Below are 115,343 nucleotides of genomic sequence, written 5' to 3'. Positions count from 1 at the left end.
CGTACTCTTCTCATCTACATATTCAGAACGAATTACATTTCGTTGCCATTCCATATGCTGATTAACATCTTTATTTTTATCTTTTAATCCCCTCCGCAGAAGGTGAAATTTTTTTCTCATTAACATGTCTCATCCATCCTATTGATAATAATTATCAATTTCAACTATCTTTAGATTAATTGACAGTGATTATCAATGTCAATAACTATTTTTAAAAAAATGATTAAAATGTACAAGCTTGTCCGTTAGCTATTCATATACTATAAATGAGCATAGTTCTTTCTCAGCCCTCTCTGACGGAAAGAAATAAAAGCAACTGCGATAGAGCGCAGTTGCCTTTTTTTATACTTTTCTATGATTTTAGTAGTCTTATCGCTGTCTCTAAAAATAATTCCACTCCATAAATTAAAGCTGATTCATCTACATCGAATTTAGGATGATGATGCGGATAACAAGTATCTACCTTTTCATTCCCCGTCCCCAATTTAATGAAGCAACCCGGTGCCTTTCTTAAATATGCTGAAAAATCTTCTCCTCCCATAGAAGGTTCAAGCTTCACAACACGCCCATTCCCAAACAAATGTAGTGCACTTTCTTCTACTACTCTCGTAATATATTCATCATTAATAACCGGATCATATCCGTATCGATACGTATATGTATACTTTCCTCCATGTGCCTTTGTAATTCCTTTCACGATTTGCTCAATTTTCTCTTCTGCTTCTATCCTTAACGCTTGATTAAAAGAGCGCACAGTTCCCATTAAAGTTGCTGCACTAGGAATAATATTATCAGCCATTCCCCCATGAAACTGCGTGACTGAAACAACTCTTTGCATGAAAGCACTTGTATTTCTTGATACGATATGTTGTAAATTTGTAATAATCTGCGCTCCGATAGCAATAGGATCTATCGTTTCTTCTGGCCTCGCCGCATGTCCTCCTTTCCCTTGAATTTCAACTGTAAATACGTCTGGTGCAGCCATCATCGGCCCATACGCAATTCCTACCTTCCCGCTCTCCAATCCAGACATAACATGTAAACCTATTACATAATCAACACCATCCATTACGCCTGCCTCAACCATTTCTTGTCCCCCGCCAGGATACACCTCTTCTGCGTGCTGAAAGAATAGACGAATCTCACCTGCAAAATCTTCCTTTATATTTGATAGTACCTCTGCTGTACTTAACAAAATAGCCGCGTGAGCATCATGTCCACATGCATGCATTATTCCTTTATTCACAGACGTATAAGATTTTCTTGTCTCCTCTTGAATTGGCAAAGCATCTATATCAGCTCGAATCGCAATCACTTTCCCTTGTTCCGTTCCTCTTTTAATTGCTAGTACACTATACTTCGTCGGTCTCGTTACTTCAAAAGAAGAAAATGAACATAATGTTTCATATATAAATTGCGAAGTTTCCTTTTCATGAAATGATAATTCCGGATATTTATGAAAATGCCGTCTCCATTTAATAATATTTTCTTCTGAAATAAGATCCTTCCACATCCTCTTCATCAGAAATGCCTCCTTTTATGAAACTATATCAATTCAAACATTAACTATGAAGAACTCAAAAATTCAAACAAATATTGTATTTATATACATTCACACAATCCACTTCCTATTTACATATCAAACCCATTACAAATTGATGCTGAATGTAATATAATTGCTAAGTTAGGGATTTTCTTTTTTAGTATTTAGTGCTAATATCAGAAAAGAGCCTTTTGACTTATTTTTACCTAAAATGTGGAATTTTGTTTTTTTCACAATAATGTAGGACATGATACCTACAAAGAGCTATCATTTCATTAAGAGAGGGAAAGACATGGAAAGATTAAAAGAGATATGGTCTCGACCACTCACACAATGGGTTGCAAAGACGGTTTATTACCTTGCAATTTTATTTGCATTACTTTGGTTGTATGGATTCCATGATACAAACACAAGTACATTTATTTACAACGAATTTTAGGGTGGGAACGTTATGAAGTTATTAGAACAAATTGAAAAGTGGGCTATTGAAACGCCTGATCAAACTGCTTTTGTTTGGCGAGATGCGAAAATTACGTACAAACAATTAAAGGAAGATTCTGATGCGTTAGCACATTGGATTTCTTCTGCGTATCCAGATGATCGTTCACCAATTATGGTGTATGGCCATATGCAACCTGAAATGATTATTAACTTTTTAGGATGTGTAAAAGCTGGACATGCTTATATTCCTGTAGATTTATCTATCCCAGCTGATCGTGTACAACGTATCGCTGAAAATTCTGGTGCGAAACTACTTTTATCAGCAGCAGTAACTGTAACTGATTTACCAGTTCGCATTGTAAGTGAAGACAACTTAAAAGATATTTTCTTTACTCATAAAGGGAACACTCCAAATCCTGAACATGCGGTAAAAGGTGATGAGAACTTCTACATTATTTACACATCAGGAAGCACAGGTAATCCGAAAGGGGTTCAGATTACTTATAACTGCCTTGTAAGCTTTACAAAATGGGCTGTAGAAGATTTCAACTTACAAACAGGGCAAGTATTCTTAAACCAAGCACCTTTCTCATTCGATTTATCTGTCATGGATATTTACCCATCATTAGTAACAGGTGGTACACTTTGGGCAATCGATAAAGATATGATTGCACGTCCAAAAGACTTGTTTGCTTCTTTAGAGCAATCGGATATACAAGTATGGACTTCGACACCATCTTTCGCAGAGATGTGTTTAATGGAAGCATCTTTCTCTGAGAGTATGCTACCGAACATGAAAACATTCTTATTCTGCGGTGAAGTGTTACCAAATGAAGTAGCTAGAAAATTAATTGAGCGTTTCCCGAAAGCGACAATTATGAATACGTACGGTCCAACAGAAGCTACTGTCGCTGTAACAGGTATTCACGTTACAGAAGAAGTGCTTGATCAATACAAATCACTTCCAGTTGGCTACTGTAAATCAGATTGCCGCCTTCTTATTATGAAAGAAGATGGTACGATTGCACCTGATGGTGAAAAAGGTGAAATCGTAATTGTCGGTCCAAGCGTAAGCGTTGGATATTTAGGAAGCCCTGAATTAACAGAAAAAGCATTTACTATGATTGACGGTGAGCGCGCCTATAAAACAGGTGATGCTGGCTATGTTGAAAATGGTCTTCTATTCTATAATGGTCGTCTTGATTTCCAAATTAAGCTGCATGGTTATCGAATGGAATTAGAAGAAATTGAGCATCACCTTCGTGCGTGTTCTTACGTAGAAGGAGCAGTTATCGTTCCAATTAAAAAAGGTGAGAAATACGATTATTTATTAGCGGTTGTTGTTCCTGGAGAACATTCATTTGAAAAAGAATTCAAACTAACATCTGCAATTAAAAAAGAACTCAATGAGCGATTACCAAACTACATGATTCCACGTAAATTCATGTATCAATCTTCTATTCCAATGACACCAAATGGAAAGGTAGATCGCAAAAAATTATTGAGTGAGGTTACAGCATGACCGCATATGGATCATTTTATTTTTTCGCTATAGTGGGCATTTTATTAATACCTACTATCATAGCTGGATTAAAAGGTAAAATGTTGCGTAAATATAATGCCGTTTTAACATTAGTCATGCTTGCTATTATCTTCTCGGATAAACCGAAGCAAGCGATTATGTTAGCCGCATTTATTATTTGGCAATATGCCCTAATTAAAGGCTATTTAATTTTAAGAAAACAAAATAATAGTACATTCATGTTTTGTATAGCTGTTATTTTATCGATTTTGCCACTTATTTTGGCAAAAATCGCACCATTTGTGCCTGAATTACATTTTATTGTTTTCGCAGGTATGTCTTACGTAACATTTAGAGCAGTACAAATGGTCTTTGAAGTTCGTGATAATTTAATTAAAGAACTTTCCTTCTTTAATTTCTGGGAATTCGTTTTATTCTTCCCTGCGATTTCAAGTGGACCTATCGATCGTTACCGTAGATTCCAAAAAGATATCCAAAAGCCACCTAGCGCTGAGGAATATCAAAAGTTACTATATACAGGGCTTAACCGTATTTTCCAAGGTTTTCTGTATAAATTTATAATTGCGCACTTGATAACAACATATCTTGTAAAGGCAGTATTCGCCAATCAAGATACACTTTTATCTAATGCGATTTTTATGTACGCTACTAGCATGCAATTATTCTTTGACTTTGCAGGTTATAGTGCGTTCGTAATTGGTATCAGTTACATGATGGGAATTAAAACTCCTGAAAACTTTAATAAGCCATTCCTTAGTCGTAACATTAAAGACTTCTGGAACCGCTGGCACATGAGTTTATCATTCTGGTTCCGTGATTTTATTTACATGCGTTTCGTCTTTTTTGCAACGAAGAAAAAGTTAATTAAAAACCGCTACACAATTTCGTATATCGGTGCATTTTTAAACTTCTTCATCATGGGAATTTGGCACATCCAAGGAAGCGCTGTTGCGCAGTATGTTATTTATGGTCTATATCATGCCGCACTGTTTATTTTATTCGATATTTTCGAGCGAAAAAACAAGAAGCATAAGTTTTGGCCAAACAATAAATTTACACATGTCCTTGCGATTGTAATTACGTTCCACGTTGTATGTTTCGGTTTCCTAATTTTCTCTGGACACCTTAACAGATACTTTTAATGCACCATTCTTATACTAGTAAGAAGTTGCACATATAATATATTTCGGATATAAAGGAGATTTTAAAAATGGCAGAATTTAAAGAGCAAGTATTAGATATTTTAGAAGAAGTATGTGAAAACGATATTGTGAAAGAAAACTTAGATGTTCAATTATTTGAAGAAGGTATTCTTGATTCTTTCGCTGTAGTATCTTTATTAGTTGAATTCCAAGAGCGTTTAGATATTGAAGTTTCTATTTCTGATTTTGACCGTGACGAGTGGGCTACACCAAACATGGTTATTAAGAAGTTGGAAGAAATCCGATGAACAAAGCAAAATTTGGTCCGATGCTTTTAGCATTGGCCCTTTTTGCTGTATTCTTACTTATTCCAACGCGCTTTCTACTTCCACTTTTAAGTGACGAAAAAGTAGAACAAGCTGCGACTTCTTTAAAAGAAGAAAAGATTCAAAGTATGATATTACAGCAAAAGATGTTAGAAGACCCGAAATACCTTCCGATGTACGGTTCATCGGAATTCGCACGTATGGATGCTTTCCATCCATCAAATTATTTCAAAGTAAAGCCTGAAGGGTTCACACCATTCCTACTTGGACGCGGAGGAACACAAGACCTTGTACATGTGTTAAACTTTGCATCTACTATGGATCAATTGAAGGATAAGAAAATGGTATTCGTTCTTTCTCCTCAATGGTTTGTACCACAAGGTATTGATGAAACACACTTTGCACCTAACTTTTCAAAACAACAAGGCTATCACTTGCTTTTCAATGATGACTTAAAGCCTGAAATGAAAAAGCAAATTGCAAAACGTTTATTAAACTTTGAAATCGTCAAGAAAGAAACTTTACTAAAAATTTCGCTTGAAGGTATCGTTTATGATGATACAAAGCATAAAGTAAAAGCACTTGCTGCTAAACCTTTCGCTTATATTTATCGTAACATTTTAGATCGTAAAGATTTATTTACAGCAATGTTTGATATTAAACCGCATAAAGAAAAACTTGACCCTTCATTAAAACAAATGAATTGGGAAGAAGCTCGTAAGCATGCAGATCAAACGGGTGCAGTAGAATCCGGATCTAACGAATATGGTATCGAAGATGATTACTTCAACAGTAAAATCAAGAAGAAATTAAAGCAGCGTGAAAGCTACTTAAAAAATGATGCTTATGATCAATCGCCAGAATATGAAGATTTACAAATCGTACTTGATTTATTAAAACAATCTGGTGCAAAACCACTCTTCATTTCTGTTCCTGTAAAAGGTCCTTGGTACGATTACGCTGGCTTCCCGAAAGAACGCCGCGAATTGTACTATAAGAAAGTTCGTGAGCAAATTGAGAAAGCTGGCTATCCAATTGCTGATTTCTCAAATCATGAGTATGATAAATACTTCTTAAAAGATCATATGCACTTAGGTTGGAAAGGCTGGGTTTATATCGATGAGGCCATCCAACAATTTTATAAAACAAACTAACGAAAAGACCGCTTGAATTATTCAAGTGGTCTTTTTCTATATATATTTTGCAATTGCTCGATTACGTTATCTGCTTCTTTCATAACTCGCTCCACTACATGCTGAGCTGATTCTATTCGAGCTAATGATGACGCTTGTCCGGCCCAAAGCGACATGTATTCTCCTTTATTTTGTTTTGCTGCTTCTTGGCGTATTTTAGAAGTTAATACATTTTGTACTGGATACATCGGAAGCCCTTCTTCTTTCCCTTCATGTTTCTCTATAAATTCATTACGAATACCACGTGCATATTTCCCGGAAAACGCACGAGTTACAGTTGTACTCGTATCTGTACTATGTAAAACCGCTTCTTTATACACATCATGCGTAATACTTTCTTTACTCGTTAAAAAAGCTGATCCCATTTGAACAGCTTCTGCTCCCAGCGTAAATGCCGCCACAAGCCCTTCTCCGTTCATTACACCACCTGCTGCAACAATTGGGATATGCGGGACTGCTGCTACTAACTGCGGAATTAATGCAAACGTCCCAATCATAGCGTCCTGTTCTTTCCCAATAAACGTTCCTCTATGCCCTCCTGCCTCACTACCTTGACCAACAATAATGTCTACTCCTAATTCAGCAAGCACCCTCGCCTCTTTCACATGAGTAGCTGTTCCGATGATTTTTATTCCTCTTCTTTTTAAGTTATCTATTTCTTCTTTTTCTAACGTTTGAAATGCAAAACTAACGACTGGTACGTTTTCTTCTAATAACACTTGTAATTGTTCTTTATAGCTTTTTGGAAGCTTTAACGTCTCTTCTTCCTCTATACCAAATTCTCTATTCACTCCGCTAAGTAATACCTTTGCCACGTTTACTTTCTCTTCTTCTATCTGTATCTCTTTCGTTAACAGTAAATTAACACCGAAAGGCTTATCCGTTCGTTCCCTTATTTCATAAATCGCTTCACGAATTTGCTCAGGGCTCATATAGCCTGCTCCAAGCGTTCCTAGTCCTCCGCTATTACTTACAGTTGCAACAAGCTCAGGCGTCGTAATTGCACCTGCCATACCTGCTTGAATGATGGGATACTTAATTTGTAATAGATCTATTACGCGACTTGTAAACATCATTTCTCCTCCTATTCCCCTTATATCTTCTTTATTTGACAAACTTTCCCCTTCTTTTACAAGGGTTGAACTTCATAGGAAGCGAATATATTGAAAGGGAAGGAGGCTGAAAACAATGATATATCCAAATGCGTTACAACAAGGTGATACAGTAATGGTTATTGCACCGTCCGGGCCACCAACAATTGAAAATGTATTAAAAGGTGTAACCGTATTACAAGAAATGGGTTTATCTGTAGTACTCGGGAAGAGTGTTTATGAGAAGTATGGATATTTAGCTGGAAGTGATCAAGTTCGTATTGATGATATACATGAAGCATTTACAAATCATGAAGTAAAGGCCATTTTCTGTGCACGAGGTGGTTACGGAAGTGCTCGTCTCCTCCCTCACATTCAATATGAAATCATTCAGCAGAATCCAAAAATCTTTTGGGGATATAGCGATATTACAGCTTTACATACGGCCTTTTCACGTTATGCAAAGCTCGTTACTTTCCACGGCCCAATGGTTGAAGAATTAGGAAAAGTTGTAGATTCTCTTTCTTTATCTTCTTTCAATCAACTATTTCATCCGTATTCCACCATCTTACCTGCTTCAGAATGTATCGTACCTACCTCTCCATGTACAGTTACAGGCACATTGACGGGAGGAAATTTAACTGTATTAACGAGTATAATTGGCTCACCCTATGAGATAAATACGGCGAATAAACTTTTGTTGCTTGAAGACATTGGGGAAGAACCGTATCGCATTGACCGTATGTTAAATCAGCTACTTTTATCTGGAAAGTTTAATGAATGTAGCGGTGTTATTTTTACAAGTTGTCACGACTGCACTCCTTCTAAACCATCTCAATCATTGCAAACAATACTATATGAATATTTTGCACCATATCATATACCTGTCCTATTCGGTTTACCGATTGGACATATAAGCCCAAACATTGGGATTCCTCTTGGAGCTACAGCGACAATAAATACAAATAATAAAACACTCTCTATTTCTTCTGGCGTAGCCAATCCGTATTCAAATTAAAAAGGAAAAGCGATTCCGCTTTTCCTTTTATTTATAATAATTAAAAATTCGTCCAGATGCGATATCTGCAACTTCTTCTGGAATAAATGTTTTACTTATATCAGTGCCAACATTTAATACTGCTGTAGCATCTTTCTCAATGCTACCAAATAATTCTTTTCCACGTATCGTAATAAGGGGCGTTCCTTCTGGCAACACGTCTTTTACAAATTCCATTTGTGTAAAGAACGGAACGATCCATCTACCCTCTCCTTGGAAATGACGCAAACGAAGTATTCCTTCTGTTGCCCCTTCCTCTGCTTCTAGTGAACCAGCAACATAAAACTCAGTAGATAGGAGCAATTCATAAAATTCCTTCTGCTTTTGTTTATCATCCCCTGCTACAACTAGTACTTCTTCTATTCTCTTTACCGGAATTTGCTCCATATGATGCCACCCCTATTTTCAAAATGATTGTACTTAGATTATACGAAATATTCTTATTTTTTTCTACATAATTCGCAATTATTTTCTTAAAATAATTTTAAAACTTCTTTTGTCGTCACAATCGTAGCAAACTCTTCATGTTGAAACGCCTTTTGTACATCAATTATGATAAGTGCTGTTTGATGATTCTTCATTTTCCCTTTCATTCGGCTGTAATTGAAACAGAAAACCAAATTGTTGTGACGCAGTAATAAAACAAATATAAGCACAAAGCTCTACAATTTCTTTTTCCGTCCAATATTGTTTCAATACATGAAACATATTATCATCTATCGCCTTTTTATCGTGAACAAATATATGTGCAAAAGTAACTGCGACACTCATTTCTTCTACCCTTTGCATATCATCAGGTCTTCCCTTTGCCATACAGTACGGACATTCATTCCCGTACGCTAATGTTCGTCTTACTTGCTCCTTCAGCTCTGCCGACAGAGTTCCTTTACTATATAGTGTATTCTCTACCATACTCCATGAATGTAATAGATCCGGATTATGGCCTAATAATTTTTGAAACTTTGTATCTCCTACATTTGATAATGAAATTCTCTCCATTTTTTCCCCTCCTATTTCCTTCTGTTTTATTGTAAAATAAATAAGGTTCACTTTACATTTCATATGAATCTTAATTTATATTTTTCCTTTACAAAAATCATTATTTTATTGGAGGTATATTTACAAATGCAACTAGACCGTGTTGATCGAAAGATTTTAAATGAATTATATAATGATAGTCGCCTTTCCATGCGTGAATTGGCGAAACGAGTAAACTTATCTGCTCCGTCTACTGCAGAACGTGTTCGCAAACTTGAAAGTGAAGGCGTTATTCAAAAATACACAATCGATATCGATTATAAAAAAGCAGGACTTGTTTTAGATTGTATTTTAGAAATCACTTTAAAAAATGGTGACACAACACGTATGCAGCAGTTTATTCAGTCTTATCCATCTGCAAGTTTTTGTTACCGAGTAACAGGAAGCTTATGTTACATTGTAAAAATTTCTGTTCCTTCACTCGTTGAACTTGAAGATTTTATCAATGATGTTTCTTCATATGCAACGACAGTTTCTCATATCGTATTATCAGAAGTATCTCTTACTCCGGACATTGAACATATATTCCCAGAAAATTAATTTATTTTTATTCAAAAAACATTTAAAAACCCCTTACATTAAGAATAAAAATAATATATCATGTATTAAAATACATAAAGTTCGGGAAAGGGGCTTTACATTGAAAATCTGGTTTTATGAAAAAACGGCACAATTAGATGACTTACTTGGCATTTGGGATAATGTTCCCACTATCCCTCGAATTGGTGAAAAAGTGGAGATTTTAAAAACAGTCCGCACTGTTACAGATATTAAATATGTAAAGAACGGTAATAATTTTCGTGTAGAAATTATTACAAATTAAAAAGTAGCTCTTAAGGAGCTACTTTTTAATTACCTATCATGCACTTTCTTTATAACGATTTTATCTTCTTCTACAGATACTGTTACATAATCATTTTCTTCTAACCGAAGCTTATTTACTGCTTCATCTGGTAGCTCTACAGCCATCAGTCTATCTGTTACGATCACTTGACTATACACTTCATTTTCTTGTAATGCACTCACCACTTTTTCCTCATTAAAAAAACGTACTGGTGGCACACCTACTTCTTTTACTGTACGCCATTGCTTCCAAACGTAAGGAATTAACCAAAGTAATCCAACAACTGTCAGACCGATACCGATCCATAAATTACTTTGCGCTTGTAATTCAAGAATTGAAATTGCACTACTCTCTTCTCCACCGACAAATTGCATACTTGTTGCAATCAAATTATTTAGAGCGTGTACAGCGATATTCGTCCATATATTTTTTGTCTTTATGTATAAAAGACACATTACAACACCAAACATGAACGCACCAATAACATCAAAATGTCCTAGACCAAAAATAAGTGAAGATATGATTACAGCTTTTTTAATTCCCCATTTATGAGCCATTCGCTGTAAAAAGAATCCCCTAAAAATAACCTCTTCCATAATAGGTGCTAATACACATGCTGAAATGAAAGTAAATATCGTCATATATATGTTACTCGTATTAATAACATTTCCGTCTTCTAGCATAGTAACTAAGAAATTCGGTAACGTATGTGCTAATATGTAAAATTGAATATGAGATATACCGACTGAAAAAATCATTCCCATTATCGTTGCTAATACAATTAATCCCCACGGTAAACGTCCTGGCTTATCAAAAAAACTATTAAATACAACATTATTTTTATTTGTTTTTACGTATAACCAAAATAATGGAAATACAAAAAACACAGTTATTTGTGAAATAACCTCCATCGTATTCTCAGAAACATTTGATAGACCTAATGGGATCATCGTAAGGAACAATCCTATAATCATCCATCCAAAAAAGCTACGTAGCCTTATACGTGAAAATGCATAGTGCATATAGAACACCCCCAAAGATAATAAAAATAAATGATTGGATAGCTAAATTATAATATGAATATAGTTGAAAATCTTCCTATTTCTCTCATATACTTTCAAATAGCATATCTCTTAAAATATATAGTAATCATTTTATTTAATATACCGTATCGCTTTTCTTTAAGCTGAAAGATAGGAGAAAGTTATGTAATAAAAATCCCCGTTTATACAAGCGGGGATTTCTTTTATTATAATACGTCACGTTTTTGGAATAATGCACTTGATGCTACAAGTAATACAATAAAGTATGCAGCTACAAGTAATAATGAAGTTGTAAATGTAAACTCTGTAAATGTTGGTTCCGTTCCGCCACTTACTAGTTTATTGCTATCGTACACACTTAAATTTAAATGGAAAAACACTACAAATTTAGCTACACCTTTTGCAAACATCATCAGTACCATATTAATTGGTCCTTGTAAAAAGAAGAGGAACATCGTAATAATTAATGGTAATACAGATTTTCTAAATACGTTTGCTAAGAAAAATGCAAGCGTCGCAAAGAAGAACGGCGAAAGTACTTGATATAAAGTAGATTTCATTACGATTCCTACCGTTAATTCTGTTTTACTACCATCCATTACAATGCCGCCAATGATCATTGCAATTAACGTGCTAGCAAATATGATAAATACTATAGTAAGTAACACTGTAATATATTTAGAGAATAAAACTGTCATTCGTTTTCTTGGACGGATTAATAACTGCTTAATTGTACCTTTTTGGAACTCATCAGTAATCATACGAGAAGCAATCGTAATCCCAAAAATTGTTGCAAACAAAGTAATTAAACCAATCTCTGAACTTGCAAAATCTAAATATGATCCTTTAAATTCACTTCCGTCTCCCCATTTCAGCATCGCTAAAACTCCCAAAATCTCCAATACTGCAATGACACCAATTAAAATATACATACCTTTTTTCGCATGTAACTTTAAAAATTCATTTTGAATTAATTTAAACATTACGCTTTCACTCCCCCTGTAATCGCTAAGAACTCATCTTCTAACGTTTTAGTTTGAACAGTAACTCCGTATACAAGCACATCGTCATTTACAAGTTTTTTTACAAGTTGTGGGATTTCTTCTTTCATTACAGATACTGCAATTACATTTCCTTGCGTCTTACCTTTAATGATTTCATTTGCTTTCTGTACTTGATCTACTTCAAACGCTACAACTACTGTCTCATCGTGTTTCGCTTGTTCATGTAAGTTGTACTCTTGCACAAACTCACCTTGCTTAATAATAACGACGCGATCACACATTAGTTCAATTTCACTTAATAAGTGACTTGATACGATTACAGCAATATTCTCTTCTTTCGCTAAACGTTGTAAATAATCACGAATTTGGCGAATACCAGCTGGATCTAATCCATTTGTCGGCTCATCTAAAATTAAGATTTTCGGCTGATGAAGTAATGCCTGTGCAATTCCTAGACGTTGTTTCATACCAAGTGAATATGTTTTCACCTTTTTATGAATTGCATGTTCTAATTCAACAAGCTTTACAATCTCAGCAATGCGCTCTTTACTAATTGGTGTAATTGCCATATTCGCAAAATGCTTTAAGTTTTGCATTCCAGTCATATAATCATATAGTTCAGGATTTTCTACAATCGCTCCAATTTGCTCTAGCGCCTTTTCACGCTCCGTGCGAATACTATGACCACAAATTGTAATATCGCCCTCTGTCATTGATATAAGACCTGTCATCATACGAATTGTCGTCGTTTTACCACTACCATTCGGTCCAAGAAACCCGTACACTTCCCCTTCACGAACTTCAAATGATAAACCACGGATAATTTCCGTCCCACCAATCTTTTTTCGAACATTCTCTAACTTTACTACTACATTTCCCAATTCTGATTCCTCCTTTAGACTTCTAGTTTTTTATCGATTATGCGACCTGTTATATAAACAAGTAGAACAAATATACCGATTGAAAAAGTAAGACTATATAAATTCATAAGTCTTTCTGGATATAGTATGAGATTCATATCCGCCGATTCATCTATATAAACTAATTTTTTAATAAAAGTAGGTATAGGCGCAAGTCGGCCCAGCATTTCATATATCATATTGATTACTTTCGTTACTAGTAAAAATAAGAAGAAAATAATTACATACTCCATTTTTTTCTTTTTCAAAGAAAATACTTTAACGCCAGCTACTGTAAAAAGTAAAACTAACAATACACTTGATAAATTAAATACATATAACACGCTACTAAATAACTGCTTTACCATATCTAGTGTAAGTGTACTTTCGGTAAATAACAATTCATAAAGTTCTGTACCTTTTATTACTTTCATCGAAATACTATAGAAAAATATAACACCTATTAATTCAAAACACATTAAGCTAATTGCTGCATATGACAATATTGCTAAAACAATTTTTTTACCAGATATCGGTGTTAACCGAAATAATTTACTTTCAGTCATTTTCCCAAACGCAGACATCGCCTGCAGAAATACTAATACCGCAAAAATTAAATAAACTAAGAATACTAAAGCAATTGTAATCATTTGCCTTACTTCTCCTGATTCTTGTTTAATATAATTCCCCATACTTACAAAAGCGACAGCTGCAATAAATATGAATGACAATAACGAAATAAAAATTTGTTTTTTATTCGCATTGTACATATATATTAAACTGGCCTTCATCTACTAAACACCTCCTTAAACAAATCCGTAACAGCTTTTCCTCGTTGGAAACGTAATTCCTCTACATTTTCATGCAGTACACTTTCACCATCTTTTAAAAAGATTACTTCGTCAAAAATATTTTCCACTTCTCCAATTAAATGTGTTGCAATTAAAATGGTACAATCTTCGCGATAAAACTGTAAAATAAGTTCTAATACGTGTTCTCTAGAAACAAGATCAATTCCACCCAGCGGTTCATCTAGTACGTATAACTTCGCTTTCCTCGAAAATGTTAAAATAATTTGTAGCTTTTCAACCATACCTTTTGATAAAGCTGTAATTTTTTCTTCTAACGGTATTTTAAATTCCGCAATCGTATCTACCGCTTTTTGAATATCAAAGTCTTTATAGAAATCTCGATAGAAAAATAAAGAATCTTTTACCGTCATCCAATCATCAAATACTGGTTTATCCGACATAAAAGAAACAATTTCTTTCGTTTCTAATCCTACCTTTTTACCAGCGATTGTAATACTACCTTCGGAAGGGTGCTGCAGACCGGCAATCATTTTCAATAACGTCGTTTTCCCGCTCCCGTTATCTCCAACGAGTCCTATAATTTTCCCTTCCGTAATCTCTATGTTTAATTCACGGATCACTGCTTTTAACCCGTATCTCTTCCATAAGTTTTCTATTTTTAATAACTCTGTCATTCGCTCTCCTCCCTCTTCTCATGTAATGAAGAGCGAAGGATTGTAAGAATTTCTTCTTCTGAAAAACCTAAATTGTCCATTCCATCTATAAAAGAATGAAGTAATTCTTTCGCCATCTCTTTTCGCAGCTCCATAATTTTCTCCCCTTCATTCGTTACATATCGTCCCATTCCTCTACGCGTTACAACAACCCCATCCCGTTCTAACTCTTGAAATGTACGCTGAATCGTATTTGGATTTACTTGTAATTCACTCGCTAATTCACGTACAGAGGGAATTTTATCACCAGGCAATAAACTTCCTGTTACAATTTCTTTCTTTATGTATTCCATTACCTGAATGTAAATTGGTGTATTTGGAGAAAACTCTATTTTCATTTCTTCCCTCCTTTTGTATTGGTGTACTAGTTAAATAATACACTGATACAAAAGGATTGTAAATACCCATTTAATTACAAAAAAGTTCTATCCATTAGCCAGATAGAACTTTCCAAACAGAAATCGTTATACAAAAATAATAGTGTTATGTAAACAAACTCATAAAGAAAAGCTGTCTTATCAATGAATAAGACAGCTTTTCTTTATGAGTATATATTAAAAATCAAACACGAAGTCATCATCAGCTAACTTTTCAACGTTCGTTGCTTTTACGTAACCATTTCCTTTTACAGAGAAGAAATCATGGTTTTTCGTATCTGTACGTAAACCATTTAAAACGATTGGGTTAATTTCTTCCTCTTCAAACTTCGGCTCAAGTCCTAAATTCATAAGTCCTTTATTCGCATTGTAACGAACGAAACGATTTACATCCTCTACAAGACCGATAGAAGTGTAAATTTCTTCTGTGTATGCCATTTCAATTTCATATAGTTCCATTAATAACTCTTGTGTTTCTTTTTGCACTTCTTGTTGATCTTCTGCAGAAAGTTCTGCGAAGAGTTGTTGTGCTAAAATACCGACGAATACGCCGTGAATGGACTCATCACGAATTATTAGGTTAATAATCTCACCACTTGCCGTCAATTTACCTTGACCTGCTAAGTAAAGCGGATAGAAGAATCCACTATAGAATAAATAACTTTCTAAGAATACACTTGCTACCATTGCCATGTATAACTCTTTTTTCGTTACTTCAGGCTTTAATAAACGACGATAATAACTAGTAACAATACCAGCCTTTTTCTCAAGTAATGGATGGTTGTCTACCCAGTCAAAAATATCATCGATTTCTTCTTCAGTAGCTAACGTTGTGAAAATATGACTGTAACTCTTCGCATGTACTTCTTCCATAGCTCCCATGAAAGCTAATACACTTTTCGCTTGTAAATTTTCAAGATGAACAAGTACAAGTGGCATCCCTTCGCCACCTTGTTTCGTATCTAAAAGTGTTAAACCACCTAATACACGCTTATAAGCAACCTGCTCTTCTTTTGATAATTGTGCCCAAGTATTTTTGTCAGAAGATACCGCGATTTCTTCTTCTGTCCAAAACTGAGCGATGTTTTGCTTCCAAAACATTAAACTAAAATCATCTTCTTTTTTGTTCCAGTTTACCGCACGCATTCAATCGCCCCTTCTCTAAATAAACATGAAAAATTGATAACTAAGCATGAGCAGGGTTCAGAAAACCCTGCTCATGATGTCTCACTTTTTATATTAAACGGTACAAGCTACGCACTCTTCCACGCTTAACTTACGTGTTCTCGTATAATAAAGACTCTTTAAGCCTTTTTTATGTGCATAGATGTAGTAACGTGCTAATTCACGTGTTGAAATATCACTATTAACGTAAAGAATTGTACTAATTCCTTGGTCAATATGTTCTTGGATTTCTGCGATTAAATCAATTAATTTAAACTGATTCATATCGTAAGAAGATTTATAGTACCAGAACGTATCTTTTGATAAATACGGCATTGGATAATATGTTGTCGCATTCGCATATGTTCTTGATTCGATTTGACTTACGATCGGCATTACGCTTGAAGTTGCATTTTGAACGTAACTGATAGATTGTGTTGGAGCGATAGCAAGACGGTATGAATTATATAATCCATTCTTCTTCACTTGCTCTTTTAAACTTGTCCAATCATCTTTTGTTGGAATATGAATTCCTTCAAATAGTTGCTGAACTTTTTCAGTTACTGGGCTGTAATCTGTCGTTTCGTACTTTTCAAAGTATGTGCCATTCGCATAATCAGACTTATCGAAGTCTTTAAATGTTTCGCCTTTTTCTTTAGCGATTTCCATACTTTTCTCAATAGAGTAGTAATTTAACATCATAAAGAATGTACGAGCGAACTCTTTCGCTTCTGCACTTTCATATGCGATTTTGTTTTTTGATAAATATCCGTGTAAGTTCATTGCGCCAAGTCCAACTGAATGAAGCTCATCATTTGCTTTTTTCACAGTTGGTGCATTCGGAATGATCGTCATATCAGACACAGCTGTTAAAGCTTCCATTCCCGCATGAACAGCTTCACGAATTTCTTTATTTTCCATTACATTTACGATATTTAACGACCCTAAGTTACAGTTAATATCACGACGGATAATGTCATCTGTACCGTAATCGTTAATTTCAGAAGTTTCTTGAAGCTGGAAGATTTCTGTCTCGAATGTTCAACTGAGTCCGCTACTCCTCAGTCCGTTGCTCATGCAACTGCTGTATGTCACCATACAGGACAGACTATATCATCACCTACAGCATTACCTGATTAGGTGCTCCGCTTTTCGAACGCCAATCGCTTGCGCTCTACTCCCCTAAGGGATAGTCGTTAGGCTTTTACTTATCTTAATCTTTCAGAAAGTCTCTTATTACTTTATGTTGTCCCATAACTCTGCTATACAAAATAATAAGATACATTCTGAACTTTTATATTTTCATTCTAAGATAAGATTTAGCACGGTAGGTTACCTCAAATTTGAGGCTTTCCCCGTTTAGCGGAGTTTTCGACTAGCATTTCTACTAGAAGGTGCTACATATTTAACACAAGTTCGACATCTTCACAGTTCCAATATCCTTCAGTGGATGTTGGTTATTTGCATTTGATTTAAACATTAAGTATGGGTAACCAGACTCAAGCTGAATCATAGCAATTTTAATAAGCATATCACGTGCACTAATATCAAGCGGCTTCTTCTTCACTTTCGGATTGCTCATTAATTCATCGTACATTTCATCGATATCAATATCATCTAAATGCTTTCCGTATTCTTTATACACCGTATAAGGCGCGAAAACATGGAAAGGTTCGTTTTTCTCAGCAAGCTCGAAGAACTTACTTGGAACGATAATTCCGATTGATAGAGACTGAATACGGCTCTTCTCATCGGCGTTTATTTTTTTTGTATCAAGGAATTCAATAATATCCCAATGGAAAATGTTTAAGTATACTGCGCCGGCACCTTTTCGTTGGCCAAGCTGATTCGCATATGAAAACGAATCTTCAAGTAATTTCATAACAGGTACTACACCACTTGCAGCATTATCGATACCTTTAATTTGCTCACCGCGTGCGCGTAGCTTAGATAAGTTTAAGGCTACTCCACCGCCGATTTTTGATAATTGCATTGCAGTATTAATGTTAAAACCGATTGAATTTAAGCTATCATCCATCTCTAACAAGAAACAAGACACCATTTCTCCTCTTCTGCTTCGTCCCGCATTTAAAAAGGTTGGTGTCGCTGGTTGGTAGTTTTGTTTTACAATCATGCTTGCGAATTGTTTTGCCTTCGCAACATCACCGCGTCCTAAGTATAATGACACAATTGCTACACGGTCTTCATAGCTTTCTAAGTATTGTTTTTGATCATTTGTTTTTAACGCATAATCTTTGTAGAACTTAGATGCTGCCATATAAGATTGGAACTCGAAGTTTTCACCATAAGCGATGTTATATACTTCTTCTACTTCCTCCAAGCTATACTCGTCCAGAACATTGTAATAGTAATCATGTTCTTTCATATATTCCATTCGCTCTGCCACGCTATTAAAAGGAACGGTATTCTCTCTAGCTTCTTCCATAAAGACTTCTAATGCCTCTTTATCTTTATGAAGCTGATAAAAACCGTCCTGCATTTGCGTGATTTCATTATTCAGTTCAATGTGTCGCAATCTCCCGCACCCTTTCCTTAAAATATTCTACATCGTTATTTGTTCCTGATAACTCAAATTTTGATACAATAGGCACTTCATATTTAGCAGAAATTTTGTCAGCACTTGCACCGAACATGTCTCCCCAGTTACGATTGCCGCTTGCAGATACGCCTTTTAATTTTTCATTATTGCGCTCTAAAAATTCTAAAACACGTTCTGGTACATTGCCAAAACCTGTTGTATACGTAATTAAAACAAAGTCTTCATCTATTACTAGATCTTCACCAATTTGAACGGCCGGCATATTTAATTTGTGAATGAAACGCTTCACGTTTCCTGTCATAGAATCATATGCAACTATCATTTCCGACCCTCCCTCTCCAATCTATACTCTCTGTATGTTGTTTCTTGATTTCTCTATATATTGTATTACGTTTCAAAATAAGACACAAGATATATGTATAAATTCTTTCTTTTTTTAAATTTTACTTTTCGACAAGACAGTCGATTTTTTTCAATACAATGACTATGAAACAACATTCTAAAACTCATGTCAATAAAGTGCTTTTCAAAAAAGTTGTCAACGAATTTAACCTTATTTTTAAAAAAGTTGCCAATATATTTTGTCATAAAACGGCAAATGCTGGAGGAATATATTTCTCCAGCATCACGCAAAAAAGAACAGACATGAAACGATAATCTGTTCTAAAAAACGATTACATTTATCAATTTTACTTTATTAAATATTATACATATACTTTCGGTTCGCGTTACATACTAAAAGATAACTATTATAGAAAAAGATTATTATTATGGAAATTCAATTTATTTATGAAAAGATTATTCAGAGTGCTGAATACGCAAAATATCTTTTACAAATATATGATGTGGATTTTCATCTTTATCAATCATTGTACATACAGGAGCTTCTTCATCAAAGTACACAATCATTCCTTCTACGTACTGATATGTATGTTGAACTTGTACAGTTACTTTAATTTCTATAGCCTCTTCATATGCTCTTTTTATTTTCTGAAGCATTTTTGCCGAACATTTTCGTTTCTCTGGGTACATTACCATCCCCATAAACCTATTTCCAGCTCTATCTTTCCACATATAATCCCAATGTGGTAATATGCCTTGTTTAAAATCGCCCATAATTCCCCTCCCTATATTCTTCTAGTTACGAACGTGGCGTTTCTGAATATGTATAAATTACTTGTCCGCCGCGCTGTGCGTTCCCAATAATATGTTTAAAATCTTCTCGACTTACTACAACTTCTCTGAACGTATAAAATACATCTTTCGTAACAACATACTCCTTTATTTCACCATTTTTCAGCTGATCCAAAATTGCATTTGCTAATTCTTTATCCATGTATTTCACCTCTATGCAATATTTTATTTTATCGTATATTCTATAGGTCAACAACTGTAAAATTATCCAGGTGCTATACCTTCATTTCATTTTCATTATTCACAAACGATATCACTTTACTATATGTCCACTAAATATCATATACTAACATAGCTACTTCTCTATATCAAACATTTCGACATTCAATTATGCAAAGTTCCATACCACTATGTTACAATATATAAATAGAACTAGGAGGGATACTATGATTCGGAAAGCAAAAAAGACAGATGCGAAGGCAATTGCACCTTTATTATATAACGCTCTGCACGAAATTGCTGAAAAAATCACAGGCAGCACAGTTGAAACAGAAGTATTACTAGGACTTGAAACATGGTTCTCAAAAGAGAGAAATCGACTGAGCTATGAAAACTGTTTTGTATATGTACAAGACGGGGTTGCAGTTGGGGTTATTGTCGCTTATCACGGTAGTGAAGCAACAAGTCTTGATGCACCAATTGTACATTACTTAAGAGAATTACATAAAGATGAATCAATTACGTTAGAAAAAGAAGCTGAACTTGATGAATATTACATTGATACATTATCAGTTTCAAGTGCATATGGCGGAAAAGGAATCGGTTCTCAATTAATTGAAGCTGCTGAAATCCATGCAACTGAAAAGAAGCATGAAAAAATCGCATTACTTGTTAATTTGGAAAACAAACGTGCCTATTCACTATATGAAAAACTAGGTTATAAAAAAGATCAAATCGTTATGCTTGTTGGCGAACCTTATGCACATCTCGTAAAAACATTAAACATCAAAATTTCTATATCTTAAAAAGAAAGCACACGATTTATATATAAATCGTGTGCTTTTATGTTAATTTTGTATTTAATACATTTCCATCCATCGCTTCGTGGAATGTATAGGTTGTACATCCCCATGGCTTCCTATGTAAAATAGGAGCACCAGACCATCCCATCGCTCTCAGTTCCGCACCAACCATTGCATTAATGTAATTATGACCTACAAGAGCAATACTTCCATGTACGAGAGCATAACGGTGTAATAAGTAAGCCGCTTGCCTTGCCCTCTCTCTTACTTCCTTATAAGACTCAACACCTTTATGGTAACCAAGTATCCATAATGTTCGCCCGATAAACATCCATACGTTAGGTTTACATTTCAACCATGTTGGAGCATAAAAATTCGTCGAAATTTCAGCTTCCCTAAAAAGAGAATTTTGCATAAAAGATAGAGAATTCATTAATTCAGCTGCTGACTGTATAGCACACCTTTGATCACTCGTTACAATCAACTTTGCTGCTTCAATCGCTTCCATTGTTTCCATTGGTATAGGTACTTTTTCTGTTATAGCATGTAAGTCATATCCTTTCATCCATTCATGAAAGGATGTAACCGTCATTCGTTCTATAGTACGATCTAAGCGGCCATGAGGAATAAAAGAAATCTTCATTCTTTCCACTCTCCATTCATCACTTACGAACTCTATTATGTACTATTTTTAAATATCATACCACGCAAAAAAAGAAAGTTATACACCTTTACATATCCCCGCCACTCTCATGTGTGACCCCAGCATGTATACCATCCATCCCATCAAAATATGTAGTCGTTTCATGATGACGAATCTTTTTTAAATTTATATAAGAAAATACAAATAAAGTTAATGCTATAACACTCCCCACAAATTCAAACATCATTTTACCGCCTCTAATTTCCCCCACTTTAGTAGGTTATTGTATATCTTTTCATTATACCCCTATATAAAGATGCACGCATTTAAACCGTTCTTTTTTTCTAATAACTTGGAGTTCTTGCATATTTTCTTACAAAATGTGAATATTTTTCGAATTTTTACTTTGGAAACATTTACAAACTAGACAATATGGTTCAAAATAAGAGGAAATAAAAAAAACCAAAATTATTCTTTTTTTGGAAAACTGTAACAAGGAGAGTTGCTTATGCAGATCGCAGAAACTGGAGATATCATTGAATTTAAAGGTGGAATGCAAGGCCGTGTTCAAAAAGTAAATCAAAACTCCGTTATTGTAGATATAACAATTATGGAAAATTTTAGAGAACTAGATATGGAACCTCTTACAGTTGTAAGTCATAAAAACTATACTGTCATTAATCAAAATGCATAATATAATAGAAAGAAAGGATCTGTATATCATACAGATCCTTTCTTTCTATTATATATTAACGATTATCAATTGTTTCTGGATATAGATCATGGTTCATCATGCGGTAGTCTGCCATTTGTTCATACTTCGTGCCTGGGCGACCGTAGTTGCAGTAAGGATCAATTGAAATCCCTCCACGTGGTGTGAATTTCCCCCATACCTCAATGTAACGCGGATCCATTAATTTAATTAAATCATTCATAATAACGTTCATGCAATCTTCGTGGAAGTCACCATGATTGCGGAAACTAAATAAATATAGCTTTAAAGATTTACTCTCTACCATTCTTTGTTCTGGAATGTAGCTAATATAAATTGTTGCAAAATCTGGTTGTCCTGTTTTCGGACATAAGCTTGTAAATTCAGGACAATTGAATTTCACAAAATAATCACGGTTTGGATGATTATTATCAAATACCTCTAAAATTTCTGGGCTATATTCAAATAAATATTTTGTATTTTGATTTCCTAATAATGTTACATCTTTTAAATCTTCATCTAATCTTCCTGCCATTTTAAACATCCCTTCTCATTATACTCCGCGTTTATTTCCCCATACTAACGCATGAAGCTGCGGCAATACTTTTGCATTATTCATCTCTTTACAATTTACAGCTTTATCGATCAGCCACTCATACTTATCTAATAATTTTTTAATCAACATCGTATCATCCACCGTTTTTGTATCATCATTTCCTACTTGTAAGAAAAATGGCACATCTGGATAACGTTCGTGCATATTAACTGCATACTCAAAGTCATAATCGTCAAATACTACTACCTTTAAACTAATATCTTTTCCTGCTAGTTTCTGAATAACAGCATCTAACTTCTGAAAATCAGTATTCATTGCCGAACTTGGTGGTTTTGGAGAAATCGTTATCTCATCAATTTGAAGTAACCAATCTTGCCATTTACTCCCTTGCGTTTCGATTGCTGTTCGCATTCCATTCTCTTTTAATATAGAAAGAAGAAACTCAATATTTTTCAGCAATGCTGGATTTCCACCTGAAATCGTAACATGAGAAAAATTTTCGCCACCAATTTCTACAAGCTCGTTCCAAACGTCCTCTGCTGTCATCTGTCTAATTTGATCTTTAGCCGATCCATCCCACGTAAAAGCAGAATCACACCAAGCACAGCTATAATCACAACCAGCCGTACGAATAAACATCGTCTTTTGTCCTACAACCATTCCTTCACCTTGAATAGTCGGACCAAATATTTCTAAGACAGGGATTTTACTCATCAAGCATCCACTCCCGTCTTACTTCCGCATAACTAGTCGGCGTCTCAAATAGACGAACAAATTCAACGCGAGCTCCTTTATATTCGTTCGCACGATTATCTTTTAGTAATGCTTCTGCCATCTTTTCATAAATCCAAACGACCATGTTTTCAGCAGTCGTATTCATTGCTGGTAACGTTTCGTTTAAATAACGATGGTCTAAATAAATTTCTATTTCATTCTTCCAAATTTCTTTTATATCTCCAAAGTCAATCGCAAGACCTATTTCATTTACATATCCACTAATCCCAAATACAACTTTATATGTGTGACCATGTAAGTTTTTACATTTCCCCTCATAACAGTGTAAATGGTGTGCTGCATCAAATGTAAATTCCTTGCTGACCATTACTCTTTTATTATGATATTTGAGCTGTTTACGCTGAATATCCTTGTCCATTTTTTGCAAATTTTCTACGATGCGAAATCCAAAGAAATTATCCATTAGTTATTTGCTCCTTCGCGTTCTTGTAGGTACGTATCTAATCCTGCTTTACGAAGCTGACATGCTGGACATTCACCGCAACCATCACCAATGATTCCGTTATAACATGTTAATGTTTTTTCTCGAACAAACTCGAATGCTCCAAGTTCATCTGATAATTTCCATGTTTCCGCTTTATCAATCCACATAAGTGGTGTATGAATTACGAACGGATAATCCATGGATAAATTTAAAGTAACGTTTAACGATTTCACAAACACGTCACGGCAATCTGGATAACCACTAAAATCAGTTTCACATACACCCGTTACAATATGACGTGCTCCAACTTGTTTTGCTAATACAGCAGCAAATGATAGGAATAGTAAATTTCGTCCATCTACAAACGTCGATGGCAATTCACCTTCTTCATGTGTAATCTCCATATCCGTTCTCGTTAACGCATTTGGAGCAAGTTGATTTAATAGACTCATATCTAGCACCGTATGTTTAATTCCTAGCTCTTTCGCAATTTCCGCTGCACAATCAATTTCTAGTTTATGACGTTGATTGTAATTAAACGTTACAGCTTCTACTTCTGCAAACTGCTCTATTGCCCAAAATAAACATGTCGTACTATCTTGTCCTCCACTAAAAACAACGACTGCCTTTTCTTTTTTCATTTCACTCATTCTCCTTCTCTACTACGAATAAGAAGAAAGAACGTTCTTGAACTGTCACAATAAAAAAACAAAACAATACCTAAAGATATTGTTGTTTCCATAGTTTTTTATAGAGGGAGTTCGCGAACCTCTCCCGTGCAATGCACGGAATTCCTTCTTTCATTGACAAAGCTTATTGTAACATATTGTATACTACCAGAAAAAATTTCTGATTTTTCCGCTATTTTTCCATTTCATTTCTTTCATTTTATAGTATGATGAATTTAATGCGAGAAGAGAAGAGAGGAGGCACACCACTGAAACCCTTTATTATTTATCTCTTTTTAAATATATTATTCATCCTTGTTACAATGCTCGTATACCATTTATTTTGGAATCAAAAAGGGAAACGTTCTCCTAAATTAAATTCAGCTATATTTATTGTATTATGTTGCCTCGTTACTATACTATGTATTACTTTCGCAGCAAAAACAAATTATGGATTTCAATTTGATATGCGTCATATCGTATTAATTGTCGGTACATTAACCGGAGGTCCTATTGCTGGTGGATCTATATTAGTTGTATTAAATATATACCGCTTCTTATTAGGAGGAATAGGTGTTTTCCCATCGCTTATCGGTTCTATCCTTCTATTTATTGTCCTATTATTTACATACAAATTTTTCAACCGAACTTCTAATCGCATAAAAATAGCACTTGCTATTATCTACAGTCTCACATACGGATTTAGTTGGATACCTTTCTTCCTTTCAAAGGTTACAAACAAGGCTGATTATATACCACATATTATTGTGTATGAGTTATGTACGATACTTGGTACGATCCTTATTTTATATTTACTACACATATTACAAACTCAAGTTCGTCTCCAAAATGAACTTATGAATGCTGAAAAATTTCATTTAATTGGTGAAATGGCAGCGTCTATCTCTCATGAAATTCGCAATCCATTAACTTCAACGAAAGGATTTTTGCAACTTTTACAATCAGATACATGTACTGAGCAGGAGCGAAAATTATATATCGACATAGCCATCAACGGAATCGAACAAGCAAACCACGTTCTTACAGATTATTTAACCTTTGCAAAACCAAGTATTGAAAAAGAACAAAGATTACAGTTAGAAGAAGAACTACTACATGCATTATCGTTAATTACACCGCTTGCTAATTTAGCAAATGTACGTACACATTATATAAAGCAAAGCACTTCTTTTTTTATCGCGGGAGAAAAACAAAAACTAAATCAATGCTTGTTAAATATTTTAAAAAACTGCATTGAGGCCATGCCAAAAGGCGGTGATCTTTATTTCACATTAGTTCCTGATCATAAGCATATTCAGTTGTATATAAAAGATACAGGAATCGGTATGGATACCGAACAAGTGAAACGTCCTGGCTCTCCTTTCTACTCAACGAAAGAAAAAGGAACTGGTCTTGGAATGATGGTCGTGTTCAGTGTTGTTCAAGCTATGAACGGAAAAATCGATATTATAAGCGAAAAAGGTACAGGTACAACCTTCTTATTAACTTTTCCACTCATACAAAAAACGTGATGAAATAATCATCACGTTTTTTCTGTTCCTTCAACTAATTCAGCAAAGGCTTTCACTTTGCCATGTGGTTTTTGATTTTCTTTACGTGCTTTCCAAGCGCGCTCTTCTTCTTTCTTTTTGTTGGACATACTTTTCAACTCCTTCTTTTCTTTCTCCATGTAGTATTCCAAAATAAGAAAGAAAACTATGCACGTATCAAAAAAGAAGTGGTCTCCCACTTCTTCCTACTTATCGCTGTAAAATTGCATGTTTCGCCTCTTTTAACTGCGTAAGATGTCTTTGTTCATGCAATTCAAGAAATTGAACCCACTGATACAAATTCAACTCATTAAAAATAGGATGCTTTAATCCATTTTCAAATAGATCTTTTTCATCTATAACACTATGAAGCGCGTGTAATAGTTCTTGTCGTGAATGTTCTAGCAATTGAATTCCTTGCTGTTTTTTCATTAACGTTTCTGTTGGTTCCATTTGCTGAGGAGCTTCTCGTTTATGTGTGCGATCAAGCGTAAGTTGGAGGTCTTTAAATGGAGTCGTGTTTCTTTCATTTTTTTGTAAAGCATATACAAGGGCAGATGTAACTGATTGTTCAACTAAATGCAAGTGATGCAAAATTTGAATAATACTCCATTTATCACGGCGTGGCTTTACATTCACTTCTGTATCATTTAACATTTCAATTTCTGATAATAGCGTGCTTCGAGTAGACTGTAATGAGTTCACCAAACTTTCTAAACTCACATCCATATTAGATTGAAGCATACTTCTTTCCCCCCTTTTTGTTGGTGAAAAGAGGTGCTCCTTATTAGAAACACCTCTTTAGTATTCTGAATTTTCTTTTATTATCTCATCATTTTCTCGTTATGTCGATGTTAAACATGTGAAAAAAAGCGCATGTTTTTTACAATTTTGTGTCGTCAATCGCATGTAGCCACGCTTCAATTTCTGTAATGACACTTTTCACACAGCCTTCAGCAAATGGTGATGTTAAATTTGCAACTTCTACTAATTCCAAGAATGATTTACTTCCACCTTGTTGACACAGATTCACATAATCTTCCCATGCCTCTTGTCTATTATCTCTTGCACGTTTCCAAAATTGCAGTGCGCAAATTTGTGCTAATGTGTAGTCGATATAGTAGAATGGCGAGCTATAAATATGTCCTTGACGTTGCCAGAATCCACCGCGCTCTAAATAATCATTATCTTCATAATCACGATGCGGCAAATACTTTTTCTCTATATTACGCCATGCTGTCTTACGCTCTTCTGGTGATGCCTCTGGATTTTCATATACATAATGTTGATATTCATCAACAGATACACCATACGGTAAAAACAGAAGTGCTGAACTTAAGTGAGAGAAATAATATTTGTCTGCATCTTGTTCAAAGAATGACTTCATCCATGGCCATGTAAAGAATTCCATACTCATAGAATGAATTTCACATGCTTCATACGTTGGCCAATTGTATTCTGGAATTTCAAACTTACGACTTTCATATACTTGGAAAGCATGACCAGCTTCATGTGTTAATACATCAATGTCGCCAGATGTTCCGTTGAAGTTTGAGAAAATAAATGGTGCTTTATAATTCTCAATATATGTACAATATCCGCCACCAGCTTTTCCTTTTTTCGCAACTAAATCTAATAAATCATTATCTAGCATGAAATTGAAAAATTCATCCGTTTCAGCCGATAACTCTTTATACATCGTTTTCCCATGATTAACAATCCAATCCGCATCTCCTTTTGGAGTTGGATTACCAGTAGCAAACTCAAAGTTTTCGTCGTAATATGCTAACTTCTCTACACCGATACGTGTTTGTTGTCGCTTTCTTAATTCCGTTGTAACGGGAACGATATAATCAAGTACTTGCTGACGATAATTCGCCACCATTTCCGCATTATAATCTGTACGGTACATTCTTGCATATCCAAGTTCAACAAAGTTTTTGAAACCTAAAGATTTGGCGATTTTCGTTCTCACTTTAACAAGCTCATCATAAATACGATCTAACTCTTCCTCATTCTCAGCTAAAAATCCGTAATATGCTTCACTTGCTACTTTACGTTCATTTCTTTCTTTCCCTTGCATAAATGGAATCAGTTGCGATAACGTTCTTTCTTCTCCTGCAAAGTCAATTTTTGCAGATGCTAATAACTGCGTATATTGTGAAGACAATTTATTCTCTAATTGTAAATCTTTCACAACTTCATCAGAGTATGTTTTCAAATCACACTCCGCTAAAGCAAATAATTGCTTTCCATAATACGCTTCTAATTCTTCACGGAATGGAGAATGAATTAACGCATTATAATACTTTGTACCATATCCTTGTACAACTGGAGAGAATTCATCAAAGAAATCTTGCTCTTCCTTATAAAAAGCATCTGTCGTATCAACAGAATGACGAATGTAACAAAGATTCCCCATTGTACCGAAGTCGTTGCGAATTTCGTTAATTGAATTGATGACTTGTTTTTGTTCTTCTACAGTTTTTGCATTATCAAACTTCTCTAAAGCAACAGTAAACTTTTCTTTTAATTCTTCAATATTTGGCCGTTTATATTCATAGTCTTTAAATGACATGAACGAGCCTCCTCTCCATTATGTGCATCCCTACTATAATTCAATGCTTACTTACAAATCTCCTCTTATTCTTCAACAAAATACGGCAGATGCTGTCATAATTACATGTAAACAAAAGAGCCTTGGATTTCTTTATCCAAAGCTCTTTTGGAACATACTATTATTTTTCATATTTTCCAATCTTTTTTAATAGAGCAAGTAATTCATCCTTTTCCTCTTTCGTTAACATTTCAAAAGACTGATGTATAACTTGCTCATGCCCTGGAAAAATAGAAGCAATAAAGCTCTCTCCAGATTCAGTTAGTTGTGCATAAATAACACGTCTGTCATTCGGGCACGGAATTCTCTTTACTAGTCCCTTTTTCTCTAGCTTATCTACAACATATGTAATGCTGCCACTAGCTATTAAAATACGCTCACCAATTTGCTGAAGTGGTTGACCGCCTTTATGATATAACAGTTCTAATACAGCAAATTCAGTTGGATTTAACCCGTTACTTTGTATAGATTTATTTGTAGTATCCATAACAGATCGATGTACACGAGATAATGCAATAAATACTTTTAAAGATTGAGAAATATCTTCTCGTTCATTATTTGATGTCATACAACTTTCAACCCTTCACTTAAATTCTCAGTAATAAAAAGAAAAAACAACTTAGTACTTCATGTAAATTCCGAATGAGTATTCACTCATTCATTTCCTCTCCCCAAATATATTATGAATGATTCTTGAATAAAAACATGACAATTTTAACATAGTTTATATATAATGATAATAAAAAAGAAGGAGTACCAAATTTGAAAGTCAAATTCCACAGCATAGTTTTATATATGGTGCTTGTTATCCTACCAACGATAGGAATTGGTGCTACATTTTATTCATATCATTCGTATAAAATGAAGCAGGAAAACAAACTATCTGCTCACACGGTTCTCTTTTTATATAGAGACTATTTAGATCATCACCTTGGTGAAGCAATTTCCGCATTAGAAATGCTCTCAAAGGTCGTAGGAACCGAGACTGGAAATATAAATGGAGTTAAACAAATTGTACATGATACAGATGGAAACGATACACGTTTTTCTGGTTTATATTACGCTACACCAGAAGGCATCATTACAATCGCATCCGAAGGCGACCGACCACCTGTTGATGTCTCAGATCGTAAATATATTCAAGACGTATTGCAAACGAAGAAAACAACTGTATCATCAGCCATTACAGATCGTGTTCTTGGACATCAAGCTATTATGATTGCTTCTCCCATTTTCAATAAACAGAAGGAAATCTCAGGCTTATTGTTAGCAAGTTTACGCTTTGACTACATTTCATCATCTTTAAATGCCATTAAGCCACAATACCATTTTGAAGTAACTGATAAACATGATGTAGTTTTTCTCAACGATGATAATAACGAAACAAGTGATGCGCATTCTAATATGCTTACTACCCCACTCCAAAGATTAAATTGGAAGGTCTCTGTTTCTCCATTGCCTATCCATCAAAAAACTTTATATCAGTGGGTTGCAATAGAGTGTATAGCTACTTTATTTTTAATGTCTATTTTATTTTTACTTGCTCAATATATGTTGTTAAAACGTCAAACAAAACTGGAAAGACAACAAAATGAAATACAAAAAATTGAATTGGTTGGAACTTTTGCAGCTAGTACAGCCCACGAAATCCGTAATCCTCTTACCGGAATTAAAGGGCTCGTCGCTCTATTAAAAGAGAAATATAAAGATGAACAAGATCAGTTTTATTTTTCCGTCATCGAACAAGAAATAGAACGGATTAATGAAATTGTAAGCGAATTTCTTATTCTTGGAAAGCCAACTGCTATCATTGAACAAACATATGATGTGAGAACCATTCTAAATGAGGTAGCATTAATTATTCAATCTGAGGCGAATCTACATAACATTGTATTCCATTTACATTTGCCAGACCATCCTGTTCATATCCGTTGCTCAAAAGACCATATGAAACAAGTGGTTTTAAACATTACAAAAAATGCAATTGAAGCCATGAATTCTGGTGACACACTAATCATTTCCGTAACAAACAATGAAACACACGCACAATTGCAAATTATAGATACTGGAAAAGGTATTCCAAAACATATTCAAAAACACCTCTTTCATCCGTTCTTTACTAATAAAGATACTGGAACCGGTCTTGGACTTGTCATATGTAAACGAATTGTAGAGATGTACAATGGGCATATTTTTATTGACAGTATAGAAAACGAAGGAACGACAGTTCATATCGAAATTCCGTTACACCTAGTATAATTATCCTTATCCCAAAAGGGTAATTATACTTATTTCATAAAACCAGCCACAAGCATTCGCCAAAAATTACTTGATTTCCCTTCATATCCAATTTGAAAAATAGGTACCTTTATAATTGATAACCATTTTGGTGTTTGTTTTTCTTTATAACGCTGGTACTGTAAAATAAGCTTGTCCAATTCTTGACTCACTTGAATTGTCTCCATACTATTTAACCCACTTGTTAAACCTAATTGAATCATTTCTTCACGTTTCATATGAATATCACGTGAAAGCTTTTCTAATGTGTACTTCCTTTTTACAGTAAACATTCATATCCCCCTTATTATACTTCCATGCTCTCAACTTTACTTCTCCATTGGCCTTTTAACTACTTAATCATATTTGAATTTGAAGAATCAGAAAATTTAACATTTTCTCCCTGTAATTTACAAATCTTTACCCTCACTTTGAGAATTATTACAAATTATTCTATCTTTGTAAATACATTCGCAATAATAGACATTTTTTTCATCTTCTTTTTTTACAAATACCAATTAAATAGCGGATTCTCTATTTTCCATATACTTTTCTTCGACATTTTTTGTTTAATTTTTATAAAAACGCAAAACATAATGATGATTGATAAAGTGAAATTTAATCATTGGGGATTTTGTCCCTTCCTCACTGCTCGCAAATAGCGGGATAAAATAGAAAGGAAATATTTATATGCGCAAATATACGATTGCATTGCTTATATTTACTATGTTCTTACCATCCTTCTTGTTTCCTGTTCAAGCAAAGGCCCATACAAACAAAGTCGCTATTGTCATTGATGACTTCGGCAATAATATGAAGGGGACTGATAAAATGTTATCACTTCCTATTCCACTGACTGTTGCCGTTATGCCTTTTCTCCCTTCCACAAAGGAAGATGCGATAGCGGCTCATAAGAAAGGGCACGAAGTTATTATACATATGCCAATGGAACCTATTAAAGGTAAAAAAGAATGGCTTGGACCAAAAGCAATTACAACTGATTTAAGCGACGAAGAAATAAATAACCGACTCGAACAAGCGATTCAAGAAGTACCGCATGCAATTGGCATGAACAATCATATGGGATCAAAAGTGACCGCGGACGAAAGAATTGTACGACTTATACTTGCAGCTTGTAAAAAACACGGTTTATTTTATTTAGATAGCAAAACAAATCCTAAGAGTGTTGTCCCAAAAATCGGGAAAGAATTAGGAGTGCCTATTATTGAAAATCAATTATTTTTTGATGATGTGTATACAGCGGCACATATTTCAAAACAAGCCCAATTACTTATTAAAAAACTTCAAGAAAAACCGATTATGGTAGCTATTGGACACGTTGGACCTCCAGGTGAAATTACATCACGTGTTATAGAAACTTCTATTCCTAAAATTCGCGAACATGCAGATTTTATTTTTTTATCTGATTTAGCATTATCTCCACCTCCTGTTTCAAAATAAGATTCATTACTCGCACTAAAAAAGGTACCAATCTGCATATAGCAGATTGGTACCTTTCCTTTTCACCTTAAATATAATCTACATGACTCACCCTGAATCCTTTTTTCTCTATTTTTTCAATTAATTGCTTTAATCTTTTTTCATTTAACTCATCTGCTATATTTACGATAACGCGGCGAATATATTGATCACCATTATCTAGCGTAAATAATCCACCGATATTAAATGCTTTCAACAATGTCCCAAGTTCTTTAATCGTTCCCTTACAATCTTGTGTTGCAATTGTTAATATATAACCACCCGTCCGCATACCGAATGAATCTTCGATAACATCAAATATATTGGAATGCGTTAAGATACCGACAAATTCATTATAGTCATTTAGCACAGCTAAAAATGGAAGTTGACGAATAACATAAAATGCTCTAAAAAAAGAATCCTTTTCAAAAATAAATGCAGAGGAATCTCCCAGCATATGTTCCGTACTTAATTTCTCTAATCCGCTATTACACTTTTTTTCTAAAAGATCTACTTTATAAATAATCCCTATGAATTTCTTTTCATCTTCTGCTAATACAGGGATTGCTCGAAATCCCGTTTCATTCATAATGTGCAAAGCCTCTTCACCTGAATCGTTCATTTTGCAAAATGTTACTTGCTGTTTTGGCAGAAAATGATATTTAACTCGCAAAATATGTTCCTCCTTACATGTCAACATGTAATCTATATATAATAAGGAGACCTATATTTTATGAGTGAAATTATTTTTAAAACGCTTTCATTTTTTATTGACTTGTAACGACATCACAAACATTTTATATAACAGAGCTCTTTGCACCTTTTATCATTAACAACTTTACATGGTAATTCATTAAATATTCTATACCCTCTAGCCATTTTTTCGCTTCTTCTGGAGTTTTCCCCCACACAATCATGCCATAATTATGAACAAGAACTACTCCTCCACCTTCAATAAAATTCGGTATATTACTTTCTAATAAATCAGCAAATTTCTTCTCATCTTCTACAATGGGAATTGTCATTTCTGTTATACCTTCTTTTCCAAAAACACGTTCCACGCTACGTTTATCGAATGTTACTTCTCCTTCTTCTCCATATAACTCTGATATTAAATGGCTATCTACAGTCTGCACTTGTAAAATACATTCTGCACTACTTTTTTTATAAATATCCGCATGCATAAACGATTCTGCAGCTGGTTTTTCTTCATTTTCAAATACTGGCTCACACATACAATTAACAACAATAAAGTCTTCTTCTGAAAATAACCCTTTATCTCTTCCCTCAACGTTTATTAAAAAAGTTAACGGCTCTTTTGACGTACAGAGTGATAAACTAATTTTTGTACCATAAAACCAATCACGAAGTGCCAATTCAGATTTCACATCTTTTAATTCATTCCATTTCTTTAGAAAAAATAACATTTCGTCACCCCCGGCATAATATTTATATAATGTTCGAATCCTTTCTATGTAAAAGGAGTATTTTTTGATTATTCTAAAAATTTAATTGAATTATCACATGAGAACGCCTTTTTGTCAATATAGTTTCACAGCTCTTCTTTAAAATGGGCCATTCATATATCTATACTTCTGTCTATTACCTATTTCATTTTGTACATAAAAAATACGTTATTCTTTTTAAATCAAAGAATAACGTATTTTCTCATCTTTTATTTCTTTATTGCATTATATAAAAACCGTGCATATTGTTCACGTGTTACGAAATCATCACCTAAAAAGTTTCCTTTTCCATCACCTTTTGATATATTATTATCCGCTAAAGCTTTCACATAACCTTCTGCCCAATGGCCCTTTGGTACATCTTTAAACTCTATTACTTCTTCAGCTACTTTTTCATTTACAACCTTTTGAATCACAGAACCAGTGAAGAAAATACCTGTATCATTAAATGGATCTTTCACTCCAAATTCATATACTTTCTCACCTGGTGTACTCCATTTCACTACACCATTACTATACGTACCACCATCACTCTTCAGACGGATTTTTGTAGATACCTCGCCGTCTTTTTCTTATATATAGGTACTTTTACTTCTTTATTTACCTCTGTATCCTCTAGAAAGACTTTTTGGTTTTGAACATTAATATAAGCTTTCTTACTTAGTTCTATTACTGGTCTAACATCGCGGATTTCATTTGCAACAAAACTTAAATATACTAACTTATTCAACTTACTAACTGGCGATAAGTCTGAAATATAATTTGCTTCTAAATCAAGTTTTTGTAAGTTTACTAGATTTGATAATGGAGTAATATCCCTTAACTCATTATTAGGTAAATCTAATTCTGTAAGCTGAGTCATTTTAGCAAGTGGTGTCACATCTTCAATTGCTACTTTAGGATTTTTTGTATACTGAGAAACCATAGATGGCTCATCTTTTTGATCCTTATATATTTTAATCTCAGTATCGTATGTACGTTCACTAGCTGCTGCCACCGACTGGTTTGCTTCAGCTTTTAGTGCTGCTAATGCTGGAGTAGAGTATGTAGCAAATGGAATTGCTAATGTTGTGGCTACTACTAGCGCCTTAATATAACTTTTTTTCAAAATAATATCCCCTATCATACATAATTTTTATAATTGATAAACGTTATCAATTATCTACAAATAAATGATAATATTACATTAAGTTTATATTTCCAAAGATAAAAAATAAAAAAACCCTTTAATCAAAGGGCCTTTTTACCTAGCGTATGAAGAATTTCACTTTTTTCTTTTTCATTAATAAAACCAATTTTTTGCAAAATATTTGCATACAATACAAGTTTATTATATATCCGTTCTGACATGATTCTCCCTTCTTTCCTTCGACCAACTTTTTTTGTATTGGTAAATTATATGAACGAGATGAGAAAATGTGTCCACTTTTTGCATACATACAAATCTTTTATCCCGCTATTTGCGGACAGTAAAACTCCCACCTCAAAAACAGGTGGGAGTTCAATTTATTTAACAAATTGTCCATTGAATATTATGCTTTTTGACTTCCTCTTCAAAACTATAGGGCATTTTCTTATCACAAATTACATGTTGAATACGTGAAAATGCTGCTATTCGGTAATTTCCTTTTACCCCTACTTTTGTATGATCACATAAAATATATGTTTTCTCCGCTAATTTCAGCATCGCTTCTGACAGTTTCGCCTTTTCTAATTCAAAACTAGAAACCCCAAAACCAGGTAACAATCCATCAATCGAAACGAATGCTTTATGAAAATGAAATTGCTGGATTACTTGCTGTGAAATAGAACCTGACACACGTGAATGCTTTGGAGATACTTTGCCACCAATAAATAAAACTTCACCGTGAAACATCTTTTTATTAATAGAAGAAATTAATTGTGTAGCTACTGGAAATGAACTTGTTACAATCGTTAAATTTTTACGATGAACAAGATATGGCACCATTTGAAGTGGTGTACTTCCATCATCAATCGCAATCACATCTCCATCTTCCACAAACGTTGCTGCTTTATACCCAATTCTCTTCTTCTCTTCTATATGCAGCATCTCTCGTTCTAACATTGGTGCCTCTATTCCAGCTCCCGGAAGTTGGACGGCTCCGCCATACACTTTCTTCAACTTCTTTTCACGATCCAATTCTTCTAAATAACGACGAATCGTCTCTGTTGATACAGCAAACTCTCTCGCTAACTCTGAAACTTTTACTTTCCCTTTAAACTCTACCTTCTCAAGAATGGTTCGCTTTCTTTCTTCACCTACTACAGACATAGATTCACCCCATTGATTTCTACCTCATACACTGCCTTACTTATACAAAGTTATGACTTTCTTTTTCAGTGAAAACTTCTTCATGAATATAAATACCACGCTTTTTTAGTTCATCAAAAATAATTTGTGGATTTACAAAAGCTTCCTCAGGTGTCACAACACCAACTTTGTTTACACTCCCTTTTGCGATTAACTCTGTAGCAATCCCAAATGGAATACCGACGTTTCTCGTATAAGCTCTTAATTTTTCCCATCCTACAACAGAACCATCAGATAACGGGTGTGTATGATATAATACGTGCCTTTGTTTCTCATTATTTTTCATACCTATTACTTCTACATGAAGCGCATAACCGTAAATTTCTGTTTCTTGCCCTTCTTTCGATTGCAATAAATACTTCGAAATACAATCCATAATGCCAATTTCTTTCCCATTTATGTCAACCCGATCATTACGCAATATACCATAATCATATAAAGCACGTACGAGCTGCATATTTTGCTTTGGCCAAGTTCCTCTCGTCTCTATCAGTTTGACCCCTTTATTTTCTAGTGCTTTTGCTAACGTAATCGTTTCAGAATGCGGTATTATATACTGCGTTTCCTTACCATAAGGCGCCGGTAATTCAATTTCTCTCGGACGCGCAAACGGCGGTACTTGCTTAAACTCACCCTCTTCATATACTGTACGCGATGGTAAATGTGGATCATATTCATATGTCGTTGTTTCTGTAATTGATGCAGAAAAAGCAATTGGACGGTACGAGCCATGACTTACACGTACTGACTCTACAGTATCTAGCTGATTTGCTACATGCATTGCCATCATTTGCGTTACACCTGGCGTCATACCAAAACCAGGTAAACACGTTTTTTCATTTTGAGCAAATATAGAATGAGATTCATTTTCTTCACCAAATCCATTCAAATTCACACCGTGACAACCTGCTTCTGCAATACATCGAGTAGACAATCCATTTAACTTAATTGTCGTACCGTCCATTACAATGTCATAACCTTTCATTTTTGCAACCGTATCCTCGTGATTCGTTACATCTACTTTCACAAAATCAACACGAGGATCGTTGAGCCATTCTACTACTTTCAGGCCCTCTTCTTCATTAAAATCAGCTACTGTAATCGCCTCAAAAGATGAAAATTGCACTAAATCTAAAATTGCTTCACGACAAATTTTACCTGCTCCACCTAAGCAAAATACTTTCAACCTATAACAACTCCTTTAGCGATACTATCAACTAAGCGATTGATATCTGCCTCATGTACATCACCGATATTTCCAATGCGGAATGTATCTACTTTTGAAATTTTACCTGGATAAATAACAAACCCATCACACTTTAATTCATTATATAACTGCCCAAAATCGAACCCCTCTTCTGGATAAATGAAAGATGTAATAATAGGCGATTGATATTTTTCATCTACTAGTGGCTTAAATCCGATTTCTCTCATTCTATTCACTAATATTTTTTGATTGTTATAATATCGATTGTAACGTGCTTCTACTCCGCCCTCTTTTTCTAATTCAAGTAGTGCTTGATAAAAAGCGTGTACAACATGTGTAGGTGACGTAAAACGCCATTTCCCATTTTGATGTTCCATCGTTTCCCACTGATCAAATAAGTCTAATGATAATGAACGTGCCTGCCCTTTACATTTCACCAATTCATCGCGCTTCGCAATAACAAAGCCGAATCCAGGAACGCCTTGAATACATTTATTCGCACTACTAATTAGAAAGTCAATTTGCAACTCAGCGATATCTATTTCAATACCACCAAAACTACTCATTGCATCAACCAGTGTTACTTTTCCGTATTGCTTCCCTAATTTACATACATCTACAATTGGATTGATAATACCTGTTGTTGTTTCACAATGAACAACTGCAATATGTGTAATCTCTTTATCTCGTTGCAATATCTTTTCTACTGCTGCAATATTAGTAGGCTCCCACTCTTCTGTTTGACTGACCACCACATCTATATGTAACATCTCTGCCATTTGTACAATTCGCTTACCATACGCACCATTTGTACATACGAGCAGCTTTCCATTTTTAGGAACGACAGATCCAATCACTGCTTCAACTGAAAACGTACCGCTTCCTTGCATGAGAACAGTTGTATATGTCTCTTTTTCCTTCGTTGCTAACGATACAAGCTTAGCTCTTACCTCTTGTACCATTTTGTTATATTCAGCATCCCACGTACACCAATCGTATAACATAACTTCTTTTACTGTTTTGGTTGTTGTTAATGGTCCAGGCGTTAATAATAAATAGTGATTTTCAGTCATGATCCTATTCCCCTTTTATGAAATAATAAGTTCTTGTTTCTCGATATGTTCCATTACGTTTTCGAGTTCCTGCATCGTTTCTATCGTAAAGTGCGCCCCATTTTCAACGAAACGATTGCGAACTACTTCTATTTTTTCACGAAGTTCTACCTGATCCATATTCTCCACTTCCTCTTCAGTTAAGCCTAGTTCGCTACTGCCGAGAATTACACCCACTGTCCACATACCAGCATTTCTTCCCTCTTTCATATCTGATACTGTGTCTCCAACTTTTATCATATGATTCATTGGATATACACCAAGCTCCATCGCATTTTTATAGCACATCCACGGATACGGACGACCTGCTGGAACATCATCTGGTGTTACAAGAAAATCAGGTTTATACCCTTGTAGTGCTGCTTCTTTTGCTACAATATCCATCATTTCTCTCGTATAACCAGTCGTTGAACCTATTTTAATTCCTCTTTCACGTAAAGAAGCAATCACTTCTTTTACTCCATTAATCGGCGACGCATAGCGCGGTAAAATAGCGAAGAGAATCTTTTCAAATTCTTCATACATTTCCTGAATGTCTGCTTCTGTTGGTAATTGTCCGAAAATACGATTCCACTCACTCGCAATACGAGGCATCTCTGTTAATGCCCTAACATGATCAATTTTCAATAATCCCATTGGCTTACGGGCTTCTTCTGCAGTAATTGCAACACCACGTTTATGGAAAATCTCCATAAATACTTCCAGTGGTGCAAAACATCCGTAATCAACTGTTGTACCTGCCCAATCAAAAATAACTGCTTCTACTTTCATCCAATCCATCACCCTTCTTATTTATCTTTTTTGCCATTGTGACGTTCGGTTACGAAGTGCTTTCGTTCCCCATTCATATACAACTCTCACTACAATATTTGTAACAACAATAAGTACACTCATTGCAGCTGCTGGTGCTACATTTCCTGCATCATCCATATTTACAATTGATACGGCAGCTAGTTTAAAATCAGCTGCATACAGGAATACAACTGCTGAGACAGTTACCATTGAATTTACGAAGTAGTACATTACCATTTCTAAAATGGCTGGTAAACACATCGGTACCGTAACTCGAAAGAATGTTTTATAAAACGGTATCCCCATCGACTGTGAAACAAGTTCAAACTCTCGATCTAATTTCTTTAAAGCTGTCGTTGCCGTAACAAATGTTACAGAATAAAAATGAATGATATTGACTAGTACTAGCACAGCAATTGTTCCGTATAGAGAATGGAACGGGTTCGTTACGGAAAGTCCAAAGATTTGTATGGTTGGTTGACTAAAGAAGAAGACGTAGCCTAACCCAAGTACTAAACCTGGTATCGCTAAAGGGACGATAGAGAAAAAGTAACCTACTTTTCGGAAAAATTGTAGCTGATCTATTTTCTCAATCGCATAAGCGAACATAAATGTTAAAACCGCTCCAATAACCGCAGTAATTGCTGAAACAATTACGCTATTTTTAAATGCTTCCAATCCATCTCCTGTTAAACTGGAAAAATTAAAATGCTCAAATGTAAAGCTCATATTATATGGCCATACTTTCACACTTGCAGCAATACCAACTGCCACAAATAATAGAATGATCATAAGCGTTACTACGCTACAATATACGAATGAAATAACATCTCGTTTCTTATTATTTATTATTCTGTAAGGTACTGATTTGGAAGATAAGAGATTCGCCTGCTTTCTTTGCGTAATGCGATCAACTGCAAAGGCAAATATAGCTGGGATTAATAAAATCATTCCGACAGTTGCACCCATCGGCATATTTTGCTGCCCAATTACTTGCTTATATACGTCAGTAGCAAGTACATTATATTGCCCACCAACAATTTTTGGTGCCCCAAAATCAGTGAAACTAAGTGTAAACACAACGAACATCGCACTAATTAATCCGTACTTTACACTAGGTAAAGTAACAGTGAAAAATTGCTTTGTTTTACTCGCTCCTAACATATTAGAAGCTTCATATAAACGATAATCAGAGCCTTGAAAAGCAATTAATAATATAAGAAATGCTTGCGGAAATGTATACATGACTTCAGCCATTACAATTCCTACTGGTCCATATAAAGGGATTTGTATCCCTTCAAACAAACCAAACATTCCTTTCGTTACTAACCCTTGATTACCAAATAAATATGTAAGTGCGATACCATGCATCATCGTTGGTGCGAATAATGGTAACAACGCAATATATTGGAATACACGCTTTCCAAACACATTCGTACGAGCGATCGCATAGGCGTAAGCGAAAGCAAGTGTCACTGCAATAATTGTTGTCGCACCCGAAATCCATATCGTATTTTGTAATGATTGAACTAGCGTTGGTGTTGTGAAATATTTACTGAAATTCGCAACACCAATGAAAGCTCCATCTTTATCATAAAAAGCTTGTGTAAACAATTGTAATAGAGGTAATACAAGCATGATCAAAAACGCGAGAAGCATACCAATAATTAATAGTCTTTGTATCCACTCTTCTTTACCGATACGTCTCTTAATCTTTTTTTTCGTACTTTCTACCTTAAAATCTTCTAACATCTCCATCTATACAATGACCTTCTTTCCATATGACAACATATGATTTTCTGAGAAAGAGATTTGAATCGGCTTTCCTTTTCTAATTGCGGTTGCTTCTACTTCTGATGCCAATATATCCACTACAATTTTCTCGTTATAAAGATGTGTTTTTTCTTCTACGACCCGCACTTCCGTCCGATATACAGATCCGCGAAATTCCATACTTTCCACAACCGTTTTAATACCATCCTTTTGTACAACTGTTACATGCTCAGGACGAATTGCATGTTCTTCATTGTTTTTCGAAAAGAAATTAATAGAACCAATAAAATCTGCCACAAATGGATTGGCTGGTCTTTGATAAATCTCCTCTGGTGTGCCAATCTGCATAATTTCCGCATGATTCATTACAACAATTTTATCGGCCATCGTTAATGCCTCTTCTTGATCATGCGTAACCATAATAGTTGTTACTCCTACTTTTTCTTGCAAATCACGCATTTCTCTACGTAACTTTTCACGCACTTTTGCATCTAAAGCAGATAATGGCTCATCGAGTAACAAAATATCCGGAGACAGAGCGAGCGCACGTGCAAGTGCTACTCGCTGCTGTTGTCCACCAGACATTTGAGCAGGATATTTATCTTTTACATTCAGCAAATCTACAAGTTCTAGCACCTCTAGCGCTTTCTCTTTTACTTCTGCTTTTCCATATTTTTTTGTCTTTAAGCCATATTCAATGTTTTCAAGTGCTGTTAAATTCGGAAATAATGCATATGATTGAAACACCATTCCGAAATTCCTCTTTCCAGGGGGTAATGCTGTAATATCTTTTCCATCCACAGCTATACTACCTGTTGTTGCCTCTTCTAGCCCTGCTAAAATTCGAAGCAATGTTGTTTTCCCACAACCACTTGGGCCTAATAAACATACAAACTCATTTTTTTTCACAGTAAAAGAAATATCTTTTAACGCTGTAAATACATCAAACTGTTTTTGAATGTGTTGAATTGATAAATATTCGCTCATTTTTTCTCTCTCCCACTCACTTACTTTTTCGGTTCTGCTTTTTGGCCAAACTCTTTTTCCCATTTTTCTAAAATTTTGTCACGATTTTCTGCTGCCCATTTAAAGTCATTCTTTTTGTATAACTTTTCTGTCACATCTTTAGGGAATCCATCTGGAAGTTTATAATCATTTTTAATTGTCGCAAATCCATTTTTCTCGAAGTATAACTTCATTACATCATCAGTAATTGCCCAATCTAAAAATGCTTGCGCTAATTTTTCATTTTTTGCATTATCTTTTTTAATAAGTGCGTTCGCTTCTACTTCCCAACCTAATCCTTCTTTCGGCAATACAACTTCAACTGGTGCACCTTTTTGTTTCTCTTTCAAAGCACTATAAACCATTGATACGCCAACTGGATATTCACCTGCGCCTGCTAATTTCGCTGGTTTTGAACCTGAATGAGTATAAGTTGCTATATTATCATGAAGTTTCTTCATGTAATCCCAGCCTTTATCTTCACCCATAATTTGTAACCATGCAGAAACTGTTAAAAATCCTGTTCCAGAAGAAGCTGGATGTGGCATAACAAGCGTTCCTTTATATTCTGGTTTCGTTAAGTCTTCGTATGATTCTGGCATCGGTAAATTTTTCTTCTTTAATTCTTCTTTATTTATAGCAATCCCCGTCATAAATGCCGTATTACCTACCCATTTTTCTGGTTGCTTATCATCTTTAAATTGCGGAAGAACACGATCCGCTCCTTTTGGAGAGTATCCTTTTAACATATCTTTTTTATCTAAAGCTAATAGACTCGACGCTGCTGTTCCCCATACAACATCTGCTTGTGTATTTTTTCCTTCAGCTAGCAATTTCGCTGTAATAACCCCAGTTGAATCACGAACAATGTTCAGTTTCACATCTGGATACTTCTGTTTAAAAGAATCAAGGTAAATTGGTACAAGTTCTTCTTCAATCGCTGTGTAAACAGTTAATGATCCAGATAATTTATCATCCTTTACTTTTGCCCCAGCACTCTCTTCTTTCTTTGCACCACACCCCATTAATAACGAAAATACCATTCCAGTTGCTACAGCTTTAAAGATTGTTTTTTTCACTGTCTCTCTCTCCTTTTATAAATCTTATGTACAACTCTAATATAAACAACTAGTGTAAAAGCAGTATTAAACCAACATTAATCTTTTGTTTGTTGTTTGTTTTTGTGTAATACGTTGCTACTTCTATGTTTTTTCGCATTTTTCTGCTAATAATGAACACTAAATTTACAAATAATTAAAAAAACCTTTATAATCCCACAAAAAAATGAGGCGTTTGTAAAAAAACGCCTCATTTTTGTTTACCTTTTTTTGAATTACGATTTGCATACTTCGCGCTATTTTCTCCTTCATACTCTAATGCAAATTCTGCATCTGGTAAGCTTTCTTTCGGAGTTTTATTATTGTTGATTGCCGCATTTTGTTTCACTTTTCTTTTTACCAATACATTCACCTGCTCTCAAGAATTCACTTTCTACTCTAGTTTAAAACAACAGTAAATAATTATTACTGGCAAGTGTTAACAAGTACATAAGGCCGCTAGATGGAAATACTACCTATGAAGAAAGCATTAAAAAAGGGGCGATTATTTTGAAGAAGAAAGATAAAATCCAGTCACCAATTTTAGATGAAACGCTCCCGCATCAAATGAATTTCCCATCTTTTAAAGGAACAGGAAAGAAGATGCAACAACCTTTCATAAATCAATATGACGTCGTAATCGGAGACAGTAAATATGATTCCGAGAATAGTCCACTTCACAATTGGACTGATGAAGTAGACCCTGCCATTATGGCTGGAGAAGAATGGATTCATCCTACAAATGATATTGGGTGGATTTCAGAAGAAAATCAAGAGTTGCTAAAAAAAGAAGTGGATAATAAGAATGAGGCTTTTATGCATCCGCAATTTGGCATTAACGACTAAAAAACCATTCTACCTCACATAGGTAGAATGGTTTCATACTATCCAATAATAATTCGCTCTTTCGGGTATTTATAGCGAGGTGGCTGTTCTCTTCCCCCACTAGCCAGTATAAATGTTAAAATACCGACACGCCCAATAAACATAAGTACAATGAGTACAAGTTTACCAACAGTTGTTAAATCTGGCGTAATACCTGTCGATAGCCCTGTCGTTCCGAAAGCAGAACACACTTCAACAATTAAACTCATAAGCGGTACATTTTCCGTAATAGATAAAATAAAGAGTGCTGTGGCACATAATAAACCCCCCATCGTCATAACGACAGATGCTTTTAGCACGTCTTCTTCATGTAACTGACGTTTGAAGACTCTAACCGTTCTTCCGCCTCTTGCAAAAGTGTATAACGATAATATACTAACAGCGAATGTTGTTGTACGTATTCCGCCCCCAACCGAACTTGGAGATGCCCCTATAAACATTAATATACTCATAAATAAAAGCGTCGGTTGTGACAATTCACGTATATCCATTGTAGCAAGTCCACCACTTCGCGTCGTCACAGATTGGAATAATGTATAGAAAACTGTTTCATGCCATGACTTTCCTGCTAAAAATTGATTTCGTTCTAGTAAAAAAATCATAATTGTTCCAACGATAACGAGTGCAAAAAATGTTGTTGTCGTCAATTTTGTAAATAACGAAAAGCGGAATAGTTGCTGTCGCCTTTTACTAAAGAATTGCTTTATTTCCATTAACACCGGGAAGCCAATCGCTCCTAAAATAATAAGTAACATATGAATCATTTGCACAATATAATCTTTTTTGTACGGAATTAGTGATTGTCCAGTTAAATCAAATCCGCCGTTCGTGGTTGCACTAACAGCTGCAAAGAAACCGTGAAAATAAGCTTCTTGCCAAGTTGGAAAATAAAGTAGAAATCTTGTACCTAATAGTATCGCTCCAATAAGTTCTATCGAAATAATTACAATTAAAATAGAACGCATCAATTCTACAAGGCCTGATAAATTCCCTTGATTATGGTCTGCCATAATGAGTCTTCTTCTCTGCAAACCGATCTTTTTCCCCGTTATAATCCAAACAAACGTACCGAGTGCCATAATTCCTAAGCCGCCTAATTGTAAAATAAGGGCTAACATAATAATTCCTGCCGTAGTAAATGTATCTGAAATCGTAACAACAGACAGTCCCGTAACACTTACCGCACTAACAGATGTAAAGAGGGCATCGATAAATGTCCATTTCACACCAGACTTCGTAACAAACGGGAAACTAAGCAATATCACCGATACAACTACTGCTAATAAATAAAACAAAACAATGAGTTGTACAGGACGTAATTTTTGTAAAAACTTTTTTATATCTCTCATTCCATCACTTCGCTACCTTTTTTTCTATCGATTAAATAAAGAAAAATCTTCACTTTCTTTATTTGTAAATAACTGCTCAAATAATTTGGCAAATACCATTCCATACACAGTTCCATTACCTCCATACGGCAATGCGTAAAATAAATTATGTATCTCTTTGTCTTCTTTTAAAATAGGGAGACCATCATGACTACCGCCAAATGCTGCCGCCCAATAGTACTCTGCCTGTATATTCTTATACTGCGGGAACATCTCTTTTACAATGTTAATAAGGATATCACGCTTATGCAATAATTTCGTATCACCAATTGTTTGGATTTGCATCGCTTCATCTAATCCGCCTACAATAATACGGTTTTGATACGTTCGAAAATATAAGTAAGGCCGTGCTGTTTCCCAAATTAATGATTGTTCATGCCAGCCTTCAAATGAATCTACCTTATTTGTCACCACTGCATATGATGTTTCCACCATTGTATTTTTTTCTTTCTTTCCGAAAAGTGCTTCATAACCTGTCGCCATAATAATATTCTTTGCTACAATTTGATTTCCTGTTTTCGTGTAACAAATTAAATCATTTTGGCGTTTTTTTATATGTATGGCCTCTGTATGCTCAAGTATAGTAGCTCCCATTTGATTTGCTTTATGCAAAAGGCTATGCGCTAATAAATACGGATTCACTTCGGCATCACCATGCGTATATAACGCTGCTTGTTTTATAAATGAATACTTCTTCTTCATATGTGAATCGGTAAAATATTCAACCGGGAATCCATAATGGCGTAACGTATTATATTCTTCTTGTAAAAACGATACATCCTCATTTCTACTTGCATAATACAAACTACTTCGCGGAATAAACTGGGGATCAATATCGAGAGTCGGTACGACTTGCTCCATTGTTCGTAGCGCTTCGTAACAAAGCTTATATGCTCGTACCCCCTTTTTTTCACCAAATGTATGGATAAGTGAGGTTAGCGATTTATCATGAAGAAATTGTAGTAAACCTGTATTAGCAGCTGTGCTACCACATGCGATTGCTCTTTTTTCAATGAGCGTAACACGCATTCCAATTTTCGCTAACGAATACGCTATATGAGCACCTGCTTCTCCGCTTCCGACTACAAGCACATCACATATCATATCATTTTCTAATGATGGATAACAAGGTATAGAAACTCCTGTATTCCAAAACAACTTACCAGTCATAAGTTTCATAATTATACTCCTAAAATATAAATTTCTCCTTTCTATCTTTTGTTATTTCCCATAAAAAAATCCAACTAACATACGCTAGTTGGACTTTTTATTTTTAATTAGAACGCTCCTCCAGCCAATTTCCAACCGTCGGATATGTTTGTTTTACCGCTGTTCCACCGTAAACGATCGACATATGTCCCGTTGGTAAACATACATATTGTTTATCTGTGCTAGAAATATGGTCTAGCAAAGCTTCTACTTGGCATGGCAGGGCGATATGATCACGTTTCGCAGAAATATTTAAGACATTCGCCTTAATATTTGCAAGGTCTACCTTTTGTCCACGAATAACGAGTTCACCTTTCACTAATTTATTATTTTGATAAAAATCACGAATCCATTGTCTATACGATTCACCTGGGAATGGAATACCGTCACCAACCCACTTTTGAACTAATTTCCAGCTTTCGACGAAGCGCTCATTTTCTGAACGATCAAGTAAAGCGACATATGGACCTACAAAGTTTGTAATTGGTTTTAACATCTTATTTCCGAAATCAATCATTTCTGGCGGAATATTTCCGAATGTATCAACCGCTTTATCTAAATTGAAGTATTTCTCATCTAATAAAGGACCGTATAATCCTGTTTCAGAGAAATCAAAAGGACTTGTCATAAAGATTAAGTTGCGAATTGGCATGTGTGGATGAAGTGCTGCATAAATAGAAGTTAGCGTTCCACCCATGCAATAACCAAGTAAAGAAATCTCGTCCGAATTCGCAGTTCTCATTACTTTCTTCACTGCTTTTGCAATATAATCAAACACGAAATCATCAAATTTCAAATGACTATCTTCTAAACCAAATGTGCCCCAATCAAGCATATACACATCAAAACCACGATCTACTAAATATTCCACTAAACTATTTCCTGGAGTTAAATCCATAATATACGGTTTATTAATAAGCGCGTATATTAATAGGATTGGAACTCTCTGTGTTTTTTCTTGTTTTGGAATGTAACGATACAGCTTCGTTTTATTCTTCGTCCAAATAACTTCTTTCGTTGTTAAACCAACTTGTGGTTCTGGTTCGCGTAATAAAACTTCGCTCGCTCTTTTCACACGGCGATATGCTTTACGATATTCTTCTGGGTACAACTCCAATTGCTTTTCCCATTCCGTTACGAATGTAGTCATTTTTCTATCTCCTTTTCGGTCGATTTATTTCTAAAAAAAGAAGTGCATTCCTGCTATGGATATGCACTTTTTTCTTACTTCATTACATGTATAATCCGCCGTTAATGTTTAATTGCTGACCTGTGATATATGCACCGTCACGGCATAGGTATACTACACCTTTTGCAATTTCATCAGCTTGACCAAAACGTTTTTTCGGGATTTTCGCAACAATTTTTTGACGTACTTCTTCTGGTACTTCTGCTACCATTTCAGTATCAATAAATCCTGGGCAAATTGCGTTTACAGTTACATTTGTTTTTGCAAGCTCTAATGCTAATGATTTTGTAAATCCTAACATACCTGCTTTTGCTGCAGAGTAGTTTGTTTGTCCAAATCCACCAGCTTGGCCAATAATAGAAGAAATACTAATGATTCTTCCTTCTTCTGCTTCCGATATGTATGGAAGTACCGCGCTTGTTGTATTAAATACACTGCTCAAGTTCACGTCAATTACGCGCTCCCAATCTTCACGATTTAATTTTTTGAATGTACGATCTCTTGTAATACCAGCATTATTAACAAGAATATCAACTTTACCAAAATGATTCACAGCTTCTTCTACAAGTCTGTTTGCATCTTCTACTTTCGAAACATCCGCTTGAACTGCATAAACGTCATGTCCTTCTTTTCCTAATTCATTTACTAAGTTTTCAGCTGCTTCTTTACTGCTGTTATAGTTAATAACTACTTTTGCTCCCTCTTGTGCTAATGCTACTGTAATTGCTTTTCCAATTCCTTTTGCCCCACCTGTTACGATTGCTACTTTGCCATTTAATTGAACCATTTCTTTTCCCCCTTAAATGAATTTGTGAACGATTGTTATGAATCATTTTGGTACTCATATTACTAGAGTCCATATATTAATTATGTTTCGTTGTTTATACATGAAAAAGAGATTCTCCCTTTCCCTTTTACACGTTATAAACAAACGCTATTATCATTTTTTATTTTCCGGCTTATTCGCAGGTTTTATTTCTTCTTTTGCAGGTACTTGTAGTTTCGCTAGTACTGCATTTTGCTTTTCTAGTAACTCTAAAATTTGATCAACTTTCGTTTCTAGCGTGCGAATATCTTGTTTTACTTTCGTAACATCACGCTTTAATGTAGGAGCTTGTCCTAATGAATCCACTTTCTCTTCTAGAATTTCCTCAATGTTATCAACTTTATTTTCTAAATTGATAACAAGCGTAGCTACTCTAGCGATATCCTCTCTCGTCGGCACATTCACCTGTTCTAAATAATTTTTTGTCGTATCATTTAATGCTTTTTGATAAAACAAATTTAAATCTAGAACGCTGCCCATCCAAGCAGAATATTCTTCTGTTTTAATTGTTTCATTGAGCGCTTTTCCCCAAAATGTTTCGGTTTGTTCATAAGCATTTTTCCATGCTTGCAATGGATCGAATTTTTGATCAATCACTTCGCCTACACTCCCTTTTTCGTTTTTGAAACAATTCAACCTATTCACTATTTTCTAATATTCTGAATAAAACTTCAAGTCTATATTTTATTTTTCTTTATTTTCCAATAAATGTGTTGACATTAAAAACAGATAGGTGTAAATTGCACTTATAAGCAAAAAAATTCCATCTAACTGATTCATGAGGTGATGCACAATCATGCTACATAATGAACCAGAACACCCAGAAAGTTTTGAAAAAAACCAAGCGAAACAACCAAACTCCATGCCAAAAAACTTCTTAGTTCCTTTCTTACTTCTCTGTCTAAAAGACTGGAGTCTTCATGGTTACAAACTCATTCAAATGCTAATGGACATCGGCTTTTCTTCTGTTGACCAAGGTAATGTGTATAGAACACTACGCAAATTAGAAAAAGAAAACCTTATTTCTTCTACTTGGGATACAAGCGAAGGCGGGCCAGCGAAACGAATTTATTCTTTAACAGAATATGGAGAGCAATATTTAACAACATGTGCAACTTCTTTTGAACATTATCAAAATATGTTGCGGACGTTTTTTACGTTATACACCAATGCATTCTTTCCGTTTTCTACTTCTCCAGAAAAGGATGAAAAGGATTCTTCATCTTCACCTGGTGGTACAGCAGAGTAATCTGCGTTCACAATATGCAAAAAAACATTTGGAGGTCAAACAATGGAAACTAAGCCATACGAATTAGTCGATGCATTTTGGAAAAACTGGTCTCAATCTCTTTCCCTCTTCTCTTCAGCGGGGAAACAATTAGAGCAACTTACTTTAGAAACGTTAAAACAACAACAAGACGCTTTGCATAAATTAACATCAGGAGTAGATGAACTAGAAAAAGAACTACAACAATTCACTGCTCAGTTCAATAACCAATATACAGATTACGTGAAGCAATTAACTGGAAACTCCTTAAATGATCAAATTAACGAGTGGCAAGGGAAATGGAATGAACTTTCTAATCAAATGCACCAACTGACTGTTTCTCCTACGAAAACATCTTTGTCTATTCTTACTCAAACTAGCGGTCAATTTGAAGAAACAACAAAACAATTTATTGAACAACAACAATTACAACGTGAAGAGGTTCAAAAACAGTTAGAAGTTTTTTTGGGAGAGTTCAAGTCCAAACAACTAGAACTCGCAAAGCAGTTCGAGGAAAACTCAAAAAATTTATTTACTTCCATCAAGTAAGAAAAATGTGGGAGCTAACTGCAGCACAAACAAAACTCTTTCTTCCTCCTACTACATCAAGATGGCTAGCATTTTTCGATATGGAAAAGAAGGAGGCCAAAATGAATCCATTTCAAGAAGCACAAACTGTTCCGGAGCTTCATTATGATGAGATTCAAGTCGGTGATCAAGCATCCCTTACAAAAACTATTACGGATGAGGACGTTATTAATTTTGCAAAATTAACTGGAGATGTGAATCCTATTCATATTTTAGATTCTTTTGCAAAAACGACAATGTTTAAAGAACGTATTGCTCATGGCATGCTCGTTTCCAGTTTCATTTCGACGATTCTTGGAACGAAACTCCCTGGCAAAAACACGATTTATTTATCTCAAAACGTTTCATTCCGTGCTCCTGTCAAAATCGGTGATACACTTCGCGTTGTGGCAGAAGTCATTAAAAAACGAGACGATAAAAAAATCATTACGTTGCAAACAAACATATATAATCAATCCGGGGATATTGTCGTGGAAGGTACAGCGACAATACTGAAAAAAGAGTAGCAAATTTGCTACTCTTTTTTCTATCCAATAACTTCTAATCACACCGATTACTTCCGTGTATGAGTACGTCGTTTCCACATAAAATAACGTTACCAGTTTAGATAAGTATTTAGCTGAACTGGACTACTTATAAGGATGTGTATCAACATGGTAAAAACAAACAAATTACTAGTTCCAGGTGCAGAACAAGCACTTGAACAATTTAAATATGAAATCGCACAAGAATTCGGTGTTAGCTTAGGTTCTAATACAGCATCTCGTTCAAACGGTTCAGTTGGCGGTGAAGTAACGAAACGACTAGTCGCTTTAGCTCAACAACAATTACGTGGATAATACAATAACCTATGGCTTAGAGGCAGATATTCTCTGCCTCTTTCTATTTTTAACATACATAATCGTGCTTTTTCACATACTAGTAAGAGCAAACTGAAAGGAACGATATGTGACATGAAACGGATTAATATTAGCATGAGTCCTCCCCGTGTTCTTACTTTGTCTTTTATTACGTTATCAATTATCGGTACATGCTTATTAAAACTACCAATTGCTACAACAACTTCTATTTCATGGATCGACGCTTTATTTACAACAGTTTCTGCTTGTACTGTTACTGGGCTTGGTGTTGTAGACACCGGAAAAGTATTTACTTTGTTTGGACAGTGTGTCATTTTAACGCTTATACAAGTAGGGGGACTTGGCATTATGAGCTTTGCCGTTTTAATTGCAATTATGCTCGGCAGAAAAATTGGTCTTCAAAACCGAATTTTACTGCAACAAGCGTTAAACCAAACGAACATTGGTGGCGTCATTCGTCTTGCCAAAGCATTATTTTTATTCTCTTTTACAGTCGAATGTATCGCTACTTTGATTCTTTCTTCTGAATGGGTACCAAAATACGGGATTGCTAAAGGGATCTATTATAGCTTTTTTCATTCGATCTCTGCTTTTAACAATGCTGGTTTTTCTGTGTGGAGCGATAATTTAATGTCCCATTCTCATAGCATTCTTGTCAATCTCGTTATCTCCTCCCTCATTATTTTAGGTGGGATTGGTTTTACAGTAATCGTGGATATAAAAAGAAAGAAAAATTTTAAAAACCTTACATTACACTCAAAACTTATGCTCTCTTCTACTCTAATCGTCAATATTATTGCGACTGTTTTTATTTTTATATTCGAGTTCCACAATTCCCTTTCTATGAGAGGATTTACCCCATTTGAAGAAGGAATGGCCGCTTATTTCCAGGCGATTTCAACTCGTACTGCCGGGTTTAATACAGTTGATATTTCTGCATTATCAAAGCCTTCCCTACTATTAATGATGCTCCTTATGTTTATTGGCGCTGGAAGTGCTTCAACCGGTGGTGGAATTAAGTTAACAACATTTTTAATCATGTTTTTTGGGGTATTTAAATTTTTACAAGAACAAGATGATATTGTCGTGTTTAAAAAATCTATTAAAGATACTCTCATTGTCAAAGCATTAACCATCACTATTATTTCCTTTTCATTTATCTTTTTTGCTATTTTAATTTTAAGTATTACTGAGCGAGTTCCTCTATTGATGAGTGCTTTCGAAGTATTTTCAGCATTTGGGACTGTCGGTCTCAGTATGAATTTCACACCACACTTAACTATGATCGGAAAAGCTATTATCATCTTTATGATGTTTTTTGGGAAAATGGGACCTTTAACATTGGCTTTTTCATTTGCACGTAAAAAGAACCGAAAAATAAAATATCCGAATGAAGATATTTTAACAGGTTGACAACCGTATACATTATCCATATAATGAGAGTACAATAGCATATCTCCAAAGGGGAGTAGCGTCCAAGAATATTTCTTGGAAACAAAGTCGTCATTACGTAGAACTTAGTTCTTCCGGCTTTGTTGGCATTTTCATTACATATGTCTAGCAAGACCTTTGCCTATTAACGGCAGAGGTCTTTTTTGTATTAATTTCCAAATTCTTCCAAAGTTAATAGGCAGGAGTATGGGGAAACTAAATAGTGGGGAAATTCTTCACTTATTTAGTACTTATAGAAATGAGAGGAGAATGTACATGGATGTATCATTATTATTGGAGTATGGTTGGGTATTACTCATCCTAATTGCACTAGAGGGGATTTTAGCGGCTGATAACGCTCTCGTTCTTGCAATTATGGTAAAACATTTACCAGAAGAAAAACGAAAGAAGGCACTATTTTACGGATTAGCGGGGGCATTTGTTTTCCGTTTCGGATCGTTATTTATGATTTCGTTCCTAGTCGACGTATGGCAAGTGCAAGCAATCGGTGCCATTTACCTTATGTTTATCGCTGGTAATCACTTATTTAAAACGTATGTTAAAAAGAATACGGATGAAGAAACAGAAGAAAAAGAAGCAAAGAAAAAACAAGAGAACTTTTGGTGGACTGTATTTAAAGTTGAGGTTGCTGATATCGCCTTCGCAGTTGATTCAATTTTAGCTGCAGTTGCATTAGCAATGACTTTACCAAAAACAGGGTTAGGTACAATTGGTAGTCTTGATACTGGGCAATTCGTTGTTATCTTTGTAGGTGGACTTATCGGGTTAATCATTATGAGATTTGCAGCAACTGCTTTCGTACAAATCTTAAAACGTAAACCAGGACTTGAAACTGCAGCATTCTTAATTGTAGGTTGGGTTGGTGTGAAACTAGCAGTTTATACATTAGCACACCCTGCATTAAATGTAATTCCGCATTCATTCCCAGAATCTACACTATGGAAGCTTACATTCTGGATTGTATTAGTCGGAATCGCAGTTAGCGGTTGGTTCTTCTCGAAAGAAGTAGAAGTAAAAGTAGAAAAGAATTTAGACGAAAAAGCGCTGTAATTACAGCGCTTTTTCTTTTTCCCTTCCCCCCTCAATGTCCAGAAAAAATTCTATTATACTACCATTTGTAAGCGTTTTCTAAATGTATGTATGTCCTTTTTGTGAAGCATTGCACAAACTTATTGAAACTGAGAACAATTCCATGTACTTTATTCATATAAGGAGTATTTATAGATGATGTACTAAAGGAGCATATTACTCATGCTAGAGCAAGGAATAGATTATGTTGTCAAACTGGCTAAGAGCAAAAAACAAATGCTAGATACAAACCCGATGCAATATTTCATTCGTGCCGCACTTGCGGGTATTTATATCGGTTTTATTATTGTACTATGTTTTAAATTAGGTAACTTTTTTCACATTGCAGATTCACCGGCAACTTATTTAGCTGCTTCTATGTTTTTCGGAATTGCCCTCGTACTTATTATATATGGCGGTGCTGAATTGTTTACTGGAAACACAATGTACTTCACTGTAGCAACTTTAAGAAAAGAAACAACGATTTCTGATACACTTCGTAACTGGGTCGCTTGTTATGCAGGGAATTTAGCTGGAGCTTTATTCTTTGCCTTACTATTTTATGCAACTGGAATTTTCGAAGCAATTGATCACGGCCATTTCATGAATAAAGTAGTAGAAGGAAAAATGAATACACCTACAATACAATTATTCTTTAAAGCAATTTTATGTAACTGGCTTGTATGTCTTGCGTGTTTCTTACCTTCTCAAGTGAAAGGTGATACAGCAAAAATTATGATGATGATGCTACTCGTTTTCACATTCTTCTTATCCGGTTACGAGCATAGCATTGCAAACTTATCACTGTTTGCTCTATCTTTAGTTTCACCGCATCCGGAGACAATTTCTTTTGCAGGTGCTATTCATAACTTAATTCCAGTTACAATCGGTAACATTATTGGCGGGTCCGTCTTTGTCGGCATGGTATACCATTACTTAACAAAGAAAGTACCTGACGTGAAACAAGAAGAAACTGAATTAGTAGCGGCTCAACAAGAAGAAATCATTCCGTTACAAGCACATATGAAACATTAAAAACTCCAAAGTTTTACTTTGGAGTTTTTAGCTCCCCACATATTTAACAACAAGGTGCGGATTAATTTCGCCTTCTTCCTTTCCCTTATTAATTCTCTGTTTCATCTTGTGCATACCGATGACATCATTCGTATGAAGGTGAATTTCATTTACATATAAACCCTCTTTACAAAAAGCCTCTACAAAATCTAATCCATTTCTTTTCCCACATCCCATATTAAAATCAAGGGAAAGAATATTCACATCATAATCCCGAACCATTTGCAAGGCACATTCTACTGTAGTGGCGGGCACATACCCGTACGGACAACTTCTTTGATCATCCATATATACATTCATGTTCTATCCTCTCTCTATTTTGTATACGTGGACAACATGTAACATATTGCCCCAAGGCTGATAAAAGGACCGAACGGAATTTGGCTCCTCATTTTCATACGTTTTAATACTATACCAACTCCAAAGAAACAAAGACTAAAGCAAGATGCTAAAAATAAAATCATAAAAATCCCTTTCAGTCCTACTATAAATCCAAGTAACGAAAGTAATTTTATATCTCCTCCACCAAGCCCTTCTGGATATATCTTTTGCATGCAATATAACAAAATGAATATAACGCCACTACCAACTATACTATCTGTCCAAGTCACTAACGGCACAAAAACACATTCTAAAATGAGTAAACAGGCAAACCAAACTAAAATACGATTGGGGATTAACATATATATGTAATCTGTAACTGAAATAATAAGAAGTAGCGAAAAAAGCGATAAAATGATGATAAGCTCTCGTTCCACCCCAATCATATATACAGTAAGAAGAAATATCATTCCTGTTACAAGTTCAAATACTACGTACAAAATTGAAATTTTCCTCTTACAATTCGTACAACGTCCTCCTTGTATACAAAAAGAAATGATTGGAATCAATTCTTTTGGCTTTAGCACATACTTACAATAATGACAATGTGAACGCGGGGTAATGATAGACTCACCTAGCGGCACTCTCATCGCAATTAACATAAAAAAAGAACCAAACACCATCCCCACTAACAATGCATATAAATAAGTGAACATCCCTTCCTCTCCTTTCCAGAAGAACATAGCAAAAAAAGGAGAGAACTTCTACTTCATATTATTTCTATTCTATTAAAAAAGCAGGCCATTTTCTGGCCTGCTTTCCCCTCTTTTATACGATGAAATATACTGCTTTTAATGGTCCGTGTACTCCGACAACAAGATTCATTTCAATATCTGCCGAGTTACTAGGTCCTGTAATAAAGTTAATACAAGATGCTACTGCCTCGCCATTTTCTACACGTGTGTTCATATCCTGAACTGCTTGTGTAATACGAGGCACAAGTGTTTCACGTGGAATAATAGCAAAGTATACAGTCGGTAAAAAGTGTAAAGAACGACCTTGGCCTTTATGACTTTGTACAACAATCGTACCAGATTCAGCTAAAGTATAATCACTAAATGCGATTCCAATATTCGCTCTTTCTGCGATACGCATATTCTCTTCTTTTTTCTCAGGATCCCATACATTCACTTCAACATTTTGCTTTGGAAGCTCTTCTTTAAATAAAGAAGTCAATCCATAAGAATCAAAACGTTCGTCTGCCGATAACATAATAGGTCCCCCGCCGTTTTCCACGATTACTTTTTGAATATCTTCACGTAAACGGTCGTTTGTCGTTTCCACTACAGTTGTATGAATGTTTGTACATTGATTTTTAAATACTTCTAACAATTCTTCTTTTGAATAATCTTTTAGCGTTTCTACATTCACATTACTTTTCCATGCTGGACGCTTTACGCCTTCCGTTTTCCGCTCACGTCCAAGTTCTTTTGCAATATTATCTAGAAAGGACTCACGGTTTTGAATTAATCCTGTCATTATTTGTCCCCGCCTTTCTTATGATCTTTATACCAATCACGGAATCGTTCTTTACTTGGAGCCGGGAATTCACGAATATCTGTCCAGTTTTTAAGTGGCCCAACACCTTTTGATACACGGTTGCCCGATGTAAATGGACTCATTGCTGCTGGCGCCATTTTTGATCCCATTTTATATAAAGCTGCTGAAGATGCACCCATACTAAACATTTTCATTGCTAATTTTTCTGCAAGTGGTGCACGTCCTTCTTGCTCAACAATTACTTGACGATGTTTTAATAATAAATCATGCAATGGTATTTTTACTGGACAAGCTTCTGTACACGCTCCGCATAAACTAGAGGCATATGGAAGCTCTTTGTAATCATCGTATCCACCTAAAAGTGGTGTTAATACCGCACCGATTGGTCCTGAGTATATAGAACCATACGAATGTCCACCAACGTGACGATATACAGGACATACGTTAACACAAGCAGCACAACGAATACATTGCAATACTGAGCGGAATTCAGACCCAAGAATTTGAGAGCGGCCATTATCAACAACAACTAAGTGGAATTCTTCTGGTCCATCTACTTCCTCTTCTTGGATTGGTCCCGCTACAGTTACATAACTTGTTAATTTTTGCCCTACTGCACTACGACATAGTAAACCAACTAAAACATCTAATTCTTCCATTGTCGGAACCATACGTTCCATACCCATTACTGCAATTTGAGTTTTCGGAATCGACATAACAAGATCGGCATTACCTTCGTTCGTTACTAAACAAAGAGAGCCAGTATTTGCAACTGCAAAGTTACAACCTGTCACACCAATTTCTGCATCCATAAATTTCTCACGAAGTTGTTTACGAACAAACTTTGTCATTTCATATGGATCATCAGAATTTTCATAGCCAAGCTTTTCTTTAAATACATCACGAATTTGCGTTCTGTTTTTATGAAGTGCGGGCGCAATAATATGTGAAGGTGGATCGTTATCTACTTGCAAGATATACTCTCCTAAGTCACTTTCTAACACTTCACAACCAATCTCTTCAAGGGCATGATTCATACTAATTTCTTCAGTTACCATTGATTTTGATTTTACAACTTTCTTCGCTTGTTTCTTTTTTGCAACGTCTTGAATATACTTTGCTGCTTCCTCTTTCGTTTTTGCAAAGTACACATGTCCGCCTCTTTTTGATACATTTTCACTTAACTGCATTAAGTAATAATCAAGATTTTCTAACGTATGTTGGCGAATTTGTTCACCTAGTTCACGCCACTCTTCCCAGTTTCCTAATTCTTCCGCTGCTTTTAAGCGATTCGTATATAAGCGCGTTTGCGCAGAAGATACTGCTCCGCGCATAAAAGAATCTTGAATTCCATCGCCAACGCGATCATTAAATTTTTTCTCACTGATTTTCATAGACATAGCTTATGTTCCCCCTTCATGAGCGACTATTTAGTACCTCAGCAATATGCATTACTTTTATTTCTTTTCCTAAACGCTCAATACGTCCGCCAATGTTTAACAAACACCCACAATCTGCACCGATTAAATAATCAGCACCTGTTTCCATTGCACTATCTACCTTCTCATCTACCATTTGCTCAGAAATTGGAGTCATCTTCACTGAAAACGTTCCCCCAAACCCACAACAATTTTGTTCGTTTGGCAGTTCTCTCACAATTAATCCTTTTACGTTTGATAATAAAATTCCTGGTGCCTCTTTTACTCCAAGCAGGCGTGTCATATGACAAGATTTATGAATAGTAGCTATCCCTGGTAAGCTTGCACCAACATCTGTCACTTTTAAAACATCTACAATAAATTGTGTAAATTCATATGTTTTATCAGCAACCTTTTGTGCACGTTTAGCCCACTTCGGATCATCTTTAAAAACATGCGGATACTCATGAAACATTGTCGCACAAGAACCAGATGGTGTAACGATATATTCTGCATCTTCGAAAGTTTCAATCATATGTTTCATCGCTTCTTTTGCTGCTTCTACATGGCCGCTATTATAAGCAGGCTGACCACAACAAACTTGTGCTTCTGGAAATTCAATTTCACAACCTAAACGCTCCAACACTTCAACTGTTGCTTTGCCGACGTTTGTTTCAAACATATCGACTAAACAAGTAACAAATAAAGTAACTTTCATAATTATTACTCCCCCTTTTTACAACTCCACCAACAAACGTATGGTCATCAGATGACTAAGAAAAGAAGAAGTAGGCTCAACCATGGCCTATCCTCTCCCTCTTCTAAAGAAAACGCTTACTTAATCTTTCTCTATTTTATCAAAAAATTTGATTTTTAAAAGATTAAATTACGAATTTATATCGTTTTACCTGTGACAATATGTTCTACATTTGTTAAATGATCTAGCATTGCTTGCTGCGCTAATTCTACATCTTGCTTTAACACTGCATCATATATAACTTGATGCTCTTCTATAAGTCGTTCTGATGTTGTTTGTTCACCATATAAAATAATGCGTCTTGATTCACCAATCGTTTCAGCAATCATCTCTGAAACGTGATTCATGAGTTCAATCAAAATGTTGTTATGCGAAGACTCCGCAATTCCCATATGGAACTGAAAATCTGCTTTTTCGCCAGCCTTTTCATCTCCAATGCTCTTTGCCATTTCATCTAACCAATGCTTCATATTTTGCAAATTATCTTCCGTACGTTTTGCCGCAGCTGCTCGAACTGCCCCCACTTCAAGCACCTTTCGTACTTCTAATAAGTTTAAAATATCTTCTTTCTTCATTAATAATTTATTGTTTAATGATTTTGTTAATGAAGAAGAATCGAAATTCTTCACATATGTACCTTCTCCTTGTTTCATCTCAATTAAGCCCATTGCTCTTAGCGCACTTAGCGCTTCACGAACAGCAGATCTACCAACTTGAAACTGCTCAGCTAATTGATGTACAGGAAGTAGTTTGTCACCAGGTTTTAACGTACCATTTTTAATCATTGTTAAAATAGCTTCAGATACTTCTTCGTAAATCTTTTTCGGTTTAATAGATTTGTACTCCAGTTAAATCACCTCAGTATCTTCCAAACAACAATTGAAACGATTTATAAGAACTTTGCATCATAACTATTTTAGAACGAATTGGTAAGAAGTACAAATGTTTTGTTCATAAAATCGTCAAATTTTTAATATTTATTTGATATTAATTTATATTTATTCCTCTATTCATTGCACTCATGAAGAAAAACATGTCCTTCACGTTAGAACATGCTTTCTTCAACTTGTATTTTCAATTTAAAACTAACCGTCGTTCCATGCCCTTTTTCACTTTCAATTCGCCACTGTCCATCATGTATATGAACAATTTGTCTGACAATGGCAAGGCCTAAACCTGTTCCCCCATGTTGACGACTTCTCGCTTTATCAACGCGGTAAAAACGTTCACCAAGATTTTCTAAATGTTCTGTTTCAATACCGATTCCTGTATCTTTTATGTTTAATTCACAGTAATCATCTATCTGCCTGAGTGTTATCACAATATCCCCATTTTGATTTGTATACCGTATCGCATTATCTAACACGTTATGAAGCACTTGTTGCATGCGATCCTCATCAATCATTACAATGATTTCTGGATTTAAATTTGTTGAAATACGAATTTTCTTTTCTATAAACTTAATCTCATACGTATCTAACACATCTTCAATCAGTTGTGAAAAAACGATAGGTTGTTTCTTTAACGGAAAATGTTCACCTTCTAATTGTGCTAAATCTAATAAATCATGAACGAGACGCTGCATACGACCCGCTTCTTTATGAATGAGCTGTGTTACTTTTTCCTGCTGTGGTCCCTTCGCTACACCATCTAAAATAGCTTCACTATATCCTTTTATATAACTAAGCGGTGTTCTTAGTTCATGCGAAACGTTAGCTAAAAATTCCTTACGCTTTACGTCTTCTGTCTCTAAAGAATTTGCCATTTTATTAAATGCTTTTCCTAATCGTCCAATTTCATCTTCGGAAGAAATTGTAATCCGTTCTGAGAAATCTCCCGTAGCCAAATGATTGGCAACTCGTTCCATTTGCGAAAGCGGTCTCGTAATAGCAATAATAATCTTTCTACCAATCCATATTGTCAATAAAGTCATAGCAAGTGCTAACGGTGCTAAAATAAGGCCCATATCATATATTAAGTCTTTTATACTTTTTAAAGGAATATAAGAATATACAATACCAACTAATTTTTTATTTTCTAAAACAGGAATGACAACCCCCATAATATTACGGTCAAAATGTTCCTCATACCCTATCTTTGTCACAGTTCTCCCATCTAATAATGCTTGCCTGTCCCCTTCACTTATAAGGGAATGATGATGCACATCAAAAGGTAAACATGCGCTTAAATCACGCGGGTTAGATACGAAAAGAACGTCTGAACTAGATATTTGATCAAATGCTCTTACTTTCTCTTCAAAAGCCGCTATTCCTTCACGCTTATCATATTGCGCAGCAAGACGCTTCCCTTCCATTACTAATGAATCTTTTAAATTATCAACGTATAGTTTTTCATACGAGTATAAAGATACAAAATAAAGAAAGGAAACTGTTACACATACTGCACATACTACTGTAAGCCAAAGCTTCTGTACCATCGTAAACATACGTTACACCTCAAATTTATAGCCTACACCCCATACCGTTTGAATGTAGTTTCCACTTTCTCCAAGCTTCAAACGCATCGTTTTTACGTGCGTATCTACTGTTCTTGTACTTCCGGCATAATCATATCCCCATACCTTTTCCAGCAACTGTTCCCGGCTAAATACTTGTCCCGTATGTTGGCAAAGAAAATAGAGTAAATCAAACTCTTTTACTGTAAGAGAAATCGGCTCACCATCAGCCTCAATCTTCCTACTTTTTTCATTAATAAGTATCGGTCCAAACTGAATCTCTTCTTGTTGCTCTTGCTTTGTATAACGTCTTAGCACAGCTTCCATACGAGCAATTAGTTCTCCAGGACTAAAAGGCTTTACAATATAATCATCTGCTCCCATACGCAAGCCGTTCACCCTATTCCACTCTTCACCTTTTGCTGTTAAAAATATAATTGGTACATCCGACGTTTTTCTAATTTCTTTACAAACTGAAAGTCCATCCATCTCTGGCATCATAATATCTAATACAACGAAATCATAATGATCAGTCTCTAATTTTTTTAGAGCCTCTTTTCCATTTTCAGCTTCTCCCCACTCGTATCCGAAATTATCTAAGTACATTCCAACAAGCTGCCTCATATCACTTTCATCATCTACAACTAGCACCCTATATTTACTCATTGTCCTTCCCTTCCCTCTCTATGAGTTGAAACGGCCCTTTTCCGACTTTAATTGTTTGTTTTATTTTCAAGCTCTTCATATCCATGACACACACTTCATCACTATCATAGCTTGCTACGTATCCTTCTGCTCCGCTCTTCAAAAATGCAAATGGATTCGATCCTACTTCTACAGAAGCCACCTCTTTATACGTACTAACATCAAACTTTCTAAGCGTATTCGAACCGTGACTTAATGCATATACATTCTTATTATCCTTCGTTATATTCACAGGCATAAACGGAGCATGTAAAGAACGTACCATTTCTCCGCTCTGCAATGAATACACTAATACTTTTTCATTGACTTGATTTCCATCACCATGTCCGCCAATCCATATTTCTTTCCCATCCGGGCTAATTGTCGCTCCCGTTGATGCTGGGGGAATCATAAAGGATTGTATCACTTCTTTTTTCTTTGTATCAATGGTCGTTAGCTTCGTATCATAAAAGTTTAATACAGATAACTGGTTATCGTGCTCTACCATCGTAATTGGTCCTTTTCCTGTTGATACACTCCCTGTCTCTTTCCCTTTTATCGTAAAGAACCTTACCTTTTGGGCAGTTTGATCGGCAGCAAATAATTGTTTTTTATCCTCGGATACAATCACATTTACAATGCCTTTTCCCGTTTTATATTTGTCCACTTGCCTTCCTTCTGCTAGTGAATATACATACATGTACTCTAACTGCTTGCCATATACAAGTATGTCCTCACCGTTTGGAAGTAGTGCAACTCCTGCCATTGGTTCATTAAGTTCCCATGTCGTAATTAACTTTTTAGTTTTTTCATCAACAAAACTAATACTACCTTCTTTTATATTCGTTGTTATAATAACACTTTTATCTTTAGCAATCGGTGTATATGAACTTCCTTGACACCCTACTAATAGAAATAAAAAACAGAGAAGAAAAACATACTTTCTCAAAAGATTCCCTCCATCTTCGGATGATTTCGTTATAATTGTAAAATAACAAATAAATGTGTGGAAAGTGTGAAATTTTCCTTTCTTACTGCATTTACATATATAATGTACAACAAATAGAATTTGAGGTGTGCAAATTATGCTTTTTCCTGATTTAGCGAATAAAATTGTACGAGAAGTACGCAGATTAATTAAAGAAAATATCATTATCATTAATATACAAGGCGTTATTATCGCAAGTACAGATGTAGAAAGAATCGGCCAATTTCATGAAGGTGCACTCCGATGCGCGAAACAAAAGAAAACTGTCATTATTACAAAAGCAGATGAACGACGTTTGCAAGGCGTAAAGGCGGGTATGAACCTCCCCTTACTATTTCATGACGAAGTAATTGGTGTCATTGGAATTACAGGCGAACCTGAAAACATTTCGCAATACGGAGAAATATTACGTAAAATGACCGAACTACTCATTCACGAAAACTACTTTTTAGAACAACTAGAACTTGAACACCGTTCTTATGAAGCATTTGTCTTTGATTGGCTTCAAAATACAGACTGGTCTCCAAGCTTTCTCGATCGCGCAAAAACACTTGGTATTGATTTATATAAGAAGAAACAACTTATTTTGTTCTCTATCGATCAAAATGACACGATGCTTCAGCGTAAGATTTGGCAACACGTACGCAATCTATTAACAAAGGAGCATCTATTTGTTCGTTGGGGAAATGATCGATTCATTTTATTTACAGCCACAAACTCCAAAGAGCAAACGTATCAATTCTTAAAAAGATTAAAGCAAGACTGTGAAACTTTGTTTTCTATTCCTTTATATATTGGGATTGGACAATCCGTTACACCAAGCAATATGAACTTATCGTACGAACAAGCATTACAAGCTCTTTCCGTATCACTTGAAACGAAAAAAATTGTATTTAATGAAGATTTACGTTTAGAAATGTGCTTACAAGATATTTCTGCTGAAACGCGGGAACAGTTTCTAAGGCGTACTATCGAAAACTTACTATCATCTCCTGAGCTTATGCACACTTTACGCTTATTTATTGATTATAACCAATCCTATAAACAAACAGCTGAACAATTACATATACACATTAACACATTGCATTACAGACTTAAAAAGATTGAGGAGCATACAGGACTTGACCCGAAACAATTCAAAGACTTAAACATTTTATACTTCTCGCTCCTCTTATTAGATAATCACACAAAAAAGAATGATAAAAAAGATTAATCTTTAGATGATTATATATAGAAAGAATCCCCCAACTTTTTTATCATTATAATGAAAGCACTGTTACAACGTTTTTTATTATGATCAACTACGTTAACAGTTTGAGGGGGATTTCCAATGTTAGAAAAGCAAATTATTCATTCATTCGTATCCATTGTTGGCGAAGATAATGTAGATACATCCAATATGGGGCGTTTAACGTATAGTTATGATGCCACTCCAAACTTCCAAGCAATGCCTGATGCAGTCATTGCTCCTCGTAATACAAATGAAGTAGCTGAAGTGTTAAAAATATGTAACACTCACAAAATCCCTGTATATGTTCGTGGTTCTGGAACAAACCTTTGCGCGGGGACATGTCCACTTGAAGGCGGTATCGTCCTTATCTTCCGCCATATGAATAACATTTTAGAAATTGATGAAGAGAATTTAACAATTACTGTACAAGCTGGTGTAATTACACTTGATATTATTAAAGCGGTAGAAGAAAAAGGTTTATTTTATCCACCAGATCCAAGCTCGATGAAAATTTCTACAATCGGCGGTAACATTAATGAAAACTCAGGTGGATTACGCGGATTAAAATATGGCGTAACACGTGATTATGTGATGGGTCTTGAACTTGTCTTACCAAATGGCGATATTATTCGTACTGGCGGTAAATTAGCAAAAGATGTAGCTGGTTACGATTTAACTCGTTTATTTATCGGTTCTGAAGGAACACTTGGCGTCGTAACAGAAGCAATATTAAAACTTGTTCCTATGCCTGAAACGAAGAAAACGATGCTTGCACTATATGAAGATATTAATGAAGCTGCACGTGCTGTTTCTTCTATTATTGCAAATAAAATCATTCCAGCGACACTTGAGTTTTTAGACCAGCCGACAATTGAAGTAGTAGAAGAGTTTGCACAAATCGGTTTACCAACTGATGTAAAAGCAATTTTATTAATCGAACAAGACGGTCCACCTGAAGTTGTCAATCGAGATATTGAAAAAATGGCTAACGTTTGCCGCTCCATGAATGCAGTCGATGTTCGCATTGCAAAAGATGAAGCGGAAGCAGATGCACTTCGGACAGCTCGCCGTAGTGCACTATCAGCACTTGCAAGATTAAAACCTACTACAATATTAGAAGATGCAACGGTACCACGCTCACAAATAGCTCCGATGGTTGAAGCTATTAATGCGATTGCAAAAAAATATAATATTCCTATTTGTACGTTTGGGCATGCTGGCGATGGCAACCTACACCCAACTTGTATGACAGATGCTCGTAATGAAGAAGAAATGCACCGAGCTGAACAAGCTTTTGCTGAAATATTTGCGAAAGCAATTGAACTTGGTGGCACAATTACTGGTGAACATGGTGTTGGTGCGATGAAAGCTCCTTATTTAGAAATGAAATTAGGTAAAGAAGGTATTGCTGCCATGCAAGGAATTAAACAAGCCTTCGATCCAAATAACATTATGAACCCTGGCAAGATGTTCGCGAAAGACACTCGCAAAAGAGTGGTGGTTGAGCGATGACAACATTAAATAAAGAAAACATTCAAAAAGAATTTAAAGAAAGATTAAGTGAAGATGAACTACTAAACTGTATGCGATGCGGTTTCTGTTTACCTACTTGTCCTACTTACATTCAATCTGGATATAAAGAATCACATTCACCACGAGGACGTATTGCATTAATGAAAGCGGTCGTTGACGGTTTAATTGAACCAGATGAAGATGTTGAAAATACATTGAATGTTTGCCTCGGCTGCCGTGCTTGTGAACCTGTTTGTCCATCAGGTGTAAATTACGGACATTTATTAGAAGAAGCTCGTGATATTATAAATCAAAACAAAAAGTTCTCGGTGCCAGTGAGAGCCGTTCGTAAAGTCGTTTTTGAAGGGCTCTTCCCCCATCAAAATCGAATGAGAACATTAACAGGGTTAATCGGATTTTACCAACGTTCTGGTTTACAAACGCTAACACATAAAATGGGTATTATGAAGTTATTCCCTGAAACACTTGCAACAATGGATCTCGTTTTACCAAAAGTCCCTAAAATGAAAGCAATGAAAGATCGTCCTGCATTTTTACCTGCTGAAAGTACAAAAAAGAAACAAGTTGCATTCTTCACAGGCTGTTTAATGGATACGATGTTTTTAGAAACAAATAACGCAACGATGAAACTTCTTCAGTTAGCTGGTTGTGATATCGTTATTCCGAAAACACAAAGTTGCTGCGGTGCATTACATGGGCATGCTGGTGAAAAGAGCGGAGCGAAAGAATTAGCGAAACGAAATATAAAAGCATTCGAAGATTTAAATATCGACTATATTATTACGAATGCAGGTGGTTGCGGAGCTTACCTCGTAGACTACGATTATCTTTTAAAAGATGATCCACAGTGGGCTGAACGCGCAAAGCAGTTTGTTTCTAAAATTAAAGATATTACTGCTATTCTAGTAGAACTAGATTTCCATAAACGAAATGACTTACGACTTCCATCGCAAATTATTACGTATCAAGACTCTTGTCATTTACGCAATGTTATGCGAACATCTTCAGAACCTCGTATGTTACTAGAAGCAATTCAAGGCGCAACATATCGTGAAATGAAAGATGCGGATCGCTGCTGTGGTTCTGCTGGTATTTACAATATTGTTCATTCAGAACTATCCATGGAATTTCTAGATTATAAAATGGACCGTGTACATGAAACAGAAGCAGCAACTATTGTTACTGCAAATCCAGGTTGTCTACTACAAATGAAATTAGGCATTGAACGAGAAGGAATTTCTCATAAAATGAGAGGAATTCACATTGTAGATTTATTATTAGAAGCAATTGAAACCAACTCGTAATAACTCGTAACATACGTAATAATAGGAAAACGGCTATCTCCTTCGTCTATGTAAAGAGATAGCCGCTTTTTTGTCCGCTACAATATTAAAAATATGTTACTTTATTATAAAAAAGAACAACAGATACATTACAGTTTTGTAAAAATCAATCCAGTATATTCCTAAAAAAAACTCTCAAACCATTGATACAATAGGATTCTTCATTTTCTGTTTAGGTAAATTCATCCAAAATACCCCTCTTAAAACGAAGTATAAAAATGCTGAAAATTCCTTTTATACTCTATGTTTCTCTTATTTTTCCTCTTTTCCCCTCTTAGGATAAATTAGGTAAATTTTAAGTCTATGAATTTTTTTCCATCTTTTTTCTCACAAAATCTATGCTACGATGAATTTGTCAGTCAGACAGGCTGTCAAAAACAAATCGTGTGAAAACAAATTAAAACTTTATATAGGGGGACACACATCATGAAAAAGCGTGTTTTATTATCTGTAGCTGCTGCAACGGCTCTTACTTTAGGAGTATCTTCTCTAGATGCACAAGCTGCAACAGTACAACCATCTAACGTAAAGGTTCAAAATATTCAGCATTCAAAAGTGATGATGAAGCAAATGAGCCAACAAGAATTACAAGCATTCTTACAATCTATGGGCGTGGAATCATTAGCACAATGGCAACAAGGAAACTTCCAACCAAATTGCATTATTCCTGGTCAACAACCAACTGAAAATGTTGTAACTGAGCAACCAACAGCTAAGCCAGAAACTCAAAAGCCTGCTGAGCAAAAACCAGTTGAACAAAAGCCTGCTGAAGAAGTTCAAAAACCAGAAGCTCAAAAACCTGCTGAAAACAACAATACTCAAAAACCTGCTGAACAAAAACCTGCTGAAGAAGCAAAATCTTTAAGCGAATTCGAACAACGTGTTGTTGAATTAACAAACGCTGAACGTGCAAAACAAGGCTTACCAGCACTAAAAATCGATACTGAATTAAGCAAAGTAGCACGTATTAAATCTGAAGATATGCAGAAGAATAACTACTTTGATCATAACAGCCCTACATACGGGTCTCCGTTTGACATGATGAAGAAATTTGGTATTTCTTATACATCTGCAGGTGAAAACATCGCTCAAGGCCAACGTACACCTGAAGAGGTAGTACAAGCTTGGATGAACAGTGCTGGACACCGTGCAAACATCTTAAATAACGGCTTCACTCACATCGGTGTTGGCTATGTAGAAAGCGGCAACTACTGGACACAACAATTTATTACGAAGTAAATAGATTAAAAGAGTCTTCTCATAATGAGAAGACTCTTTTTTATGTTTCATAACTTTCTATTATGTATGAGTATAAAATGTAAAACATGAACAAAATAGAACCACTACTTATTACACTAAGTAATACATAAAACCCCCACTTCAAGTTCAAAAATAATGAAAATAATATACTACATGCCATTATTTGAAAAATCCGCCTACTCACTAAACGGATCTTTTGTAATTTGATTGGGTCTTTTTCCGTACTCTGAACTTGTTTAAACAACTTACTAAGCATAAAAAGAAACATACTAATCCCAATTGTTAGTCCTGTTTGAAAGGATATCATACTTCCAAAATTAATAAAGAGAATGAGCATATGGATAAACAACATAAATAAAGTAATCGTCTTTAGAAATCCACTTATAATGACATGCTCGCCTTCATTAAACTTATATATATTATGTGAAATAATATACATCAATCCATGTAAAAAAATAAGAAAAAAAGGAATAAATGCTATAACAACTTGTTTGCTCATAAAATCGTTCGGCCCACCATTTTCATCCCAATGTACAGCCATCTCATTTGGTAAATATGGATAGAGGCATAGAGTAACTAAAAGACAAACGAAAAATATTCCTAGTATATATTTATATTTGACCAAGCAATTCTCACCTCTCTTTTCTCTTAACGGCTTCGCTTCTTTTAGAGAAATTCCTGCAAGAATCTACTTTTCTCAAATTTAAACTTACACTTTACGCATTCATTCTTTGAAATTCTTTCATTGTATCATTTAATTTTGCAGGGAATGGTACATCCACTTCGATCTCTTCTTTCGTAATGGGATGTAAGAAGTTTATCTTCATCGCATGTAATGCTTGCCCAGACATATATTGCGTTTGTCCACCATATAATACATCCCCAACTAATGGATTACCATGATAGCTCATATGAACACGAATTTGATGGGTTCTACCCGTTTCTAATTGTAACGTTACGAACGTAACATTTTGGTTTTTAAAATACTTCTCTACTTTATAAAATGTGATGGCTTGATCTCCCTTTGGAGAAACACGTCGTCTCGTCGCATGATGGCGATCTCTTCCAATAGCTGCGTCAATTGTTCCTTGCTTACCTTTTACTTTCCCTTCCACAAGCGCCGCATATGTTCTTTTAATTTTTCGTTCCATTAATAAACGATCCATAATTGCACCAGCAATTCTATGCTTAGCAAACACGACACCACCTGTCGTATCTTTATCTAACCGATGAATATGACGAACCTTCGTCTCTAAACCTTGCATTTGAAAATGAAAGGCAACAAGGTTTGCAAGTGTTCCCGTTCCACCTTTTTCCGCAGGATGCGTATCCATCTTCTCAGGCTTATTTACGATGAGTACGTGATCGTCTTCATATACTACATCTAATTCACCATATTCAGGCTCTACATCGTATTCTTCTTCCATAAACATATGTACTTGTAACTTATCGCCTTCTTTTAAAAGCTCATTCCATCTTCTCTGTTCTCCGTTAACGGTAATACCTTTTTCCATACGAAGCTGATGTAACAACTTTTTCGGTATTTCCCATTCTATTTTTAATAACGAATCAATACTTATGCCATTCCATTTCGCTGGAACAGTAATTTCACACCATTCGCCCTTCTTCTTCGTTTCCATACTGTATCACCTTATTTCTATTGATTCTCTCATTGTAACGGAAAACACAATTTGATGCACCGTCAAAAATAGAGGACAGTCTTATAGTAGACTGTCCTCCTCACGCTCTACGCCGTTTCATTTCCTGCAATACTTCTTCCGCTTTTTGTTCATACGATAAATCTTTAAAGAAATCCGCCAATCTTTTATAATCATTATACGTATCTAATAAGTCATCAATTTTTTCTACTTTCATCACTTGTTGTTTTTGCTTCATTTTTACTGGATAACGATAGCCCGATACTTCTTGTATTTTGTAATACTCATCCTCTACTTGAATGACCTTTACAAGTTCCTCCTCTTCCGCATCCATCGTATACCCATCAAAATCTCTAAGTAATTCGTAAATGATATGAGTCCATTCATCTTTTGGATAAAATCCTTTTTCTAATCGATAACCGACAATGCGATACATATGCCCATCGTTTTCTGCAAACTGTACTGTATCATTTAGCTTAAACTTAAAATAACGAAACATTGCCTTCACCTACTTATATGTAATGTTCTTATCACATACTATTTGCAAAATGTAGGCCTTGCTATTCATAAAAAAATACTCATCTATAAGATGAGTATTTTTTACGATGATTTTTCTCTTTTCTTTCGAAATGGTAACCACCAGTTCCAATCTCCAAACAGTTTCATTAGACTTGGTACAAGCATAAGACGAATAATTGTTGCATCAAGGAATATTGCTAATGCAACACCAAGCCCCATTTGCCGTACTGGTAAAATATCAGTAAAGGCGAACGCACCTGTTACAACAATCATAATTAACGCAGCTGATGTAATGATCCTACTTGTTGACACAAGTCCTTCTAACGTCGCTTGATCATTATCTCCTGTTTCTTCATATAACTCATGAATACGTGAAATAAGAAAAACTTCATAATCCATACTAAGCCCAAATACGAGACCGAAAATGAAGATTGGTAAGACAAATAGAACAGGACTCGCTTCTAAACCAAAATGCCCACCTTCAAATAACCAAACAACAATTCCAATTGTTGCGCTTAAACTAAGTATATTCATAATAATCGCCTTAATTGGAATGAGTATAGATCGGAATGCAAATAATAATATAACAAAGGTCGATCCAAATATAACAGACATACCAATTGCAACTTTATCTTTAATTTCATCTTCTAACTCTTGTTGGAACGTCGTCATCCCGCCTAAATAATACGTAACATCTGTTTCTTTATAATTTTGTTTAAAATCACGAACCCACTGTTTAGCAGTTTCAGTACGTCGTTTTGTTTTCAAAAAGATTTCTATCGTCGTCTTATTTCCTTTCGTATACGCTTCAAATATAGGAGCTAGTTTCGCCGCTTCTGGCGACTCTAACATTCCAGCAACTTGATCTGCTTTCATACGAGTTAACCCGTCGTATAAGCTTCTAACTTCATATACTTTCTTATCATCTTTTAACTTTTGAACGACTTCTTCTATCTTTTGTAAACTTTCTTTTTCTTTCATATCTTTTTTCGTCTCTACCACTAACGTAACATCAGCATGTTTTTTTGCAGTTTTATTAAATGCCTCTTCGTACTTCTCATATGCAATTCTTGTATCACTTTGTTTAGGTAGAGCTTCTACGTCAGGGAACTGCAAATTAGCTGTACGTAACGGTAATAAGCAAATAACAATAAACGTTGTAACAATAATAATCATTGCGATTGGATGTTTCATTACAAATTGCGCAAATTTACGCCACGCCTTTGCCGGCGTATGTGCTACTTGATTCTTTTTTAATATTCGTTTCCCAATTAATGATAATAGCGCTGGAAGAAGTGTGAGTGAGAATAAAATACTCATAATCACAACAATCATTCCGCTAATTGCGACAGACTGAATATAATCGATCTTAAAGAAAAACAAGCCGGATAATCCAACAAATACACATAATCCTGAAAATACGATAGCGCGCCCTGCTGTTTGATATGTAATTGCTATCGCTTCTTTTACCGTTCGCTTTGCAACTTCCTCTCGAAAGCGATTTACAAATAATAGCGCAAAATCAATAGATAGCGCAAGTCCAATCATCGGTGCAACATTTAACACAAAGATAGAAAGTTCCTTATCGCTACCTATAAAGTATAATATGCCCATCGTACTAATAACACTAAGTGCCCCATTTACAATTGGTAAAATAGATGCCAAAAGGCTACCAAATGAAAATAGTAATACGAGAAATGCAATTGGTAATCCAATCATCTCTGCTACTTTTAAATCATTTTGCGTTCTTTCATTAATCTCTTGATTAATTTTTGGAAACCCTGTTGGTATTACTTTTAGTGCTGCATTGCTTTCTTTTTCGATTTTATCAGCAAATTGCAATGTCTTTTCCATTCGTTCTTTATTTGTTTTCCCGGAAAATAAAATTGTCGCATAGCCGATATCATCTTGTAACATTTCTTTATTTTGCACTGGGTGATGGAAAGATTCATATGTCTCTTTCTCTTGTACATTCTTTACAATTCCCTCTACTTGCTTTTGAAATTCCTCATGTGAAGCACCCTTATTTTTTTCAAAAACGAGTAGAAGTGTGTCTTGAGACCTCTTAAAATCTTTATCTAAAATTTCTTTCGTTTTTTGATAGTCCCCTTCCGTTTGGAAACCATCACCGCCTAATACTCCCGGCAGCTTTGGAGCGAAAATACCGAGTGCGATCGCAACCAATATTAACGCTACAATTACTGTATAACGAAACTGATACAAAAAAGCTCCTAATTTCCCCCACTTATCTACTTTATGTACATTTGTTTTCACACATTTTCACCTACTTTAAATAATTCAATTGTCATTTATACTGTATCACATCTTCGCACAAACAAAAAACGTCTGGAAACACTATAATGATAGTTTTTCCAGACGTTTTTTATCTCTCTTTATTAAGTCCCAATCTCTTGGTAAGTAAACGATGGCAGTAAATCGCCATAATTAACAAAATACCACCTACGCAATAACCAGCTAAAATATCAGTTGGATAATGTACATTTAAAATAACTCTACTTAATCCAATCGATACAATTACAATTCCCATCAAAATCGTTATAACATATTTTCCAGTTACACTCTTCAAATTTGCCGCAATAATATAAGTAAGAAACCCGAATGTCATAATAGATAACATTGCATGTCCACTAGGGAAGCTATACCCAAGCGCATCCAACGTTTCATTTAACGATGGGCGCTCCCTTTTCACAATTTCTTTTATCCCTTTATTAACAAGATGTGTTATTAAAATGCCCATTGGATACACGATCATCGCAGCATAATAACGTTTTCTCCAAAAAACAAGTAAACTTATAGCCAGCGTAGTTACGATCCCGATAGCAGAACCTAATTTTGTATAGTGTGAGAAAAATGTAAGCGAACCTTCTGTTTGTAATCCTTTTACTAATGCTCGGACATATGTATCCATCACTGTAACGCCACCCGCATGTACGCGCCAAGCAACAATGCCAAATACAGCAAGTAATAAAACGATACATACTCCCTCATATAGATGCAACTTCTTTTTCAAGCGATTTCCTCCTACTATGAAAAAATGCGATTTCTATTTTAGAAACCGCATTTCCTTACTTATTTACCTTTTGTTTTTAACTCTGTCCAGTAACGATCATAGTCTTTTAGCTTATCGTCTACATCAACAAGCCATTCTGTACGATCTAATTCTTCTTTCGTTAAGAAGATCATATGATTATCACGATATTCTTTACTATGAAGAGGATGAGCTTTTTCATTAGGATTACTGTATCCAATTGACTCGTAGTTTTTCACACTTACTTTTTCATCTAATAAGTAGTTCATAAACTTCTCTGCAAGCTCTTTGTTTTTCGCACCTTTTGGAATTGCTAACGTATCAGCCCAAATTGTGCCGCCTTCCTTTGGTACAACGTACTCTACATCTTTATTATCTTTTGCGATAAATGCTGCATCTCCAGACCAAACTGTTCCGATCCAAGCATCTTCTGTAATGAATTTTTGTTTAATATTATCTGTATCAAATGCTAATAAGTTTGGAAGCAGCTTCTTTAAATCATCTGCTGCTGTCTTTAACTGTGTATCGTCTTTCGTGCTGTTTGAGAATCCATGCTTCTTAAGACCCATACCTAATACTTCACGAGAATCATTTAATAAAGTTACATGCCCTTTATATTTCTCATTCCATAGGTCAGTCCAGCTTGTAGGGGCTTCTTTCACATACTTTTTATTGTATGCAATACCTGTTACGCCCCAAGTATATACTAAAGAATATTTATTCTCTGGATCAAACGCCGGTGTTTTGAAGTTAGAAACCATATTTTCGATATTCGGGATATTCTTTTTGTCTAACGGCGCTAATAAATCCATTTTCGCCATTGTTTTAACCATGTAATCAGACGGCTGAATTAAATCATACTTCGCGCCACCTGCTTGTAATTTCGCAAGCATTTCTTCATTACTTGCATACTTATCATAGTTAATTTTCACGTTATATTTCTTTTCAAAATCTCTTAGCACTTGCTCATCAAAATTGTCAGCCCAGCTATAAATGTTTAACTCTTCTTTCTTTTCACCACAACCAGCAAGTACACCAGCAACAAGGCTAAAGCTAATTGCTGCGCCGGCTAATCTTTTTATTAATTTCATCGATTTATTACCTCCTCGTACTTTCTATATCGTTCGTATTATAAAGGAAGGTGTCCTCCAGAGTTTTCTTCACCATCTGCACCTTTGTTACGGAAGATTTCAGATAGAACCATTAATCCTACGATAGCTACAATTAAAATTGTAGAAAGTGCATTAATTTCTGGTGATACTCCGCGCTTAACCATACTGTAAATGTATAATGGCAATGTTGTTGATCCTGGTCCTGATACGAAGAAACTAATTACAAAATCATCAATTGATAATGTGAATGTTAATAATGCGGCTGAAATAACTCCTGGTGCAATTGCTGGGAACGTTACATAACGAAACGTTTGCCACGGCGTTGCTCCTAAATCATTCGCAGCCTCTTCTAAATCACGTCCCATACCAGAAAGACGTGCTGCTAAAATAACGACAACAAATGAAATACTAAATGTAATGTGCGCAATAATAATTGTTATTTTGCCAAGTTCCATACCTAATTGACTAAATAAGATAAGTAAAGATAATCCCATTAAAATATCAGGAATTAAAATTGGTAAATACACAAGACCGTTAATAGCCCCTTCATAACGATATTTATAACGATGTAACGCAATCGCGAAAATCACACCAAGAACTGTCGTTACAACCGTCGTTACGATCGCAATCGTCATACTATTTACAAACGCATCAATAACATCTTGCTTTTGAAATAAATCTGTATACCAATGGAATGTAAAACCTTCCCATTCCGCATTAATGCGAGAATCATTGAAGGAATATACCATTAAAACCATCATTGGAAAATACAAGAACAATAAAATTAACCAAGAATAAGAAACTAAAAACTTCTTCATCTTTGCCTATTCCCCTCCGTTCCCATCATATTTATATACTTTCGTTGCACGATAATATAAGTAAATTAACAGAACAGAGAATAGAACAACAATCATAGATAACGCAGATCCAAACGGCCAGTCACGCGCTCCTAAGAATTGATTTTGAATTACGTTTCCGATTAACGCTACTTTCGATCCACCCATAACGTCTGATACAACAAACATTCCGATAGAAGAAACAAACACTAAAATAGAACCAGTAGCAATCCCTGACATCGTCATTGGTACTGTTACATTCCAAAATGCCTTTGCTGGTGTTGCTCCTAAATCATAAGCTGCTTCTAGCTTACGCTTATCAAGCTGCTCAATCGCTGCATACACCGGTAAAATCATAAATGGTAATAAAGAATAGACCATTCCGAGTATTACAGAAGGTGTGTTATATAGTAAATTTAAAGGTTCACTTATAATACCTAGTTTCAATAGCAATGTGTTTACAAGACCTTGTGAACGTAAAATAACAATCCATGCGTATGAACGAACAAGGAAGTTAATCCAAAACGGGATCGTTGCCAATAATAAAAGAATTGAACGGTATTTGCGATCAACAATTGTAATTGTATAAGCAAATGGATAACCAATTACTAAACAGATTACTGTTGTAATAACTGCAATCTTAACAGTTTCCCATAACGTTCCCATGTATAGTGGATCAAACACACGAGCTATATTCTCTAACGTAAATTGCATTTCCACTGTTCCGTATGCTCCGCGCTGCATAAAGGCAAATGCCAATACAAACAGAAGGGGAATTAGGAAGAAGATTAACAGCCACGCGACTGTCGGTAGTGCGAGTAATTTCCCTTTTTTCAATTTAAGGTCACCTCGTCCTCTTGCTCCCAGCCTACGTATACATTATCTCCAATGCTCCACTGCGCTGCTTCTTCAGCAGTTTGATATGCCATTAGTAATTCTGATGTTTTCTCGTCACGTACATACAGCTTTTCCATATTTCCAACAAACTCAACGTCTTCAATATGTCCAAGATGGTATTCTTTTAAAATCGGCTCTTCAACCGAACGTACTTTTACGTTTTCAGGGCGAATTGCTACATAGCCTTCCCCGTTTTTCACAATATTATTTTCACCGATAAATGTCGCAACGAACATTGTTTTCGGCTTATTGTAAATTTCTTTCGGCGTTCCAATTTGCTCAATATGTCCTTTATTCATAACGACAATACGATCACTCATGCTCATCGCTTCTTCTTGATCGTGCGTTACGTATATGAATGTAATTCCTAAATTACGTTGTAAGTTTTTCAATTCACGTTGCAAATCTTTTCTTAACTTAAAGTCTAACGCCCCAAGTGGCTCATCTAGTAATAATACACGCGGGTTATTTACAATCGCTCTCGCAATTGCTACACGCTGCTGCTGTCCACCAGAAAGCTTTGCAGGTTTACGATTACGGAACTCAAGTAACTGCGTTAAACGCATTGCCTCTTCAGCACGCTCTTTCTGCTCTGCTGCCGGTACTTTCTGCATTTTCATACCGAAACAAATATTTTTCTCCACATTCATATGTGGGAATAGCGCATAATGTTGGAACACTAAGTTCATATGACGCTTATATGGTGGCAAATCGTTAATCTTTTCATCATCTAATAAAAGATTCCCTTTAGTTGGCGTTTCAAAGCCTGCGATCATGCGAAGTAACGTTGTTTTCCCGCAACCACTCGGCCCTAAAATCGTTAAAAATTCCCCTTCTTTAATGTCTAAAGAAAGAGGTGGGATAATCACTTGATTTCCAAAATGTTTTTCTACTGCTTCAACTTTAATAATCTTTTTCATTTTCCCGTCCTATCTACCTTAAATTTTAATTTTTATATTCATGAATAAATATTTATGTTCTATAGACTATTTTTTGTTTCGATCCAAACAAAAATGGTTGTTTAGCGTTCTCTTCTATTCTTTATGTAGTATGTTTGATTCATTTTTGCATGATACATATGTCGAACAGAAAAACCCCTTCCATTACGAAGGGGCTATTATCATACGGCTACGCCTACTGATAAACACCATCATCATTTTAACAACTTTCGTATGAATTTTAAAGCACTTTTTGTAGAAGAGTAACGAATTTTCATATCGAATGCCGTAGATTGGGCTAAAATGCTTTTATAATGTGAAAAAGTCCGAAAACTTTCTTCCCCATGATAACTACCTAATCCACTACTTCCAACACCACCAAAAGGTAAATATGGCGTTGCAAGATGATAGACAACATCATTAATACAGCCTCCGCCATATGAAATATTACTTGTCACTTTCTTTTGTACTTCTTTATCTTCAGAAAATACATATAACGCTAACGGCTTCGGATGTTGCTGAATTGTGCCAATTACCTCTTCTATGTTGTCGTATTCTACAATTGGTAAAATCGGACCAAAAATTTCTTCTTCCATAACAGTACTTTGCCATGTAACATTCGTTAACACTGTTGGTTCTATATGTAAAGTTTCTTTTTTATAGTTCCCGCCGATTACCGTTTTACCATCTTTCAAAAATGAACATAAACGTTCAAAATGACGTTCAGTCACAATTCGTACATAATTGTCATTGTTTAGTGGATCTTTTCCATACTGCTCCGCAATTTCGTGTCGTAATGCCTCGATTAACTGTTCTTTCACCGAAGCATGCACATACATATAATCAGGCGCTACACACGTTTGCCCTGCATTTAAAAACTTCCCCCAAACAATTCGTCTTGCTGTTACATCTATTTTTGCATCTTTATGTACAATACATGGGCTTTTTCCCCCAAGTTCTAACGTGAGTGGCGTCAACCGTTTCGCTGCTGCTTCCATCACAACTTTTCCAACACCTACACTACCTGTGAAGAAAATATAATCAAACGGTTCCTTTAACAATTCCGTACTCTTTTCTACACCGCCTTCTACTACCGCTACAAGCTCTTCTTGGAATAATTCCTCTAACATCCTCGTAAGCACTTTGGAAACGTTTGGCGTTAGCTCTGACGGCTTTAAAACAATTGTATTTCCAGCCGCCAACGCTCCTACAAGAGGTGCAATTGCTAATTGAAACGGATAGTTCCACGGTGCAATAATAAGTGTCACACCGTACGGTTCAGGCACTACTTTCCCCTTTGATCCAAAGTGAGTGAGTGCTGTTCGAACCCGCTTCGGTTTACTCCACGATGAAATATGCTTCAATTGAAAGGAAATTTCTTTTAATACATATCCAACTTCCGTTGTAAACGACTCATGAACTGACTTATTTAAATCTAATTTCAATGCCTGAAATATTTCTTCTTCAAAGCGCTGAATGCCTTTATAAAGCTTCTTCAAATTATTCTTTCTCACTTCTACACTTCTCGTATGACCATTATAAAAATATGCCTTTTGTTTATTTACAATAGAAGAAACACTCATTCATTCACCTTCTCCCACTATTTTTATCCAATTCTTTCATTATTTATATAGACTTCATATATAATAAATTTCTATTCGTAAAGTTACATTATATATAATTTCTTCTTGCATATAAAATTCATTGCTCACAAAAAAACTACCGAAAGAAAATCTTTCGGTAGTTTTACTGTATTAACGATATAAACGAACAGCACCTGCAGAATTATCATCAGCTTGTCCTACTACTTCAAACTTCAGGCCAAGATTCGGTAAAATACGTCCTGCATCTGGAATCTGTTTATTAATATACGTTTTCGAATCATCAAACTTCGGTACGCCTGCTAAGCCATTATACGTATACGTTCCGCGCGTTGGAGATACAACTTCCCAAGCTGGCGTTTTATCAAATGAGAAAGCCGCATCAGCGATTTGGAATCGTGTACTACTTGCTACTGTTGGTTTACCATTTAAAGTTCCAACAATTGCTTCTGGATGAGAATCAACTACGCCAAGGAAACCATGTCCTGGATGTAAACCAACCCAGTTATCTGTATAAGCTGAGTCTGCATACCATACAACCATACCTGTGTTGTATTCTGGACCGCGAGCATATTTCAATGCGTTATCCGAACCAGCATAGTTTCTCCACTCTACATAATAGTTATGTTTTTTCTTCTCTGTTCCATTAGATACGGCGAATCCATCTAATTTGAACTGCGGTGTACCTTCTGCATCATCAGAGAATACTACTTTACCATCTACATTTAGTGATGCATTATCAAGTAGGAAACCGTTTAATGCTAAACCACCGTCTGTAATGTACTCAAATGTTAATTTTACTTTCTTACCTTTGAATTGGCTTAAATCGTATGATTTATCAATCCATTTTCCATTTGTTGAATGTGCATTTCCACTATTTGCTTTCTCACCAAGTTTTTCGATTAATGTTTGTTGACCATCTTCTGTTACAGCATGTACTTCAAGAAAATCATACTCTGCTTCAATTTCATACAATGACTTGAAATCAAATTTCGCAGTCGTTGCATTTGTTAAATCGAACAGTGGCGTCTCCATTTTTGTGTGAAGATTGTCACCTTTTGTGCTGTAGTAATACTGCTTACCAAATGCTGGAGCAATTGTTTTTATATCTTTATCTGGCAAGTTAACACGAATCATACCTGGGCGGTTAGATTTCGTAACACTTTGGTCTAAATATGTTGCTAGACCTATACCTTTATTTAATTTCTCGTAATCTACTTCTACGATATTTGCCCAGTTACCACCGATTGTTTTTTGGAAAAACTCTTTATTTTGTGGTGAGAAACTCGTTGGCGTTGTTCCTGCAATGTTACCAGCCCAGCTTCCGCCACTCATAACAGACCAAGCTTGAATTGGTTCACCGTCACCAGTATAGTCTGTATCATACTCATCTGGAAGACCTAAATCATGACCATATTCATGTGCGAATACACCAACTGCGCCATCTTCTGGTTCAATTGTGTAGTCGAATGCTGCGATCTTTCCGCCCCAATATGGAACTTTCGCTTGTGTGCCTTCAATTGGGAATGGTTTTGGTCCAACAGTCCAGCGATGTGACCAAATTGCATCGTCACCTAATTTACCGCCACCTGCTTCTTGTCCAACACCCGCATGGATAATCATTAAGTGATCGATTAAACCGTCCGGTTGTTTTTGATTTCCATCGCCATTTACATCATATTGATCGAATTGGTCAAACTCTGATAAATCAATACCGCTATCTACAGCCGCTTTTAATGCATCTTTTACTAAATCACGTGGTCCTTTTGGCCCTTTATTATCATGACCTGTCGCACCATCTGCACCGTAATCAGCAGCTTTACCAGGAACTGTTAACCATTTTGTAACTGTTCCGTCTACTGTATAACTACCGCCAGATTGCTCTTCGTAATATTGTTTAAACGTTTCGATTTTGCTGCCATCCTCTAATGCGAATGGCTCATTACCGAATAACATTTTTTCATAATGTTCTTTGTTAAAATCGTCAGTATACATATAACCAGGTTCTTTATCAATATTGTTATGTTTAAAGTCAGCGTACTCTACAAGTAAAACGAGTACTTTATCTTTACGAACTTCACCGTTATATTCTTTTCCCTTTGCTGGAGAAGTTGGTACTTTACCATTTAGACCACCCTTAACTGGGCCTGTCGCTGCAGGTGTTCCTGTTGCTGGTTTGTCTAACTTTTCTTTCGTATCAGCTTTCGCATCTTTCACTTTCTTTAAAAAGTCAGATGCTTCTTTCGTAAGTGGGTCCCCATTTGATACTTCTTTCCCAGGATTTTCACCCTTTTTGTTCTCTACGTATTTTTCGACGGCTTTCTTTGTTTCTGTCTCTGAAGCCTTCGAATCAATTACCCCACGGTTTTTTAGCGCATTTGCTAAACGTTCTTCTGGAATTAAATGATCATCGACTGGACTCGTAGCTGTCTTATTCACAGGTGTTTCAGCATATGCAGACTGGCCACCCGCTCCGAATGAAAGACCTAACACAGCTGTCAAAGCGATTGATGACAAAACTTTGAACGGTTTCTTGTTCATCCCTTATTTCCTCCCCTAATAAAAAATATGTATTACAAATTGAATTTTATTAAAAATTCAATATTTTTTCAATATTTAGTTATATTATGTAATTTTTTTAACATATTTGTAAAAATTCCATAGTTAGCATACGAATATATCACAATTCAACAATGTTTTCTGAAAATATTGAAAATATTTGTCAGAAACTTTATAATCGCCATAGAGGGAATTTAATGGGGATTTTATCTTTGTTTTATCTACAAAATATTTGATAATTCACTATATAAAACACAAAATACGATTGCTTATCATCTATTCTGTAGCAGCAATTATGACCGATAATTAGGGAGGAATTACATTTGTACAAAGATAAGACTGACGCACTGGACCAAGAATGGATTGATTTAATACTTGAAGCTCTAGACGCTGGTATCGCCCTGCAAGATATCGAACATTTTTTCCAACGTATGAAGCCATCCAGTCAGGCTCAATAGGCTTGTTCTTTTTAACGAAGTTTATGTTATAATAATGACATCATAAGACGACTACATATTGATAGAAAGGTGCGCAAATATGATTGGAGAACGTATAAAACGCCTTCGCTTACAAAAAGGTATTTCATTAACTGAACTTGCCGAAAAAGCTGGTGTTGCTAAATCTTACATTAGTTCTATAGAACGAAATTTACAAAAAAACCCTTCCATTCAGTTTCTTGAAAAGATCGCAGCAGTTCTACAAATTCCAGTTGACACTCTACTTCATGATGAAACAACAAAGGAGAATCATTTAGACTCCGAATGGACACAACTCGTTAAAGATGCGATGAGCTCCGGCGTCTCCAAAGAACAATTTCGTGAATTTCTTGAATTTACAAAATGGAAGCAAGATCAAAAATAATAAATAGAAAGAAGTGCTTTCAATTCGCACTTCTTTTTTCTTTATAAAAAAAAGCGGGGGATACCCGCTTTTTTATTATTTTTCTTCTCCAGCTTCTTGGTTAGCATTGAATGTCCATTCTAAGTTCAATGAATCACCTTGGAAGATATTTTGTTCTTTCCCATTATCTACAAATTCAAATTGTACCCACAGATAATCCTCTGTGCCTGCTTCTAATCCACCCTTTTCTCCCCACTCAGGAGCAAAGATATCCTTCGCTAAAAGATCTGGATCAGCATTTTGTAAATCAGCTAAAGTTGTTTCATATACAGGCTCACTTTGTTTATCCCAGTTCCAAAGGAATTTTACTTTAACGTGCTTACCAAAGTCTTCACCAGCATTATCACCTTTTGCATCTTTTACAGTATACTTTGTCGCTAGTTTAACGTCTTTAATTGTTAATGAACCGCTATTCTTTAATAAGAACTCTTTCTTAATAGAATCCCCTGGTTTTAAATCTTTAATATCTACAAGCGTTTTAGGGTCTAATGTAAGATCTAACGTCCCAGCTGCAAATGTATTGTTCGATACTTCTTTATCGCTAAAGTAAGCGAATGTTCCTCCACCAATTAAAGATAACCCCAATGCTGCTGATGCAACTCCCATACCTAATTTCTTTTTCAGACTCACAATCAATTCCCCCTAGCTGTTTTTTATATTTTTGTCTCTTATTTTTCAATAAGAGATATAAAGAAAACTATATTAGCTTAGCTAATGTTCGTTCTCTTTTAAAAACCTTAAGTTCATTATAACGAACATTACTCTATAAATACAACAAATATTTATTAGTATTTTCAATTATTTTTATTTCTCAATATTATTTCGTTTTTTCTGAATTCTTATGTTTATATTTTAAGAAATACAATAAGTGCGAGGGCAAATACTCCCTCACACTCATATACATCATTTTTTATACCGATCGTCAGTTTATTCTGATGATTTCTCATTATGATCCGTGGTAGTAGCCTTTTCATGAGTTCCTTGTTCAAGTTTTTTAGCTGTCTCTACTTGTTTCTGCTCTTCTACCTTCTTCTGCTCTTCTACTTTCTTCTGCTCTTCTACCTTCTTCTGCTCTTCTACTTTCTTCTGCTCTTCTACTTTCTTCTGCTCTTCTACTTTCTTCTGCTCTTCTACTTTCTTCTGTTCTTCTATTTCATTCTGTTTCTTTACTGTTTCATCTTTTAATAGTTTTTGTAAAGTCTGAATTTGTTCATCAATAGCTTGCAAACTAACTTCTTTCACGATATAATCTCGCTTCTCTTTTATACTGAGAAAACCTTCATTCACATATACGGCCACTTGTTGAATCGATTCACTTTTATTCACTTTTAATTCTTCTTGTATTTGATTATAAGGAGTTTCTATTGCAGTATATACATTTTGCAGCGCTTCCTCCTCAGAAGCAATTTTCTCACGTCCTTGTTGCCACACTACAATTGCCTGTTCAATTTCTTCTATAGAAGTTACTGCCAACTTCCCCTTCATTTCTCCATACTGATGCTCAATAAACTGTTTATGTTTCTCAGCTTCCTCTTTTAACGTATCAACTGTCTTTGGAAATATAATCGCTGTAGAAAGAGCGGCTTCCACTTTCGTTTCATGAATAAATGCAGCTTCTGTATACGTCATTATTTGAGAGCCTAAATAAAACGTAATGGAGCACATACAAGGCAATATAAGCATCTTTTTTAATTTGTGAGGTGTTTTCAGCATCTTAATCTCTCCCATCGAACAAGATGTTCTCTATACAGAACGTTACTTTTATTATAATAAAGAACGATACAAAATGATAGCTATATACTAGAAAAATAGAAAAAGGGCTATCCATTTGATAGCCCTTTTACATATTATTTTGTTTCACCTTCTGTTTGTTGTGCATCAAACGTCCAAGTTAATTGTAACTTATCACCCTGGAATTCATTTTGATCTTTTTTATTATCAACGAACTCAAATTTCACCTTGAATTTATCAGATTTACCTGCAGAAATACCTTTTTCATCCCAAAACCAAGCAGCTAAATCATTATCTACTGCTGTAAGTGTATCACCCTTCAATTTATCTAATGTAGTTTGTTTCACAATCGTCTCATGCTTATCTACATTTTTTAAGAATGTTACTTTAATATGTTTACCAAAATCATCTTTATTATCTTTCTTCGTATCTTCTACACTATAGTCTGTTTTTAATAGAACTTTTTTAATATCTAATGTACCTTTATTTTCTAATTTAAATTCTTTTTCAACTGTATCACCAGGTTTTAAATTCGATACATTAACAACTGTTGATGGATTTAATGCTAAATCCAGTGTACCAGCCGCAAATGTATTGTTTGACACTTCTTTATCACTGAAAAATGCAAATGTTCCTCCGCCAACTAATGCTGCCCCTAACACTGCTGATGCGATACCCATACCTAATTTTTTCTTTAAAGTCATGTCCATATCCCCTTAATCTATATATTTGTTAACTTCCTAAACGGAAAGTATAACTAAACGAACTAGACGGATTGTTCTACTTTTTTCTCTTTCTTTTCTCCGTCAATGCTGCGAATCGCACCAAAAATAGAAATTGCAGAATAGCCTAATAAAAAGACTCCTGGAATAATAAGAAGCAATGCAGCTCCAGCCTTTGAACTAGCATAATTTAATGCATATCCTGCATAAGGAACTGTAATATCTGCATATTTCCCAATTACATTCTCCGCACGTACTGGTTCTAAATCAGGACCGTTGTTGTTATCACCTTTTGTTTCATACATTACTTTTCCATTTGTATCTTTCACACCGATAATACGGTGAGTGATAATTTTTTCATCTTTCTCTTTAAAGGTAATAACATCACCTTTTTGATATTTCGAACCATCTTTCGTCGGTTCTATCGCAATGATTGATCCTGTTAAAAATGTCGGTTCCATCGATCCTGATAGCACTGATTTAAATTGATATCCCAGCACTGTTGGATCTCCGCCACTCGCTTTTGAGGAAATAACTACAAAAGCTAGAAAAACCATTAATGTAAATAAAACAAACGAGATAACGTTGCTAATCACTTTCCAAATTAATTTCATCGTCTCTCTCCCTCTCCGTTGTTTTATATTATTTGGAGTATATAATACTCAATTAATTCTCTAACAAGAACACAACTAAATAATATAACGAACAACTCGTAAATGCAATAAGAAAATTTACAATTATTAGTTATTTTATATATACAAAAAAGACTGTGACAAAGTCTCTTCACAGTCTTTTTACTAGTAATTTATTTTTCTTCTGATTTCATTCCTGTTGTATTTCGGCGTAGCACTACAAATAAAATGGCTCCAAATAGTACAGCGGCACCTATCCCAATGCTTATTATTTTCACATTTGATTCATTTACTTCAGGCGTAGCCGTATCTTTTTTAGGCATCGCAAAAGTAACATCTTCTTTTGAAAGAACATTTATCGTCGCAATTGTTTGATTATTTTTCGTGATGTCAACTGCACCGACTACCTCACCACGATGAATTCCTTTATGATACAAAGAATCTTTATCTAATGAAGCCGCACGGAAAATCGTCCTCACATTTTTACCTTCATCTTTCTTAAGCATAAGCTCTGCACTTTTTTCAAGCTCGCTATCAATATCTTTATTTAAATACGTTGCCTTTTGATGCCAGCTATGTTTATCTAATACAGTTTGCTTCACAAATTGACCAAAAGAATAATCCGCCATCTGCTTCAAATCTTCATAAATTTCAGGTCTTTGGGAAGCCATTACTACATTTATAATGCGATTACCATCCTTCTCATTTAATAGAACGAGTGTATTACGCGCTTCATTTGTAAAACCCGTCTTCCCGCCAATGCTATATGGATTTTCAAAATAAGTAGACTTATTAAAAATAGAAACCGTCTGGCTAGATGTCGTAACCGTCGTCCTTTTCGTATTCATCGCTTGTAAAATCTCAGGATACTTTTGTACACCTCTCGTAATCATAGCCATATCATACGGCGTCGTATAATGGTTTGGATCATGCAATCCATTTGGCGTTACAAAGTGACTATCTGTAGCCCCTAATTGCTTTGCTTTCTCATTCATCATATGAGCGAACTTCTCAACATTTCCGCCAATACGCTCCGCAATCGCATACGACACATCATTTGCACTCAGCACCATTAAAATCATAAGCGCAGTATTTCTATTAATCGTCTCACCAGGTTGAAATTCAATTTGATAATTACTCTTCTCTTGATCTAATGCTAATTGCGAAAACGTAAATTGATCCTCTGGCTTCGTATGCTCCATAAGTAAAATCGCTGTTAACACTTTCGTCATACTAGCCGGAAATGCACGATGATGTGCGTTTTTGTTATACAAAACATCTCCAGTTTTTGCATCAATCGTAGTTGCAAACTGACTAAAAACATTTGGTCCTTCCGCAGGTGGTGGTGCCACTTGTTCTGGATTCACTCCAACATTCGTCTCCGCACGTAACGTCATAGGTGTCAAAAAAAATAAACAAATAACGGTAATAAAAGCCAAAATTTTCTTAAATTTTACCATATGACTCTCCCTTTTCACTATACTCTCACAGTTTAAAAACTGAATCTACCAATCCATATGTAATTTGTATTAAATTGGAAGAATATTCACTGTTTTTTACTATATCATATTTTTACGATGAAGAACATAAATATACAATAAAAAATAAGAAGGAGTTATTCTTTCTTATCCTTCTCATCAATCAACGAATCTATTAACTTTTGGCTAGCTTCTTCAGGCGTAATCTCATCTGTCATCCCCATAAACGACCAACCTTTAGAATCGACCCACTCAACAAACTCTTGTAAAAACTCATCATGTGTAACATCCACATCAAGAATTGAGCCATTAATCGAAATCGTTCTATTTCTAGATACACGCATCTTGAACGTTTTTCTTACCATTACAATAATTCTCCCTCTACTTCTGAATATTTATAAAATAATCTTGTATCTCTCTGTTATACATGATTTTAAGTAAATTGTAAAAAGGATATATTGGCCAATTTGCATATTAAACCCGAAAATCTATCATCCTGCCAAAATATCAAATGATATGGAATTGATCAGAAATGACTGAATAGATCCACATAAAAATAAAACAACTTCCATTTTATCACACCAAATACAAATGACTTTCGTACAATGAAATGGAATATACTACAAGAAACCTTAAAATGAGGAGGAACTCTATGGCGCGTTGTACGTATTGTAAAACGAAGTGGATAATAAAAGATGTATGGTTGATACTCGTGACATTCGAAAAAGATTGTCCGTATTGTTTTGGGAGGCAATATCTATCAAATGACACCTTTCATCATGCTAATGCCGCTCTACCTTTATTATTCTTATGTCCTTTACTTGTTGATTTAAGCGATGAAAACCCTTTGGATAAATACATTAAATAATATGACCGCTACATTCTACTAAGTCTTCTTCTCATCATTATCCCTTCAGACACTACTCGCATAATTGCATATGATTTCCCTTTTAAAACTTACTATAAAAATATTGTAAATTTTCAGTTAATTATATATAATTGCTTTAGCATAAAGATTAAAAATGCTGTTACATACGCATTTTTGAAGATCCCGTAGCTCAGCAGGGAGAGCGCCACCTTGACAGGGTGGAGGTCGTGAGTTCGAGCCTCTCCGGGATCATACTAAGAAGTCTTATTATATAAGGCTTCTTTTATTATATAACAAATCATAAAAAATAATGAAACACCCTAAATGGGGCAGGATTGGGGCAGAAAAAAAGCTGGCGTGTGTAGAAATGGATAAGTGTAAAAAAACAATAAAAAACTCTGTAGTTTTATAGTACATTTATCTTATTTGTAGTTAATAATTATTAGCCCTTCTTTTCTTCAAAACTTTTCATTGTTCCTTTATCCACCTAAGGGGAATTTTTAAAAATAAATAATCTTGAGCAAATGCTAATTTCTCCACGCAATCCTTGCATTTTCAGATATAATGATATTTATTCTGATAAAAATAAAAGGAGTTAATTGCTTTGAAAGAAAAATTAACCAAGATTCCTCTTCATTTACAGGACTTTCAAAATTTAAAATTGTTATTAGAAGAAATAATACAAGACGAAATAGAAATGATTGAAGGTTTTTCTAAATATACTTTACATATTTCTTCTAAAGAATCTAAAGTTACTATTAACCTTAGAAGTGAGTTTTTCCCCAATCCATACTTGGCAATTGCCGCTATAAGCATTATCCCAAGTAATCAAGGAAAAGGAAGTATTGTTCTTGAATGGTTTAAGACATTTGCGAAAGAAAAAGGCTTCAAACGCTTAGTATTACAGGAAGTTATAACTGAAGAAGGTTACCGCTTTGCATTAAAAAACGGTTTTACAAAAGCGGGTAATCTATACGAAGAAACATTTGGAGATCCAAACAGTATTGACGGGGATTATGAACTATATTTATAAAGAATAAAAAAGTGAACGAATATTTTTCATACTCGTTCACTTTTTCTATGTTAAACAATAATATTGTTTAATCATATACTCTCTTTTGTTGTTTTGATAAGCTGCATTAAAATAACAGTACCCGCGAAGTTCATTACAATACTTGTTCCGAGTGAAACTGCCCATAATGCAGTTGGTAATGACACTGTTAATGATAACATTAAAAATATTATACCTACTGAGGTAAAAGTTAGACCCAAATACATTTTGTTCAATCTAAAAACCTCCCTTCCAATTTTATTTTAACAGTATTCACCTTGTAAGTATAAGGATATTTAAATATAAAGCTTTTAAAATCCAAGGACTTCCTTAGGAACAAATACGATATGTGCCTTTCTCCTAATTAAGTGCATAAGCGTAAATTGTTAAATCTTGTTTATAACCTTCAAAATCATCAATGCGAGTTATACCATATTCTTTACCTCTAAACATAATGCTCATACTTGGATGTAAATCATTTCTCCATCCAATTCTAAAAATAGCCTCTACCTTGTAATTTGTTACGGCTGCACCTAAAAATTCATTAGCTGATGCTAGTCTGTAATAAGCCCAAATATTTTCGCCAACTTTTTACGGACTTTTCATTTCAATTTGTTGTCCTATTTCATCTCTTCCATATTCAACCTTTAAAATCGTTATTTTTTTATCCTTTTTTTGAGTTGTGACCACTATAATTCCCCTTCTTATAAAGCTCTTAAAAATTCATCATGATGCTCAAATAATCCAACATACGCATCTAACATACTTGCCGTTCCATCTATCCGCATCTTAGCAGCTTGATTTTTTACCGGTACAATATTGCCGTTCCGATCAGTTTCAACACCTGTATTAGTTAAACACCACTTGAGAATAGGTGAATTATTTTAATTAATCTTTTTCGCTTGCAAATCAGCTCCCATCTGTTGTAACATATCGTTTTGCTGTTGAATCATTTCTTTCAACTCGTTATATACCCTTTTCCTTAACCCATGTCATGATTGCGTTACAAGCCTGTTTTTATGTCATATCAGGGTGGGACTTAATTTCAATTAACTTTCGAAGTGTTATAACATCGTTATCCATAAATCCACGATGGCCATGCTCATTCTTATGAAAATGGTATCCTTGTTCTTCGAGCATGATACAGTACTTACGCAAAGTGGACTCTTGAATTTTTAGCATAATCGCTACATCTTTGCTGACATATATGGATTGAGAGCTGTCTGTTTTATCTGTCATAACACCATCACCTCATGAAAAATATTCGCTATAGCAATGATATATCCTTTTGAAGAATAATTCACGTATCAATCGTTTTCATTTTTAACTTCTATTATCTTCACATGAGTAATGTATTTCGTTCGTATTACAGTCCCGATTTTAGGAATACATATCGTTTTACTATTTTTTATTAAATCCTGTAATGTGTTTAGGCATGTTCCTATATCCTCGTCGCGTGTAACTCTACCACTTATTTCTTTACCGTCAGATAAATAAAAAGTAACCTGATATGTATATTGTTGTTTTGTCATGATGCTCACTCACTTTCTAAATATAAAAATCTATTATTACATAAAAAAGACGTGGATAACCATGCCTTTTTTATTCTTTAGCCATTCTTTTACCATATTTTATTGATTTATCACTTGTTCATAGCCACTATGTGCTGCGGTTATAAGTTTATGTAATAAAACCTCAAATTCTTCTAACATGTTGTTCACTTCACTCATAGCGTTGCACCTTCTTTATTATTCGCTTCAGCTATCGCTTTATCTATTAATCCTTGCCATATATGTTCTTCAAATTGTTTTTGCTTAATAAGAGTAATCAATTCGTTTAGTAATCCGAAACTTTCATTTACTTCCATCCCTTTATCTAAGCAAACTCCAACAAATTCCATTACAATGTTTTCTTTTATAGCTTTTTCTGAGTATTTATCTTCTTTTTGTGCTACCATACTAAATACATCTTTTCCATAGGGATTATTTTATTTGAAAGAGTAGGAGGCGCAATCTCCTGCTCTTTCTTTGTTTTTTGTGCTAAATTCGCCGACGTCGGCTATTTTTACAATGTTACTTTGTAATTATTTGTTGCTGTTCCATCCCTTTGAACCTCGATAAATCCCTTTTCTTCTAACTTTTTCACAAGTCTTGTAACCGTAGCTCTACTCAAATTCGTGTAAGTCTCTAATTCTGTAATTGAGAATGGAATAAACTTATTGTCCGAGTAGATCGCTATTGTTAGCAAAAACATTTTTTCTAAACGTGCTACTATCTTTCCACTGGCTGATTGCAGCAACTTGTCATATTGGTGTGGCTTCATATCCAATGCCATATAGTGTTTTCTATTAGACTTGTAATGATTCTTATGTAGATATCGCTCATAAATCAGTATTCTTTCCTGTTTTTTCAGAGAGTTAACAGCATCCACTATAAATTGGTAGAATGAATGTAATGATTCGTTGTCTCTAAGCTCATAGAATTCCACCAAACAATCTCTGAAGTTCTCGTGATAGGAAAGTATATGATTCTCGTAAATTAGCTTATTTCGGCTTATACGTTGTTCTGCGCCATCCTGAAAACGTACGATGTAAAAACAATACATGTGGAATATGTTTTTTAATGTATTTTTTTCCATGTTATTCACTCCCTTCAAATACAAAAAGCAACGTGCCATTTTATACGACAAGTTGCTTTTCATAATTAATTATTTAAGGGGTACAGCCGAGATACATGTAATTTTGAGTATTAGTCATACATTTATTTCTAAATACACTTGTAATCACGAATTTCCCTATTTTTTTCAACTTATTATCATACATCCTAATCATACAGTTGGAACAAAGTGTTTTCATTTTCAGTAGCTAGTAGATGGATGATTAGGGTGTACCCATAATAGACAAAACGGTATTTATAAGCCCTATAAATGCAATATGGAAATAAAAGTAAGCCTATGACCTATTTTTACACGTATCTCGGCTGAACCACTTTAAGTTCCAAACGATACACAGTTGGTTCTACCTCTGAATAGATTAGCTTCCCATCAAGAAGGTTGTATAGCTTAAATCCAATTTCGTTTCTAAGAGCATACCTTTCTGGCATCACCTCAACTTCTAATCCCGCAGCATTTTCTTGAATAACGAAAGATGAAAAGTCACCAAAGTAAAATACTGTAGCTGTATCTACTGATCCTTTTACAACATCTGTGCAATCAAGTGGGATTCCTAGCAACATGTAACTTACTCCACCGTCCTTTTTAATGATAGTGACTTTTAGGATTCGATCCGTTTATATTAGAATTTAAGCGTTTAGACATCTGCATACATTCCTCTAATATTCTTTTTTGCTGGTTTTATACTATTTTTACAAAAGTATGTGTGATTTTACTAATTATTTATTTAAATATCAATCGATTATTATTTATATCAATTTAAATAGAATGATATTTTTCACAGTAAATATCATTCACATGAATAAAGATGCGAATGCTCCCTGCTGAATAACTGAATTAAAAATTGCATCTTCCACTGTTCCCATCTCCTCAAAATAAAAAGAGAAGCGAAAACGCCTCCCTTTTTTTGAAAAACTTGTATCAAATTATTACACCCAAATTTAAGCTACTCGTTTCATTTGTTTTTGTCTTGTCCCTTTACGACTTGATTTTATTTTTTCTTGAAGCACTGTTAAGATTAGCGCGATTACAAATAAGAAAATAAATCTTGTTACAAAATTACCTGATACTAATGGCAAACTATCCCCAAATATTTTAATTAAATATATAGGAATTATGTGCCAAAAATATAGCCATAAAGAAGTCTTAGATATAAAGTATACAAACCTATTATCAAATATTTTATTTACAAATTTAAAATCAAGAATGAGATAGAGAAAAATACTAGCAAATAAACCATATGAAAAATAGTACATAGTAGGTGGATATTTAAACGCTTGAGTTGAATCGAAATGATGCCATGCCATTAGACTAGCAAATACAACCAAGAAAAATAAACAAGCGCACACTAATTCTTTTTTTGTTAGTTTTTTTAATCTAATTCCAATCGCTGCAATTAATCCGTATCCTATACCTTGTATAAAATACTCTTCAAAAATCTTTTGACCAAATCCTGAAAAATTATGATTAATAAGTAAAAACAAAGTGTAAATTCCATATCCTATTGCTAATGACAATAAATACATTTTGTTATCTTTAACTTTTTCACTAAAACTCAAAAGAAATGGACTAATCATTGCAACAATGAAAAATACTTTCATGATCCATACGTAGCCAATCCCCGAGAACATTGTGTATGATCCTATGATATCATCTAAACTAAAGTAATAATCAACGTTCATGATTAAAGATATTATCAAAAATAGAACAAAAAATATCGTTAGAAACTCCCAGGTCGGTATAACTAATCTGTTAAATCTCTTTTTTAAATAACTTGTATATTTAATTTCTTTACCTGTATTACTTAAATAAAAAGAGGTACCCATTAGTAAAACCATTAAAGTTACGTCAAAGTTCCTTAATTGGAATATTGCGCCTGGTGGTGCACTATGGGCCAAAATAATACACGTTATAGCTATAAACCTTAAAATATCAATTTTTTTATCCCTTCTTGAATCTACTATTCCCATAAGTCCTCCCTAGAAACTATTAATTTATAAAAATTACATATTAATTATAAACATATATTGTCATACAGTAAATGCGTACATGGAAATATGATAATTTCTAGGGAGACAACCATATTAAAAATAATTAGTAATCTGAGTAGACAACTAATTATTAATGATGTTTCTATAATTCTATTTTACCGAACTCTTTAAAGATAAGAGGCGCTGTGGAAGTACAAATCCATCCTTCATATCCACCAGGCACTGGATTAGTATTATATATTTTATCGGCTACCTTCCAAACACCAGAAGTCGGTTTTGAATTCGAATAACCTATGCGTCTCCAATCACCGCCTAATTGAAAACGATGACAAGCTATTGAGTTGGTTGTATCTACATATAAACTGCCTTCACGACCGAAAGGAGATGTAGATAACTGTGAAGGGTGAAATGCTCTTCCGTTCATGAATACATCTCGATAAAATGTCATGTCATCATTAGCGTTTATATCAAATACTAGTCTTTCTCCTGATTCATTACTCCCATGAATCAGCCGGAATTTAGATTTTATACCATCTGCGATAACTCGGCCTATATCCCAATACTCTCCGTTTATATCAGACTTTTTAAAACGTAAATAAGGATTCATTGTTCTAATACTTGAACTTCTTATTTTTTGACTATAATTACATAATTCTCTAGTGCCATTGTAATCCTTTATACTACCGCGGACCGATATGCTTGGTTCGTCAGAAAGTTGATCAACCATTACTACTGATGGACTTAACCCTTTATTCCCGTTTAAATAAACATGTACATAAATATCAATATTTGATGATGATTGTACATTTACAAATCTATCTATCTTTGCTGCATTAGTATCGATTACTCCTGTATGTTCTAATAGCAAAACACCAGTGATACCTGAGCAATTAGAAAAAGATACTTGGCTTGGAAGAACGCTGCCGACACTACCTCTTGAACAAATATTAACAACATCAAAAGATATTACATTTGTATTCTCAAATACAAGATGAGACACATTAGATTGTAAGCTTTCAAATTTACAATTTGTAAAAAAGATCTCGTTTGTATTATCACCAGTAGTCTTAAGCATTGTCCCTCTATAGCTTTCCATACGGCACCCTACGAAGTGGATTTGATTAGTGAATTCGTATTCCCCTCCAGATATTAACTCGATTGCCGGCAAGGTACCACTGGCGTTTCCTCCCCATTCAAATAAACAATTCACAAACCGACTGTCCATAAACTCAGTTGCTTTAATCTGTCTTCCACCCATAGCATAAAATAAACATTCATCAAAGACGAAACCAGTACAAGCTGTTATCCTCATGAAATCTTCAACAAAGTCGCCTCCATGAAACTTTATGTTATTGAACTTAACTCCACCTTTATTAACACCTGAAATTACCGAAGTGCCTTGAATATTAAAAGCTACTACATTAGCTGTTCTTTCTATAATAGTTCCTAATTTATTGCTACCTCGTGGAACATAGCCTAATCCACTAAAACAGAAACCATCTGGAATATCCAACTGGGAAGAAATTTTGTACCTTTTAGGATTAAGATTAATAGTTCCAATTCCACCATTAAACGATTCGATAGTTCTTCTGAAACGCCCACTATCATCCGATTCCGGGACTTGAACAGGAAATAACTCAACCGTAACTCCGTTGGATGTGGAGAATATATCCACTCTATTCGAATCATAGTCGATTCGGTCTTTTAAAACGGGGAATACATTTCCATTCAATCTTTCCCTAGCTTGTGCTGCTTCAACTGATGAATCACCATTAATTACAATTGTGTCTAATTGTTTTTGTATACTAATAGATAATTCATTTGCTTGTTCTGCAAATTCTTTTGCATCATGCGCTTCTCTATATGCTTCACTATTTAATACATCTAATTGCATTTGTTCTAACTGTTTAATTAGCTCATCTAATTGAGAAATATAAGTTTTAGATGGAATTCTGTTAGTTAATGCATCTGGCAATGAAACAATAATAAAGTCTTGAGTTGTAGCTTTTACAGTTGAATTCTTCTCTACGGTAAAGTACGCTTGTTTAGATTTCCCCAGAGATGAGAATGTTTGCGTTGGGAATGTGTATTCGAAATGACCTTTAGCTGCATCTATCATAGTGATTCCGTTCTTATCTCTTACGGAAGTATTGTCAGGTTTAGCACATTCGAAATATACGTCACTTCCGGTTAAATTATATGGAATAAAACCGTCAACAATATATACATCGACGGTATTACTAGCTTTATCACCTACCCTTCCAGTGACAATGGAATTAAGTTGAGCATGTTGGGTTTTATTAACGTCTAAAATAAGTTTTGTTTTCATCTTCTGTTACCTCTCTTATTATTTCTACTGCAATTGCTTCCTTAGTAACTTTCTTCCTAACGCGCTTATCTTTCCTTATTTCATGTTATTCGTCGTTTAGGTATAAATACATTAGACAGTTACGCAAAATAGCATATATAACAAACTGGAAAGCCGTTTTTCATTTTTTCGTTATTTCTGGCTTTAAACGGAAAAGACCCCCGGATAACAGGGTTCATGTGTTAACCTTCAATAACTAACGTTTCGTTTACTTCTTTTCCCTCAACTTCAATCGCTGGATTTTTAAGCACTTTTTGTTTGCCACCCTTTTTCGGCGTGTCCAGGACATCAACTCTCTTTTCAATTTTCACTGAATAGTCAACTCCAAGTATAGGAGATTTTAAATTACCCCATTTTGTACTTGTTTCCCATTTTCTATAAATCTTGTTTTCTACATAACGTAACACTTCGTTTACTCGCTGATCTTCTGATTCGTTCGGATCATCATAGTAAAAAGTATATTTGTCATTAGGTTTGAAGTTGCCTTTGTTACGTGATAAAGCATTCTTTAACCAGTTTTTTACCTGTCCGTCCATTTCTCCCTTTAATAAGTCCATACGACCGAATAATACTTTCCCTGCATCTGTTAGCGGCGTTAGTTCAATATCATAAGTATGATAAGCATGTTTTCTTTCTCGTGCCGATAGAATTTTTTCATATATTGTAATCATTATCGTAATACCTCCGATTTCGTAGATGTAACCATTTCATATAGTTCACAGTAATACCCACCGTAAATCTCGTTACAATGCATTAACTTTCTGTGAGCTTCATGCATTTCATTTAGTTCTACATTAATAGCGGCAACTTCATCAGCAATAGACATTTCTAAGTCATCTTTTCGTTTGCGTAACTCGATATAACGTTTGTCCATTTCTTTGATATCTTTCTTAATCACTTTCGCCGCCTGGGCTTTGTCTTCCTCGCTAAAAATAACCGTTGGCGTGTAACCGAATTTCCTTTCGGCTGCATAGTCTTTTTTTAGTTCTTCAACAATCTTTGTAATGTGGTCATATTCATTACGTGACGTAACGTTTCTTTGACACTCTTCCGCTAATTTTAGCTTTTCCAGGACCGGAAGGCTTCTTTCCTCTGTTTTGATTTGTTGATAAAATAATTCTTTCAATTTTAAACTTTTCTCTAAATGTGCCATATTTTCATGACCTCCTGTTATATTATTATTTATATATAAAGTTCTTCATCGTCTTCAGCTTCTTCAATGTCGATACCTAAAACTCTAACAACTTTGACATAGACGTGATAACTTTTGTTAATTCTGAAATAGAATCATTCTTATTGACTGATCCCGTTACACCCATTACAGATACACCGCGTTCTTCAATATCAGCAATCAAATTGTTTTTGATATCCCACATTGCCATGTAATCTTCTACTAAATCAAGAAAATGTCCGTGAATGACACCGTTTGACCTCATTTGACCTAGCAAATCGTCACGGATCTTATCTCGTAAGTTAGTATGTTCTTTTAATGATTCTTTCCAATGTCGCTTACGCCAGGTAACACGGACAGTAGTTTCAGCAACGCCATATTTTGTAGCAATATCAGCGTATGACATGCCATTTTTATAGTCTTCAAAAGCCAATTCATAGTTCTTTTTCTTGATTGTCACGGTATCACCACACTTTCATTTATTAATTTAGAAGCCAAGATAACATGCGTTTTTTTCTGTTCCGCGCGCGAAAAGCAAAAAATAAAAAGACAAATCTCCCCCCCGCGTTGCTCGGTCCCCCAGCAAAATTGTTTCTAAAAATTAGGCGGGGGGTGTTATTTAAAAATTCATTTTTAATTTTTGTTTACAAATGAACAATTCAATTCTTGTTTAATTAATTAAATAGCTTTTAAAATATTTTGTTTTCCTTCCACAGTTCTCTATTCTCTTACCTTTAATCTCTCAGCAAACTTAATTCTTCTCATAATCTCAGCATGTTTCACTTTAATATAATGCGTACTGTAATTTAATTTGGTTCCTATGCCTTCTAACGTCATTCCTTCAATATATTTCAGCTTAAGTATCTGTTGTTCTAAGTTTTTGAAATTACTCAATATATCATCGAGCCGTTGCAATTGTTCTTTCTTAAATGTGAGTTTCTTCCTAAGTTGATTTAGTATCTTTTCTGTTTCTTCATTGCCTGTATTAATTGATAATATATCTTGACCCCATTTACTCTGACGTTTTAATTCAGCGTGTATTCTATTTAACTTGTATTCCAAATAAGTGATCTCTTCTCCTAACATTTGATAATCTTTAAGGCAAACCAATTACGTATCACCTACTTAGGCTCACTCTTTGTAACAACCTCTTTACCCGATAGTTTCATCTTCTTAAGGACATAGCCTGTACGAATATATGGACTATCTTCCTCAAAACAATGTGCATCCCTGTGTCCTTCACCTGTTCCGTGATGATGAAACTTTCTACAGTATTGACACCATGTACTAAGATGTCCTTTTTCATCACGTTCAATTGCTAATACGATTGGAGTTTTTTTAGTTGCCATTGATTTACCTTCTTTCGTTTGTTTAGTTGGTAACCGAAAAGGTAACTGAAACTGCATATCTCGGTTACCGCCTTCCCCCTTACTCCCACAACGGTTTTTATACACATGGTAACTGGTAACCGAAAATCTATCCTTACTCTATATTTTTTATACATACTTTTTTTATTAAAAACATAAAAACAATATTTTTTTCGGTTACTCGGTTACCGAATTGCTACAACCCTTGTGGTTCTAAGCTTTAATACGGTAACCGAAAAATAAGTCTCGGTTACTTTTCAGTTACTCAGTTACCGCTATACAACTTTAAACATGCTGTTCTTATATGCTTTATATGGTTTGGATTTATCTGGAAAACCAATTCCCATCTGATCTAAATCTCCAAGTATTTTTATAAGGCTTTCATATTGGAATTTTTTCTGTGAATCTTCCCATTCCTCACCTAAATACGTTTTAAAGTGTTTATGGAATTGTCTATCTGCCAAATGTTTATAACCATTTTCATAGCAAAACTTCTTATAGAATCCGTAAACTACATATTTCGGTACTTCCTGTATTCCCCATTCATCAAAAACAGATAGTTTGAAATCAAGAATAGGATCATTATCCTGCTTGAATACCTCCAATTCTTGCAAGGAAACTTTCGGAATATCAAATTTTTCAAAGTCCATGTTAATAGCTTTATATAAGACAAATTGCAGCACTGTTTCATTTTTGATATATTCATCTTTGATTTTGAAATTTTCAGCTCCGCCATTGAAATCAGCCTTAAATGGTACTATTACAATCCTTCTTATAGTTCCATTTGTTTTATTCTTAAATTTTGGCATACCATTTGTTGATTGAATGACACTACATCTGAACACTGTGTTATATATAGGCCTGTTTTTAAATTCGACTGAAACCATGTCACCAGTTACAACGCTGTTAAAGTTAGATGAATCATCTATATACACATTGGCTGGTACATCATCACCTATAACCGCTGTTTTCCCTTCAAGTACACTTAACCTGAATCGCTCGTCAAATTCATTTACTTTTAATGTTGCTATGTTTTTAATACCAATTAAATTCATAATCAATTCTTGGAATGTTCCCTTACCGTTATTCCCTTCACCTATAAGAAAAATTGATTTCCTACGTGAATAGTTACCATTAAGAGCATCGTTCATTACTTGCCACAAAAGATTTTCGATTTCTAAATCCCCACACGCTATTGATTTCACCCAACTAACTACATCCCAACCATCTATAACAGGGTTAACAGGGTTTTCATAATAAGGTGTGGCAATCTTGGTGGTGAACACATAATCAGCGGTAAATGGTTCTAGTTCCTTAGTTTTCAAATTAAATACACCGTTTTTAACTGGTATTAAATATCTTGAATTTGTTTTTTCCTTTACTTCCGCTGTATTTGTTAAATGGTAAATGACTTCCTCGGCTTTCGTGTTGTTTAATTTTGGTTCTAACCATGATATAACCCTTTTAATAACAGTTGTGTTTTGGGTGTAAATCCCTTCTTCTGGCAAATACATGGCTAGACGGGTATTTTCTTCTAGATCAAAAAGGATGAAACTAATGTATTCAGGTAGAATTACTGAACACCTTGCAGGGCTAATGGTAATGGGTTTTCTCCCTTTTTTTCCGTTATCTTCCCATTCTTGTTCTAATCGCGATAATTCCTCAAAATACCTATCTCGCAATTCTTTTTTTAGGTCTATCACTTGCAAGTCTTTAACTTCGACTTCAAATTTTATATGTTCCTCGTAATACGCCCTCACTTTTTCGTCTTTTTTACAATGCTCGATCATGGCTTTATAACTAGGCTTGTCCTTCATATCCTCAGTGCCGTTATCTAGGTGGGAAAATTTATGTAGCCTATATAAGTCAAAACTGTTTACATTCTTACCGCTTATCGGGTCTGTTGAATGGTTGCTATGTGCATGTAAATCACCATCATAAATAACTAATCCACCTTTAGTACTACCATCAATATAGGTATATCTATTGTTTCTAAACGGCTCATATTTATCCGATAAGAAGTTGTCCAAAATATCTATTACCGAATAAATATTTGTCCATGCCCCAATCCAATTTTGTTTTGTGCGTGGGTCGGCTTTTTCACTCTTTTTAAATGTCTTAATTTCTTCATGCTGTTTTGTAAGAAAACTTGCATCAAAAAAGGGTAAGTCTTGATAATAAAATTCGTAATCATTAGGGGTGCTGCAAGTCGGATAGTGCATGTGTCGTTCAAATTGGTAAGAAGTTTCATCTATCCACATTTGGAGAATGCCAACTAAATATTGTGTAACCTCCTCATAGTGTTCCGGCTCAATGTCGTAAAGCAAAGGTATTATGATTCTGTACCGCGGATCATCTTTTGTATGCTTGTGTGTTGAATACATAGCAACCGCGAAATTTGTAAAGCCCTCAATGTTCTCCCAAACGTTTAAACCTTGTGGTACTTCATCTATATCAATCGATATTATGCTTCTGCTTTTAACATTTTCTTTATTTCTTTTATTTTGAACATACCCTCCTACAAACCCGCCTGCATTTCCTTTTTTGGCAGTTATCATAGGATCACTTATCCTGTTTAAGAACTCTCCATATGATATTTTTTCGTTAAATGCATTGGTATTAGTAAGGGATTTAAAATTAGTTATATCTATTAACCTGTCATATTTAATCTCTATTTTTTCTTTATGTGATGTTATAGTAGATAACACTTTCTCACCTCCTTGATGCTAAATAATGTTTTTAAAAGGAACTATCATACTTGCTTTAATATTCGATTAATTTCTTTTACAACTTTGATTGCTTTTGAATCACCGTTTTCCGCTTTTTCTAAAATCATATGTAACTTGTCTTCACGTATTTCAGCAGTTGTCATTAACCTATTCACCTCAATTGTTTCCAAATCGACGTTGTTATAAAATATCCAAGCAATTTGAATTAATAACTATTATCTACCTAATCTTTTGTGGACTTTATTTCATATTCGTCTAATGCGACTTCTTTTGTCATTCCAAATCGAAGTATGTATTCTTAGATTGGTCTACCACCTTTAGGGTTTTCTGATTTCTCGGAAAAAGGATTCTTTAAATTATTGTTTTCTCTTTTTTGGAGCAACCATTAAATGTTCTTATAAGCTATAAGTCACATCTAACATTTGTTTTCAGTCCGCCATCTAAACAACGCAATTCCTGTGAAGTCATCCAACGATCAAGTGCTTCCTTGCGAAAAATTTTTCTTTTCCCTATCCTTACACATGGTAGAGAACCATAAATACTTTCCTTATAAACTAAATCAATGCTCACACCCAGATAAATAGCTGCCTCTCTTGCCGTAAGTGTAGATCGTTCCATTTTTAGACCTCCTTATTTTGTTAACTCATCTATCGCTTTTAAAACTCGTGCTTTGCGTTCATCGTTTAATGGTGTGCGTAGCCATACAGATAAACGACTATCTGAAATACTAACTTGTTCTGCAACTTGCCAATTTTTTAGACGATTAGTGTAAATTAAATCTCTAATGTCTTGATTTGCTTTCATGATTTCACCGCTCCTTTTATCATTTACAACGGTGTTGTATAAAAACAATTTATCACAACAGTGTTGTATCGTCAACAACAACGTTGTATTATTTTGTTTTTCTTGTTAAAATGATTTTGAAATAGGAGGGGATTTATTTGAAACGCATAAAAATAGCCCGTCAAAGAAAAGGTATTAGTCAAAAAGAATTAGCTGAAAAATTGAATATCACACAACAAGCAGTCAGCTATTATGAAAAAGGAAGCCGCATCCCAGACGAAAATATGTTATTAGAAATTTCTCAAATTCTAACTGTCCCTGTTGAATATTTAACAGAAGAAACAAATGATCCTGACGGTTGGGATATATGGGAAAAAAACACTGGTTACAGTATTGAAGAAATTCAAAGTGAAATCAAACGAATAAAATATGCTAATCATGTGGTTGGCGATGAAAGTGATTTACAAAATTTGATAAAACAGGCTGTAGCCAATCTAGCAGGAATAGGAAACACTGACCGAGGAATAATAAATAAAATTGCTGGGGATATTATCAGTTTACAAAACGAATTAAATGAAAAATATGAAGATCCCCGAAAAACAGCTAAACTTCCAAGTTTGGGGGAGCAAGGGAGAATGAAAATCTATCCGGCTGCTATAAAATCAGCAGAACTAATCTTTGATGATTTAAGTGCAGAAGCATATGAAAAAGCTATAGATGTACTTATAAAAGCCAGACGTGATTTACAAAAAATTTCTAACGATTTGCGCTTAAATTAATTTCCCGCTCTCAGATATCTATCTGTCTATTAATAATAAGAGATATTCAAACCAACATCCTTCCTTGCCCCCAGCTAGTAGTGGTTGTTTAACATAATGAGAGGTGAATTTCTATGAAAGGTACACTCGAAAAACACGGTGACGGCTATCGTATGCGTGTAGTAACTGGATACAATGAAAAAGGCAATCCATTAAGAGTGTCGAGGAAAGCAAAAGCGAAGAACAAACGTGAGGCACAAAAAGAGCTTGCTGCTTTTATTACTGAAATAGAAGCTGGAGAATATATTAAGCCTGAGAAGATGTTATTTAAGGATTTTATTGAAGAATGGAAAAAGAAATATGCAATTGATGCCCTATCACCTCAAGCATATGAAACTTATTGTTATCATTTGAAACTGCGTATTCTTCCTACCCTCGGAAACATGAATTTGGAAGATATTAAACCTATGCATTTAATAACTTTTGCTGATAACCTTAAAAACAGTTCCCGTAAGGATGGAAAAGAAGGTAATCTATCAGCTGGTACCATCAATTATGCTATCCGAGTTTTAAAGAATATTTTCAAACGTGCTGAGGAATGGCAATTAATAAAAAAGAATCCAGCTGAAAAACTGAAGAAGTTTAAAGAAATTGCAGAAGTAAAAGAACCATATAATTTAGAGGAAACCCGCCATATAATGAACCTATTAGATCAAGAGGAAGAAATGTATCAAATCCTTTTTCAATTGGCAATTATGACAGGGTTTAGGCGCGGGGAACTATTAGGATTAGAATGGAAAGATATCGATTTTGATAATAGTACTGCTACGGTTAGACAGTCTGTATCTTATGCTAATAGCCATTACCATATAAAAGAACCTAAAACAAGAACATCAAAAAGAACCATTTCAATACCATTATCCCTATTAAATAAACTTCTTCGATATAAACATACCTGGAATGAAAATAGATTATCATGTGCGGAACTATGGGAAGGTGGAGAATATTCCTTTATCTTTACAGCATGGCATGGAAAGCCACTATATCCGAGTCATATTACAAAGAAGTGGAGTAAATTCACCGCTAAATATGGACTAAGACATGTGAATTTTCATGGACTAAGGCATACATCTGCCACCCTACTTTTAGAAGCCGGTGAAAATATGAAAGTTATCTCCAGTCGCTTAGGTCATTCAAGAATTAATACAACTATTGATATTTATACTCACTCCCTACAATCTGCTGATCAAGGAGCATCAAATAAATTAGATGCATTAATTACACCAAATAATATGTTAAGTAAGACAAAATAGGATGTTTATTCAGAAGCATCCTATTTTTTTTGCGTTGTAATTATCCTTTCCTTGTTCATAAGTCATTGGTATCAAAGGATTTCTTCTATTTTTGGGGCAGAAATGGGGCAGAACCTTGCAATTATGGGGCATTTAGCATCATTCTATTTCCCTTATCATTAATTAAAAACCTCTTTATATCAACGTTTCTCACCCTCAATCTGTTATAATCGGCAAAACTTTATAACCTTGACAGGGTGGAGGTCGTGAGTTCGAGCCTCTCCGGGGTCATAAAAAAAGAGAAACCATATCAACCTTCCACGTGATATGGTTTCTCTTTTTTATGTAAGTCAATCACTTCCCGCCAAACATCTTCTCCAAAGACTTCGCATTAGCAAACAATACTTCTTTCAAGTTATCATCTGCAACGATTTTATAGTCGCCATCTTTGTTTTTCTTTAAGTTCAATGTAACTTCGCGAGTTGCCATTGCTGCATCTTTATCCGCTAAATTTTTGACGATAGTTGATGTCATTGTTTTTTCGATTGCTTTTTCGGATTGTTCTTTATCTTCACTAAAGGCACTAGCGAAGGCCATTGGCATAACTTCTCCCACTGCTTTTGTTACAGCAACGGATAGATCTGCAGATGTAATTTTCACTTTCACTTCTGCTTTGTCATCTTTTTTCGATACTTCTTCTAGCTTTTCAAATTTAAAGTTTTTCGTAATTGCACTCAGCATTGCTTTTGCCTCAGCATCATCTGTTTTTTCATTTAGTTTATTAAATTCCTTGTCACTCTCAACAAATGTACGAGCCTTTTCTACATCACCTTTTTGTATTGCTGTTAAAAATTCTTCTGTCGTATCTTTCGGATTTGCACATCCTGCTAAAACACCAACTGTTAATCCTACTACCATCATTAACAGCAATAATTTCTTTATCTTTTGCATGCTCATTCTCCTCTTATCTTTTCTAGTAAGTCAGCATTATACAATAGTATGAAACTGACATTACAAACATTTTTTAGTATAGCATTTATATAATTCATTTTCTATTAATTCCCAAAAGATAAAGAGCCTTGTAGCATTCCTACAAGGCCCCTCTTCTATCAATCCGTATCCGTAGCACAAATGAACCATATTTTATGCTCCTTACTATCTAACACCATTCAAGTAATATCCCACGCAACATCATAAAACCAATCTGTCCAAGGACGATAACTTTCGAACACTTTAATATCTTCGTATCGATCTTGGAACATGGATATGAAGTTACTGTCTGCATCTGAGTCTCCTTTTCACTTTATAGTACATGTAACATCGGTCTTACTACTCTATATTCGTCACTATAAGGCTCCTTTATGATTAAAGATGAGTGAGGATTTTTTTCTTCCTCTATCATTGTGAATACTTCTGTTTTTTCTTGTACTATGTTGGATTCACTGTTTTTAGTAGGTTTTTTACTTGTTTTGATTTTCTTCGTTACTTCTCCGAGCCTTTGTCCAACTTTTTCAGCTTCGGCAGGTTCATTCGTAACATAGTATTCTTGGTCCTCCCATACTAACATAGGTGGCACTTGTTCTCGTTTGTTACATATTATATAAGTAATACTAGCTATAAGTAGTAGGCATGTTAATAAAAAGAAGATAGTTTTTTTGTTCATATAGTATGCTCCCTATCTATCATTTTATTAAATTATATAATATCTATTATATGTAGTAAATGGATATAGAGGGAATTTTCAGATTTTATACCAAAAAGAAAAACCTTACTACAGTAAGGTTCCATTTTTATATTCTATAGTGATTGATTTATTAAAACAATCATTACGATAATCGCTATAAACATAACAACTAAACAGCCGATCATTTTATAAAAGCCTCTTTTCGTTAACGTCCCACCTTGAACGTCTTTCCGAATAAATAAGAATACGGCTAAAAATAATACAAGCCCAATACCAAAAGCATACATCATTTGCATATGTTAATCTTCCTTTCTCTCTTCCATCTTAATATCTTTTCGATAAAACAACAAATGAGATAAATACTGTACTCATCGTAAGTGCCATAAGTATGTTTAATAGTTCAACTGCAGATAGTGTAATTACGTGTAGATTTAAACCGAAAGAGAAAAGAAGGTAATATGCCGTTAGCGCAAAAAAGCTGAAGAACATTCCTTTATAACGAATAAGTTTCATTCGCTCATCTTTTTCTTTAAATTGCGGGTGTAAGTAACTTAAGCAGAAACACATAATCATCATCGCAAGTACTGTATACGTTGGAGCCGGTGGTGCGGAATGCGTCATTATGCCCGCTAATACCATGGTTCCACTCATAATAAAGAAAATAATTCCCATAATTAAAAAGTACTTTTGTGAATAATTCATCCCTATTCCCCCTCTTCTTTTCCTTCATAAATAAATACATGTTCTATCGTTGTCTGAAATGTTTTCGCTATTTCAAATGCTAACGGAAGTGATGGATCGTATTTTCCCTTTTCAATTGAAATGATGGTTTGTCTGGAAACTCCAAGTTTCTCAGCCAATTTTTCTTGAGATAGTCCAAATTTTTTTCGGTATTCGACCATTTTATTTTCCAAGGAAATTTCTCCCTCCTTCCTTATATCGAGTATATATGTAAAGGAAACTTTACGTCAAGTTCCCTTTACATTCATTTTGTTTATTTTTCGTTCTATTTATATAGAAGAAACTTTTTCATTTTCAGCACGTCTATTTTGAAATGAAACATGGAACACTGTAATGAACCGTTACTATATCTCCTCCTCTCTTTTTTTAAAATTTAATATCTCCCTATTTGTTTTATCCTTTTAAAATATTTCATTTATCTCTTTATTCCACGAAATGCGTTATTGGTTTTACGGTGTTTTTCGGCATATTTATAGAAACTAACTGTTTATGAAGCATTTCTTATGTTTAGCAACTTTTTTTGTAGAAATCCTTCACTTTCCTTTCAATATTTAACACTATCTAAATAAAGTTTACGATAAATTCATAATTTTTTATTTTTTATACTATATTCCGTTATATTGTTGTATAATATCAATGAAAGCGCTTATTATTTCAATATACATAATTCGAACTCTTTTTATCGAAACATTCTAACTATTATACTTATATTTACATGCAACATTTTTAGTTATTTGTATAGGTATACCAAATATATCCACACCATTTTTTTGTAAAATTACTTTATAACATGAAAGATTAACTTGGGTGATAAGTTATTGTGAATGTTTTTTTACAAAACAGATAAGTAATAGTGTTTGGTATTATGTAAATTATTGTAATAACATAAGAGTAAAGAAAACATTTACATTGATTATTGGTTCATCAATTATTGAAAAGAGCAAAATGCACCTTTTGTATGGAAAAAGGATTATATGCATTGGGAGGTTTAAACAAATGACGAGGAAGAATACAACGACAAACCCTTGGGCCAAGTTCCATGGTCCGAACCTTGGTTATGTTATTGAGCAGTATGATCTTTACGTAACTGGAGCAGGTTCTGTTGATCCGGAATTACAAGAGCTTTTTGAAATTTTTGGAGCTCCTTCGTTTCAAGATGATGTCGTAACAGGGGACAACACAGCAACACATTTTTCTCCTCAAAACACAGGGAACATTGAAAAAATTCTTAAAGTCGTTCAGCTTGTTGAACAGATTCGTTCTTTCGGGCATACGTTGGCTCACATCAATCCGATGGAAGATGCTGCTAATGGACAATCTCTTCTTGAAAAAGCAATGAACGAACTGAGCGATGCTGACTTGAAAGCGATTCCAGCAAAAACAGTATGGCAAGATGCGCCAGAAGGTATTCACACTGCACTTGATGTAATTCATAGATTAAAAGACGTTTATACAAAATCTTTAGCTTATGAATTTTCTCATATACAAGATAGTGAAGAACGCGCGTGGTTGCATCAAATGGTGGAATCAAATTCATTGCGTCAACCACTATCAAATAAAAAACGAACTGCTCTTTTAAAACGTTTAACAGCTGTTGAAGGTTTCGAGCAATTCTTGCATAAAACATTCGTTGGGCAAAAGCGTTTCTCTATCGAGGGCGTTGATATGCTTGTACCTGTTCTAGATGAAATTGTTCTCGAAGGTGCAAAGGGCGGCGTAGAAGATGTCATGATTGGTATGGCTCACCGCGGTCGTCTAAGCGTACTTGCACACGTATTAGAAAAACCATATAGTCACATGTTTGCTGAGTTCAAACATGCAAAAATAGAAGGCGCAGTAGCAAATTCTGGATGGACTGGCGACGTGAAATACCATTTAGGTAGAGAACAAGTCGTTAGTAACGAAGAAGTTAGCACTCGCGTTACATTAGCAAATAACCCAAGTCACCTTGAGTTCGTTAACCCTGTTGTAGAAGGTTTTGCACGTGCGGCTCAAGAGAATCGTAAAAAATCTGGTCTTCCAGAACAAGATACTTCAAAATCATTCGTAATTTTAGTTCATGGTGATGCTGCATTCCCTGGTCAAGGTATTGTATCTGAAACGTTGAACTTAAGCAGATTGAACGCGTACCAAACAGGCGGAACAATTCATGTTATCGCAAACAATGCAGTTGGCTTTACGACTGATAGCTATGATTCTCGTTCTACGAAATATTCAAGTGACCTTGCAAAAGGTTTCGATATTCCGATTGTTCACGTGAACGCTGATGATCCAGAAGCTTGTCTTGCTGCTGCTAACCTTGCGATTCAATATCGTACATTGTTCAAAAAAGACTTCTTAATCGATTTAATTGGTTACCGCCGCTACGGTCATAACGAAATGGATGACCCAGCAGTTACGCAACCACAAGTGTACAAAAAGATTAAAAATCATCCAACTGTAAGAGCGATTTATGCAGATCAATTACAAGCTGCTGGTGTTCTAAATGCAGATGAGGTTGAAACAATGACTCAGTTTATACAAGAGCAATTAAAATCTGACTATGCACAAGTACCGCCAGCTGATACGAGCGCTGCAACAATTCATGTTAAAGTGCCAGATGTTGTTGCAAAAGGCATTCAGCCAATTGATACTGGTGTTGAGATTGACTCACTTCGTGCAATTAATGAAGGTCTACTATCTTGGCCAGAAGGCTTTAACGTATATCCGAAAGTAAAGAAAATTCTTGAACGCCGTAAAGATGCTCTTGAAGAGAACGGTAAAATTGAATGGGCACTTGCTGAGTCATTAGCATTCGCTTCTATTTTACAAGAAGGTACGCCAATTCGTTTAACTGGTCAAGATTCACAGCGTGGTACATTCGCGCATCGTCATATCGTATTACACGATACTGATACAAATGAAACATATTCACCATTACATCGTTTACCAAACATTAATGCATCATTCTCTGTTCATAACAGTCCGTTATCAGAAGCTGCTGTTGTTGGTTACGAGTATGGTTATAACGTATTCGCTCCAGAAACTCTTGTTATGTGGGAAGCGCAATATGGTGACTTCTCAAATACTGCGCAGGCATTATTTGATCAATATGTTTCATCTGGAAGAGCAAAATGGGGTCAAAAATCTGGTTTAGTTCTTCTATTACCACACGGTTATGAAGGTCAAGGACCAGAGCACTCTAGCGCACGTCCAGAGCGATTCTTACAGTTAGCTGCTGAGAATAACTGGACAGTTGCAAACTTAACGAGCGCTGCACAATACTTCCATATTTTACGTCGTCAAGCATCTATCTTAGGAACAGAAGCTGTTCGACCATTAGTATTGATGACGCCGAAAAGTTTATTACGTCACCCACTTACGCTTTCAACTGCTAGTCAGTTAAGCGAAGGACGTTTCCAACCTGCTCTAGAACAAGAAAACCTTGGCATGAAACCAACTAAAGTAAAACGTCTTGTTTTAAGCACAGGTAAAATGGCGATTGACTTAGCAGCAGAAATTGAGTCTGGTAAACGTGAGTATAACTTAGATGAAGTTCATGTCGTTCGTATTGAACAGCTGTACCCATTCCCTGCTGAGAAAGTTCAATCTATTATTAAACGCTTTAAAAACTTAGAAGAAATTATTTGGGTTCAAGAAGAACCTCGTAATATGGGCGCATGGCATTACATGGCTCCAATTCTGTTCGAACTTGCTGGAGATAAAGTGAAAACAGGTTACATTGGACGCCCAGATCGCTCTAGCCCATCTGGCGGCGATCCATTCGCTCACAAAGCTGAGCAAGAACTAATTGTTGCACACGCTTTAGATGTGAAGTATAACTTCCGTCAAGATAAACAAGAAATTGAAGTTTTCAGCAACTGAAAGTAACAATGAAGGTTTCTAGCTTGTTCCCCGGGCAGATCTTCTGCCCAGGGGCAGGCTAACAAATGGAGATTACCGAAGACAAAAGAAGAAAAAACACACCGTTAGGCAAATAAGGGGAGGACATTTAAAATGATCGAAATTAAAGTACCTGAGCTTGCAGAATCTATTACTGAAGGAACTATCTCACAATGGCTTATCAACGTAGGCGACAAAGTTGAGAAAGGTGGCAGCGTTGTTGAGCTTGAAACTGATAAAGTCAATGTAGAAATCATTGCAGAAGATTCAGGTATTGTATCGAAGTTACTAGGCGAACCTGGGGATACAGTTGAAGTTGGCGCAACTATCGCAATTTTAGATGCAAACGGAGCACCAGTTGCAGTAAGTACACCTGCACCGGCTGCTGAACAGCCAAAACAAGAAACAACTGAGGCACCGAAAGCTGCGGCTCCAAATGCTGAGCAAGCTGCAACTTTACAAGGTTTACCAAATACGAACCGTCCTATCGCATCACCAGCAGCTAGAAAAATGGCTCGTGAATTAGGAATCGACTTAAACGACGTACGTAGCACAGATCCACTTGGACGTGTGAGACCACACGATGTACAAGCTCATGCTGCAGCTCCAAAAGAAGCACCAGCTGCTCCAAAAAGTCCAGCTCCTGCTCCAGTTGCAAAAACGGAATTCGAAAAACCAGTTGAGCGCGTGAAAATGTCCCGCCGCCGTCAAACAATTGCAAAACGTCTTGTAGAAGTTCAACAAACATCTGCAATGTTAACAACATTTAACGAAGTTGATATGACTGCAATCATGGAATTACGTAAAGAGCGTAAAGACGCTTTCGAGAAAAAACATGATGTACGTCTTGGTTTCATGTCATTCTTCACAAAAGCAGTTGTTGCAGCATTAAAACAATTCCCATTATTAAATGCTGAAATTCAAGGCGACGAGCTTATCATTAAAAAATTCTATGATATCGGTATTGCAGTAGCAGCTCCAGATGGATTAGTTGTTCCAGTTGTACGCGATGCTAACCAATTAAACTTCGCTGAAATCGAAAGCGAAATTCGTAATTTAGGTATGAAAGCACGCGATAACAAACTTTCATTAAAAGAGTTACAAGGTGGTACATTCACAATTACAAACGGTGGTGTATTCGGTTCTCTAATGTCAACACCAATTCTAAACAGCCCACAAGTAGGTATTTTAGGAATGCACAAAATCCAAGTACGTCCAGTTGCAATTGATGCAGAACGTATGGAAAACCGTCCAATGATGTACATCGCTTTATCTTACGATCACCGTATTGTTGATGGTAAAGAAGCAGTTAGCTTCCTTGTTGCTGTTAAAGATATGCTTGAAGATCCAAAATCATTATTATTAGAAGGTTGATAGATTAATAATCTATTACAGGCTGTAGAATGAATTATTCTACAGCCTTTTTTTATTGCGTTCATATGGGACAAATTTCATAACATAAGCTAATAATGTATGCTTAAAACGTAAGGAGGATTAAAATGAATAACCTTCCAATTGATGCAAAACTTAAAGCAAATAAGGATACTTTTTTCCTCCCCGACTCAAACGGGGGTGTCTATTTTCGAAATAATGCCAGTTCATTTCGTATGGACGGTGATGGAATTTACAACTGGATTGAAAAATTAATGCCAATGTTTAACGGGAATTATTCTTTAGCAGAAATAACCGATGGTCTCCCTCTCCCCTATCAAAATCGTGTATTTGAAATTGGAGAGATTTTATATGAAAATGGTTTCGTTCGGGATGTAAGTCAAGATGCACCTCATGAATTAAATAGCGTATTACTTGATAGATACGCTTCACAAATTGAATTTTTAGAAGCTGATTCTCATTCAGGCGCTCTAAAATTCGAAACGTATCGCGCGGCAAACGTCCTTATAATTGGTTCTGGAGATATGCTTACTTCCTTAGTTTCTTCTTTATTAGAATCAGGATTACCTACCTTTCATTACCTTGTTACAGATTATGAGGAAACAAATTACGATCGCATTCATGAGCTAGTAGAACTTGCACATGAAGTTGATGATCATGTCCTTGTTCAGGAAATAGATACGACAATTGATCGTCCCCTGCATGAAGTGTTCGAGCCTTTCGACTGGATTTTGTATGTTTCTCAAAATGGAGATATTGAAGGCCTAAGAGCAGTTCACACGATTTGTAGAGAAGTAGGAAAGAACTTCATACCTGCCGTCTGTTTATCAGCACTTGGTATAGCTGGCCCTATCGTAACAGCTAATCGTGAAGAATGCTGGGAATCCGCATGGCATCGGCTACATGAAACGACTTTACAAAATGAACATTCATCAGCATCATTTTCACCACTTCCATCTGCAATGTTAGCAAATATAATCGTATTTGAATTACTTAAACATGTCGCTGATGATTCTTACCGGGAAAAAGAACCACAATTCTTTTTATTAAATTACGAAACACTCGAAGGAGCATGGCATCCTTTTATAAAACATCCTCTCGCAACTGATGAAAGTTTTACAATTGATACGATAGAAAATCTTTCTGAACAACTTGAGCAGCGTTCCAACCAACATACCTCAACTGATTTATTCCGCTTTTTCGACTCATTAACTTCTAAAGAAGCTGGTTTATTCCATGTATGGGATGAACAAGATTCATATCAATTACCGTTATCACAATGCCATATTCAAGTAGCTACCCCACTATCAGATGGTCCTGCTTCCCTCCTGCCTCTTATGACTTGTGGTGGTTTAACTCATAATGAAGCGCGCCGAGAAGCTGGTTTAGCAGGAATTGAAACATATGTAGCAGAAATTATGCACCGACTTATTCCGGAACATAACGATATCGGTATCGGTGCTGGAGAAACGATGACAGAAGGTGTATACCGGGCACTGCAACAACATTTAAATAATAAATTGTATGAGCGGCAGTCACATATGCTAGAAGAAATTACGACGATTGATTTAACTGCAATTCATGATAAACATTGTAGATTTTATTACGATGCTCTCTCTACAATTCATGAAACACCTAAAATAGCAGTAAGCGAAGAGATTCTCAGCTTCCCTGTCGTTTGGGTCGGTATAAATGATCGCTGGTACGGTGCATCTAATATTAATATGACGTTAGCCTTACGAAACGCACTACAACTATCACTTCTTCATATTCAAAATGAAGAGACTCCATACAGAGCTAATATCTTGCCTGAATCCTCTATTATTTTATATGACACGGATTCTTTTAGAGTGGAAATACAAGCGGAAGAAGAAGTTCCAGGTGTGCAATCTGTGCAGCTTGCCTTGCAACATTTAGAAGAACATAATTTTTATCCATTCGTGTTTGATTTAGCCATTGAATCATTTTTGAAAGAAAACTTAGATGGTGTGTACGGTGTATTAATTGCAAAGGAGGACAGTCTATGACTCAAAATATATTGCTTATAGGAGATGGCTTACTTGCAAACTATGTACATGATCAACTATGCAAACAATATTCTATCATTCGCCAACATAACCTTACAGAAGAACTCCCTGAAAATATTCATCTCGCTCTCGTATTACATGATGGCTCTCCTTCTACTATTCATCATGATGCCGAGCTAATGTTTCGGTCGAATCATATTCCATGGCTACGTGCATTCACTTCATTTGGTGAAGGTATTATCGGTCCTTACATTCATCCTCTTGCAACTGGCTGTTCCAACTGCTCTGATGGACGCCGATTTATCGCTGGATTTGATCAACAAGAAATGTGGGCACTACAGCGGAAATATGCGTTAAAGGCAGATAATGTAACAAGGCGTGATGTACGTGCCACCCAAAATGGTATGTTACAAATGTGCCATCTTATTCGTGCAGAAACAGAGAAAATATTAACTCATAACCATTCTTCTTTAGAAAATGAACTCATTTTACTAAACTTACAAACACTGCAATGTACGCGGCATTCTTTTCTTCCCGATCCGCTCTGCCCTGTATGTAGCAATTTGCCTGATGATACGGCAGATGCAGCTGCGATTTCGTTACAACCGAGCTTAAAAACAAGCGAAGCAGCATATCGCTGTCGTTCCATTCATGAACTAAACACATTTTTAACGAGAGATTATTTAGATTATCGCGTCGGTATGTTGAACGGAAAAATGCAGCATTCTTTATTACCATTTGCTGACGTTATTATAAACATGCCATTAATGTTTGGAAACGAAGGTGTTGCAGGCCGAACTCATTCATTTGCAATGAGTGAAGCGACTGCTATTTTAGAAGGTTTAGAACGATATTGTGGTATGTCCCCTCGAGGAAAAAAGACAAATGTACACGGCAGTTTTCGTGAGTTAGAGGATCATGCACTTAATCCCCTCTTGCTCGGTGTACATACAAATGAACATTATAATCGTAATAGTTTTCCGTTTAAACCGTTTGATCCTGACTATGAACAAAACTGGGTATGGGGCTACTCTTTATTACAAAACCAGCCAATTTTAGTTCCTGAATCAATTGCTTATTATAGCCTCGGTCATCGAGATGCTTTCGTGTATGAAACATCAAATGGATGT

Annotated in this window: 123 protein-coding genes, 1 tRNA gene, 5 pseudogenes and 2 riboswitches (2 of these 131 running past the window's edge); of the genes and pseudogenes, 36 read left to right on the top strand and 93 right to left on the bottom strand. The window is 35.1% G+C overall.

Annotated features, from left to right (window positions below; genetic code table 11):
- Window positions 1-126 carry the 5' portion of a hypothetical protein gene (locus QCI41_RS25245; RefSeq protein WP_353836375.1) on the bottom strand. 51 nt of this gene lie to the left of the window's left edge, so 126 of the gene's 177 nt are visible here — the first part of the coding sequence; the start codon lies at window positions 124-126; the stop codon falls past the left edge of the window.
- Window positions 127-352: 226 nt separating this feature from the next.
- Complete coding sequence (gene amaA, locus QCI41_RS25240; protein WP_353836376.1) at window positions 353-1,522, bottom strand: N-acyl-aliphatic-L-amino acid amidohydrolase; 1,170 nt, start codon at window positions 1,520-1,522, stop codon at window positions 353-355.
- Window positions 1,523-1,835: 313 nt separating this feature from the next.
- On the opposite strand from amaA, the gene QCI41_RS25235 reads away from it, so the two are divergent.
- The 5 genes from QCI41_RS25235 to dltD all read left to right on the top strand — a co-directional run bounded on the left by QCI41_RS25235 (window position 1,836) and on the right by dltD (window position 6,149).
- The gene (locus tag QCI41_RS25235) at window positions 1,836-1,982 is read left to right on the top strand and encodes a teichoic acid D-Ala incorporation-associated protein DltX (protein ID WP_000440293.1); all 147 of its coding nucleotides are present in this window, start codon (window positions 1,836-1,838) and stop codon (window positions 1,980-1,982) included.
- Window positions 1,983-1,994: 12 nt separating this feature from the next.
- Window positions 1,995-3,506, top strand: coding sequence for a D-alanine--poly(phosphoribitol) ligase subunit DltA (dltA, locus tag QCI41_RS25230; protein WP_353836377.1), 1,512 nt, complete (start codon window positions 1,995-1,997; stop codon window positions 3,504-3,506).
- Window positions 3,503-4,669 carry a D-alanyl-lipoteichoic acid biosynthesis protein DltB gene (gene dltB / locus QCI41_RS25225; RefSeq protein WP_223698170.1) on the top strand — a complete coding sequence of 389 codons (1,167 nt, stop codon included), beginning with the start codon at window positions 3,503-3,505 and terminating at the stop codon, window positions 4,667-4,669. The genes dltA and dltB overlap by 4 nt, the downstream gene beginning before the upstream one ends.
- Window positions 4,670-4,737: 68 nt before the next feature.
- Window positions 4,738-4,977, top strand: coding sequence for a D-alanine--poly(phosphoribitol) ligase subunit DltC (gene dltC / locus QCI41_RS25220; protein WP_000807310.1), 240 nt, complete (start codon window positions 4,738-4,740; stop codon window positions 4,975-4,977).
- On the top strand, window positions 4,974-6,149 hold the full coding sequence (gene dltD / locus QCI41_RS25215; protein ID WP_353836378.1) for a D-alanyl-lipoteichoic acid biosynthesis protein DltD: 1,176 nt from the start codon (window positions 4,974-4,976) through the stop codon (window positions 6,147-6,149). Before dltC ends, dltD begins: the two co-directional genes overlap by 4 nt.
- 17 nt (window positions 6,150-6,166) lie before the next feature.
- Here dltD and QCI41_RS25210 read toward each other — a convergent pair whose 3' ends face one another.
- Window positions 6,167-7,261: an NAD(P)H-dependent flavin oxidoreductase gene (locus QCI41_RS25210; protein ID WP_353836379.1), complete on the bottom strand. Its 1,095-nt coding sequence runs from the start codon at window positions 7,259-7,261 to the stop codon at window positions 6,167-6,169.
- A gap of 115 nt (window positions 7,262-7,376) precedes the next feature.
- Between QCI41_RS25210 and QCI41_RS25205 the strand changes: the two genes are divergently transcribed.
- The gene (locus QCI41_RS25205) at window positions 7,377-8,297 is read left to right on the top strand and encodes a S66 peptidase family protein (RefSeq protein ID WP_353836380.1); all 921 of its coding nucleotides are present in this window, start codon (window positions 7,377-7,379) and stop codon (window positions 8,295-8,297) included.
- 27 nt (window positions 8,298-8,324) lie between these two features.
- Here the strand turns inward: QCI41_RS25205 and QCI41_RS25200 are convergent, their stop codons facing one another.
- Both QCI41_RS25200 and QCI41_RS25195 read right to left on the bottom strand, forming a co-directional pair.
- On the bottom strand, window positions 8,325-8,723 hold the full coding sequence (locus tag QCI41_RS25200) for an SseB family protein (protein WP_243499727.1): 399 nt from the start codon (window positions 8,721-8,723) through the stop codon (window positions 8,325-8,327).
- A gap of 159 nt (window positions 8,724-8,882) precedes the next feature.
- Window positions 8,883-9,398 carry a carboxymuconolactone decarboxylase family protein gene (locus tag QCI41_RS25195; protein WP_353836381.1) on the bottom strand — a complete coding sequence of 172 codons (516 nt, stop codon included), beginning with the start codon at window positions 9,396-9,398 and terminating at the stop codon, window positions 8,883-8,885.
- A gap of 63 nt (window positions 9,399-9,461) precedes the next feature.
- Between QCI41_RS25195 and QCI41_RS25190 the strand changes: the two genes are divergently transcribed.
- Both QCI41_RS25190 and QCI41_RS25185 read left to right on the top strand, forming a co-directional pair.
- Entirely contained in the window at window positions 9,462-9,914 is a 453-nt protein-coding gene (locus QCI41_RS25190; RefSeq protein WP_001175493.1) for an Lrp/AsnC family transcriptional regulator, read from the top strand.
- A gap of 100 nt (window positions 9,915-10,014) precedes the next feature.
- Window positions 10,015-10,197, top strand: a complete 183-nt coding sequence (locus tag QCI41_RS25185; RefSeq protein ID WP_000707107.1) for a DUF3913 family protein — start codon at window positions 10,015-10,017, stop codon at window positions 10,195-10,197.
- Window positions 10,198-10,226: 29 nt separating this feature from the next.
- Here the strand turns inward: QCI41_RS25185 and QCI41_RS25180 are convergent, their stop codons facing one another.
- From QCI41_RS25180 to QCI41_RS25125, 12 genes and pseudogenes are all read right to left on the bottom strand, one after another.
- On the bottom strand, window positions 10,227-11,240 hold the full coding sequence (locus QCI41_RS25180) for a CPBP family glutamic-type intramembrane protease (protein WP_353836382.1): 1,014 nt from the start codon (window positions 11,238-11,240) through the stop codon (window positions 10,227-10,229).
- Between the two features lie 227 nt (window positions 11,241-11,467).
- Window positions 11,468-12,244, bottom strand: a complete 777-nt coding sequence (locus tag QCI41_RS25175) for an ABC transporter permease (RefSeq protein WP_046958217.1) — start codon at window positions 12,242-12,244, stop codon at window positions 11,468-11,470.
- Window positions 12,244-13,146 (bottom strand): ABC transporter ATP-binding protein, encoded by a 903-nt coding sequence (locus QCI41_RS25170; RefSeq protein ID WP_046958218.1) that lies wholly within the window; start codon window positions 13,144-13,146, stop codon window positions 12,244-12,246. The genes QCI41_RS25175 and QCI41_RS25170 overlap by 1 nt, the downstream gene beginning before the upstream one ends.
- A 14-nt stretch (window positions 13,147-13,160) precedes the next feature.
- Window positions 13,161-13,955 (bottom strand): ABC transporter permease, encoded by a 795-nt coding sequence (locus tag QCI41_RS25165; RefSeq protein ID WP_353836383.1) that lies wholly within the window; start codon window positions 13,953-13,955, stop codon window positions 13,161-13,163.
- The gene (locus QCI41_RS25160; RefSeq protein ID WP_046958220.1) at window positions 13,952-14,650 is read right to left on the bottom strand and encodes an ABC transporter ATP-binding protein; all 699 of its coding nucleotides are present in this window, start codon (window positions 14,648-14,650) and stop codon (window positions 13,952-13,954) included. Before QCI41_RS25160 ends, QCI41_RS25165 begins: the two co-directional genes overlap by 4 nt.
- Window positions 14,647-15,027, bottom strand: coding sequence for a GntR family transcriptional regulator (locus QCI41_RS25155; RefSeq protein ID WP_097918466.1), 381 nt, complete (start codon window positions 15,025-15,027; stop codon window positions 14,647-14,649). Before QCI41_RS25155 ends, QCI41_RS25160 begins: the two co-directional genes overlap by 4 nt.
- A gap of 216 nt (window positions 15,028-15,243) precedes the next feature.
- The gene (gene nrdF, locus QCI41_RS25150; RefSeq protein ID WP_097890383.1) at window positions 15,244-16,212 is read right to left on the bottom strand and encodes a class 1b ribonucleoside-diphosphate reductase subunit beta; all 969 of its coding nucleotides are present in this window, start codon (window positions 16,210-16,212) and stop codon (window positions 15,244-15,246) included.
- A gap of 93 nt (window positions 16,213-16,305) precedes the next feature.
- On the bottom strand, window positions 16,306-17,256 hold the full coding sequence (locus QCI41_RS25145) for a ribonucleotide reductase large subunit (protein ID WP_319805905.1): 951 nt from the start codon (window positions 17,254-17,256) through the stop codon (window positions 16,306-16,308).
- A gap of 382 nt (window positions 17,257-17,638) precedes the next feature.
- Window positions 17,639-18,766: pseudogene (locus QCI41_RS25140) on the bottom strand (ribonucleotide reductase N-terminal alpha domain-containing protein); the annotation flags it as partial.
- Window positions 18,753-19,112, bottom strand: a complete 360-nt coding sequence (nrdI, locus tag QCI41_RS25135; RefSeq protein ID WP_000634376.1) for a class Ib ribonucleoside-diphosphate reductase assembly flavoprotein NrdI — start codon at window positions 19,110-19,112, stop codon at window positions 18,753-18,755. The pseudogene QCI41_RS25140 and the gene nrdI, both read right to left, overlap by 14 nt.
- 476 nt (window positions 19,113-19,588) lie before the next feature.
- Entirely contained in the window at window positions 19,589-19,906 is a 318-nt protein-coding gene (locus QCI41_RS25130) for a hypothetical protein (RefSeq protein ID WP_353836384.1), read from the bottom strand.
- Window positions 19,907-19,931: 25 nt separating this feature from the next.
- Window positions 19,932-20,126, bottom strand: coding sequence for a hypothetical protein (locus QCI41_RS25125; protein WP_000356682.1), 195 nt, complete (start codon window positions 20,124-20,126; stop codon window positions 19,932-19,934).
- Between the two features lie 244 nt (window positions 20,127-20,370).
- Between QCI41_RS25125 and QCI41_RS25120 the strand changes: the two genes are divergently transcribed.
- On the top strand, window positions 20,371-20,949 hold the full coding sequence (locus QCI41_RS25120) for a GNAT family N-acetyltransferase (RefSeq protein ID WP_353836385.1): 579 nt from the start codon (window positions 20,371-20,373) through the stop codon (window positions 20,947-20,949).
- A gap of 37 nt (window positions 20,950-20,986) precedes the next feature.
- Here QCI41_RS25120 and QCI41_RS25115 read toward each other — a convergent pair whose 3' ends face one another.
- Complete coding sequence (locus QCI41_RS25115) at window positions 20,987-21,589, bottom strand: histidine phosphatase family protein (protein ID WP_353836386.1); 603 nt, start codon at window positions 21,587-21,589, stop codon at window positions 20,987-20,989.
- 88 nt (window positions 21,590-21,677) lie between these two features.
- On the bottom strand, window positions 21,678-21,833 hold the full coding sequence (locus QCI41_RS25110) for a hypothetical protein (protein WP_002096778.1): 156 nt from the start codon (window positions 21,831-21,833) through the stop codon (window positions 21,678-21,680).
- Between the two features lie 264 nt (window positions 21,834-22,097).
- Here QCI41_RS25110 and QCI41_RS25105 point away from each other — a divergent pair, with 264 nt between their 5' ends.
- Window positions 22,098-22,283: a YkvS family protein gene (locus QCI41_RS25105; protein WP_001165081.1), complete on the top strand. Its 186-nt coding sequence runs from the start codon at window positions 22,098-22,100 to the stop codon at window positions 22,281-22,283.
- A gap of 55 nt (window positions 22,284-22,338) precedes the next feature.
- On the opposite strand, the gene queF is transcribed toward QCI41_RS25105, so the two are convergent.
- Genes queF through queC form a run of 4 tightly spaced genes read right to left on the bottom strand, consistent with a single transcriptional unit; the run spans window position 22,339 to window position 24,717 of the window.
- Entirely contained in the window at window positions 22,339-22,836 is a 498-nt protein-coding gene (gene queF, locus QCI41_RS25100; protein ID WP_000918895.1) for a preQ(1) synthase, read from the bottom strand.
- Window positions 22,837-22,854: 18 nt separating this feature from the next.
- Window positions 22,855-23,571, bottom strand: a complete 717-nt coding sequence (queE, locus tag QCI41_RS25095; protein ID WP_000036277.1) for a 7-carboxy-7-deazaguanine synthase QueE — start codon at window positions 23,569-23,571, stop codon at window positions 22,855-22,857.
- The gene (gene queD / locus QCI41_RS25090; RefSeq protein WP_000368411.1) at window positions 23,564-24,055 is read right to left on the bottom strand and encodes a 6-carboxytetrahydropterin synthase QueD; all 492 of its coding nucleotides are present in this window, start codon (window positions 24,053-24,055) and stop codon (window positions 23,564-23,566) included. The genes queE and queD overlap by 8 nt, the downstream gene beginning before the upstream one ends.
- On the bottom strand, window positions 24,055-24,717 hold the full coding sequence (queC, locus tag QCI41_RS25085) for a 7-cyano-7-deazaguanine synthase QueC (RefSeq protein ID WP_000711595.1): 663 nt from the start codon (window positions 24,715-24,717) through the stop codon (window positions 24,055-24,057). Before queC ends, queD begins: the two co-directional genes overlap by 1 nt.
- A gap of 93 nt (window positions 24,718-24,810) precedes the next feature.
- Window positions 24,811-24,854: riboswitch (PreQ1 riboswitch) on the bottom strand.
- Window positions 24,855-25,067: 213 nt separating this feature from the next.
- Here queC and kinB point away from each other — a divergent pair.
- Window positions 25,068-26,276: a sporulation sensor histidine kinase KinB gene (gene kinB, locus QCI41_RS25080; RefSeq protein WP_353838801.1), complete on the top strand. Its 1,209-nt coding sequence runs from the start codon at window positions 25,068-25,070 to the stop codon at window positions 26,274-26,276.
- A gap of 11 nt (window positions 26,277-26,287) precedes the next feature.
- Here kinB and QCI41_RS25075 read toward each other — a convergent pair whose 3' ends face one another.
- The 4 genes from QCI41_RS25075 to QCI41_RS25060 all read right to left on the bottom strand — a co-directional run bounded on the left by QCI41_RS25075 (window position 26,288) and on the right by QCI41_RS25060 (window position 29,479).
- On the bottom strand, window positions 26,288-26,404 hold the full coding sequence (locus tag QCI41_RS25075) for a DUF6254 family protein (RefSeq protein ID WP_000066280.1): 117 nt from the start codon (window positions 26,402-26,404) through the stop codon (window positions 26,288-26,290).
- A gap of 100 nt (window positions 26,405-26,504) precedes the next feature.
- The gene (locus tag QCI41_RS25070) at window positions 26,505-27,038 is read right to left on the bottom strand and encodes a DinB family protein (protein ID WP_000941972.1); all 534 of its coding nucleotides are present in this window, start codon (window positions 27,036-27,038) and stop codon (window positions 26,505-26,507) included.
- A 139-nt stretch (window positions 27,039-27,177) separates the two neighbouring features.
- On the bottom strand, window positions 27,178-28,872 hold the full coding sequence (locus QCI41_RS25065; RefSeq protein WP_353836387.1) for a M3 family oligoendopeptidase: 1,695 nt from the start codon (window positions 28,870-28,872) through the stop codon (window positions 27,178-27,180).
- Between the two features lie 160 nt (window positions 28,873-29,032).
- Window positions 29,033-29,479 carry a MarR family winged helix-turn-helix transcriptional regulator gene (locus tag QCI41_RS25060; RefSeq protein WP_000203344.1) on the bottom strand — a complete coding sequence of 149 codons (447 nt, stop codon included), beginning with the start codon at window positions 29,477-29,479 and terminating at the stop codon, window positions 29,033-29,035.
- Window positions 29,480-29,673: 194 nt separating this feature from the next.
- On the opposite strand from QCI41_RS25060, the gene QCI41_RS25055 reads away from it, so the two are divergent.
- Window positions 29,674-31,170 carry a DUF3149 domain-containing protein gene (locus QCI41_RS25055; protein WP_098189700.1) on the top strand — a complete coding sequence of 499 codons (1,497 nt, stop codon included), beginning with the start codon at window positions 29,674-29,676 and terminating at the stop codon, window positions 31,168-31,170.
- A gap of 29 nt (window positions 31,171-31,199) precedes the next feature.
- Here QCI41_RS25055 and QCI41_RS25050 read toward each other — a convergent pair whose 3' ends face one another.
- Window positions 31,200-31,481 carry an aspartyl-phosphate phosphatase Spo0E family protein gene (locus tag QCI41_RS25050; protein ID WP_000495533.1) on the bottom strand — a complete coding sequence of 94 codons (282 nt, stop codon included), beginning with the start codon at window positions 31,479-31,481 and terminating at the stop codon, window positions 31,200-31,202.
- A 397-nt stretch (window positions 31,482-31,878) separates the two neighbouring features.
- Here QCI41_RS25050 and QCI41_RS25045 point away from each other — a divergent pair, with 397 nt between their 5' ends.
- Window positions 31,879-32,649, top strand: coding sequence for a divergent polysaccharide deacetylase family protein (locus QCI41_RS25045; RefSeq protein ID WP_001234116.1), 771 nt, complete (start codon window positions 31,879-31,881; stop codon window positions 32,647-32,649).
- A 67-nt stretch (window positions 32,650-32,716) separates the two neighbouring features.
- Here the strand turns inward: QCI41_RS25045 and cbpA are convergent, their stop codons facing one another.
- From cbpA to QCI41_RS24990, 11 genes and pseudogenes are all read right to left on the bottom strand, one after another.
- A complete protein-coding gene (gene cbpA / locus QCI41_RS25040) occupies window positions 32,717-33,340 on the bottom strand; it encodes a cyclic di-AMP binding protein CbpA (protein WP_353836388.1) in 624 nt (207 codons plus the stop codon).
- Between the two features lie 124 nt (window positions 33,341-33,464).
- Complete coding sequence (locus QCI41_RS25035) at window positions 33,465-34,094, bottom strand: class II aldolase/adducin family protein (protein ID WP_353836389.1); 630 nt, start codon at window positions 34,092-34,094, stop codon at window positions 33,465-33,467.
- A 248-nt stretch (window positions 34,095-34,342) separates the two neighbouring features.
- A pseudogene (locus tag QCI41_RS25030) lies at window positions 34,343-35,031 on the bottom strand (leucine-rich repeat domain-containing protein); the annotation flags it as partial.
- Between the two features lie 612 nt (window positions 35,032-35,643).
- Window positions 35,644-36,426 carry a DeoR/GlpR family DNA-binding transcription regulator gene (locus tag QCI41_RS25025; RefSeq protein WP_000117658.1) on the bottom strand — a complete coding sequence of 261 codons (783 nt, stop codon included), beginning with the start codon at window positions 36,424-36,426 and terminating at the stop codon, window positions 35,644-35,646.
- Between the two features lie 40 nt (window positions 36,427-36,466).
- Window positions 36,467-37,651, bottom strand: a complete 1,185-nt coding sequence (locus QCI41_RS25020) for a saccharopine dehydrogenase family protein (RefSeq protein WP_353836390.1) — start codon at window positions 37,649-37,651, stop codon at window positions 36,467-36,469.
- The gene (phnW, locus tag QCI41_RS25015) at window positions 37,648-38,745 is read right to left on the bottom strand and encodes a 2-aminoethylphosphonate--pyruvate transaminase (protein ID WP_000138234.1); all 1,098 of its coding nucleotides are present in this window, start codon (window positions 38,743-38,745) and stop codon (window positions 37,648-37,650) included. The genes QCI41_RS25020 and phnW overlap by 4 nt, the downstream gene beginning before the upstream one ends.
- Window positions 38,746-38,760: 15 nt before the next feature.
- Window positions 38,761-39,555, bottom strand: a complete 795-nt coding sequence (gene phnX / locus QCI41_RS25010) for a phosphonoacetaldehyde hydrolase (RefSeq protein WP_353836391.1) — start codon at window positions 39,553-39,555, stop codon at window positions 38,761-38,763.
- Between the two features lie 21 nt (window positions 39,556-39,576).
- On the bottom strand, window positions 39,577-41,334 hold the full coding sequence (locus QCI41_RS25005; protein ID WP_048567063.1) for a putative 2-aminoethylphosphonate ABC transporter permease subunit: 1,758 nt from the start codon (window positions 41,332-41,334) through the stop codon (window positions 39,577-39,579).
- On the bottom strand, window positions 41,335-42,336 hold the full coding sequence (locus tag QCI41_RS25000) for a putative 2-aminoethylphosphonate ABC transporter ATP-binding protein (RefSeq protein WP_353836392.1): 1,002 nt from the start codon (window positions 42,334-42,336) through the stop codon (window positions 41,335-41,337).
- A gap of 20 nt (window positions 42,337-42,356) precedes the next feature.
- Window positions 42,357-43,433 (bottom strand): putative 2-aminoethylphosphonate ABC transporter substrate-binding protein, encoded by a 1,077-nt coding sequence (locus QCI41_RS24995; protein ID WP_000750909.1) that lies wholly within the window; start codon window positions 43,431-43,433, stop codon window positions 42,357-42,359.
- Window positions 43,434-43,662: 229 nt separating this feature from the next.
- Window positions 43,663-43,815: a hypothetical protein gene (locus QCI41_RS24990; protein ID WP_000240799.1), complete on the bottom strand. Its 153-nt coding sequence runs from the start codon at window positions 43,813-43,815 to the stop codon at window positions 43,663-43,665.
- Window positions 43,816-43,961: 146 nt separating this feature from the next.
- On the opposite strand from QCI41_RS24990, the gene QCI41_RS24985 reads away from it, so the two are divergent.
- On the top strand, window positions 43,962-44,297 hold the full coding sequence (locus tag QCI41_RS24985; protein ID WP_000725963.1) for a DUF3905 domain-containing protein: 336 nt from the start codon (window positions 43,962-43,964) through the stop codon (window positions 44,295-44,297).
- A 38-nt stretch (window positions 44,298-44,335) separates the two neighbouring features.
- On the opposite strand, the gene QCI41_RS24980 is transcribed toward QCI41_RS24985, so the two are convergent.
- The 5 genes from QCI41_RS24980 to phaR all read right to left on the bottom strand — a co-directional run bounded on the left by QCI41_RS24980 (window position 44,336) and on the right by phaR (window position 49,545).
- The gene (locus QCI41_RS24980; protein ID WP_353836393.1) at window positions 44,336-45,685 is read right to left on the bottom strand and encodes a TrkH family potassium uptake protein; all 1,350 of its coding nucleotides are present in this window, start codon (window positions 45,683-45,685) and stop codon (window positions 44,336-44,338) included.
- 24 nt (window positions 45,686-45,709) lie between these two features.
- Complete coding sequence (locus QCI41_RS24975) at window positions 45,710-46,903, bottom strand: NAD(P)/FAD-dependent oxidoreductase (RefSeq protein ID WP_353836394.1); 1,194 nt, start codon at window positions 46,901-46,903, stop codon at window positions 45,710-45,712.
- Window positions 46,904-46,997: 94 nt separating this feature from the next.
- Entirely contained in the window at window positions 46,998-48,083 is a 1,086-nt protein-coding gene (phaC, locus tag QCI41_RS24970; RefSeq protein WP_353836395.1) for a class III poly(R)-hydroxyalkanoic acid synthase subunit PhaC, read from the bottom strand.
- Window positions 48,084-48,165: 82 nt separating this feature from the next.
- Window positions 48,166-48,909 (bottom strand): acetoacetyl-CoA reductase, encoded by a 744-nt coding sequence (locus tag QCI41_RS24965; RefSeq protein ID WP_000250411.1) that lies wholly within the window; start codon window positions 48,907-48,909, stop codon window positions 48,166-48,168.
- 153 nt (window positions 48,910-49,062) lie between these two features.
- Window positions 49,063-49,545, bottom strand: a complete 483-nt coding sequence (gene phaR, locus QCI41_RS24960; RefSeq protein ID WP_353836396.1) for a polyhydroxyalkanoic acid synthase subunit PhaR — start codon at window positions 49,543-49,545, stop codon at window positions 49,063-49,065.
- Between the two features lie 199 nt (window positions 49,546-49,744).
- Here phaR and phaQ point away from each other — a divergent pair, with 199 nt between their 5' ends.
- The 7 genes from phaQ (at window position 49,745) to QCI41_RS24925 (ending at window position 55,218) form a co-directional block, all read left to right on the top strand.
- Complete coding sequence (gene phaQ / locus QCI41_RS24955; RefSeq protein ID WP_353836397.1) at window positions 49,745-50,197, top strand: poly-beta-hydroxybutyrate-responsive repressor; 453 nt, start codon at window positions 49,745-49,747, stop codon at window positions 50,195-50,197.
- A 42-nt stretch (window positions 50,198-50,239) separates the two neighbouring features.
- Window positions 50,240-50,764 (top strand): polyhydroxyalkanoic acid inclusion protein PhaP, encoded by a 525-nt coding sequence (gene phaP, locus QCI41_RS24950; protein ID WP_000448583.1) that lies wholly within the window; start codon window positions 50,240-50,242, stop codon window positions 50,762-50,764.
- Window positions 50,765-50,865: 101 nt separating this feature from the next.
- Entirely contained in the window at window positions 50,866-51,309 is a 444-nt protein-coding gene (locus QCI41_RS24945; RefSeq protein ID WP_353836398.1) for a MaoC family dehydratase, read from the top strand.
- A gap of 147 nt (window positions 51,310-51,456) precedes the next feature.
- Window positions 51,457-51,642, top strand: coding sequence for an alpha/beta-type small acid-soluble spore protein (locus QCI41_RS24940; protein WP_000241212.1), 186 nt, complete (start codon window positions 51,457-51,459; stop codon window positions 51,640-51,642).
- Between the two features lie 114 nt (window positions 51,643-51,756).
- A complete protein-coding gene (locus QCI41_RS24935) occupies window positions 51,757-53,076 on the top strand; it encodes a TrkH family potassium uptake protein (protein ID WP_353836399.1) in 1,320 nt (439 codons plus the stop codon).
- Window positions 53,077-53,114: 38 nt separating this feature from the next.
- Window positions 53,115-53,280, top strand: a riboswitch (yybP-ykoY riboswitch).
- A 90-nt stretch (window positions 53,281-53,370) separates the two neighbouring features.
- Window positions 53,371-54,165: a TerC family protein gene (locus tag QCI41_RS24930; RefSeq protein WP_353836400.1), complete on the top strand. Its 795-nt coding sequence runs from the start codon at window positions 53,371-53,373 to the stop codon at window positions 54,163-54,165.
- A 201-nt stretch (window positions 54,166-54,366) separates the two neighbouring features.
- Window positions 54,367-55,218 carry a formate/nitrite transporter family protein gene (locus QCI41_RS24925; RefSeq protein ID WP_000893016.1) on the top strand — a complete coding sequence of 284 codons (852 nt, stop codon included), beginning with the start codon at window positions 54,367-54,369 and terminating at the stop codon, window positions 55,216-55,218.
- Between the two features lie 27 nt (window positions 55,219-55,245).
- On the opposite strand, the gene QCI41_RS24920 is transcribed toward QCI41_RS24925, so the two are convergent.
- From QCI41_RS24920 to QCI41_RS24880, 9 genes and pseudogenes are all read right to left on the bottom strand, one after another.
- Window positions 55,246-55,557 carry a cyclic-phosphate processing receiver domain-containing protein gene (locus tag QCI41_RS24920; RefSeq protein WP_001103786.1) on the bottom strand — a complete coding sequence of 104 codons (312 nt, stop codon included), beginning with the start codon at window positions 55,555-55,557 and terminating at the stop codon, window positions 55,246-55,248.
- Between the two features lie 14 nt (window positions 55,558-55,571).
- Entirely contained in the window at window positions 55,572-56,294 is a 723-nt protein-coding gene (locus tag QCI41_RS24915; RefSeq protein ID WP_353836401.1) for a prepilin peptidase, read from the bottom strand.
- A gap of 112 nt (window positions 56,295-56,406) precedes the next feature.
- Window positions 56,407-57,117, bottom strand: coding sequence for a LutC/YkgG family protein (locus QCI41_RS24910; protein WP_000147203.1), 711 nt, complete (start codon window positions 57,115-57,117; stop codon window positions 56,407-56,409).
- Entirely contained in the window at window positions 57,117-58,538 is a 1,422-nt protein-coding gene (locus QCI41_RS24905) for a LutB/LldF family L-lactate oxidation iron-sulfur protein (protein ID WP_000061936.1), read from the bottom strand. The genes QCI41_RS24910 and QCI41_RS24905 overlap by 1 nt, the downstream gene beginning before the upstream one ends.
- Window positions 58,539-58,554: 16 nt before the next feature.
- On the bottom strand, window positions 58,555-59,274 hold the full coding sequence (locus QCI41_RS24900) for a (Fe-S)-binding protein (RefSeq protein ID WP_353836402.1): 720 nt from the start codon (window positions 59,272-59,274) through the stop codon (window positions 58,555-58,557).
- A gap of 168 nt (window positions 59,275-59,442) precedes the next feature.
- Window positions 59,443-60,098: pseudogene (locus QCI41_RS24895) on the bottom strand (FadR/GntR family transcriptional regulator).
- A 260-nt stretch (window positions 60,099-60,358) separates the two neighbouring features.
- On the bottom strand, window positions 60,359-61,759 hold the full coding sequence (locus QCI41_RS24890; protein WP_353836403.1) for a sensor histidine kinase: 1,401 nt from the start codon (window positions 61,757-61,759) through the stop codon (window positions 60,359-60,361).
- Between the two features lie 3 nt (window positions 61,760-61,762).
- The gene (locus QCI41_RS24885) at window positions 61,763-62,434 is read right to left on the bottom strand and encodes a response regulator transcription factor (protein WP_000049878.1); all 672 of its coding nucleotides are present in this window, start codon (window positions 62,432-62,434) and stop codon (window positions 61,763-61,765) included.
- Window positions 62,427-63,401 (bottom strand): YncE family protein, encoded by a 975-nt coding sequence (locus QCI41_RS24880; RefSeq protein WP_001234162.1) that lies wholly within the window; start codon window positions 63,399-63,401, stop codon window positions 62,427-62,429. Before QCI41_RS24880 ends, QCI41_RS24885 begins: the two co-directional genes overlap by 8 nt.
- 136 nt (window positions 63,402-63,537) lie before the next feature.
- Here QCI41_RS24880 and QCI41_RS24875 point away from each other — a divergent pair, with 136 nt between their 5' ends.
- From QCI41_RS24875 to QCI41_RS24860, 4 genes are all read left to right on the top strand, one after another.
- Window positions 63,538-64,653 carry a CdaR family transcriptional regulator gene (locus QCI41_RS24875; protein WP_046958239.1) on the top strand — a complete coding sequence of 372 codons (1,116 nt, stop codon included), beginning with the start codon at window positions 63,538-63,540 and terminating at the stop codon, window positions 64,651-64,653.
- 117 nt (window positions 64,654-64,770) lie between these two features.
- Window positions 64,771-66,183: a glycolate oxidase subunit GlcD gene (glcD, locus tag QCI41_RS24870; protein ID WP_046957068.1), complete on the top strand. Its 1,413-nt coding sequence runs from the start codon at window positions 64,771-64,773 to the stop codon at window positions 66,181-66,183.
- A complete protein-coding gene (locus QCI41_RS24865) occupies window positions 66,180-67,508 on the top strand; it encodes a (Fe-S)-binding protein (protein WP_046958241.1) in 1,329 nt (442 codons plus the stop codon). Before glcD ends, QCI41_RS24865 begins: the two co-directional genes overlap by 4 nt.
- 465 nt (window positions 67,509-67,973) lie before the next feature.
- Window positions 67,974-68,786, top strand: a complete 813-nt coding sequence (locus QCI41_RS24860; RefSeq protein WP_353836404.1) for a CAP domain-containing protein — start codon at window positions 67,974-67,976, stop codon at window positions 68,784-68,786.
- A gap of 40 nt (window positions 68,787-68,826) precedes the next feature.
- On the opposite strand, the gene QCI41_RS24855 is transcribed toward QCI41_RS24860, so the two are convergent.
- From QCI41_RS24855 to inhA1, 11 genes are all read right to left on the bottom strand, one after another.
- A complete protein-coding gene (locus QCI41_RS24855; protein WP_000241834.1) occupies window positions 68,827-69,432 on the bottom strand; it encodes a DUF1648 domain-containing protein in 606 nt (201 codons plus the stop codon).
- 91 nt (window positions 69,433-69,523) lie between these two features.
- Entirely contained in the window at window positions 69,524-70,447 is a 924-nt protein-coding gene (locus tag QCI41_RS24850) for an RluA family pseudouridine synthase (RefSeq protein WP_353836405.1), read from the bottom strand.
- 100 nt (window positions 70,448-70,547) lie between these two features.
- Window positions 70,548-70,964, bottom strand: a complete 417-nt coding sequence (locus QCI41_RS24845; protein WP_000490295.1) for a hypothetical protein — start codon at window positions 70,962-70,964, stop codon at window positions 70,548-70,550.
- 101 nt (window positions 70,965-71,065) lie between these two features.
- Window positions 71,066-73,258 carry an MMPL family transporter gene (locus tag QCI41_RS24840; protein WP_353836406.1) on the bottom strand — a complete coding sequence of 731 codons (2,193 nt, stop codon included), beginning with the start codon at window positions 73,256-73,258 and terminating at the stop codon, window positions 71,066-71,068.
- A gap of 109 nt (window positions 73,259-73,367) precedes the next feature.
- On the bottom strand, window positions 73,368-74,015 hold the full coding sequence (locus QCI41_RS24835; RefSeq protein ID WP_353836407.1) for a phosphatase PAP2 family protein: 648 nt from the start codon (window positions 74,013-74,015) through the stop codon (window positions 73,368-73,370).
- A 59-nt stretch (window positions 74,016-74,074) separates the two neighbouring features.
- Entirely contained in the window at window positions 74,075-75,124 is a 1,050-nt protein-coding gene (potD, locus tag QCI41_RS24830) for a spermidine/putrescine ABC transporter substrate-binding protein PotD (protein ID WP_353836408.1), read from the bottom strand.
- Between the two features lie 38 nt (window positions 75,125-75,162).
- Window positions 75,163-75,963, bottom strand: a complete 801-nt coding sequence (gene potC, locus QCI41_RS24825; protein ID WP_046958247.1) for a spermidine/putrescine ABC transporter permease PotC — start codon at window positions 75,961-75,963, stop codon at window positions 75,163-75,165.
- 6 nt (window positions 75,964-75,969) lie between these two features.
- Entirely contained in the window at window positions 75,970-76,818 is an 849-nt protein-coding gene (gene potB, locus QCI41_RS24820; RefSeq protein ID WP_000715495.1) for a spermidine/putrescine ABC transporter permease PotB, read from the bottom strand.
- Complete coding sequence (gene potA / locus QCI41_RS24815) at window positions 76,815-77,798, bottom strand: spermidine/putrescine ABC transporter ATP-binding protein PotA (RefSeq protein ID WP_000720323.1); 984 nt, start codon at window positions 77,796-77,798, stop codon at window positions 76,815-76,817. Before potA ends, potB begins: the two co-directional genes overlap by 4 nt.
- 233 nt (window positions 77,799-78,031) lie before the next feature.
- Window positions 78,032-79,399 carry an aldehyde dehydrogenase gene (locus tag QCI41_RS24810; RefSeq protein ID WP_353836409.1) on the bottom strand — a complete coding sequence of 456 codons (1,368 nt, stop codon included), beginning with the start codon at window positions 79,397-79,399 and terminating at the stop codon, window positions 78,032-78,034.
- Window positions 79,400-79,570: 171 nt separating this feature from the next.
- Window positions 79,571-81,958 (bottom strand): M6 family metalloprotease immune inhibitor InhA1, encoded by a 2,388-nt coding sequence (inhA1, locus tag QCI41_RS24805; RefSeq protein WP_353836410.1) that lies wholly within the window; start codon window positions 81,956-81,958, stop codon window positions 79,571-79,573.
- A 341-nt stretch (window positions 81,959-82,299) separates the two neighbouring features.
- Here inhA1 and QCI41_RS24800 point away from each other — a divergent pair, with 341 nt between their 5' ends.
- Together QCI41_RS24800 and QCI41_RS24795 are read left to right on the top strand one after the other, a co-directional pair.
- Complete coding sequence (locus QCI41_RS24800; RefSeq protein ID WP_000276217.1) at window positions 82,300-82,434, top strand: anti-repressor SinI family protein; 135 nt, start codon at window positions 82,300-82,302, stop codon at window positions 82,432-82,434.
- A 79-nt stretch (window positions 82,435-82,513) separates the two neighbouring features.
- Entirely contained in the window at window positions 82,514-82,837 is a 324-nt protein-coding gene (locus QCI41_RS24795) for a helix-turn-helix domain-containing protein (protein ID WP_000578882.1), read from the top strand.
- A 75-nt stretch (window positions 82,838-82,912) separates the two neighbouring features.
- Here the strand turns inward: QCI41_RS24795 and calY are convergent, their stop codons facing one another.
- The 6 genes from calY to QCI41_RS24765 form a co-directional block, all read right to left on the bottom strand.
- Complete coding sequence (calY, locus tag QCI41_RS24790; protein WP_000053728.1) at window positions 82,913-83,506, bottom strand: biofilm matrix protein CalY; 594 nt, start codon at window positions 83,504-83,506, stop codon at window positions 82,913-82,915.
- 297 nt (window positions 83,507-83,803) lie between these two features.
- On the bottom strand, window positions 83,804-84,589 hold the full coding sequence (locus tag QCI41_RS24785) for a DUF4047 domain-containing protein (protein ID WP_353836411.1): 786 nt from the start codon (window positions 84,587-84,589) through the stop codon (window positions 83,804-83,806).
- 134 nt (window positions 84,590-84,723) lie between these two features.
- On the bottom strand, window positions 84,724-85,311 hold the full coding sequence (locus QCI41_RS24780) for a CalY family protein (RefSeq protein WP_048545061.1): 588 nt from the start codon (window positions 85,309-85,311) through the stop codon (window positions 84,724-84,726).
- A gap of 62 nt (window positions 85,312-85,373) precedes the next feature.
- Window positions 85,374-85,943 (bottom strand): signal peptidase I SipW, encoded by a 570-nt coding sequence (sipW, locus tag QCI41_RS24775; RefSeq protein WP_353836412.1) that lies wholly within the window; start codon window positions 85,941-85,943, stop codon window positions 85,374-85,376.
- 191 nt (window positions 85,944-86,134) lie between these two features.
- A complete protein-coding gene (locus QCI41_RS24770) occupies window positions 86,135-87,421 on the bottom strand; it encodes a D-alanyl-D-alanine carboxypeptidase family protein (protein WP_097916423.1) in 1,287 nt (428 codons plus the stop codon).
- A gap of 155 nt (window positions 87,422-87,576) precedes the next feature.
- On the bottom strand, window positions 87,577-87,804 hold the full coding sequence (locus tag QCI41_RS24765; RefSeq protein ID WP_000251864.1) for a hypothetical protein: 228 nt from the start codon (window positions 87,802-87,804) through the stop codon (window positions 87,577-87,579).
- 287 nt (window positions 87,805-88,091) lie between these two features.
- On the opposite strand from QCI41_RS24765, the gene QCI41_RS24760 reads away from it, so the two are divergent.
- The 3 genes from QCI41_RS24760 to QCI41_RS24750 all read left to right on the top strand — a co-directional run bounded on the left by QCI41_RS24760 (window position 88,092) and on the right by QCI41_RS24750 (window position 89,340).
- Window positions 88,092-88,307, top strand: coding sequence for a hypothetical protein (locus QCI41_RS24760; protein ID WP_353836413.1), 216 nt, complete (start codon window positions 88,092-88,094; stop codon window positions 88,305-88,307).
- Between the two features lie 179 nt (window positions 88,308-88,486).
- Window positions 88,487-88,559, top strand: a tRNA-Val gene (locus tag QCI41_RS24755).
- Between the two features lie 352 nt (window positions 88,560-88,911).
- Window positions 88,912-89,340, top strand: coding sequence for a GNAT family N-acetyltransferase (locus QCI41_RS24750; protein ID WP_256486727.1), 429 nt, complete (start codon window positions 88,912-88,914; stop codon window positions 89,338-89,340).
- Window positions 89,341-89,411: 71 nt separating this feature from the next.
- Here the strand turns inward: QCI41_RS24750 and QCI41_RS24745 are convergent, their stop codons facing one another.
- From QCI41_RS24745 to QCI41_RS24665, 17 genes and pseudogenes are all read right to left on the bottom strand, one after another.
- Window positions 89,412-89,594 (bottom strand): hypothetical protein, encoded by a 183-nt coding sequence (locus QCI41_RS24745; protein WP_353838892.1) that lies wholly within the window; start codon window positions 89,592-89,594, stop codon window positions 89,412-89,414.
- Between the two features lie 124 nt (window positions 89,595-89,718).
- A complete protein-coding gene (locus tag QCI41_RS24740) occupies window positions 89,719-89,934 on the bottom strand; it encodes a phage head closure protein (protein ID WP_328027010.1) in 216 nt (71 codons plus the stop codon).
- A 441-nt stretch (window positions 89,935-90,375) separates the two neighbouring features.
- Window positions 90,376-90,597, bottom strand: coding sequence for a MerR family transcriptional regulator (locus QCI41_RS24735; protein ID WP_002165813.1), 222 nt, complete (start codon window positions 90,595-90,597; stop codon window positions 90,376-90,378).
- 68 nt (window positions 90,598-90,665) lie between these two features.
- Complete coding sequence (locus tag QCI41_RS24730) at window positions 90,666-90,890, bottom strand: hypothetical protein (RefSeq protein ID WP_002165814.1); 225 nt, start codon at window positions 90,888-90,890, stop codon at window positions 90,666-90,668.
- A gap of 194 nt (window positions 90,891-91,084) precedes the next feature.
- Complete coding sequence (locus QCI41_RS24725; RefSeq protein WP_353836414.1) at window positions 91,085-91,315, bottom strand: hypothetical protein; 231 nt, start codon at window positions 91,313-91,315, stop codon at window positions 91,085-91,087.
- Window positions 91,316-91,422: 107 nt separating this feature from the next.
- Window positions 91,423-91,995, bottom strand: a complete 573-nt coding sequence (locus QCI41_RS24720) for a MarR family transcriptional regulator (RefSeq protein ID WP_353836415.1) — start codon at window positions 91,993-91,995, stop codon at window positions 91,423-91,425.
- Between the two features lie 326 nt (window positions 91,996-92,321).
- Window positions 92,322-92,618 (bottom strand): phage major capsid protein, encoded by a 297-nt coding sequence (locus tag QCI41_RS24715; protein ID WP_353839249.1) that lies wholly within the window; start codon window positions 92,616-92,618, stop codon window positions 92,322-92,324.
- 351 nt (window positions 92,619-92,969) lie between these two features.
- Window positions 92,970-93,998, bottom strand: a complete 1,029-nt coding sequence (locus QCI41_RS24710) for an acyltransferase family protein (protein ID WP_353836416.1) — start codon at window positions 93,996-93,998, stop codon at window positions 92,970-92,972.
- 163 nt (window positions 93,999-94,161) lie between these two features.
- Window positions 94,162-96,348, bottom strand: coding sequence for a BppU family phage baseplate upper protein (locus tag QCI41_RS24705; protein WP_353836417.1), 2,187 nt, complete (start codon window positions 96,346-96,348; stop codon window positions 94,162-94,164).
- A gap of 221 nt (window positions 96,349-96,569) precedes the next feature.
- Window positions 96,570-97,058 carry a hypothetical protein gene (locus QCI41_RS24700; RefSeq protein ID WP_353836418.1) on the bottom strand — a complete coding sequence of 163 codons (489 nt, stop codon included), beginning with the start codon at window positions 97,056-97,058 and terminating at the stop codon, window positions 96,570-96,572.
- A complete protein-coding gene (locus QCI41_RS24695; RefSeq protein ID WP_353836419.1) occupies window positions 97,058-97,540 on the bottom strand; it encodes a DNA repair protein Rad50 in 483 nt (160 codons plus the stop codon). Before QCI41_RS24695 ends, QCI41_RS24700 begins: the two co-directional genes overlap by 1 nt.
- Before the next feature lie 29 nt (window positions 97,541-97,569).
- Window positions 97,570-97,964: pseudogene (locus tag QCI41_RS24690) on the bottom strand (hypothetical protein).
- A 314-nt stretch (window positions 97,965-98,278) separates the two neighbouring features.
- Entirely contained in the window at window positions 98,279-98,668 is a 390-nt protein-coding gene (locus QCI41_RS24685; protein WP_149185768.1) for a sigma factor-like helix-turn-helix DNA-binding protein, read from the bottom strand.
- A gap of 11 nt (window positions 98,669-98,679) precedes the next feature.
- Entirely contained in the window at window positions 98,680-98,907 is a 228-nt protein-coding gene (locus tag QCI41_RS24680; protein WP_353838804.1) for a hypothetical protein, read from the bottom strand.
- 293 nt (window positions 98,908-99,200) lie between these two features.
- Window positions 99,201-101,633, bottom strand: coding sequence for a DNA primase family protein (locus tag QCI41_RS24675; protein WP_353836420.1), 2,433 nt, complete (start codon window positions 101,631-101,633; stop codon window positions 99,201-99,203).
- 423 nt (window positions 101,634-102,056) lie between these two features.
- The gene (locus tag QCI41_RS24670) at window positions 102,057-102,272 is read right to left on the bottom strand and encodes an excisionase family DNA-binding protein (protein WP_076872310.1); all 216 of its coding nucleotides are present in this window, start codon (window positions 102,270-102,272) and stop codon (window positions 102,057-102,059) included.
- A 12-nt stretch (window positions 102,273-102,284) separates the two neighbouring features.
- Window positions 102,285-102,458: a hypothetical protein gene (locus QCI41_RS24665; protein WP_000646720.1), complete on the bottom strand. Its 174-nt coding sequence runs from the start codon at window positions 102,456-102,458 to the stop codon at window positions 102,285-102,287.
- Window positions 102,459-102,595: 137 nt separating this feature from the next.
- Here QCI41_RS24665 and QCI41_RS24660 point away from each other — a divergent pair, with 137 nt between their 5' ends.
- Both QCI41_RS24660 and QCI41_RS24655 read left to right on the top strand, forming a co-directional pair.
- On the top strand, window positions 102,596-103,216 hold the full coding sequence (locus QCI41_RS24660; protein WP_076872311.1) for a helix-turn-helix domain-containing protein: 621 nt from the start codon (window positions 102,596-102,598) through the stop codon (window positions 103,214-103,216).
- 113 nt (window positions 103,217-103,329) lie between these two features.
- Window positions 103,330-104,508, top strand: a complete 1,179-nt coding sequence (locus QCI41_RS24655) for a tyrosine-type recombinase/integrase (protein WP_353836421.1) — start codon at window positions 103,330-103,332, stop codon at window positions 104,506-104,508.
- Window positions 104,509-104,841: 333 nt separating this feature from the next.
- Here the strand turns inward: QCI41_RS24655 and QCI41_RS24650 are convergent, their stop codons facing one another.
- The 6 genes and pseudogenes from QCI41_RS24650 to QCI41_RS24630 form a co-directional block, all read right to left on the bottom strand.
- Window positions 104,842-105,438 carry a DUF4878 domain-containing protein gene (locus QCI41_RS24650; protein WP_046957058.1) on the bottom strand — a complete coding sequence of 199 codons (597 nt, stop codon included), beginning with the start codon at window positions 105,436-105,438 and terminating at the stop codon, window positions 104,842-104,844.
- 218 nt (window positions 105,439-105,656) lie between these two features.
- A pseudogene (locus QCI41_RS30775) lies at window positions 105,657-105,749 on the bottom strand (DUF6183 family protein); the annotation flags it as partial.
- Between the two features lie 41 nt (window positions 105,750-105,790).
- The gene (locus tag QCI41_RS24645) at window positions 105,791-106,150 is read right to left on the bottom strand and encodes a hypothetical protein (RefSeq protein ID WP_088082803.1); all 360 of its coding nucleotides are present in this window, start codon (window positions 106,148-106,150) and stop codon (window positions 105,791-105,793) included.
- Window positions 106,151-106,284: 134 nt separating this feature from the next.
- On the bottom strand, window positions 106,285-106,467 hold the full coding sequence (locus QCI41_RS24640) for a DUF3976 domain-containing protein (protein WP_001178300.1): 183 nt from the start codon (window positions 106,465-106,467) through the stop codon (window positions 106,285-106,287).
- A 28-nt stretch (window positions 106,468-106,495) separates the two neighbouring features.
- Entirely contained in the window at window positions 106,496-106,873 is a 378-nt protein-coding gene (locus tag QCI41_RS24635) for a hypothetical protein (protein ID WP_046957056.1), read from the bottom strand.
- Between the two features lie 2 nt (window positions 106,874-106,875).
- The gene (locus QCI41_RS24630; protein WP_000428506.1) at window positions 106,876-107,085 is read right to left on the bottom strand and encodes a helix-turn-helix transcriptional regulator; all 210 of its coding nucleotides are present in this window, start codon (window positions 107,083-107,085) and stop codon (window positions 106,876-106,878) included.
- Between the two features lie 823 nt (window positions 107,086-107,908).
- On the opposite strand from QCI41_RS24630, the gene odhA reads away from it, so the two are divergent.
- The 4 genes from odhA to QCI41_RS24610 all read left to right on the top strand — a co-directional run.
- Window positions 107,909-110,776 (top strand): 2-oxoglutarate dehydrogenase E1 component, encoded by a 2,868-nt coding sequence (gene odhA / locus QCI41_RS24625; protein ID WP_353836422.1) that lies wholly within the window; start codon window positions 107,909-107,911, stop codon window positions 110,774-110,776.
- A gap of 132 nt (window positions 110,777-110,908) precedes the next feature.
- Window positions 110,909-112,168 (top strand): 2-oxoglutarate dehydrogenase complex dihydrolipoyllysine-residue succinyltransferase, encoded by a 1,260-nt coding sequence (gene odhB / locus QCI41_RS24620; RefSeq protein ID WP_000569904.1) that lies wholly within the window; start codon window positions 110,909-110,911, stop codon window positions 112,166-112,168.
- A 125-nt stretch (window positions 112,169-112,293) separates the two neighbouring features.
- On the top strand, window positions 112,294-114,213 hold the full coding sequence (locus QCI41_RS24615) for a putative thiazole-containing bacteriocin maturation protein (RefSeq protein ID WP_353836423.1): 1,920 nt from the start codon (window positions 112,294-112,296) through the stop codon (window positions 114,211-114,213).
- Window positions 114,210-115,343 carry the 5' portion of a TOMM precursor leader peptide-binding protein gene (locus QCI41_RS24610; protein WP_353836424.1) on the top strand. 816 nt of this gene lie beyond the right edge of the window, so the window shows 1,134 of its 1,950 coding nt (coding positions 1-1,134); it begins with the start codon at window positions 114,210-114,212; its stop codon lies beyond the right edge, outside the window. The genes QCI41_RS24615 and QCI41_RS24610 overlap by 4 nt, the downstream gene beginning before the upstream one ends.

The sequence above is a fragment of the Bacillus cereus group sp. MG4 genome, from assembly GCF_040460055.1.
Taxonomy (GTDB): Bacteria; Bacillota; Bacilli; order Bacillales; family Bacillaceae_G; genus Bacillus_A; species Bacillus_A wiedmannii.
Note: the sequence above shows the minus strand (reverse complement) of the source record. Positions and strands in the feature narration are given on the sequence as shown.

Bases quoted from the DNA above. Each gene is read 5' to 3' on its own strand.
- QCI41_RS24780 (WP_048545061.1), bottom strand. From the start codon at position 85,311: ATGACTTTAAAGAAAAAATTAGGTATGGGTATCGCATCAGCAGTGTTA.
- QCI41_RS25025 (WP_000117658.1), bottom strand. From the start codon at position 36,426: ATGTCTGTAGTAGGTGAAGAAAGAAAGCGAACCATTCTTGAGAAGGTA.
- QCI41_RS24765 (WP_000251864.1), bottom strand. From the start codon at position 87,804: ATGGTAAGAAAAACGTTCAAGATGCGTGTATCTAGAAATAGAACGATT.
- QCI41_RS24975 (WP_353836394.1), bottom strand. From the start codon at position 46,903: ATGAAACTTATGACTGGTAAGTTGTTTTGGAATACAGGAGTTTCTATA.
- queF (WP_000918895.1), bottom strand. From the start codon at position 22,836: ATGGCAGGAAGATTAGATGAAGATTTAAAAGATGTAACATTATTAGGA.
- QCI41_RS24635 (WP_046957056.1), bottom strand. From the start codon at position 106,873: ATGAATTATTCACAAAAGTACTTTTTAATTATGGGAATTATTTTCTTT.
- dltA (WP_353836377.1), top strand. From the start codon at position 1,995: ATGAAGTTATTAGAACAAATTGAAAAGTGGGCTATTGAAACGCCTGAT.
- amaA (WP_353836376.1), bottom strand. From the start codon at position 1,522: ATGAAGAGGATGTGGAAGGATCTTATTTCAGAAGAAAATATTATTAAA.
- QCI41_RS25115 (WP_353836386.1), bottom strand. From the start codon at position 21,589: ATGAAGATTTCTTTTATTCCTCATGGCCGCTTAGATCGTACTATAGAA.
- QCI41_RS24770 (WP_097916423.1), bottom strand. From the start codon at position 87,421: ATGGTAAAATTTAAGAAAATTTTGGCTTTTATTACCGTTATTTGTTTA.
- QCI41_RS25050 (WP_000495533.1), bottom strand. From the start codon at position 31,481: ATGTTTACTGTAAAAAGGAAGTACACATTAGAAAAGCTTTCACGTGAT.
- QCI41_RS25235 (WP_000440293.1), top strand. From the start codon at position 1,836: ATGGAAAGATTAAAAGAGATATGGTCTCGACCACTCACACAATGGGTT.
- QCI41_RS24965 (WP_000250411.1), bottom strand. From the start codon at position 48,909: ATGGTTCAATTAAATGGCAAAGTAGCAATCGTAACAGGTGGGGCAAAA.
- dltB (WP_223698170.1), top strand. From the start codon at position 3,503: ATGACCGCATATGGATCATTTTATTTTTTCGCTATAGTGGGCATTTTA.
- phaP (WP_000448583.1), top strand. From the start codon at position 50,240: ATGGAAACTAAGCCATACGAATTAGTCGATGCATTTTGGAAAAACTGG.
- QCI41_RS25165 (WP_353836383.1), bottom strand. From the start codon at position 13,955: ATGAAGGCCAGTTTAATATATATGTACAATGCGAATAAAAAACAAATT.
- QCI41_RS24930 (WP_353836400.1), top strand. From the start codon at position 53,371: ATGGATGTATCATTATTATTGGAGTATGGTTGGGTATTACTCATCCTA.
- QCI41_RS24735 (WP_002165813.1), bottom strand. From the start codon at position 90,597: ATGACAGATAAAACAGACAGCTCTCAATCCATATATGTCAGCAAAGAT.
- QCI41_RS24695 (WP_353836419.1), bottom strand. From the start codon at position 97,540: ATGGCACATTTAGAGAAAAGTTTAAAATTGAAAGAATTATTTTATCAA.
- phaQ (WP_353836397.1), top strand. From the start codon at position 49,745: ATGCTACATAATGAACCAGAACACCCAGAAAGTTTTGAAAAAAACCAA.
- queC (WP_000711595.1), bottom strand. From the start codon at position 24,717: ATGAAAAAAGAAAAGGCAGTCGTTGTTTTTAGTGGAGGACAAGATAGT.
- QCI41_RS24795 (WP_000578882.1), top strand. From the start codon at position 82,514: ATGATTGGAGAACGTATAAAACGCCTTCGCTTACAAAAAGGTATTTCA.
- QCI41_RS25000 (WP_353836392.1), bottom strand. From the start codon at position 42,336: ATGAGCGAATATTTATCAATTCAACACATTCAAAAACAGTTTGATGTA.
- QCI41_RS25125 (WP_000356682.1), bottom strand. From the start codon at position 20,126: ATGGATAAAGAATTAGCAAATGCAATTTTGGATCAGCTGAAAAATGGT.
- QCI41_RS24850 (WP_353836405.1), bottom strand. From the start codon at position 70,447: ATGGAAACGAAGAAGAAGGGCGAATGGTGTGAAATTACTGTTCCAGCG.
- QCI41_RS24845 (WP_000490295.1), bottom strand. From the start codon at position 70,964: ATGTTTCGTTATTTTAAGTTTAAGCTAAATGATACAGTACAGTTTGCA.
- QCI41_RS24725 (WP_353836414.1), bottom strand. From the start codon at position 91,315: ATGGTAGCACAAAAAGAAGATAAATACTCAGAAAAAGCTATAAAAGAA.
- QCI41_RS24915 (WP_353836401.1), bottom strand. From the start codon at position 56,294: ATGTTCACTTATTTATATGCATTGTTAGTGGGGATGGTGTTTGGTTCT.
- sipW (WP_353836412.1), bottom strand. From the start codon at position 85,943: ATGAAATTAATTTGGAAAGTGATTAGCAACGTTATCTCGTTTGTTTTA.
- QCI41_RS25110 (WP_002096778.1), bottom strand. From the start codon at position 21,833: ATGTTTGAATTTGTGGGGAGTGTTATAGCATTAACTTTATTTGTATTT.
- QCI41_RS25195 (WP_353836381.1), bottom strand. From the start codon at position 9,398: ATGAAATGTAAAGTGAACCTTATTTATTTTACAATAAAACAGAAGGAA.
- QCI41_RS24945 (WP_353836398.1), top strand. From the start codon at position 50,866: ATGAATCCATTTCAAGAAGCACAAACTGTTCCGGAGCTTCATTATGAT.
- QCI41_RS24615 (WP_353836423.1), top strand. From the start codon at position 112,294: ATGAATAACCTTCCAATTGATGCAAAACTTAAAGCAAATAAGGATACT.
- QCI41_RS24730 (WP_002165814.1), bottom strand. From the start codon at position 90,890: ATGACAAAACAACAATATACATATCAGGTTACTTTTTATTTATCTGAC.
- QCI41_RS24885 (WP_000049878.1), bottom strand. From the start codon at position 62,434: ATGAGTAAATATAGGGTGCTAGTTGTAGATGATGAAAGTGATATGAGG.
- QCI41_RS24810 (WP_353836409.1), bottom strand. From the start codon at position 79,399: ATGAGTGTTTCTTCTATTGTAAATAAACAAAAGGCATATTTTTATAAT.
- QCI41_RS25160 (WP_046958220.1), bottom strand. From the start codon at position 14,650: ATGACAGAGTTATTAAAAATAGAAAACTTATGGAAGAGATACGGGTTA.
- QCI41_RS25130 (WP_353836384.1), bottom strand. From the start codon at position 19,906: ATGGGCGATTTTAAACAAGGCATATTACCACATTGGGATTATATGTGG.
- QCI41_RS24645 (WP_088082803.1), bottom strand. From the start codon at position 106,150: ATGAACAAAAAAACTATCTTCTTTTTATTAACATGCCTACTACTTATA.
- QCI41_RS24910 (WP_000147203.1), bottom strand. From the start codon at position 57,117: ATGACAGGATTAATTCAAAACCGTGAGTCCTTTCTAGATAATATTGCA.
- QCI41_RS24670 (WP_076872310.1), bottom strand. From the start codon at position 102,272: ATGGAACGATCTACACTTACGGCAAGAGAGGCAGCTATTTATCTGGGT.
- QCI41_RS25175 (WP_046958217.1), bottom strand. From the start codon at position 12,244: ATGTTTAAATTAATTCAAAATGAATTTTTAAAGTTACATGCGAAAAAA.
- QCI41_RS24940 (WP_000241212.1), top strand. From the start codon at position 51,457: ATGGTAAAAACAAACAAATTACTAGTTCCAGGTGCAGAACAAGCACTT.
- QCI41_RS25035 (WP_353836389.1), bottom strand. From the start codon at position 34,094: ATGTTATTTTTTCTAAAGAAATGGAATGAATTAAAAGATGTGAAATCT.
- QCI41_RS24655 (WP_353836421.1), top strand. From the start codon at position 103,330: ATGAAAGGTACACTCGAAAAACACGGTGACGGCTATCGTATGCGTGTA.
- queD (WP_000368411.1), bottom strand. From the start codon at position 24,055: ATGGATAATTTCTTTGGATTTCGCATCGTAGAAAATTTGCAAAAAATG.
- dltD (WP_353836378.1), top strand. From the start codon at position 4,974: ATGAACAAAGCAAAATTTGGTCCGATGCTTTTAGCATTGGCCCTTTTT.
- nrdF (WP_097890383.1), bottom strand. From the start codon at position 16,212: ATGCGTGCGGTAAACTGGAACAAAAAAGAAGATGATTTTAGTTTAATG.
- kinB (WP_353838801.1), top strand. From the start codon at position 25,068: ATGCTCGTATACCATTTATTTTGGAATCAAAAAGGGAAACGTTCTCCT.
- QCI41_RS25180 (WP_353836382.1), bottom strand. From the start codon at position 11,240: ATGCACTATGCATTTTCACGTATAAGGCTACGTAGCTTTTTTGGATGG.
- potA (WP_000720323.1), bottom strand. From the start codon at position 77,798: ATGAAAAAGATTATTAAAGTTGAAGCAGTAGAAAAACATTTTGGAAAT.
- QCI41_RS25200 (WP_243499727.1), bottom strand. From the start codon at position 8,723: ATGGAGCAAATTCCGGTAAAGAGAATAGAAGAAGTACTAGTTGTAGCA.
- odhA (WP_353836422.1), top strand. From the start codon at position 107,909: ATGACGAGGAAGAATACAACGACAAACCCTTGGGCCAAGTTCCATGGT.
- QCI41_RS24860 (WP_353836404.1), top strand. From the start codon at position 67,974: ATGAAAAAGCGTGTTTTATTATCTGTAGCTGCTGCAACGGCTCTTACT.
- phaC (WP_353836395.1), bottom strand. From the start codon at position 48,083: ATGACTACATTCGTAACGGAATGGGAAAAGCAATTGGAGTTGTACCCA.
- QCI41_RS25005 (WP_048567063.1), bottom strand. From the start codon at position 41,334: ATGGAGATGTTAGAAGATTTTAAGGTAGAAAGTACGAAAAAAAAGATT.
- glcD (WP_046957068.1), top strand. From the start codon at position 64,771: ATGTTAGAAAAGCAAATTATTCATTCATTCGTATCCATTGTTGGCGAA.
- QCI41_RS25070 (WP_000941972.1), bottom strand. From the start codon at position 27,038: ATGCTTCAATCTAATATGGATGTGAGTTTAGAAAGTTTGGTGAACTCA.
- QCI41_RS25065 (WP_353836387.1), bottom strand. From the start codon at position 28,872: ATGTCATTTAAAGACTATGAATATAAACGGCCAAATATTGAAGAATTA.
- potC (WP_046958247.1), bottom strand. From the start codon at position 75,963: ATGAAGAAGTTTTTAGTTTCTTATTCTTGGTTAATTTTATTGTTCTTG.
- queE (WP_000036277.1), bottom strand. From the start codon at position 23,571: ATGAGTAAAATCCCTGTCTTAGAAATATTTGGTCCGACTATTCAAGGT.
- QCI41_RS24875 (WP_046958239.1), top strand. From the start codon at position 63,538: ATGCTTTTTCCTGATTTAGCGAATAAAATTGTACGAGAAGTACGCAGA.
- QCI41_RS25155 (WP_097918466.1), bottom strand. From the start codon at position 15,027: ATGAAAATAGAGTTTTCTCCAAATACACCAATTTACATTCAGGTAATG.
- dltC (WP_000807310.1), top strand. From the start codon at position 4,738: ATGGCAGAATTTAAAGAGCAAGTATTAGATATTTTAGAAGAAGTATGT.
- QCI41_RS24760 (WP_353836413.1), top strand. From the start codon at position 88,092: ATGGCGCGTTGTACGTATTGTAAAACGAAGTGGATAATAAAAGATGTA.
- QCI41_RS24980 (WP_353836393.1), bottom strand. From the start codon at position 45,685: ATGAGAGATATAAAAAAGTTTTTACAAAAATTACGTCCTGTACAACTC.
- potD (WP_353836408.1), bottom strand. From the start codon at position 75,124: ATGAAATTAATAAAAAGATTAGCCGGCGCAGCAATTAGCTTTAGCCTT.
- QCI41_RS25120 (WP_353836385.1), top strand. From the start codon at position 20,371: ATGATTCGGAAAGCAAAAAAGACAGATGCGAAGGCAATTGCACCTTTA.
- QCI41_RS24865 (WP_046958241.1), top strand. From the start codon at position 66,180: ATGACAACATTAAATAAAGAAAACATTCAAAAAGAATTTAAAGAAAGA.
- odhB (WP_000569904.1), top strand. From the start codon at position 110,909: ATGATCGAAATTAAAGTACCTGAGCTTGCAGAATCTATTACTGAAGGA.
- QCI41_RS24890 (WP_353836403.1), bottom strand. From the start codon at position 61,759: ATGTTTACGATGGTACAGAAGCTTTGGCTTACAGTAGTATGTGCAGTA.
- QCI41_RS25045 (WP_001234116.1), top strand. From the start codon at position 31,879: ATGCGCAAATATACGATTGCATTGCTTATATTTACTATGTTCTTACCA.
- QCI41_RS25060 (WP_000203344.1), bottom strand. From the start codon at position 29,479: ATGACATCAAATAATGAACGAGAAGATATTTCTCAATCTTTAAAAGTA.
- QCI41_RS25075 (WP_000066280.1), bottom strand. From the start codon at position 26,404: ATGTCCAACAAAAAGAAAGAAGAAGAGCGCGCTTGGAAAGCACGTAAA.
- QCI41_RS24900 (WP_353836402.1), bottom strand. From the start codon at position 59,274: ATGAAAGTTACTTTATTTGTTACTTGTTTAGTCGATATGTTTGAAACA.
- nrdI (WP_000634376.1), bottom strand. From the start codon at position 19,112: ATGATAGTTGCATATGATTCTATGACAGGAAACGTGAAGCGTTTCATT.
- QCI41_RS24665 (WP_000646720.1), bottom strand. From the start codon at position 102,458: ATGAAAGCAAATCAAGACATTAGAGATTTAATTTACACTAATCGTCTA.
- QCI41_RS24640 (WP_001178300.1), bottom strand. From the start codon at position 106,467: ATGCAAATGATGTATGCTTTTGGTATTGGGCTTGTATTATTTTTAGCC.
- QCI41_RS25205 (WP_353836380.1), top strand. From the start codon at position 7,377: ATGATATATCCAAATGCGTTACAACAAGGTGATACAGTAATGGTTATT.
- inhA1 (WP_353836410.1), bottom strand. From the start codon at position 81,958: ATGAACAAGAAACCGTTCAAAGTTTTGTCATCAATCGCTTTGACAGCT.
- QCI41_RS24650 (WP_046957058.1), bottom strand. From the start codon at position 105,438: ATGCAAAAGATAAAGAAATTATTGCTGTTAATGATGGTAGTAGGATTA.
- QCI41_RS25190 (WP_001175493.1), top strand. From the start codon at position 9,462: ATGCAACTAGACCGTGTTGATCGAAAGATTTTAAATGAATTATATAAT.
- QCI41_RS24700 (WP_353836418.1), bottom strand. From the start codon at position 97,058: ATGATTACAATATATGAAAAAATTCTATCGGCACGAGAAAGAAAACAT.
- QCI41_RS24705 (WP_353836417.1), bottom strand. From the start codon at position 96,348: ATGAAAACAAAACTTATTTTAGACGTTAATAAAACCCAACATGCTCAA.
- QCI41_RS24720 (WP_353836415.1), bottom strand. From the start codon at position 91,995: ATGGAAAAAAATACATTAAAAAACATATTCCACATGTATTGTTTTTAC.
- phnX (WP_353836391.1), bottom strand. From the start codon at position 39,555: ATGAAAGTAGAAGCAGTTATTTTTGATTGGGCAGGTACAACAGTTGAT.
- phnW (WP_000138234.1), bottom strand. From the start codon at position 38,745: ATGACTGAAAATCACTATTTATTATTAACGCCTGGACCATTAACAACA.
- QCI41_RS24785 (WP_353836411.1), bottom strand. From the start codon at position 84,589: ATGCTGAAAACACCTCACAAATTAAAAAAGATGCTTATATTGCCTTGT.
- QCI41_RS24680 (WP_353838804.1), bottom strand. From the start codon at position 98,907: ATGGCAACTAAAAAAACTCCAATCGTATTAGCAATTGAACGTGATGAA.
- QCI41_RS25105 (WP_001165081.1), top strand. From the start codon at position 22,098: ATGCAGATCGCAGAAACTGGAGATATCATTGAATTTAAAGGTGGAATG.
- QCI41_RS24925 (WP_000893016.1), top strand. From the start codon at position 54,367: ATGCTAGAGCAAGGAATAGATTATGTTGTCAAACTGGCTAAGAGCAAA.
- QCI41_RS24935 (WP_353836399.1), top strand. From the start codon at position 51,757: ATGAAACGGATTAATATTAGCATGAGTCCTCCCCGTGTTCTTACTTTG.
- QCI41_RS25210 (WP_353836379.1), bottom strand. From the start codon at position 7,261: ATGTTTACAAGTCGCGTAATAGATCTATTACAAATTAAGTATCCCATC.
- QCI41_RS24905 (WP_000061936.1), bottom strand. From the start codon at position 58,538: ATGTCTATGAAAATCAGTGAGAAAAAATTTAATGATCGCGTTGGCGAT.
- QCI41_RS24710 (WP_353836416.1), bottom strand. From the start codon at position 93,998: ATGGGAATAGTAGATTCAAGAAGGGATAAAAAAATTGATATTTTAAGG.
- QCI41_RS24920 (WP_001103786.1), bottom strand. From the start codon at position 55,557: ATGAATGTATATATGGATGATCAAAGAAGTTGTCCGTACGGGTATGTG.